The sequence below is a fragment of the Curtobacterium sp. BNK-1 genome (assembly GCF_048685235.1).
Classification (GTDB): domain Bacteria; phylum Pseudomonadota; class Gammaproteobacteria; order Enterobacterales; family Enterobacteriaceae; genus Pantoea; species Pantoea agglomerans.
The window spans coordinates 345,403-460,745 of sequence record NZ_JBLQTJ010000001.1 but is presented as its reverse complement, the minus strand read 5'-3'; the positions used below and the strand labels follow the sequence as shown (position 1 = coordinate 460,745).

Sequence of the window (115,343 nt, the reverse complement as noted above, 5' to 3'; positions counted from 1 at the left end):
CCCAGCCCGATGATGACGACTTTTCTACCCCGATAGTCAGCCATGATTAACGCACCTTCAGCGTGGCCAGGCCAATCAGCACCAGCATTAGCGAAATAATCCAGAAGCGCACAATGACGCGCGGTTCCGGCCAGCCCTTAAGTTCATAGTGGTGATGGATCGGCGCCATGCGGAAAATACGCTGGCCGCGCAACTTAAACGATCCCACCTGCAGGATCACCGACAGCGTTTCAACCACAAACACGCCACCCATGATCACCAGTAAAAATTCCTGACGCAGCAACACCGCAATGGTGCCCAGCGCGCCGCCCAGTGCCAGCGAACCCACGTCGCCCATAAAGACCTGAGCCGGATAGGTGTTGAACCACAGGAAGCCCAGCCCTGCCCCGACAATGGCGGTACAGACAATCACCAGCTCACCGGCGTGACGCAGATAGGGAATATGCAGATATTCAGCAAACTTCACGTTACCGGTGGCCCAGGCAACCAGCGCAAAGCCCGCGGCGACAAAGACGGTTGGCATAATCGCCAGCCCATCCAGGCCATCGGTCAGATTGACCGCATTACCCGTTCCGACAATCACAAAGTAAGCCAGCAGCACATAAAACAGACCTAGCTGCGGCATGATGTCTTTGAAAAAGGGCACGACCAGTTGGGTCGCGGGGGTATCTTTACCCGCCGCATAGAGCCCGAACGCGACGCCCAGCGAAATCACCGACATCCAGAAATATTTCCAGCGGGCGATCAGGCCTTTGGTGTCTTTGCGTACCACTTTGCGGTAGTCATCGACAAAGCCGATGATGCCAAAGCCGATTAACACGAACAGCACGCACCAGACATAAGGATTCGACGGATATGCCCACATCAGCACCGAAATGGTGATGGAGGTCAGAATCATGATGCCGCCCATGGTCGGCGTGCCGCGCTTACTGAAATGCGATTCCGGGCCATCGTTACGGACGACCTGGCCAATCTGTAATTTCTGCAGCCAGGCGATCAGGCGCGGCCCCATCCAGAGAGAGATGAATAACGCGGTCAGCAGGCTGACAATGGCGCGAAACGTCAGATAGGAAAAGACGTTAAATCCCGAATAAAAAGCGACCAGATGCTCGGCCAGCCAAACTAACATGTTCCTTTCTCCTTTAAGCTCTGTACTACCTGCTCCATGGCGGCACTACGTGAACCTTTTATCAGGACGGTAATTTCTGAGTGTTCGGACAACAATTGACGCAAACGTTCAGTCAGCGCAGTCTTATCGCTGAAATGTTCGCCAACTTCATTGCTTTCACTGATGAAATGGCTGAATTTTCCGGTGCTCAGCACGCGATCAATGCCTGCATCACGTGCCGCTTGCCCCACTTCGCGGTGACAACTTTCGGTCTCTTCACCCAGTTCCGCCATATCACCCGTGACCAGCACCCGGTAACCTGGCATCTCTGACAGGACCTGAACAGCTGCTGTCATCGAACCGACGTTAGCGTTGTAGCTGTCATCCAGCAGCAGCTGATGCGCAGAGAGGCGAACCGGGAACAAGCGACCTGGCACCGACTGCAGGTTTTTCAGCCCCTGCTGAACGGCGCTAAGCGGTGCATCCACTGACAGAGCCAGTGCCGCCGCCGCCAGGGCGTTGGCGATGTTATGCCGACCCGGCAATGGCAGCACGATCTCAGCTTCGCCACGCGGCGTTATCATCACAAAATGAGTACCATCCTGAGCAATGCGGATATCACGGGCGGAGAATTCACACTCTGCCGTCTGCGGTGAGAAACGCCACACGGTTTTATCCTGCAGCGTGCTCTGCCAGTTGGGCCAGTCATTGCTCTCTGCGTTCAGAATCGCAATGCCGTGAGCCGGTAAGCCCTGGAAGATCTCGCCCTTGGCTTTAGCGACACCGGCCAGCGAACCAAAACCTTCCAGATGCGCCGCGGCCAGGTTATTCACCAGCGCGCTTTCCGGTTGAACCAAATCGGTGGTGTAAGCGATTTCGCCCTGATGATTCGCACCGAGTTCGATGACCGCATACTGATGTTCTGCGGTCAGCCGCAGCAGCGTCATCGGTACGCCATAATCGTTGTTAAGATTGCCTGCGGTGTAGAGCGTTTCGCCACACTCACGCAGAATCGCCGCCGTCATCTCTTTAACCGAGGTTTTGCCGGAGGAGCCGGTCAGCGCCACTACACGGGCGTTCGACTGCTGACGAACCCATGCGCCCAGCCTGCCAAAGGCGAGACGGGTATCTTCAACCACCACCTGTGGCACAGCGACAGGTAAATGCTTACTTACCAGCAGCGCCTGTGCGCCATTCGCAATGGCATCGCCGGCAAAGTCGTGCGCATCAAAGCGTTCGCCCACCAGCGCAACAAACAGGCTGCCCGCCGTGACTTTGCGGGTATCGGTGGTCACGTCACTCAGCGTTAAATCGCTGCCATGCAGCGTGCCGCCGGTGATCTCCGCCAGGGTTTTTAATGAAACCGGAATCATGCAACGCCTCCCAGCAGTGCCGCAACGGTGGCACGATCGGAGTAGTCGAGACGGCGATTGCCGATGATCTGATAATCTTCATGGCCTTTGCCAGCCACCAGCACGATATCGTCGGGCTGCGCCTGCATAATAGTGTTAGTGACCGCCTGCGCACGACCAGAGACCACGCGGGCGCGGCCTGGGTCCAGCAAACCGGTCAGAATATCTTTTACAATCGCCTGCGGATCTTCGCTGCGCGGATTGTCATCCGTAATCACCACCACATCCGCATATTGCTCAGCAATCGCGCCCATTAACGGGCGTTTGCCTTTGTCACGGTCACCGCCGCAGCCAAACAGGCACCAGAGTTTTCCTTTGCAGTGCAGACGTGCCGCTTCCAGCGCTTTTTCCAGCGCATCCGGGGTGTGGGCATAATCCACGACAACCGTCGGTTTTCCTGCGGCGCTGAACACTTCCATACGCCCGTTGACCGGCTGCAACTGCGGTGCAACGCTGATTAGCGTCGCCAGCGGATAATCCAGTGACAGCAGCGTCGCCAGCGCCAGCATCAGATTGCTGACGTTGAAGGCACCCATCAGCGGACTGTCGATTTCGCCGTTGCCCCAGCGGGAGCTGAAACGAATATGTGCGCCGTTATCGTGGTAATCCACCGCATCGGCTTTAAGCCAGCGCCCGTGGCAGCCCGGCTGGAGGTTATCCTCCATGGTGACCGCAACGGCATCAGGTAAGCGCGCCAGCCAGCGACGGCCGACTTCGTCATCCGCGTTAAGAATCGCCTGCCCGACCTGATGCTCAGAAAAGAGCAGCCATTTAGCTGACTCATAGCTCTGCATATCACCGTGGTAATCGAGGTGATCGCGACTGAGATTGGTGAAGACCGCCGCGGCAAACGGCAGCGCAGCGACGCGATGCTGAACCAGTCCGTGTGACGAGATTTCCATTGCGGTCAGGGTCGCCCCTTTTTCAGCCAGATCGTGCAGCAGATGCTGAACATCAACCGCTGAACCCGTGGTATTTTCTGCCGCCGCTAAATGACCTACCAGCCCATTACCGACGGTGCCCATCACCGCGCTGGTCTCACCCAGTAGCGTCGCCCACTGCGCCAGCAGCTGGGTGGTGGTGGTTTTACCGTTGGTGCCGGTGACGCCAATCAGCTTCTGTTTTTCGCCCGGCTGCTGATAAAAACGGCCTGCCAGGGCCGAAAGGCGCTGATGCAGCTGCGCCAGATAGATAACCGGTACGCCGTGCATTTCACGGATTTCGCCGTCGACCGCTTCACCCTCAGCTTCCGCCACCACAGCGGCAACGCCCTGCGCAATTGCCTGCGGAATGAAACGGCGTCCATCAACCTGATGGCCTGCAACAGCGACAAACAGATCGCCAGAAGCCGCAATGCGGCTATCCAGGGTCATGTCACGCAGTGGGCGCGCCGGCGCGCCTGGCACCCAGGGGCCGAGTAAATCGCGCAGGTTACGATCTGTCACTTGATTCCTCACTTCTGTTAGTCACCAGCTCATTCTTGTCATTGGTCGGTAACGCGTCCGGCTCGATGTTCATGGTACGCAGTACGCCACCCATGATGGCTCCAAATACCGGAGCGGAGACCGCACCGCCGTAATACTTGCCGGCCTGGGGATCGTTGATCACCACCACCAGCGCGAATCGGGGATGACTGGCAGGCGCGACGCCTGCGGTGTAGGCAATGTATTTATTGACGTAGCGTCCGTCCGGCCCGACCTTTTTCGCCGTACCGGTTTTTATCGCAATGCGATAACCCTTGATTGCCGCTTTGACGCCCCCGCCACCGGGCAGCGCCACGCTTTCCATCATGTGCATCACGGTTTTCACCAGTGACTCATCGAAAACGCGTTGTCCCGCGACGGGCGGATCCACTTTGGTGATCGACAGCGGGCGATTAATGCCATAGCTGCCAATCGTTGCGTAGACTCGCGCTAACTGTAACGGCGTTACCATTAGCCCGTAGCCGAAAGAGAAGGTGGCCCTCTCTATGTCAGACCACCGTTGTTTTTTAGGGTATAAGCCACTGCTTTCCCCGACCAGCCCCAAATTGGTCGGTTTGCCCAGTCCAAAGCGCGCGTAAGTTTCTACCAGCGCTGAGGAAGGCATCGCTAACGCCAGACGTGAAACACCGACGTTACTCGACTTCTGTAAAACCCCTGTCAGGGTCAATTCGTTGTAGCGCGCCACATCTTTGATCTCATGACCATTGACGCGGTACGGCACGGTATTCAGGACGCTGTTCTCTCTCACCACACCACGCTGCAGCGCCGTCATCACCACCATCGGCTTCACGGTAGAGCCAGGTTCGAAAATGTCGGTGATGGCGCGGTTACGCATCAGATCTTTTGGCGTATTGCCGAGATTGTTCGGGTTGTAAGCCGGGCTGTTGGCCATCGCCAGCACTTCACCGGTATTGACATCCACCAGCACCGCCGTACCCGATTCCGCTTTGTTAAAGGCAACGGCGTTATTCAGTTCACGGTAAACCAGCGCCTGTAACCGCTCATCAATGCTCAGCGTCAGGTTATGAGCGGCCCGGCTGTCCACCGAAGAGATATCCTCGATGACCCGACCATACCGATCTTTGCGCACCGTCCGCTCGCCGGGTGCACCGGTCAGCCACTTATCAAAGCTCTTCTCGATGCCTTCAATGCCCTGCCCGTCGATGTTGGTAAAGCCAATGAGATGGGAGGTGACCTGCCCGGCAGGATAGTAACGGCGCGACTCTTCGCGCAGATGAATACCGGGAAGTTTGAGTTTTTTAACGTAGTCGCCGATAGCCGGATTGACCTGGCGCGCCAGATAGACAAAGCGGCCTTTGGGATTGGCATTCACGCGGGCGGCCAGCTGATCAAGGGGAATAGAGAGCGCATCGGAAAGCGCCTTCCAGCGGCTGTCCAGCGTCACGCCGCCACCGGCGTGCAGCTCTTTGGGATCGGCCCAGATAGCGTTGACCGGCACGCTGACTGCCAGCGGGCGTCCGGCGCGATCGCTGATCATGCCGCGTGAGGTGGGCACCGCCTGAACACGCAGCGAGCGCAGATCGCCCTCTTTTACCAGCTTGCCAGGATTGATCACCTGCAGCCAGGCCACACGTGACAGCAATCCACCCAGCGCCAGTAAAATACAGCCGCACAGCAACGCAAAACGCCAGCTTACAAAGCTGGCTTTATCTTCCGGTTTCTTCAATTTCAGCGTTCTGCCTGTGCCGCTCATTCGCTATCTGAGGTCCTTATTTCTGCACCACGATATTTTCTTGTGAAGGATCAACGTGCTGCAGTTGCAGCTTCTCGGTGGCGATGCGTTCAACACGGCTGTGATCGCCCAGTGCATTCTCTTCCAGGATCAGGTTGCGCCACTCGATATCGAGTGCGTCACGCTCCAGCACCAGCTGTTCGCGCTGCGCGGTTAACAGTCGTGTTTTATGGGTGGTAGTCACCACCAGCACGGCAGAAACCACCACAGCGATCAGCAACAGCACCGGAATCTTGCCTTTTCGCAGCAGATCCCCGCCGATGACGGCAGGCAGACTGTGACGCTCATTACCGATCATGCGTCGGTTTTCTCCGCGATACGTAATACCGAGCTGCGCGCACGTGGGTTTTCAGAGACTTCAGCGTCACCCGGCGACATTTTGCCGAGCAACTTCAGTTCACGCCCACCCAGGGCACGCAGCTGATGTTCAGTCATGGGAATCCCAGGCGGCACCTGCGGCCCGCGACTCTGATCGCGCATAAAGCGCTTCACCAGCCGATCTTCCAGTGAATGGAAGCTGATAACAGAGAGACGACCCTGCGGAGCCAGCACTTCAACAGCGCCTTTCAGGGCAATGTCGATCTCTTCCAGTTCGCTGTTAATCCAGATACGAATCGCCTGGAAGCTGCGCGTGGCCGGATGCTTAAACTTATCTTTTACCGGCATGGCAATTGAGATCACCTCAGCCAGTTCCCGGGTCCGGGTCATCGGCTGTTCACGATTACGCTCGACAATGGCCCGGGCGATGCGTTTGGCGAATCGCTCTTCACCGTAGGTCTTCAGGACAAACGCGATATCCGCCTCTTCTGCGTGCAGCAACCATTCTGCGGCGGAGTGCCCGCGCGACGGGTCCATTCGCATATCCAGCGGTCCGTCACGCATAAAGGAGAAGCCACGTTCGGCGTCATCCAGCTGCGGTGATGAAACCCCCAGGTCCAGCAAAATGCCGTCAATCTTTCCGACCAGATCCCGTTCAGAGACATACTCTGCCAGCGCGGAAAAAGGGCCATGAATAATTGAAAAACGCGGGTCGGTGATCTCTGCGGCAGCGGCGATAGCTTGCGGATCACGATCGATGGCGATCAGCTTTCCCTTCTCTCCCAGCTGCGAAAGAATCAGGCGTGAATGGCCACCACGACCAAAAGTGCCGTCGATGTAAATACCGTCTTCCCTGATATTGAGGCCGTTAACCGCCTCATCCAACAGCACGGTGGTATGTTTGAAATTTTCCTGCATAGCTATAGCGACAAGTCCTGCAACCGCTCAGATAAAGGCTCCTGAGCCGACTGTTCTGCGTCAATATCGTCCCTGACTTGTTGATACCAGGTCTGTTCATCCCACAGCTCAAATTTATTGAACTGTCCAACCAGCATCACTTCTTTGGTTAATTTTGCGTGCTGCCGAAGCGTATTCGCCAGCAGCAGGCGGCCTGCATTATCCATCTGACATTCACTGGCATGCCCCAGCAGCAAACGCTGCACGCGGCGCTCAAGTGGATTCATACTTGAAAGGCGTGCCAGCTTTTTTTCAATGATTTCCCATTCGGGCAGGGTATAAAGCAACAGGCATGGCTGGTGGAGGTCGATGGTACAGACCATCTGCCCCTGAGACTCCCCAATCAGCAAATCGCGATATCGCGTGGGTACGGCGAGCCGCCCTTTGCTGTCGAGATTGACTAACGTTGCTCCGCGGAACATGCCAGTCTCTTCTCCTCATCACCCATTTACGCCACTTTATCCCACTTTTTACCACGAAACGAGTTTAAGGATCCCATGAAATCCTTGTCAAGCCGGAGCGGCAGGTGAATATCACTATTTACAGAGTGAAGAATTAATCTCTGGCGACGATATAAACGAATAAAAGGGGAAAGTAAAAATTAAGCCGATGAATACCTGAATAAAAAAAACGACCCGGGAAAAAACGACTAAAAATGAAACAATGTAAAGGGCTAAATATTAATCGTGGTTTCTGAGACAGCGGCGGCATTTTAGGGGATTTCCGAAAGGAAGCCCAGCGGCTTCAGGCCAGACGGGAAAGTAAGTTTGTTGAAGTTGTAAGCAGATAATAAAAATAACCCTTTCTGCTTTGTTAGATTTGATGAGCAGAATTTACGCTTTTTTACGTCGACCTGTTTATTTAATCAGTTAAATCGTTAAATAAAATGGGCGGGCAGCGTAATACTGCCCGTGACTCATTTAACTTTTCGGCTTAATTGTCCGCGACGGTATAAATTACGGCGAATGCGGGTTAACCCGGGTTTTGGTTTTCTGGGTTCATCCAGCGAGGCTAAAACTAATTCCAGCACGCGCTCTGCCACGTCGCGATGACGCTGACCCACCGCCAGCACCGGACACTCAAGAAAGTCCAGTAATTCGTGGTCGCCAAAGGTGGCGATGGCCAGCTCGGTCGGAAGCCGTCCGTCTCGTTTCAGCGTCACATCCATCACACCCTGCAGCAGACCAAATGAGGTGGTAAAAAGCGCCTCCGGCATCGGGTGATCTTCAAGGTATTGTTCAAACAGTGCCGCGGCGGCTGTGCGTTCGAAGCTATTGCAGTAGATATAGTCAATCGGCCGGGGATCGTCTTTCCATGCATCGCGGAACCCCAGCTCGCGCAGGAAACTTACCGACAGCTCGGGTAACGCACCGAGGAACAGCACATTTTTGACCTCAAGCTGACGCAGTTCAGCCGCCAGCATATGGGCATCGTCCTGATCGGCACCGACTACGCTGGTGAAATGTTCACGATCCAGGGCGCGATCTAACGCAATAATCGGCAGGGGATCGTTGATCCAGCGCTGATAAAAGGGATGCTCTGGCGGTAACGAGGTAGAGACGATGATCGCATCGACCTGGCGCTGTAACAGATGCTCAATGCAGCGCATCTCGTTATCGGGCTGATCTTCAGAACAGGCGATCAGCAGCTGATAGCCGCGCTGACGGGCCTGCCGCTCAAGATAGTTCGCAATACGGGTATAACTGGTATTTTCCAGATCGGGGATCACTAACCCAATAGAGCGCGTACGCCCGGCGCGCAGCCCGGCAGCCACCGCATTAGGGTGATAATTATGCTCACGTACCACCGCCATGACTTTCTCAACGGTTTTGTCGCTGACACGATACTGCCGCGCTTTGCCATTGATCACATAACTGGCCGTGGTGCGCGACACGCCTGCCAAACGCGCAATTTCATCCAGTTTCACGATAACCCCACCATCAAATCCGCTTTTACGGCAGAAATAGCCGCAGTTAAGCTATGGATAACTCATGGCTATCATCTAACAGCAGAAAAGTGCGCGGAGCAACCGCTTTTCTGAATGTAACTCGCCTGGCGCATAAAAAATAAAAAAACCCGGCATTTCGCCGGGTTAGGTGTGGATTGATGATGACGCTGCGTGATTAACGCATGATACGATCGCCGCGTGAAACGCCGACGATACCGGAGCGTGCCACTTCAACAATTTCGGCCACATCGCGAACGGTATTCAGGAAGGCGTCCAGTTTGTCACTGGTGCCTGCCAGCTGAACCGTGTACAGCGTCGGCGTCACGTCGATGATCTGACCGCGGAAGATCTCGGCGTTACGCTTCACCTCTTCGCGGCCATAACCGCTCGCCTGAATCTTCACCAGCATGATTTCGCGCTCAACATAGGCGCCCTGCCCCAGCTCGGTAACGCGCAGCACATCTACCAGCTTGTGCAGCTGCTTTTCAATCTGCTCCAGCACCTTCTGATCGCCCACCGTCTGAATGGTCATCCGCGACAGCGTAGGATCATCCGTTGGTGCCACTGTCAGGCTCTCAATGTTATAGCCGCGCTGTGAGAACAGGCCGACGACACGGGATAATGCGCCGGATTCGTTCTCCAGCAGAACTGATAAAATACGACGCATAATTATGTCCTCTCCGTTTTGCTCAACCACATCTCATCCATGCTGCCACCGCGAATCTGCATCGGGTAAACATGCTCGCTACCGTCAACGGTGACATCCACAAATACCAGACGTCCCTTCGCCAGGGTTTCCAGCGCCAGCGCCAGCTTCTCTTCCAGCTCAGCCGGGTGCTCAATCGCGATCCCGACGTGGCCGTAGGCTTCCGCCAGACGCACGAAGTCAGGCAGTGACTCCATATAAGACTGGGAGTGACGACCGGAGTAGATCATATCCTGCCACTGCTTCACCATGCCCAGCACCCGGTTGTTCAGGTTCAGCACCAGCACCGGCAGATCGTACTGCAGCGCGGTGGAAAGCTCCTGAATGTTCATCTGGATACTGCCATCGCCCGTTACGCAGATGACTGTTTCGTCCGGCAGCGCCATCTTCACACCCAGCGCAGCGGGCAGGCCAAAGCCCATGGTGCCCAGACCGCCGGAGTTGATCCAGCGGCGCGGTTTGTCGAAAGGATAATAGAGCGCAGCAAACATCTGGTGCTGGCCCACATCCGACGTCACATACGCATCGCCTTTGGTCAGACGGCTGATAGTTTCAATCACTGCCTGCGGCTTGATTTTGTCGCTGGTGCGATCAAATTCCAGGCAGTGACGACTGCGCCAGCCCTCAATCTCCTGCCACCAGTCGTGCAGGCTCTCAGCGCGCTGGCTTTCACTTTGCGCCAGTAACTCCAGCATCTGCTGCAGCACCTGCTTCGCATCACCCACAATCGGGATATCCGCCGCCACCGTCTTAGAGATAGAGGTCGGGTCGATATCGATATGCATCACCGTGGCGTTGGGACAATACTTCGCCAGGTTGTTGGTGGTGCGGTCATCGAAGCGCACACCAATACCAAAAATCAGGTCGGTATTGTGCATCGTCATGTTGGCTTCGTACGTGCCGTGCATACCGAGCATGCCAACGCACTGACGATGAGTGCCAGGGAACGCGCCCAGGCCCATCAGCGAGGTCGTCACCGGAATATTCAGGCTTTCGGCCAGCTTTAACAGTTCCGCTTCGCAGCCTGCGGTAATGGCACCACCACCGGCGTAGATCACCGGCTTCTTCGCGGCCAGCAACGTGGTCAGCGCACGCTTAATCTGACCTTTATGGCCCTGAATAGTCGGATTGTAGGAGCGCATGCTCACCGTATCCGGCCAGTGATAAGGCAACTTGTTTGCCGGATTCAGAATATCTTTCGGCAGATCGATCACCACTGGCCCCGGACGTCCGGTGGAAGCCAGCCAGAACGCCTTTTTCAACACGGTTGGGATCTCTTCGGTACTTTTCACCAGGAAGCTGTGCTTCACTACCGGACGAGAGATGCCGACCATGTCGCACTCCTGAAAGGCGTCATAGCCAATCAGCGACGAGGGAACCTGACCCGAGAGGATCACCAGCGGAATCGAGTCCATATAGGCGGTGGCGATACCGGTAATCGCATTGGTTGCGCCGGGTCCGGAGGTGACGAGCACCACGCCGACTTCACCGGTGGCGCGCGCCAGGCCGTCAGCCATGTGCACCGCACCCTGCTCATGACGCACCAGAATGTGATCGATACCCCCGACGGTTTGCAGCGCATCATAGATATCCAACACTGCGCCACCCGGATAACCGAATACCTGCTTAACGCCCTGATCGATTAACGAACGGACGACCATTTCGGCTCCTGACAACATCTCCATCTTCTGCCTCCAGGCTTGCGGACCCGGCTCTGTTAATACGCCCGTTAACGCGTACCACATAGCCCCGGTGCCTGCTTTGCCAATCAAAATCTTATGTTTATGCATGACAGCGGAAACAACTGCCGCTGTCCGGTTACAGAGAAATCTGTTGAGTTTATTTTTCTGAGAGTAGGTCGATTACCATAACCGCAGTTAACCGGGCAGGCAAACCGCAAACCCACGTAAATTAAAAGGCAGGGGCGTAAAGGCTCTGCCCGATAAGAATTGGCTGCGCGGATTAAACTAATTACGCGGCAGAACCGCAGAGGAAAATGCTGATTAAGAAATTATTTTCAGCGTGATCTAAGAAATAACGAAAACTTATTACCCGGCTGCCCTGGCCCACAATCGCCTGACACTTTTCTTTTCTGGCGTAATTAACCAGTAAATCGCTGAGACGCATTCGATTATGCTAAAGAGCAGGTGATATATCCTGTATCCTCGTGAGACACCTTCCCGATAAAGTCTTTAATTTTCAACACAATAAAATCAAAGACCCGCAGAATCAGTGCTCATTCCCGGGTCGATTGCCTCCGCAGCCACTACGGCGCTGTTCATTACGCTGCCTGACCGTTAAATAACAGAATATCTTCCTCTGGCACCACTAAGAATACCCCTGCATTGAAGGTTGACATCCCTGAGTGATTCCAGTACCAATATGTACAGCACAACATTTTATAAGGTTTGAATCCATGTTTCGTTCTGTTCGCCTTCTCGGTCTACTACTAAACGCACTCAGCTTGCGCGGTAGACTTGTGGGCGGAATCAAACACTGATTCAAACCTGCTGAAAGTTAAAAACCCGCGCCTGTCGCGGGTTTTTTTATGCTCGTTGCCAGGCCAGAAAAAGCATAAGGATGATTACGATGAGCCAGCAAGTCATTATTTTCGATACCACTCTGCGCGACGGTGAGCAGGCATTACAGGCCAGCCTGAGTGTGAAAGAAAAATTGCAGATTGCTTTAGCGCTGGAGCGCATGGGCGTGGATGTGATGGAAGTCGGTTTCCCGGTCTCCTCACCGGGCGACTTTGAGTCTGTGCAGACCATTGCGCGCACCATTAAAAACAGTCGGGTTTGCGGTCTGGCACGCTGTGTGGAAAAAGATATTGATGCGGCGTACGAATCACTGCGCGTTGCCGAAGCCTTCCGTATTCATACCTTTATCGCTACCTCACCGATGCACATCGCCACCAAACTGCGCAGCACGCTGCCGGAAGTGATTGAGCGTGCGGTGCATATGGTGAAGCGTGCGCGCAATTACACCAGCGACGTTGAGTTCTCCTGCGAAGATGGCGGCCGTACCCCGATTGATGACCTGTGCCGGATGGTAGAAGCCACGATTAACGCCGGTGCCACCACCATCAACATCCCGGACACCGTTGGCTACACCCTGCCAGGCGAGTATGCCCACATCATCGGCGAGCTGATGAATCGCGTTCCTAACATCGACAAAGCAATTATCTCTGTTCACACCCACGATGACCTGGGTATGGCAACGGGCAACGCCCTGGCTGCCGTACAGGCGGGCGCGCGTCAGGTGGAAGGAACGATGAATGGCCTGGGTGAACGTGCCGGTAACTGTGCGCTGGAAGAGGTGATCATGGCGATTAAAACCCGCCAGCAGATCATGAACGTGCATACCAATATCAATCATCAGGAAATCTACCGTACCAGCCAGATGGTCAGCCAGATCTGCAACATGCCGATCCCGGCGAACAAGGCAGTGGTCGGCTCTAACGCCTTCGCTCACTCCTCGGGTATTCATCAGGATGGCGTGCTGAAGAACCGCGAGAACTATGAAATCCTGACGCCGGAATCGATCGGCTTACACAAAATCCAGCTGAACCTGACCTCACGTTCTGGCCGCGCGGCGGTAAAACATCGTATGGAAGAGATGGGCTATGCCGAGCAGGATTACAATCTGGATACGCTGTATGACGCCTTCCTGAAACTGGCCGATAAAAAAGGTCAGGTTTTCGATTACGACCTGGAAGCGCTGGCCTTCATCAACAAGCAGAATGAAGAGCCGGAACATTTCCAGCTGCACGAATTTAACGTCCAGACCGGTTCCAGCATCACCGCCACCGCCTCTGTCAATCTGGGCTGCGGCGATGTCGCTAAATCGGATGCAGCCACCGGTAACGGCCCGGTTGACGCGGTCTACCAGGCGATTAACCGTATCACCCAGTTCGACGCTGAGCTGGTTAACTACAAGCTGACCGCGAAAGGCCACGGCGAGAATGCGCTGGGTCAGGTCGATATCGTCGTGAGCTACAACGGCCGCAAGTTCCACGGCATTGGTCTGGCGACCGATATTGTGGAGTCCTCCGCCAAAGCGATGGTCAACGCTCTGAACAATATCTGGCGTGCCCGTCAGGTTGAACAAGAATTGCAGCGCAAATTTAAAGATCAGAAGGAAACCGTATAACCATGTCCAGCTCATCTCATATCGCAGTTTTACCCGGTGATGGTATCGGCCCGGAAGTGATGGCGCAGGCTATGAAAGTGCTGGATGCCATTCGTCAGCGCTTTGATATGCAGATCACCACCCAGGAGTATGCGGTCGGCGGCATTGCTATCGATCAGCATGGTGAACCCCTGCCACCCGCAACGGTTGCAGGCTGCGAGCAGGCCGACGCAATTCTGTTTGGTTCCGTTGGCGGCCCGAAATGGGAACACTTACCGCCGGCATCGCAACCGGAGCGCGGTGCGCTGCTGCCGCTGCGCAAACACTTTAAGCTGTTCAGTAACCTCCGTCCGGCTGCACTCTACAGCGGACTGGAGGCGTTTTGCCCGCTGCGCGCCGACATTGCTGCCAAAGGTTTCGACATTCTGTGCGTGCGTGAACTGACCGGCGGCATCTACTTTGGTCAGCCGAAAGGACGTGAAGGCAGCGGCCCGGAAGAGCGTGCATTTGATACCGAGGTTTATCACCGTTTCGAAATTGAGCGCATCGCCCGCATCGCGTTTGAATCGGCGCGCAAACGCCGTAACAAAGTCACCTCGGTTGATAAAGCCAACGTGCTGCAGACCTCCGTGATGTGGCGTGAAATCGTCAACGAAGTGGCCAAAGAGTACCCGGACGTGCAGCTGAGCCACATCTATATCGACAACGCCACCATGCAGTTGATCAAAGACCCGTCGCAGTTTGACGTGCTGCTCTGCTCCAACCTGTTCGGTGACATTCTCTCTGATGAGTGCGCCATGATCACCGGCTCAATGGGGATGCTGCCTTCCGCCAGCCTGAATGAAGCGGGCTTTGGCCTGTTCGAACCCGCGGGTGGCTCGGCGCCGGATATCGCCGGTCAGAATATTGCCAACCCGGTCGCCCAGATCCTGTCGCTGTCGCTGCTGCTGCGTTACAGCCTGAATGCCGATGAGGCTGCCGACAGTATCGAACGCGCCATCAGCCGTGCGCTGGAACAGGGCTATCGCACCAAAGATTTAGCCGGTGATGGCCCAGCGGTCAGCACAGATGAGATGGGCAGCATCATTGCCCGCTTAATCGCCGAGGAAAAATAAAAAAATGAAAACCTTATACCAGAAGTTATTTGATGCACATGTCGTCCACGAAACGCCAGAAGAAACGCCGTTACTCTACATTGATCGCCATCTGATCCATGAGGTGACCTCGCCCCAGGCCTTTGATGGTCTGCGCGCCCACGGACGTAAAGTCCGTCAGCCGGGCAAAACCTTTGCCACTATGGATCACAACGTTTCTACGCAGACCAAAGATATCAATGCATCGGGTGAGATGGCGCGTATCCAGATGCAGGAGCTGATGAAGAACTGCGCTGAGTTTGGCGTACAGCTGTATGACCTGAATCATCCGTTCCAGGGCATCGTCCACGTTATCGGTCCTGAGCAGGGCATGACGCTGCCGGGCATGACGATTGTGTGCGGCGACTCGCACACCGCCACGCACGGTGCGTTTGGCTCGCTGGCCTTTGGTATCGGCACCTCTGAAGTTGAACATGTGTTTGCTACCCAGACCCTGAAACAGGGTCGGGCAAAAACCATGAAGATTGAAGTGCTGGGCCAGGCGTCAACCGGCATTACGGCTAAAGATATCGTGCTGGCGATCATCGGCAAAACCGGCAGCGCAGGCGGAACCGGCTATGTGGTCGAATTCTGCGGTCCGGCGATTCAGGCGCTGAGCATGGAAGGTCGTATGACCCTGTGCAACATGGCGATTGAGATGGGTGCGAAAGCGGGCCTGGTGGCACCGGATGAGACCACCTTCAACTATCTGAAAGGTCGTCAGTTCTCGCCGCAGGGTGAGAAATGGGAGCAGGCCGTTGATTACTGGCGCACCCTGAAGTCTGACGAAGGCGCGAAATATGATGCGGTGGTAACGCTGCATGCTGAAGAGATTGCACCGCAGGTCACCTGGGGCACCAATCCGGGTCAGGTTATTGCCGTTGATCAGGTGATACCAAATCCGGCCTCGTTCGCCGATCCGGTTGAGCGCGCCTCAGCCGAAAAAGCCCTGGCCTACATGAACCTGCAGCCAGGCATCAAACTGACTGATGTGGCGATTGATAAAGTGTTTATCGGCTCCTGCACCAACTCACGCATCGAAGATCTGCGTGCCGCAGCCGCCATCGCCAAAGGCCGCAAAGTCGCGCCTGGCGTGGTCGCCATGGTGGTGCCGGGTTCCGGCCCGGTGAAAGCGCAGGCCGAAGCGGAAGGTCTGGACAAAATCTTCCTTGAAGCGGGCTTTGAATGGCGTCTGCCAGGCTGCTCAATGTGTCTGGCGATGAACAATGACCGCCTGAATCCGGGTGAGCGTTGCGCGTCAACCAGCAACCGTAACTTTGAAGGCCGTCAGGGCCGTGGTGGACGTACCCATCTGGTCAGCCCGGCAATGGCCGCGGCGGCTGCCGTAACCGGCCACTTTGCCGACATCCGTGAACTGACGACAGGAGCTTAAGTCATGGCGAATAAATTTACTCAGCACACTGGCATTGTTGCGCCGCTGGATGCCGCGAACGTCGATACGGACGCGATCATTCCCAAGCAGTTTTTGCAGAAGGTCACCCGCACCGGTTTTGGACAGCATCTGTTCCACGACTGGCGCTTTGAAGATGACGCGGGCACCGTGCCAACGCCCGGCTTTGTGCTGAACAAGCCTGAGTTCAAAGGCACCAGCATCCTGCTGGCGCGTGAAAACTTTGGCTGCGGCTCTTCACGTGAGCATGCGCCCTGGGCGCTGACCGATTTTGGTTTTCACGTGGTGATTGCGCCGAGCTTCGCGGATATCTTTTATGGCAACAGCTTCAACAATCAGCTGCTGCCGGTGAAGTTAAGCGAAGAGGAAGTGGATGAGCTGTTCAGACTGGTTGCGGACCAGCCCGGCATCAGCTTTACGGTAGACCTGGAAGCGCAGACGGTCACCGCTGGCGATAAAGTCTATTCGTTCGAGCTCGACAGCTTCCGCCGCCACTGCATGATTAACGGCCTGGACAGCATCGGCCTGACGCTGCAGCACGAAGCCTCCATTTCGCAGTATGAGCAGAATCAGCCCGCCTTCCTGCGCTGATTGAGTTAAAGCAGGGCGACATCGGGTCGCCCTGATGTTACTGACAACGTCTGCTCTGGCCCAGCTGTAAGACCGAGCCTGCGAAGGGAACACGGTCAGATCGGAAAGTCGCTTAAACCATCCCTGGCCGCTCGGCCCGCGCCGTCCCTGGCGCGGGACGCTTTCCTCCTCTGCCCGTGTTCCCTGCGTGTAAAGCTTGTCAGCTGCGGTCCGATTCACTCGGGTTTGGGTTTGTCAGCACTCTGAGGGCGACATCCGGTCGCCCTTCTTCTTTATACGTCGCGCACTCGTGCCGACATCACCAGCGCCACAATAGCCAGCCCGAATGCCAGCCAGTAAACCGCCTCATGTCCCAGTCGCTCACTCAGCGTGCCCTGAATAACACCAGCCAGAATCATGCCGGTCGAGATCGAGTTGGTGAACATGGTGGTCGCTGCACCAGGCCGTCCTGGCATCAGATCCTGAAACCACAGCATCCCTATGCCAGCAATAATCCCGACAAACACCGCGTTAAACAGCTGCAACACCATCAGCGACGTGCGGGAATTGAACAGCACCAGCCCCAGATAAAACAGTACGCCAACCGCCACCGCGATCAGCATTAACCGGCGCTTGCCGATACGCCGCGCGTAATGTCCGGCCAGCAGCATCACCGGGATCTCCAGCCCCGCCGCCGTCCCCATCAGCAGACCGGCCAGCTTCTCGGGCAGGCCCAGCGTGGTGCTGATATAGAGCGGCATATCGATGATATACATAGTGTTGCAGGTCCACATCGCGACTGAGGCCAGGAACAGTAAACGCACATCCCGATCGCGCCAGCCACTTAGCGGCAGCCCGCCGCTTTGCATAAGGGGCTGCGAACGTGGCACCGACGGCACGGTGAACCAGACCAGCAGGATACAGATCAGAAACAGCGCGGCGGCCACCATAAATAGCGTCACAAAGCCGTAATTCAGCGCCAGCGCGAAGGAGAGCGGCGGCCCAATCACCCACGCCAGCGACAGCTGTGCACGCATCACCGAACTGAACATCACCGCTTCACGCGCCGACTGATCGGCATATTCCCGCGCCAGCGCAAACAGCTGAGGCATCGAGACGCTGGCCAGCGCCGACAGCAGCACGCCCAGCGTCAGCAAGGTCAGATAGTGGCGGGTAAAAGCAAACAGCAGCGCATTGACCAGCGCCATCAGGCAGCAAAAGAGAATGATATGACGACGATCGCCGACGCTGTCAGAGCGCTTTGCCACCAGCATGCTCACCACGATACCGGCCACCGCATTGATGGTGAAAAACAGTCCGACCCAGAAGGGCCGCGCCTGCACCTCGCGCGTCAGAAACAGGCTGAGCGTCGGCGCCTGCAGTGCGCCCGCGATGCCCAGCATGAACGAGGCGACCATAAAAGCGAGGTAAACCGGATTGATGCGGCGCTGCCGCGTTAACAGCGATTTCATACCGAAATCCCTTACAGAACAAACAGAGGGGAAAAAAGAAGGGTAGACGATACCGCGCAACATGAAAAAAGCCAGCAGAGATCATCTGCTGGCGGTGTAAATGCACCCTACTCAGAAAAGCACTCCGCTGAACAGCGAAGTCAGGGTCGAACGCCATTCAGAACTGAATGCCTCCCGCTCTTCCCATAACGCAAAGTTTGCTCTTAAAATAGGGCAAGAAAAACAGAGCGCTTTTCATCGGGAGTTCCTCTTTTATGTCCTCATCACGTCTGAAGCAGCAGTTCATTCGCCTGTGGCAGAGCTGTCAGGGGCAAACGCAGGAGATTACCCTTAGCGAACTGGCTGACCTGCTGCACTGCTCGCGCCGCCATATGCGCAATCTGCTCAACCGGATGCAGGCCGCGGGCTGGCTGATCTGGCAGGCGGAAGCCGGGCGCGGCAAGCGTTCACAGCTTACCTTCTGCTATACCGGACTGGCTTTGCAGCAGCAACGTGCCGAGGATTTGCTGGAGCAGGATCGCATCGATCAGCTGGTCCAGCTGGTGGGCGATAAAAATCAGGTACGGCAGATGATCGCCGCGCATCTGGGGCGCAGTTTCCGTCAGGGCAAGCATATCCTGCGGGTGCTCTACTATCGTCCGCTGCTCAATCTGCTGCCCGGTTCGCCGCTGCGGCGCTCCGAAACCCACATTGCGCGACAGATTTTCAACGGCCTGACGCGGATAAATGAGGAAAACGGGGAAATCGAGCCCGATATTGCGCACCACTGGCAGCAGACTTCCCCGCTTCACTGGCGCTTCTTTCTGCGTCCAGCGATTCGCTTTCATCACGGCAGAGAACTGGAAATGGAGGATGTGCTGGCCACGCTCGAGCGTCAGCGCCCCCATCCGCTCTTTTCCCATATCGAGCAGATCGACTCGCCCGCGCCCTGGACGCTGGATATCCGCTTAAGCCAGCCCGATGAAGGGTTGCCCTGGCTGCTGGGCAGCGTCAGTGCGATGATCCTGCCGAGCGAATGGCCGACGCTGCACGATTTTGCCCGCCAGCCGGTTGGCACCGGTCCTTACCGGGTGATCCGCAATCAGGAGAGTCAGCTGAAGATCGAAGCGTTTGATGACTATTTTGGTTTTCGCGCCCTGATTGATGATGTCTCTATCTGGGTACTGCCCGACATCAGCGATGAGCTGGTCTATGCCGGTGTCCGCCTGCAGGGCGACGGAGCCGATGAGATTCAGGAGGAAAGCCGCCTTGAAGAGGGCTGCTACTATCTGCTGTTCGACCAGCGTTCAGAACAGGGACGCAACGAAGCGGTCCGGCGCTGGGTCAGCTACCTGTTTAATCCTATCGCCCTGCTCAATCACGCCGGTGTCGGCTACCAGCGCTACTGGTTTCCGGCGTATGGCCTGCTGCCGCGCTGGCATCACCGGCGCGACCTGACGCCAGTGGAAAAACCGCCCGGCTTAACCCACCTGACGCTGACCTGGTACAGCCAGCACGTGGAGCATGAAGGCATCGCTAACGCGCTGCGTCCGCTGCTGGCAGAGCATGGCGTCACGCTGGAGACCCGCGAGATCAGCTACGAAAGCTGGTATCAGGGCGAAGCGGAAAGTGATATCTGGCTTGGCAGCGTGAACTTTACCCTGCCGCTGAATTACTCTCTGTTTGCGCAGCTTTATGAGATCCCGTTGCTGCATCACTGTCTGCCGATCGACTGGCACAGCGATGCGGCCCGCTGGCGCGAGAAAACGCTGCCGCTGGCCGAATGGAGTAAACAGTTAGTCGAAGAAGCGGGTCTTCATCCGCTGTTTCACCACTGGCTGCTGCTTGAAGGTCAGCGCAGCATGCGCGGCGTTCGGATGAATACGCTGGGCTGGTTTGATTTTAAATCCGCCTGGTTCGCGCCACCCGCGCTGTGAGGCTTTCGCCCCGGCGCTGAAATGACTAGAATGTGACGTTCTCAACGGGGTGCCGCCTGCCACCAGCAAGCAGCTGAGAGATACCCGTCGAACCTGATTCGGTTAATACCGACGTAGGGATTTGGGAGGCCTCTGTGCTCAGATCCTTTGCGACTCATCCCCTATTCTCCTGAAGGAGCGCAAAGTGTTAAACAAAGTTCTGCCGGTGCTGCTGTTACTCTCCGCCCCCGTTCTGGCGGCTAAGCCGGTTCTCACGGTCTACACCTACGACTCCTTCTCCGCTGACTGGGGCCCTGGCCCGGCGGTTAAAAAAGCCTTCGAGGCGCAGTGCAACTGCGAGCTGAAATTCGTCACGCTGGAAGATGGCGTGTCGCTGCTGAACCGCGTGCGCATGGAAGGGAAAAACAGCAAAGCCGATCTGGTACTGGGGCTGGATAACAATCTGGTACAGGCGGCGCAGAAAACCGGTCTGTTTGCCGAAAGTCAGGTCGATTCCTCGACATTAAAACTGCCCGGCGGCTGGCACAACACCACTTTCGTGCCGTTTGATTATGGCTACTTCGCGTTTGTCTATGACAAAACCCGGCTGAAGAATCCGCCAAAAAGCCTGAAAGAGCTGGTCGACAGCCCGGAGAAGTGGCGGGTGATCTACGAAGATCCCCGAACCAGCACCCCCGGCTTAGGTCTGCTGTTGTGGATGCAGAAAGTCTATGGCGATCAGGCACCGCAGGCGTGGCAGAAGCTGGCGCAGAAAACCGTGACGGTGACCAAAGGCTGGAGTGAAGCCTATGGCCTGTTCCTCAAGGGCGAAGGCGATCTGGTGCTGAGCTACACCACCTCACCGGCTTACCACATCATCGAAGAGAAAAAAGAGAACTATGCCGCCGCGCCGTTTGCAGAGGGCCACTATCTGCAGGTTGAAGTTGCCGCGCAGTTAGCCAGCAGCAAGCAGCCGGCGCTGGCACAGCAGTTTATGAAGTTTATGGTGTCACCCGACTTCCAGCGCACGATTCCCACCGGTAACTGGATGTACCCGGTAATCGACACGCCGCTGCCTGCCGGTTTTAGCGCACTCACTGTGCCCGCCACTGCTCTGCAGTTCTCGCCGGAAGAGGTTGCCAGCCAGCGTTCAGGCTGGATCAGCCAGTGGCAACGCGCCGTCAGTCGCTGATGCCGCGCTGGCTTATCCCCGGTTCGCTCGCCACGCTGCTGTTAATCAGCGTGGCGCTGCTGGCCTTCGGTGCACTCTGGAGCGCCGCGCCAGAGAATGACTGGCGCAGCGTGCTGCAGGATGATTACCTGCATCACGTTATCGCCTTCTCTTTTGGTCAGGCGCTGCTCTCCGCGCTGTTGTCGCTGCTGCCAGCGGTGCCGCTGGCGCGCGCGCTCTATCGACGCCGTTTCCCTGGCCGTCAGCTGCTGCTGCGTCTGTGCGCCATGACCCTGGTGCTGCCGGTGCTGGTGGCGGTATTTGGTCTGTTCACCGTCTATGGTCGTGTCGGCTGGCTGGCGCAGCTGTGCCAGCTGGCAGGGATTGATTACCACTTCTCTCCCTACGGTCTGTCGGGCATTTTGCTGGCGCACGTCTTCTTTAACCTGCCGCTGGCGACCCGCCTGATGCTGCAGGCGCTGGAGAGCATTCCGGCGGAACAGCGTCAGCTGGCGGCACAGCTCGACCTGCGCGGCTGGCACCATTTTCGTCTGCTGGAGTGGCCATGGCTGCGGCGTCAGCTGCTGCCGACCGGCGCGCTGATCTTCATGCTCTGTTTTGCCAGCTTTGCTACCGTGCTCTCACTGGGCGGCGGCCCGCAGGCGACGACCATCGAGCTGGCGATTTTCCAGGCGCTGAGTTATGACTACGATCCGGGGCGCGCTGCACTGCTGGCGCTGATCCAGCTTGGCTGCTGCGTGACGCTGGTGCTGCTCAGCCAGCGCTTCAGCAAGGCCATTCCCGCCGGAACCAGCCAGCTGAACGGCTGGCGCGATCCGCAGGATTCGCGCGCGGCGCAGCTGGTTGATGCGCTGCTGATCCTGCTGGCGCTGATCCTGCTGCTGCCCCCGCTGGCGGCGGTCATCATCGATGGTCTGCACGGCGGACTGCGCGGCGCGCTGGCGCAGCCTGCACTCTGGCAGGCGACGTTTACCTCACTGCGCATCGCCACCGGCGCCGGTCTGCTCTGTGTGGTGCTGACCATGATGCTGCTGTGGAGCAGTCGCGAGCTGCGCCTGCGTCAGCGCCCGGCGGCGGCAACCCTTATCGACACCAGCGGCATGCTGATTCTGGCGATGCCAGGCATCGTGCTCGCCACCGGCTTTTTCCTGCTGTTTAACGCCACCATTGGTCTGCCGGCGTCGGCGGACGGGCTGGTGATCTTCACCAATGCGCTGATCGCCATTCCCTATGCGCTGAAAGTGCTGGAGAACCCGATGCGTGACGTCGCGGAGCGTTACGGCAGACTCTGTGATTCGCTGGATATCCACGGCTGGAACCGGCTGCGGCTGATTGAACTGCGGGCGCTGAAACGTCCTCTGGCCCAGGCGCTGGCCTTTGCCTGCGTGCTGTCGATCGGTGATTTTGGCGTGGTGGCGCTGTTTGGTACTGCCGATTTCCGCACCCTGCCGTTCTACCTTTATCAACAGATCGGTGCCTATCGCGGTGCTGACGGTGCAGTGACCGCGCTGCTGCTGCTGCTGCTCTGTTTGTTGCTGTTCACCCTGATGGAAAAATTACCAGGCCGCCATGCTGACACTGAATAACCTCACGTACCTTTATCAGCATCTGCCGATGCGCTTTAGTCTCAACGCCACCCGCGGCGAGCGCATCGCGATCCTCGGCCCCAGCGGGGCCGGTAAAAGCACCCTGCTGAGCCTGATTGCCGGTTTCCTGCCGGTGAAACAGGGCACCCTGATGATTGACGGCCAGGAGCACACCCACAGCGTGCCGGCCAGACGGCCGGTTTCGATGCTGTTTCAGGAGAACAACCTGTTTCCGCACCTCAGCGTGCAGCAGAACATGGCGCTGGGATTGCACCCCGGACTGAAGCTGAGCGCCGGGCAGCGCCAGCAGCTTGCAGCGCTGGCCGATCAGGTGGGATTAGGCGATCTGCTGACGCGGCTGCCGGGCGAGCTGTCAGGCGGACAGCGACAGCGCGTGGCGCTGGCACGCTGTCTGCTGCGTGACCGTCCGGTGCTGCTGCTGGATGAGCCTTTTTCTGCGCTGGATCCCGCGCTGCGTGGAGAGATGCTGCAACTGGTGCGTTCAGTGTGTGAAGCGCGCAGCATCACGCTGCTGATGGTGTCGCACAGTCTGGAAGATGCCCAGCAGATTGCGCCGCGCAGCGTGGTGATTGTGGATGGCCGGGTTTACTGGGATGGCGAGACCCGGCAGTTACTGTCGGGCGACACGCGGGAGGCCGACGTGCTTGGCATCCCGCGTCGTTAAGCGATTCAGGCGAAGAAAACCTGCCACAGCAGATGACGAAAAATGGGCATCATCGGATGGAACTGAATGCCGACGAAAGCCGCGACGGCAATCACCAGCCCCAGCGGCCCTGCCCAGCGCAGGCGCTCAGGCGGCAGCCAGGCCGAGGCCCAGTCGCGACTCTTGCCGCTGCGCCACCAGCGCCAGCATAACCAGACACCCAGCCAGATCAGCAGTGCTGCGCCGAGTAACAGCCATTTAAAGCTGCCGCCCTGCGCGGCTTTGGGCACATCGATCGCCACACCCGCCAGAATACCGGGCAGCAGATAGAGCGGCGGCCAGAGAATGCAGCCGATAATATTTGGCGGCAGGAATTTACGCACCGGCAGCTCCAGCATACCGGCCGCCAGCGGGATCAGCGGACGCGTGGGGCCAACAAAGCGTCCGACCAGAATCGTAAACATGCTGTGCTGATGCAGGGCGTGCTCGGTTTTATCCAGCAGGCCTTTATACTTTTGCAGATACTTCCAGCGGTGCAGCGGCCCCTGAAATTTCCAGCCGATGCCGTAGGAAACCCAGTCACCAATCAGGCAGCCCGCAAAGCCCGCCGCCCAGGCCGGATAAAGGCCAAGTTCGCCACTGCCGACCAGCGCGCCCAGACTGGCCATCATCACCGTACCTGGCAGCAACAGCCCGACCAGCGCCAGCGACTCCAGAAACGTCACCAGCGCAACGGCAAACAGCGCCCACTCCAGGGACTGCGTAATCAGTTGTTGAATCCAGGCTTCCATAATCATCCTAAGTAAAAGCAGAAGGCTGGATTGTCCTGAGCCAGCCACACAGCGTCAAGGCAAGAATTGTAGGACAATGTTGACAAAAGCGGGTGGCGGGAACTGTATAAATATCCATGTTATACTGAAGCGGTTTTCTCATCCTGAAATGCTGAGTCCGGAGAACATCTGAATATGCCCCGCGCAGGTTTTCTGCTCACCCGCCACTGGCGCGACAGCCCGCATGGCACCGAAATTATCCTCTGGCTCGCGACCGATGCGGGCGCGCAGCGCGTGGTGCTGCCGGTGCAGGAGTCCGTCGCGTTTATTCCTGAGGAATTTCAGGCGCAGGTCAGCGAATTACTGAAAGATGAACGTCAGTTTCGGATTCAGTCGCTGGCGCTGAAAGATTTTCGGCGTCGCCCGGTTTTCGGCCTCTACTGCCAGCAGAACCGCCAGCTACAGCGCATTGAAAAACGGCTGCGCGAAGAGGGGATTCCGGTCTATGAAGCCGATATCCGTCCGCCGGAGCGCTACCTGATGGAGCGTTTTATTACCGCGCCGGTCTGGTTTGACGGCGAGCAGCGCGGTGACAGCGTGGTCAATGCACGGCTCAAACCCCATCCCGACTATCGCCCGCCGCTGAAATGGGTCTCGCTGGACATTGAAACCACACAGCATGGCGAGCTTTACTGCATCGGGCTGGAGGGATGCGGTCAGCGCCAGGTCTTTATGCTCGGCCCGGCCAACGGTGATGCCAGCACGCTGGATTTCGAGCTGATCTATCTCGACAGCCGGCCGCAGTTACTTGAAGCGCTGAACCAGTGGTTTGCAGAGCATGATCCGGATGTCTTAATTGGCTGGAACGTCGTGCAGTTTGACCTGCGGGTATTACAAAAGCATGCCGATCGTTACGGCATTCCGCTGCGCCTGGGACGCCAGCAGGCCGCGCTGGAGTGGCGTGAACATGGCTTCAAACCCGGCGTATTTTTCGCTCAGGCCAGTGGCCGGTTGATTATCGATGGTATTGACGCGCTGAAATCGGCGTTCTGGGATTTTCCCTCATTCAGCCTGGAGTCGGTGTCGCAGCAACTGCTGGGAGAAGGAAAAGCGATTGATAATCCCTGGCAGCGCATGGAGGAGATCAACTGGCGCTTTGCCAACGATAAACCGGCGCTGGCGCGCTACAACCTGAAAGACTGCGAGCTGGTGACGCGCATTTTTCACAAAACGGCGATTATGCCGTTTCTGCTGGAACGCGCGGCGGTCAATGGACTGGCGGTGGATCGCCACGGCGGTTCGGTAGCGGCCTTTGGTCATCTCTATATTCCGCGGATGCATCGCGCCGGGTTTGTCGCCCCGAACATGGGTGATGTGGCCCCGGAAGCCAGTCCTGGCGGTTATGTGATGGATTCGCGCCCCGGCCTGTATGACTCAGTGCTGGTACTGGATTACAAAAGCCTCTACCCGTCGATTATCCGCACCTTCCTGATTGACCCGGTGGGTCTGGTGGAAGGGCTGGCCCATCCTGATGATGCCGATTCGATTGAGGGTTTCCGTGAAGCGCGTTTTTCACGGCATACCCACTGCCTGCCTGCGATAGTTGAACAGATCTGGCTGGGTCGCGAAGCGGCGAAAAAGCAGAATAATCAGCCGCTGTCCCAGGCGCTGAAAATCATCATGAACGCCTTTTATGGCGTGCTCGGCACCAGCGCCTGCCGCTTCTTTGATCCGCGGCTCGCCTCCTCTATTACGCTGCGCGGTCACGCCATCATGCAGCAGACCCGCACGCTGATTGAGGCGGAAGGCTACGACGTCATCTATGGCGACACCGACTCCACCTTTGTCTGGCTGAAGTCGGCGCACAGTGAAGAAGATGCCGCCGCGATTGGTCAGCAGCTGGTGCAGAAAGTGAACGCCTGGTGGCGCGACCATCTGCAGCAGACGCAGGGGCTGACCAGCACACTGGAACTGGAGTATGAAAATCACTTCTGCCGTTTTCTGATGCCCACCATTCGCGGCGCGGAACAGGGCAGCAAGAAACGCTACGCCGGACTGATTCGTGACGCCGCCGGTGAGCGCATGGTCTTTAAGGGGCTGGAGTCGGTGCGAACAGACTGGACGCCGCTGGCAAAAGCGTTCCAGCAGCAGCTCTACCACCGTATCTTCCACCGTCAGCCGTGGCAGGATTATATCCGTACAACCGTGGCGCAGCTGCTGGCGGGTGAACTCGACGATCAGCTGATCTACAAAAAGCGGCTGCGGCGTCCGCTGAAAGAATATGAACGAAACGTGCCCCCGCACGTGCGCGCCGCCAGGCTGGCCGATGAGCACAATCGTAAATTAAACCGGCCCTTGCAGTACCAGAATGGTGGCCGGATCCGTTATGTCATCGCCACCGCAGGCCCCGAGCCACTGGAGGCGCGCAGCACGCCGCTGGACTATGACCACTACGTGACGAAGCAACTTCAGCCGGTCGCAGAGGGGATTCTGCCTTTTGTCGAAGGGGACTTTGCTACACTTATTACCGGACAGCTGGGGCTTTTTTGACAGGTGACGAACGTCCTGCCATCCAGTACCATAGCGCCCTTCCTGAAACTCACCGCTCTTAAGTACGCTCCAGGCCTTGTTGTCTGGCGGTAACGCTATTGCCTGAGCTTTGGGAACACCTCTAAAAACGTTAAAATTCGAGCAAAAAATATATGGTTTTTACATTAGGTCAGCGCTGGATTAGTGATACGGAAAGTGAACTGGGACTGGGCACCGTGGTGGCGATCGATACCCGCATGATCACCCTGCTGTTTCCGGCCACGGGGGAAAACCGCCTCTACGCCCGCAACGATTCGCCGGTTACCCGCGTCATCTTTAATCCGGGTGATACCATCACCAGCCACGAAGGCTGGCAGATGCGCGTCGATGAAGTACGCAACGAAAATGACCTGATGACCTATATCGGTACCCGTCTGGATACCGAAGAGAGCGAAGTGATGCTGCGCGAAGTCATGCTCGACAGCAAGCTGGTGTTCAGTAAGCCGCAGGATCGCCTGTTTGCCGGCCAGCTCGACCGGATGGATCGTTTTGCCCTGCGCTTCCGCGCCCGTAAATACCAGAGTGAGCAATATCGCCTGCCAATCAGCGGATTACGCGGCATGCGCACCAATCTGATCCCTCACCAGCTGCATATCGCCCACGATGTCGGCCGCCGCCATGCGCCGCGCGTCCTGCTGGCCGATGAAGTTGGCCTGGGTAAAACTATTGAAGCCGGGATGATCATCCAGCAGCAGCTGCTGGCTGGCCGCGCCGACCGCGTCCTGATCGTGGTGCCTGAAACTTTACAGCACCAGTGGCTGGTCGAGATGCTGCGCCGCTTCAACCTGCGCTTTGCGCTGTTTGATGACGACCGCTATACCGAAGCGCAGCACGACAGCGATAACCCGTTTGAAACAGAGCAGCTGATTATCTGCTCACTGGACTTCGTGCGCCGTAACAAGCAGCGTCTTGAGATGCTGGCCGATGCCGAATGGGATCTGCTGGTGGTCGATGAAGCGCACCATCTGGCCTGGTCAGAAGGCGAGCCCAGCCGTGAATATCAGGTTATCGAACAGCTGGCTGAGAAAACCGCCGGGGTTCTGTTGCTGACTGCAACACCTGAGCAGCTGGGCATGGAGAGTCACTTCGCCCGTCTGCGCCTGCTCGACCCTAATCGTTTCCATGACTTTGCCGCCTTTGTTGAAGAGCAGCAGCATTTCCGTCCGATTGCCGATGCCGTCACGGCGCTGCTGGCCGATAAAGCGATCTCCCAGGAGGAGATGAACCGGATCAACGATCTGGTCGGCGAGCAGGATATTGAGCCACTGCTGCAGGTCGCCAACAGCGACCGTGACGGCAAGCTGGAGGCGCGTCAGGAGCTGATCTCCATGCTGATGGACCGCCACGGCACCAGCCGCGTGCTGTTCCGTAACACCCGTAACGGGGTTAAAGGCTTCCCGAAACGCGAACTGCACCAGATCCGCCTGCCGCTGCCTGCGCAGTATCAGACGGCGATTAAAGTCTCCGGCATTATGGGCGCGCGCAAAAGTGCAGAAGAGCGGGCGCGTGACCTGCTCTATCCGGAGCAGATTTATCAGGAATTTGAAGGCGACAGCGGCACCTGGTGGAACTTCGATCCGCGCGTGGAATGGCTGATGGGCTATCTCACCACCAACCGCAAAGAGAAAGTGCTGGTGATCTGCGCCAAAGCGGCCACCGCGCTGCAACTGGAGCAGGTACTGCGTGAACGCGAAGGTATCCGTGCAGCGGTGTTCCACGAAGGTCTGTCGATCATTGAACGTGACCGTGCTGCCGCCTGGTTCGCCTCAGAAGAGAATGGCGCGCAGGTGCTGTTGTGCTCCGAGATCGGTTCTGAAGGCCGTAACTTCCAGTTTGCCAGCCGTCTGGTGATGTTCGACCTGCCGTTTAACCCGGACCTGCTGGAGCAGCGTATCGGTCGTCTGGATCGTATCGGTCAGGCACACGACATTCAGATTCTGGTACCGTGGCTGGAGCAGACCGCACAGGCGGTGCTGCTGCGCTGGTATCACGAAGGGCTGGACGCGTTTGAACACACCTGCCCGACCGGCCGGACAATCTATGACAGCGTCCATTCGCAACTGATCGGCTATCTGGCCGCGCCGGAAAACAGCGAAGGTTTTGATGCGTTTATCACCGACTGCCGTAAACAGCATGACGCGCTGAAACTGCAGCTGGAACAGGGTCGCGATCGCCTGCTGGAGCTGAACTCCAACGGCGGCGAATCGGCTCAGCTACTGGCCAATGCCATCAGCGAGCAGGATAACGACACCGGCCTGGTGAACTTCGCGCTCAACCTGTTTGATATCGTTGGTATCAATCAGGAAGATCGCAGCGATAACCTGATTGTGCTGACCCCTTCCGACCACATGCTGGTGCCCGATTTCCCTGGCCTGCCAGAAGATGGCTGCACCATCACCTTCAACCGCGATCAGGCGCTGTCGCGCGAAGATACCCAGTTCATTACCTGGGAACATCCGCTGATCCGCAACGGTCTGGATCTGATACTGTCGGGCGATACCGGCAGCAGCGCACTGTCACTGCTGAAGAACAAGGCGCTGCCGGTGGGGACGCTGCTGGTCGAGCTGATCTATGTGGTTGAAGCGCAGGCACCGAAGCATCTGCAACTGACCCGGTTCCTGCCGCCAACGCCAATCCGTCTGCTGATGGATACCAAAGGCACTAACCTGGCGGACAAAGTGGAGTTCGAAAGTTTTAACCGTCAGCTGAATGCGGTTAACCGTCATACCGCCAGTAAACTGGTGAATGCGGTGCAGCAGGATGTGCATGCGATTCTGACTCAGGGCGAAGAGAGCGTGGTCAGCGAAGCGCGTGCGGTGATTGATGCAGCGCGTGCCGAAGCGAACGAGAAGCTGGGCGCAGAACTCTCCCGTCTCAACGCGCTGAAAGCGGTGAACCCGAACATCCGTGACGATGAAGTCGAGGCGCTGGAAAGCAACCGTGAACAGGTGCTGGAAAGTCTCGATCAGGCCAACTGGCGTCTCGACGCGCTGCGCCTGATTGTGGTGACACACCAGTAAGCTCAGGGGCCGCATGGCCCCTTATTTTTGGAAAGCCCCATGGAACCTTACAATCCACCGCGTGAACCCTGGCTGCACATCCTTTATCAGGATGCGCACATCATGGTGGTGAACAAACCCAGCGGTCTGCTCTCGGTACCCGGTCGGCTGGACGAACATAAAGATAGCGTGATGACGCGGGTTCAGCGTGATTTCCCGCAGGCTGAATCTGTACACCGACTGGATATGGCGACCAGCGGCGTAATGGTCGTGGCGCTGACTAAGGCTGCTGAGCGCGAGCTGAAACGACAATTCCGTGAGCGGGAGCCTTCCAAGACTTACGTGGCCTGCATCTGGGGTCATCCGGCGAAGGAAGAGGGATTGGTTGACCTGCCGCTGATTTGCGACTGGCCAAATCGTCCGAAGCAGATGGTCTGCTTCGAGACCGGCAAAGCCGCGCAGACGGAATATCAGGTGCTGGAATATCGTGCGGATAACAGTGCGCGTGTTTCGCTGAAACCGATTACCGGCCGCTCACACCAGCTGCGGGTGCATATGCTGGCACTGGGCCATCCGATTCTGGGGGATAACTTCTATGCGCATCCGGAGGCCAAAGCGATGGCGCCCCGTTTACTGCTGCATGCGGAGTCACTGACCATTACCCATCCGGCATTTGGTAATGCCATGACATTTCGTCAGCCCGCCGATTTTTAAGGTTTACTGCTCGCCAGTCAGTCACCGTGGCCTCCTCTGTTGCAGAAGCGGCCACGGAACATGGTGTTTACTTAAAGCCTTTCTCTTTGCGAATCAGATCGTACGCCGCCTGGATTTCCTGGGCTTTCTGCTTCGCCATCTCCATCATCTCTGGCGGCAACCCTTTCGCTACCAGCTTGTCAGGATGATGTTCGCTCATGAGTTTGCGGTAGGCGCGTTTGATGGTGGTGGCGTCGTCGCTGCTCTTCACACCCAGCACGCTACAGGCATCTTCCAGCGTTGGCCCGCGTTGCGCCTGCTGAAAACCGCCTGAACTGCGCTGACCACCGCCAAACTGCTGGCCACCTTCCATCATGCGCAGGAACTGATCGAACTGACCGCGTGAAATGCCCAGCTCTTCGGCAATCACATAGAGCACCTGGCGCTCATTGGGATGCAGTGAACCGTCGGCAAAGGCGGCCTGAATCTGGATCTCCAGGAACATCCGAATCAGATCAAACCGGCCAAAACAGGCGCTGCGCAGTTCACGTAGTTTGCTGCGTAACGGATAATCCGCCTGCTTGCCTTCGCGGAACGCGCGCTGGGCAGCCGTGCGAGAGTCACCGTGCAGCTGCATCCGCTCCATTAACAGGGAAGCAATCTGAATATCCGCTTCCGTGACGCGCCCTTTTGACTTGGTCAGATGGCCCATCACCTGAAAGGTGGTGCTGAAAAACAGCGTCTGTCGGGTCTGATTATTTGAGAAGTAAGCCTTGCCTTGCGCGCCGCGTACTTTGTCAATCATATGGCCAATGATCAAACCGATCACAATACCCCAAAAGCCTGCGCCGGAAAGTAATCCCACCGCCAGACCCACAACTTTTCCCCAGTAGCGCATAAACTCCTCAATTCGCCATGCTTGCGGCTGAAAATTGCATTATCATACCTGTCATTTATCTCAGCGCCTAACGGCAACGCTGACTGACCAGGATTAACACTGGCGCAACGCCGGGCAGTAAGTTAGTCTCTGACCCGATTGTCGGCATGATGCCAGTTTTCATGGAATTCTCGATACCGCGTATGAAAAAACATATACCTACCCTGCTGGCCACACTGATCGGCGCAGCCATTAGCCAGCAAGCCTTTGCCGACGATTTGATGTCGCAGTGTATGTTAGGCGTGCCGAGTTATAACCGCCCGCTGGTGAATGGCGATACGAATCAGATGCCCGTCACCATTCACTCCGACGCCGCCAAAGGGAACTATCCCAACGATGCGGTATTCACCGGTAATGTGAATATTGAGCAGGGCAACAGCCGTATGCAGGCGGATGAAGTCCAGCTTCATCAGCGTCAGCAGGAAGGCCAGACCGCGCCCGTACGTACCGTCGATGCGCTGGGTAATGTGCACTACGATGACAATCAGGTCATCCTGAAAGGTCCGAAAGCCTGGTCAAACCTCAACAGCAAAGATACCAACGTCTGGAATGGTCAGTACCAGATGGTAGATCGTCAGGGACGCGGCGTCGCAGATCAGATGAAGCTGCGCGGCGATAACCGCTACACCATTCTGGAAAACGGTACCTTTACCTCCTGTCTGCCCGGCTCCAACAGCTGGAGCGTGGTGGGTTCAGAGGTGATCCAGGATCGCGAAGAGGAAGTGGCGGAGATCTGGAACGCCCGCTTTAAGATCGGATCCGTTCCGGTGTTCTACAGCCCCTATCTGCAGTTACCGATTGGCGATCGTCGCCGCTCCGGTTTCCTGATCCCGAATGCAAAATATGGCAGCAACAATGGCTTTGAGTTCACGCTGCCCTATTACTGGAACATCGCGCCGCAGGCCGATGCGACCATCACGCCGCACTACATGAGTAAGCGCGGCATGCAGTTTGAAAACGAATTCCGTTATCTGACCACGCTGGGTGCGGGTCTGGTTGAATTCGACTACCTCGGCTCGGACAAACAGTACGATAACGACAAAGCGGTGCGTGGCATCGCCGAAAATGACAGCTCCGATCGCTGGCTGTTCTACTGGCGTCATGCCGGTGTCTATGACCAGAACTGGCGTTTCAACGCGGACTACACCAAGGTCAGCGATAAGTACTACTTCAACGATCTCGACTCGAAGTACTACAGCTCGACCGACAACTACGCCACGCAGAAATTCAGCATCGGCTATGCGGACACCAACTGGGATGCCACGCTCTCCACCAAAGATTTCCAGGTGTTCGGCGATACCACCAGCAATAACGTCTACCGCGCCATGCCGCAGCTGGACGTCAATCTCTATCAGAACGATATCGGCCCGTTTGATGGCCGGGTTTATGCCCAGGCGGTGAAGTTCACCAATGTCAGCAGCCGCTATCCCGAAGCGACCCGTTTACATGTTGAGCCAACGCTGAACCTGCCGCTGTCAAACGGCTGGGCCAGCCTGGATACCGAAGCGAAGTTCCTGGCGACCCACTATCAGCAGACTGACGTTGATTTCTATAACAACGCAGCCAATGGTCTCAGGGGTGATAAGAGCGGCGAACTGGATGAGTCAGTCAACCGCACCCTGCCGCAATTTAAAGTTGATGGTCGTCTGGTGTTTGACCGCGATATGAACTCGGCGGTGGGTTATACCCAGACGCTGGAACCGCGCGTGCAGTATCTTTATATCCCGTATCGTAATCAGAGCAATATCTATCCGTACGACTCAACGCTGCTGCAAACCGACTACACCGGTCTGTTCCGCGATCGTACTTATAGCGGCCTGGATCGCATCGCTTCCGCCAATGAAGTGGCTACCGGCGTCACCTCGCGTATTTATGATAACGATCTGGTTGAACGTTTTAACGTTTCTGTAGGTCAAATCTACTCGTTTACCCCTTCTCGTACTGGTGTGAATCAAACCAGTAAAGAAGATGATACCGGCAGCCTGATCTGGGCTGGCGATACATACTGGAAAATCAGCGATCGCTGGGGCGTCCGTGGTGGGCTGCAATATGACACCAAACTCGACAACGTCTCCCAGGGCAATACCGTACTGGAATACCGTCGTGATGCCGACCGCATGGTGCAGCTGAGCTACCGTTACAGCAGCCCGGAGTATGTTGCGACCGCGCTGAACGATAGCAGCCTGGTCACGAATCCTATCTACAAAAATGGGATTTCACAGGTAGGTACTACGGCCAGTTGGCCGATTGCCGACGCATGGTCTGTGGTAGGCGCTTACTACTACGATACCCGCAACACGCGTCCGGCTTCACAACTGGTTGGCCTGCAATACAGCTCATGCTGTTACGCTATCCGGGTCGGTTACGAACGCAAAATTAACGGTTGGGAAAACAACGACAGTAAGTACGACAACCAAATCTCATTCAACATTGAGCTGCGTGGTCTGAGTCCGAACTATGGCTTAGGCACCAACGATATGCTGCGTCAGGGCATTATCCCTTACCAGCCTGCTTTCTGATGTTGTGATGTTTGACAGGCAATCCCGCAGTGCGGAACCAACAATGGATAAAGTATGAAGAACTGGAGAATGCTGATTCTTGGTGTGGCAATCAGTGCCAACACCGCGTTCGCAGCACCACAAGTCGTTGATAAAGTTGCAGCCGTGGTCAATAACGGCGTGGTTCTTGAGAGTGACGTGGATGGCATGATGAGCACCGTTAAATCTCAGGCCCAGCAGGCTGGTCAGCAGTTGCCGGATGATAAAACGTTGCGCCATCAGATTCTGGAACGTCAGATCATGGACAACATCATCCTGCAGATGGGTGATAAAGCGGGAATTCAGATCAGCGACGAGCAGCTGGACCAGGCTATTCAGAACATCGCTGCGCAGAACAAGATGAGCCTTGATCAGCTGCGTAGCCGTCTGGCTTATGACGGCATGAACTACAGCGTGTATCGTTCTCAGATCCGCAAAGAGATGACTATCGCCGAAGTGCGCAACAACGAAGTGCGTCGTCGTGTCACGATTCTGCCGCAGGAAGTGGATACGCTTGCTACCCAGATCGGCTCTCAGAACAGCCAGGGTACTGAACTGAACGTCAGTCATATTCTGCTGCCGCTGCCGGAAAACCCGACGCAACAGCAGGTTGATGAGCAGGAAACGCTGGCGAAACAGCTGGTTGGCGAACTGAAAAATGGCGCTGACTTTGGCAAGATGGCCGTGACCTACTCTGCCGACTCCCAGGCGCTGAAAGGCGGCAACATGGGCTGGGGTAAAATCGAAGAGTTACCGACCCTGTTTGCTCAGGCACTCTCAAGCGCCAAAAAAGGCGATATCGTCGGGCCGGTGCGCTCTGGTGTGGGCTTCCACATCCTGAAAGTGAACGACCTGCGTGGCGAGAGCAAAAATGTCTCGGTCACCGAAGTCCATTCGCGTCACATTCTGCTGAAGCCATCGCCGATCCTGACAGACGATCAGGCACGCGCACAGCTGGAGCAGATTGCTAACGATATCCGCAGTGGCAAAACCACCTTTGCGGCGGCGGCTAAACAGTACTCTGACGATCCGGGTTCGGCGAACCAGGGCGGCGACCTCGGCTGGACCTCTCCGGAAGTCTTTGACCCGGCGTTCCGTGACGCGCTGCTGCGCCTGCAGAAAGGCCAGACCAGCCAGCCGGTTCACTCCTCTTTCGGCTGGCATCTGATTCAGTTGCTGGATACCCGTCAGGTGGATAAAACCGATGCGGCCCAGAAAGAGCGTGCTTACCGTATGCTGTTTAACCGTAAGTTCGCGGAAGAAGCGCAGACCTGGATGCAGGAACAACGTGCCAGTGCCTACGTGAAGATTCTGGATGGCAATGCGCAGTAATGCCCGTGTGGTGATCACGACCGGCGAACCTGCCGGGATTGGTCCCGATCTTACCGTTCAGCTGGCCCAGCAGTCGTGGCCGGTTGAACTGGTGGTCTGCGCCTCGCCTGCCCTGTTGCAGCAGCGTGCGGCGCAACTCGGTCTGCCGCTGACCCTGCGGCCCTACCAGCCTGATGTGGCAGCCGAGCAACAGCAGGCGGGTACACTGACTATCCTGCCAATTGAAACGGCAGCGCCGGTCACACCCGGCGAGCTTTGTGTTGCCAACAGCGACTATGTGCTGGCCACGCTGACGCGCGCCTGCGACGGTTGTCTCGACGGTGAATTCGCTGCTCTGATTACCGGCCCGGTGCATAAAGGCGTGATTAACGATGCCGGCATCGCCTTTACCGGCCATACCGAATTCTTCGCCGATCGTGCAGGCGGCCATCGGGTGGTCATGATGCTGGCGACAGAAGAGCTACGAGTCGCACTGGCCACCACCCATCTGCCGCTGAAAGATGTGCCCGCTGCGGTAACCCGTGAATGTCTGCATGAAGTGATTACGATTCTGCATCGTGATCTGCAGCAGAAGTTTGCGATTGCCGAGCCGCATATTTACGTCTGTGGTCTTAACCCTCATGCCGGCGAAAGCGGTCACATGGGTCGGGAAGAGATCGAGACCATCACGCCGGCACTCAATGAACTGCGTAAGCAGGGCATTAATCTGACCGGCCCGCTGCCTGCGGATACCCTTTTCCAGCCCAAATATCTGCAATACGCCGATGCGGTGCTGGCGATGTATCACGACCAGGGCCTGCCGGTACTCAAATTTCAGGGGTTTGGCCGGGCGGTAAATATCACCCTGGGCCTGCCCTTTATCCGGACTTCAGTTGACCACGGCACCGCGCTTGAACTCGCTGGCCTGGGTCAGGCTGAACCGGGCAGCTTCATCACGGCGCTTAACCTCGCCATCACTATGATCAAGAGCAGTAATGAATAATCGCGTCCATCAGGGGCACTACGCCCGTAAACGTTTCGGGCAGAACTTCCTGAACGATCAGTACATTATCGACAGCATTGTCTCCGCCATCCATCCTCAGCGTGACGAAGCGCTGGTGGAGATCGGCCCAGGCCTGGGTGCCTTAACCGAGCCGGTAGGCGAACGCCTCGATAAATTAACGGTGATAGAGCTGGACCGAGATCTCGCTGCGCGTCTGGAAACGCATCCGTTCCTTGGCCCGAAACTGACTATCTTCCAGCAGGATGCCATGACCTTCGACTTCGCCGCACTGGCGCAGGAGAGAGGCCAGCCGCTGCGGGTATTTGGTAACCTGCCGTACAATATTTCGACCCCGCTGATGTTCCACCTTTTCAGCTATACTGGTTCGATCAAAGATATGCACTTCATGCTGCAGAAAGAGGTGGTTAATCGTCTGGTTGCCGGTCCGGGTAACAAAACCTACGGTCGTCTGACGGTGATGGCGCAGTACTACTGCCAGATCATTCCGGTGCTGGAAGTGCCTCCGCACTCTTTCACGCCACCACCGAAAGTGGACTCTGCCGTGGTGCGTCTGGTGCCGTATGCCGAGCCGCCGTATCCGGTCAGCGATGTGCGTATCCTGAGCCGTATTACCACTGAAGCGTTCGGCCAGCGTCGTAAAACGCTGCGCAACAGCCTGAGCCACATGGTGGCCGCGGGTGCGCTGGAAGAGTTATCCATAGATCCAACCCTGCGTGCCGAGAACGTCTCGGTGGCGCAATATTGTCAGCTGGCGAACTGGCTGGCGAATCATCAGGGAAAATCGCAGGAGTAAGTCATGAGTGAAACGGCCCGCGTCTCCGTCCATGTGCAAAGCCAGTACGTCGCCTCACAATCCTCACCGGATGATGATCGCTACGTCTTCGCCTATACCATTACGATACGCAATCTGGGCCGTTCCTCAGTGCAACTGCTGGGACGCTACTGGTTGATTACCAACGGTAACGGCCGCGAAACGGAAGTTCAGGGTGAAGGCGTGGTCGGTGAACAGCCGCTTATCGCGCCAGGCAATGAATTTCAGTACACCAGCGGTGCCGTGATCGAAACACCGATGGGCACCATGCAGGGGCACTATGTGATGGTCGACGAACAGGGCGACACCTTTCACGTAGAGATCCCGGTGTTCCGCCTCGCCATTCAGACCCACATTCATTGATTCACACGCTTTTTGCCCGTTAAGTCGGGCACCTTCCTGATGGATAAAACGTTATGAGCACATACCTGATTGGCGACGTTCACGGTTGCTACGATGAATTACGTGCATTGCTGCAACAGGTCGACTTCAATCCTGAGCAGGATACCCTTTGGCTGACCGGCGACTTAGTGGCGCGCGGTCCTGGCTCACTGGAAGTATTACGCTACGTAAAATCGCTGGGCGACGCGGTGCGTCTGGTGCTGGGCAATCACGATTTGCATCTGCTGGCGGTCTACGCCGGCATCAGCCGTAACAAGCCTAAAGATCGCCTGACCCCGTTGCTGGAAGCGGATGATGCGGATGAGCTGATCAACTGGCTGCGTCGTCAGCCGCTGTTACAGGTTGATGAAGAGAAAAAGCTAGTGATGGGACACGCCGGTATCACGCCGCAATGGGATATTGAGACCGCGAAAAAGTGCGCGCGTGAAGTCGAAGCGGTTCTCGCCAGCGACAGTTATCCGCTGTTCCTGGATGCCATGTATGGCGACATGCCGAACAACTGGAGTGAAGATCTGACCGGCCTGGCGCGTCTGCGCTTCAGCACCAACGCCCTCACCCGCATGCGCTACTGCTTCCCTAACGGCCAGCTGGACATGATCTGCAAAGATGCCCCGGAATCGGCGCTTCCGCCGCTGAAACCCTGGTTTAACATTGAGGGGCCGGTCGCACGTGACTACACCATCGTCTTTGGTCACTGGGCCTCGCTGGAAGGCAAAGGCACGCCAGAGGGCATTATCGGGCTGGATACCGGCTGCTGCTGGGGCGGAACGCTGACCCTGTTGCACTGGGAGACACAACGCTATGTGGTGCAGCCCTCTAATCGCGAAAAAGCACTGGCCTCCAGCGACAGTCTGGCACCGCCCACGCTATAACGGCGATGCTGGCCATCAGGCCAGCATCCTGTTTTATGCGCCGATAATGCCGCCATCTTCACGGGTGATCATAATCACCGACGACCGCGGACGCGGACTGTTGTCTGGGAAGTGCGAGTCACCCTCTTCGCCGGGATGCTGCACATTCACGAACAGCGTTTTGTAATCGGGCGTGAAGGTAATACCGGTCAGCTCGCACGATTTTGGACCGACCATAAACCGGCGGATTTCGCCACTATCAGGATCACCCACCAGCATCTGATTATTCCCCTGCCCCTGATAATCCTCTTTGTTGCTGTACTTGCCATCGGTCAGGATCCATAACCGCCCCTGCGCATCAAACCCCAGCCCATCCGGACTGTTAAAGGTATTCTCCGCGGTGATGTTCGGTGTGCCACGATAGATCCCCTCAGGATGTGCTATCGGGTTGCCACACAGCGCATAGATATCCCACTCAAACGTCTGCGCGGTAGCATCGCCCTTCTCATCCCAGCGAATAATCTGACCGTAGATATTTTTTGGCCGCGGATTCGCTGCATTGACCGGCATGCCTTCATTTCCGCGCTTGTTGTTGTTGGTCAGGGTGCAGTAGGCACGGCCGTCATGCGGGTTAACCGCAATCCACTCCGGCCGGTCCATTCGCGTTGCGTTGACCACATCTGCTGCCGCACGCGCATTGATCAAAACATCGGCCTGGCTATTGAATCCCTTTTCAGCGGTGAGTCCATTTTCGCCCCACTTCAGCGCCAGCCAGCGCCCGGTGCCTTTAAGCGGCGTGCCCTGCGCATCGCCGTTGAACTGCGCCACATAGAGCGTGCCCTTATCAAGCAATCCGTGATTGGCTTTAGCATCATCCGGAGTGACCTTGTCATCTGAGACAAATTTATAGATATATTCGCCGCGCTCATCGTCGCCCATATAAACCACCAGCTGGCCGGTTTTCGCGACCGTCACGGCGGCATTCTCGTGCTTGAAGCGGCCCAGCGCGGTCCGCTTTACCGGCACGGAGTGAGGATCGAAAGGATCGATTTCGACAATCCAGCCGTGGCGGTTAAATTCGTTGGGATTCTTAGCGATATCGAAGCGGGGATCAAAATCGGCCCAGTTGCGCTCCGGCTCAGCGGCATTCAGGGTATAGCGCTTCTGCTGTGGGGTCGGCGTAAAGTCCGCCTGATGGGTGCCAAAGTAGGTGTCGTAGTTCTCTTCACAGGTGAGATAGGTGCCCCACGGCGTTTTGCCGTTGGCGCAGTTACCAAAGGTGCCCAGGACATTCATTCCCTGCGGATCGGCGGCAGTCTGCAGCGCTTTATCCCCCGCTGCCGGACCGGAGAAGCGCATCGGGGTATTGGCGGTAATGCGGCGGTTATAGTCAGAAGGACGTACCACCTGCCAGCGATTGTCCTCACCCCGTTTGATTTCAACGATGGAGATACCATGCGCCGCCTGCGACTTTTTGACATCTTCCAGGCTGGTCGCTTTACTGCCGCCGTGGGCGAACAGCGTCGGCTCATTCACATATTCATTGTTAATCGCCATCACGCCGCGTTGGTCATTAATCGCGAAGAAGCTCATACCGTCGTTGTTGTCACCGAACTGCTTTTCCTGATCTTCGGCGCTGTTGTTGCCCTGCGGATCAAACGCGGCTGCGCCATTCACCAGTGGATCACCCCAGGAGATCAACACGTCGGCGCGATAGCCAGGGGCTACCACAATCTCATCGGCCGTGGACGCGGCAATCGCCTGAAAGCCCAGCAGTGGGCTGCCCGCAGGCTTCTCCTGCGCCAGTGCACTGCCCGAGAGCGTCAGGCCGCCGCTGAGAAAGCCGGTCAGGCCGATAGCACCGGAACCGGCAAGGAATTTACGACGCAGTGGATCGGGCAGGCGGTCAGTGCTTAATGCGGAGAGTTCGATTTTCATTAGTGATTGCTTCCTTTGTGTCGATCCCAGAAAAGAAGCAATGCTAATGAATAAAGATGACAGCCAGGTTACAGCCCGGCAGGGGGGGATTAGCGACGACGGTCAAGGATCTCAAAGCAGTAGCTGTGGGAATTTTGCTCGTCAGCGTCGTGGAATTCGCTGAACGTTGACTGCCACTCATCCGGCTCGTAATCCGGAAACTGCGTATCACCTTCGACTTCCGCATCAATGTGCGTCAGATAGAGACGATCGGCACGCTTCAGCATCTGCTCATAGACGCGGCCACCGCCAATCACCATGATCTCTTCAGCGTCACCGGCTGCCTGTAACGCCTCATCCAGCGAAGTGACCCAGGTAACGCCTTCGGTGGTGCCCGGCTGGCTGCTGACCACGATATTCAGTCGGCCAGGTAACGGACGGCCAATAGATTCAAAGGTCAGTCGGCCCATAATCACCGGTTTCTTCAGCGTATGGCGCTTGAACCAAGCCAGATCTGCAGGCAGGTCCCACGGCATGGCGTTCTCCATTCCAATAATGCGATCTGCTGCTAATGCCGCGATAAGACTAATCATGTTAACCACTCACTGAAAAAAATTGGCGCCATGATACGTAAAGGTGAAACTTTCGTCGATAGGGGGAAAGGTCTAATTGCGTAAAGCTTTTCATGACGTCGTTTTTCACGGCCTGTGCAGCGTTTTTCACCGCCTAATCGCGTCAGTTTGCCGCAGCTCGCCAGCGATCGGCCTCAGGCTGGCACAAAAGTCGTGCGCAAAAGAAAACGGCTCCCGGAGGAGCCGTCAGGGTTATCAGAAGTCGTAGCGCAGACGCACCAGATTCATATCACCCAGGTTATCGGTGCTGGAGGTAAACACATGTTCGTAATCGACACGGAAACCGTAGTCGAGGAACAGCACCACACCCAGACCGTTGTCGATGCGCTGATAATTACGGCCTGTCGCATACTCAATGCGATCGCCCATGACATACGGCTGTACCGCTTTCAGACCATACTGCCCCACCGGAATCTTGTAACCGGCGAAATATTCAATGCCCCACGCGTCGCCGGCAAAGTAGTCATGCACATCTTTGCGTTTGGTGGTCATGAAGTTCTCATACCAGCCACCGCCGGCTGACAACGTCCAGTTACCTGGAGTCCAGCTCAGCGCGGTGCCGTAAATGTTCTGATCGTAATCGCGGCTGTCGCCGTTGTTCGGGTTACGCATCGCCGCGCGGGTGTAGTTCCACGCAGTGCCCCAGCTCAGATCGTCCGTGATGTGGTAGTCCACACCCAGCGAGCCGCCGCCTTTGCGCTTATAGCGCAGGCCGTTGCCTGGCAGATACTCGTTATCTTCGAACAGATAAGAGGCGTAAAGATCCGCATCGCCGAAGCTGTTTTTATACTTCAGCTGTTTGCGTGAGCGGTAAGATCCGTCGTAGTCGCCATTGATCCCGTTACCCGGAGCCTGGCCGACCATGTCGTAATCCCAGATATCGGTCTTGGCGCCCACGGTATCGTAATAGACGCTGTTCTGCTGACCAAAGGTAAGCTGACCCCAGGTTTTGCTTTTCAGACCGGTGTAGAGCTGACGACGCGTGGTGTTATTGGCACCGTCCGCATAGTGACGATCCCAGCTGAAGACCGCCGGGACGTTAACACCCAGCTCGTAGTAGCTGATCCAGCTGACGTCATCAAACAGGTAGTAGTCAGCGCCGAAACGGAAACGGGTGCCGCCATCAAAACCGTCGCGCTTGTAGGATTTATCATCCACGCCGGTCTGATGATTGAACTGAGCACGAATGCTGCCGCCAAAAGTAAAGTTAAGACGGCTAAGCGGATCGCCTGCCTGCGGATCCTGTTTTAACAGGGTAATTTCCGCCTGGCTGGCGAAAGGAAGAATTGCCATCAGTGCAGCCACTGCACTCAGAGAAAAAGTACGCATTTTCATTTTTTATTTATGTCCTGATACGCTCCAGTGATGAGCGGCAGGCATAGTACTGACGAAAAATCCGCACAGGAAGTGTTTATATTATAAATTTGTGCGAACCGGCCTTATTCGCACCTATAGCTAAAAAATTAAGCCAAATCAGTCACTTTAACGCAAACTCTTTGCTTTTTCTGGACCCTTTTTTCGGATTATCGCCAATAAGATGGTCAAAAAAACGGCTCCCGCAGGAGCCGTTCAGACAGCTGACAAATTCAATTCAGGGTTTTTTTCCACAATGCATAGGCTCAACGCGCAGGGAACACGGGCAGAAGAGGAAAGCGTCCCGCGCCATGGACAAAAACGTCAGGAGCGTTTTTGAACAACGCAAAGCGTTGGCCCGGCTACGGGCGCACCTCAGGGATGAGGTGCGTAATCGCGCGGGCCGAGCGGCCAGGGATTGGCTTAAGCGACTTTCCGATCTGACCGTGTTCCCTTCGCAGGCTCGATCTCACAGCTGACCGGGCCAGATTTTGGTCAAAAAAAACGGCTCCCGCAGGAGCCGTTTTTCACATTACATCGCCTTACATCGCCTTGATCTGGGCATGCATCTCCTGAACGGAGATAACCTGTTCCGTCGGGTCAGCATTCAGCGCCATCGCGGTGGCGAAGCCGCCGTTCAGCGTGGTGTCGTAGTGCACTTTATACTGCAGAGCACTGCGGCGAATCAGTTTCGAATCTTCAATCGCCTGACGACCCGCCGTGGTATTAACGATGTAGCTATACTCGCCGTTCTTCAGACGGTCCTGAATGTGCGGACGCCCTTCGTGCACCTTGTTCACCAGGCGCGGATTGATGCCCGCTTCGCCCAGCACAACCGCCGTGCCGTGAGTCGCATCCAGTTCGAAACCAAACTTCTGCAGCTTAGCGGCCAGGTCGACAATACGTTTCTTGTCGCCTTCACGCACCGACAGCAGCGCACGGCCCGACTTCTTCATGTTGCTCTGTGCGCCCAGCATCGCTTTAGAAAACGCCTCAGCGAAGGTGCGGCCCACGCCCATGACTTCACCGGTAGAGCGCATTTCTGGCCCCAGAATCGGGTCAACGCCCTGGAACTTGTTAAACGGCAGCACCACTTCTTTGACAGAGTAGTAAGGCGGAATCACCTCTTCAGTGACGCCCTGCTCTGCCAGCGTTTTGCCTGCCATCACGCGCGCGGCAACTTTCGCCAGCGGGACACCGGTCGCTTTAGAGACGAACGGCACGGTACGCGCCGCGCGAGGATTAACTTCGATCAGGTAGACTTCGTTGTCTTTCACCGCGAACTGGACGTTCATCAGGCCACGAACGTTCAGCTCAAACGCCAGCTTCTCAACCTGCTGGCGCATCACATTCTGAATCTCCTGACTCAGGGTGTAGGCCGGCAGTGAACAGGCGGAGTCACCGGAGTGAACGCCAGCCTGCTCGATGTGTTCCATGATGCCGCCAATCAACACCCGCTCACCGTCGCAAATCGCATCAACATCCACTTCGACCGCATCATCCAGGAAGCGATCCAGCAGCACCGGTGCATCGTTGGAAACCGAGACCGCCGTCTGGAAGTAGCGCTTGAGGTCGATCTCGTCGTAGACGATCTCCATGGCACGGCCACCCAGCACATAAGAAGGACGCACCACCAGCGGATAACCCAGGCCCGCGGCTTTCTCAACCGCCTGCTCCAGTGTGGCCACCGTGGCGTTGGCGGGTTGCTTCAGGTTCAGTCGATCAACCGCCTGCTGGAAACGTTCACGGTCTTCAGCACGGTCGATGGAATCCGGGCTGGTGCCGATAACCGGTACGCCTGCGGCTTCCAGGGCACGCGCCAGTTTCAGCGGAGTCTGACCGCCATACTGCACAATCACACCTTTTGGCTGCTCAATGCGCACAATCTCCAGCACATCTTCCAGCGTGACCGGCTCGAAGTAGAGGCGATCAGAGGTGTCGTAATCGGTCGAGACTGTTTCCGGGTTACAGTTGACCATAATGGTCTGATAACCATCTTCACGCAGCGCGAGGGCGGCGTGAACGCAGCAATAGTCGAATTCGATACCCTGACCGATACGGTTTGGCCCACCGCCCAGAATCATGATTTTTTCGCGATCCGGACTTGGATTGGCTTCGCACTCCTCCTCATAGGTGGAGTACATGTAGGCGGTGTCTGTCGCGAACTCTGCGGCGCAGGTATCCACGCGCTTGTAAACCGGGTGCAGGTTAAACTGCTGACGCAGCTTGCGGATTTCGCTCTCTGCCACGCCCGCCAGTGTTGCCAGCCGTGCATCAGCAAAGCCTTTACGCTTCAGGGCGCGCAGGAACGTCTCATCCAGGCTATTAACCCCTTCACGGGCAACCTGCTCTTCCAGCCGCACCAGTTCTTCGATCTGCACCAGGAACCAGCGGTCAATATTGGTCAGGTTAAACACGCCATCCACTGACATGCCGGCACGGAAAGCGTCTGCGATGTACCAGATGCGGTCTGAACCGGCATCTTTCAGCTCACGGCGGATGCGGGTTAATGCTTCCGGGTCGTCGAGGTGGACTTTCGGGTCGAAGCCGTTAGCGCCTACTTCCAGGCCGCGCAGCGCTTTCTGCATGGATTCCTGGAAAGTACGACCAATTGCCATCACTTCCCCGACCGACTTCATCTGCGTGGTCAGGCGATCGTTGGCACCGGCAAATTTTTCGAAGTTGAAACGCGGGATCTTGGTGACAACGTAGTCGATGGAAGGCTCGAACGAGGCTGGCGTTAAACCGCCGGTGATATCATTCATCAGCTCGTCGAGGGTATAGCCGACCGCCAGTTTGGCCGCCACTTTAGCAATCGGGAAACCGGTCGCTTTGGAGGCCAGCGCCGAGGAGCGTGACACGCGCGGGTTCATCTCAATGACAATCAGTCGGCCATCTTTCGGGTTAACCGAGAACTGCACGTTGGAGCCACCGGTTTCAACACCGATCTCACGCAGTACCGCCAGCGAGGCGTTACGCATGATCTGATACTCTTTGTCGGTCAGCGTCTGGGCAGGTGCCACCGTGATGGAGTCACCGGTGTGGATCCCCATCGCATCGAAGTTTTCAATTGAGCAGACGATGATGCAGTTGTCGTTTTTATCGCGCACCACTTCCATCTCATACTCTTTCCAGCCAATCAGCGACTCATCAATCAGCAGCTCATTGGTCGGTGAAAGGTCGAGACCGCGTTCGCAAATCTCTTCAAACTCTTCGCGGTTGTAGGCGATGCCGCCACCGGTTCCGCCCATAGTAAATGAGGGACGGATAATGCAGGGGAAACCGACATCTTCAGCCACGGCCAGCGCTTCTTCCATGGTGTGCGCAATGCCGGAGCGCGCGGTATCCAGACCGATGCTTTTCATCGCCACGTCGAAACGACGACGATCTTCTGCTTTGTCGATCGCATCAGCCGTTGCGCCGATCATGGTGACGCCAAACTCTTCCAGCACGCCATGACGTTCCAGCTCCAGCGCACAGTTCAGCGCTGTCTGACCGCCCATGGTCGGCAGTACCGCGTCCGGGCGCTCTTTTTCGATGATTTTGCGCACCACTTCCCAGTGAATCGGCTCAATGTAAGTCGCATCAGCCATTTCCGGGTCGGTCATGATCGTCGCCGGGTTGGAGTTCACCAGAATGACGCGGTAACCCTCTTCACGCAGCGCTTTACACGCCTGCGCACCGGAATAGTCAAATTCGCAGGCCTGGCCGATCACAATCGGACCGGCACCAAGAATCAGGATGGATTTTAGGTCTGTACGTTTTGGCATGAATTAGCTCCTGATTACTTCGCTTGCAGACGGAATGCGTCAATCAATTCAATAAAGTGGTCAAACAGCGGCGCAGCATCGCCTGGGCCCGGGCTCGCTTCCGGGTGTCCCTGGAAGCTGAATGCGGGCTTGTCAGTGCGGTGAATGCCCTGCACGGTTTTATCGAACAACGAAATGTGAGTTACACGCAGGTTAGCGGGAAGATTGTTCTCATCAACCGCAAAACCGTGGTTCTGCGCGGTGATCATCACGCGATTGTTATCGAGATCTTTCACCGGATGGTTGCCACCGTGGTGACCCAGTTTCATCTTCACGGTCTTAGCCCCGCTGGCCAGCGCCAGCAGCTGATGACCCAGACAGATTCCGAACACCGGGATCTCTGTTTTCAGGAAGGCCTGAATCGCACTGATGGCGTAGTCGCACGGCTCCGGGTCGCCAGGACCGTTAGAGAGGAAGATGCCATCCGGATTAAGCTTCAATACTTCTTCGGCAGGCGTCTGTGCCGGAACGACGGTCAGACGACAGCCGCGATCGACCAGCATCCGCAGAATGTTGCGCTTGGCACCGTAATCGTAAGCCACCACATGGTAAGGCAGTGATTCAGCGTCGGCCTGCTCTGGCAGCCCTCCCTCCAGCGTCCAGCTGCCCTGCTGCCAGCTGTAGGTCTCAGTGGTGCAGACCTCTTTCGCCAAATCCATCCCTTTCAGTCCCGGAAACGCCTGAGCTTTTTGCAGCGCCAGCGCGGCATCCGGATTATCGCCCGCAATGATGCAGCCGTTTTGTGCACCTTTCTCACGCAGCAAGCGCGTCAGCTTGCGGGTATCGATATCGGCAATCGCCACGATGTTGTTGCGCTGCAGGTAGGCGGATAAGCCCTCTTCACTACGGAAGTTGCTGGCAATCAGCGGCAGGTCACGGATAACCAGGCCCTGCGCATGAATCTGGCTGGATTCTTCGTCGGCGGCATTGGTTCCGACATTACCGATATGGGGATAAGTGAGAGTAACGATTTGGCGGGAATAGGAAGGATCAGTGAGGATTTCTTGATAACCGGTCATTGAGGTATTGAAAACGACTTCTCCCACTGCCGACCCTGTTGCCCCGATGGCCCGACCGTGGAATTGGGTTCCGTCTTCCAGAACCAAGAGCGCTGACTTAATCAAAACATCCTCCAGGGAATAAACAGTCACAATATCTGCATATTAATTCAAAATAGCCGCCTGAATCAATGCAAAAACCGCCTGAATTGTCGATTTTTGGCAAATTGCGCGCATTCTAATGATCGCCCTGGCCATTGTCTACCCTGCGGCGGGATTTTTTCACCCTTATCTGCCTTCTGAGGAAAATAACGGGCATAAGCAGCAAAAAGAGAGGAAAACTCGGCGGAATAATCGTTTGCCAGGCAGCGTAAAAGCAAAACAGAAGCAGCGCGGCCTTTATTTTTGACCAAATGGTCAAAAATAGCATCCGGCAGAGCAAATAAATGAAGAAAACAGGAAAAAACAGAAGTCAGAGATAAATTTATATCGGTAAGGCAGATTTCAGATAAAATTAAGGGCAATGAAAACATTGCCCCTTTTCAATCAAGCGATTATCGATTGAAACAACCACATCACGATGGTTCACAACACTTACAACATCGACAAATCCAGCACATCCCGCATATCAAACAGGCCAGATTTCTTATCTTTCAACCATAAAGCGGACTTAACCGCGCCATTTGCAAAGGTCATACGGCTTGAAGCCTTGTGGGTTATCTCTACGCGCTCGCCAATATCTGCAAACATCGCAGTATGCTCACCGACAATGTCACCCGCGCGTACTGTCGCAAAACCGATGCTCTGCGGCTGGCGTTCGCCGGTGTGGCCCTCACGCGTATAGACCGCATGCTCATCCAGTTTCCACTGCATCGCATCGGCAATCGCCTCACCCATCGCCAGCGCGGTTCCGGAGGGCGCATCCACTTTATGGCGGTGGTGCGCTTCAACGATCTCAATATCCGCGTACTCTCCCATCACTTTGGCAGCCTTCTCCAGCAGCTTCAGCACCAGGTTAACCCCCACGCTGAAGTTAGCGGCGAACACAATGGGGATATCTTCTGCCGCGGCCCGAATGGCCGCTTTGCCTGCTTCATCAAAACCGGTGGTGCCGATCACCATCGCTTTGCCCTGCTCACGGCAGATCGCCATATACTCCAGCGTGCCTTCCGGGCGGGTGAAGTCGACCAGCACATCAAAATCGTTAATCACCGCGCGTAAATCGTCAGCGATGATGATGCCATTTTTTCCGATGCCCGCTAATTCACCAGCGTCGCTGCCGGTCAGCGATGAGCCCGGGCGAGCCAGTGCCGCACCCAGTTCAGCGCCTTCTGCCTGCTGCGTTGCCTGAATCAGATTACGGCCCATACGGCCCGGCGCGCCCACAATAGCAATGCGGATTGTGTTCATATTTATTCATTCCTAAAACAAAACTATGCATCCAAAGCGTCATCAGGTTAACGATGAGTTAACAGTCACGCCACTATTAATCCGTGATAATAAGAATTTTATGCCAGCCGCCCGTGATTATCAGTAAAAGCAATCACCGCAGCAAATAACGACTTTTTTTGTCAGATTCAAAAAACAAAAAAGGCCGAACAGAGTCGGCCTTTTTATCAGTAATATCGCAGAGTTACTGCACGTTACGCACTTCGACACGCAGCTCTTTGGGCACTTCGAAGACAATATTCTCTTCACGGCCAATCAGCTCAATTGCCGCTTCGCCGCCCAGTTCACGCAGCCGCTGGATCACCTGCTGCACCAGAATATCGGGCGCTGACGCGCCTGCGGTGACGCCGATGCAGGCCACGCCTTTTACCCACTCTTCCTGAATATCATCCGCAGAGTCGATCAGCTTCGCCAGCTTACCGGCACGCTGAGCCAGCTCAGCCAGACGGTTAGAGTTAGAGGAGTTCTTCGACCCCACCACCAGCACCACTTCCGCATCTTTAGCCAGAGTACGAACCGCTTCCTGACGGTTGGTAGTGGCATAGCAGATATCATCTTTACGCGGCCCGATAATCGCCGGGAAGCGCTGGCGCAAAGCATCAATGATGTCAGAGGTGTCATCCACCGACAGCGTGGTCTGCGTCATGAAGCTCAGATTGTTTTCGTCTTTCACTGTCAGTCTGAAGACATCTTCCGGTGACTCCACCAGATACATGCCGCCATTAGGGTTGTTGTACTGCCCCATGGTGCCTTCGACTTCCGGATGACCTGCATGACCAATCAGTATTGCCTCAACGCCTTTACGGCTGGCGCGTGCCACTTCCATATGCACCTTGGTCACCAGCGGACAGGTAGCGTCAAACAGCATAGTCAGATTGCGCGCTTTGGCTTCGGCACGCACCGCCTGAGAAACACCGTGCGCAGAGAAGATCAGAATCGCGTTATCCGGCACTTCACTGATCTCTTCAATGAAGATGGCACCGCGCTCACGCAGGCTGTTTACCACGTAACGGTTATGCACCACTTCGTGACGGACATAGATTGGCGCGCCATACATCTCCAGCGCGCGCTCAACAATACTGATGGCACGATCAACGCCAGCGCAGAAGCCGCGCGGATTAGCTAACAGGATTTGCATCGTTGGCCTCCAGTGCGGGATCGATTTCCAGCACCTCTACATCAAACTGAATACGACGACCTGCCAGCGGATGGTTGAAATCCACAGTGATAGAGTCACCGGAGATTTCACGGATCACGCCAGGCATTTCACTGCCGCCCATGCCGCTGAACAGCATGATGGCTCCCACTTCCGGCTCACCCGCATCGATAAAGTCCCGACGCGAGAAATACTGGATCAGGTCAGGGCTGACGCCGCCAAAGGCGTCGTCCGGTTCCAGGGTAAACTGTTTAGTTTCACCCGCTTTCAGCCCCAGCAGTGCCTGCTCAAGTGCCGCAGAGAGGCTGCCATCACCGAGACGGAACAGCGCGGGCTTGCCGTTTGCACGGGTCGATTCCGCCGTCGAGCCATCTTCCAGCTTCAGCGTAAAATGCACCAACACCGCGCTTTCGCGCTGTACGGACTCAGTCATCACTTACCCTTTCTGTTTAGCCTGTTTGCCGTTCGGGCTGAAAAAGCCCTCCAGCACCACCAATGCAGCACCGATACAGATGCCGCAGTCAGCGATATTAAATGTAGCGAAGTGCCAGTTACCGACATAGAAATCGATAAAATCGACCACAAAGCCATGGTATGAGCGATCAAACAGATTGCCTATCGCGCCGCCGATGATCAGGGCATACGCGATGTTAGCGATCTTCTGACTGGCATGATTACGATACATCATCACGACCAGTGAGATCACGATAGCCAGCGCAATACCGGCAAAGAACCAGCGCTGCCAGCCGCCTTTGTCCGCCAGGAAACTGAACGCCGCGCCGTAGTTGTGCGCGTAGAACAGGTTCAGGTAGGGCATCAGCGGTTGGGTTTCATGCAGCATCATGTTGTTCATCACCCACTGCTTACTGGCGAAGTCGACAACAATCACCACCAGCACCAGCCACAGCCAGCGCAATCCGGTTGATAAAATAGGTTTACGCATCAGGCAAATTCACGCTGTTCGCCGTCACCGGCTACGTTAGTGTAACAACGACCACAGACCTCAGCATGCTCAGGATTCTGTCCGACGTCGGTAGTGTAATGCCAGCAGCGCTGACATTTCTCGCCTTCCGCCTTGTGCAGCGCGATTTTCAGACCTTTCAGCAGCTCACTCTGCTGCGCTTCGTCGTTCGCCAGGGCGTAATCAGCCACCTGTGCGCCAGAGGTCAGCAGCACAAAGCGCAGCTCATTACCCAGCGCCTGCAGTTTAGCCGCCAGCTCCGGATCGGCATAGAGCGTGACCGTTGCTTCCAGTGCGCCACCGATACGTTTATCCGCACGCGCCTGCTCGATCACCTTGTTCACTTCGCCACGCACTTTCAGCAGCTCAGCCCAGTAGGCGTCATTCAGCGCTTCATCTTCAGCCAGGCCAAACAGCCCCTGATACCACTCTTCGGTAAAGACATACTGCGCACGTTCGCCTGGCAGGTAGCCCCAGATCTCATCCGCCGTAAAGGACATGATCGGTGCCATCCAGCGCACCAGCGCTTCGACGATATGCCACAGCGCGGTCTGGCAGCTGCGACGCGCCAGGCCATCGCCTTTCGCGGTGTACTGACGATCCTTGATGATGTCGAGATAGAAGCTGCCCATCTCAATTGAACAGAACTGCATCAGACGCTGGATCACTTCGTGGAAATCGTAGTTCTCGTAAGAGGCAACGATATCGGCCTGTGCCGCCTGAGCGCGACCGACGGCCCAGCGATCCACCACCACCATCTCTTCCGGTTTCACCAGATCGGTAGCCGGGTTAAAGCCGCTGAGGTTAGCCAGCAGGAAACGCGCGGTGTTACGGATGCGGCGATAGGCATCGGCAGAACGTTTAAGGATCTCATCGGAGACCGCCATTTCGCCCGAGTAGTCGGTTGATGCCACCCACAGGCGCAGAATATCGGCGCCCAGTTTGTTCATCACATCCTGCGGCGCAACCGTGTTACCGATCGATTTCGACATCTTGCGGCCCTGACCATCCACGGTGAAACCGTGCGTCAGTACCTGACGATAAGGCGCTTTGCCCTTCATCGCCGTGGAGATCATCAGCGAGGACATAAACCAGCCGCGATGCTGATCGGACCCTTCCAGATAAAGGTCAGGCGCATGTCCGCCAAATTCCGGACGCGCATCAACCACGGAATAGCTGGTTGAACCGGAGTCAAACCAGACATCCAGCGTATCCGGCACTTTTACGTAATGATCGGCATCGTCGCCCATCAGCTCGCGCGGATCGAGATCCCACCAGGCCTGAATCCCCTCCTGCTCAACGAGCTGCGCCACTTTTTCCATCAGCGCCAGCGTGTCCGGGTGCAGCTCTTCGCTCTCTTTATGAACGAACAGGGCCATCGGTACGCCCCAGGTACGCTGACGAGAGATACACCAGTCAGGGCGGTTCGCCACCATCGATTCGATACGCGCCTGGCCCCAGTCCGGGATCCACTGCACGCCTTTGATCTCCTTCAGCGACTGCGCACGCAATCCTTTCTGATCCATGCTGATGAACCATTGCGGCGTGGCGCGGAAGATGATCGGCGTTTTATGGCGCCAGCAGTGCGGGTAGCTGTGCAGCAGTTTCTCAACGTGCAGCAGCGCGCCCTTCTCTTTCAGCAGCTCAACGATCATGTCGTTGGCTTTAAAGACATTGACCCCATCCAGCGTTGGATAGGTGCCTGGCAGATAGCGGCCATCCGGTCCGACCGGATTGGCGGTTTCGATGCCATATTTCTGACCGATAACATAGTCATCCGGGCCGTGGCCAGGTGCCGTGTGGACTGCACCGGTACCCGCTTCCAGGGTGACGTGATCGCCCAGTACCACCAGCGACTCAAGCGCCAGGAACGGATGCTGGAATTTCTGCAGCTCCAGCGCCGCGCCTTTACATTCGCCCAGTACCTGCCATTCGCTGACGCCCGCGCGCTTCATCACGCTCTCGACCAGATCTTTTGCCAGGATCAGCGCGCGACCGTCGATCTGCAGCAGCTGATACTCAAATTCCGCGTTTAACGAGATGGCGCGGTTAGCCGGCAGCGTCCACGGTGTCGTCGTCCAGATCACCAGTGAAATCGGACCATTAACCTGTGCCACACCAAACGCCTGACGCACCGCGTCGGCATCAATGGCGTTGAACATCACATCAATCGACGGTGACGTTTTGTCGTAATACTCCACTTCCGCTTCTGCTAAGGCAGAACGGCAATCCAGACACCAGTGCACGGGCTTCGCGCCTTTGTGCAGGTGGCCGTTGCCGATGATTTTACTCAGCGCACGAATGATGTTGGCTTCGGTACCGAAATCCATGGTCAGGTAAGGGCGATCCCAGTCGCCCAGCACACCCAGACGGATAAAGTCCGCCTTCTGGCCTTCAACCTGTTCCGCGGCGTATTTGCGGCACGCTTCGCGGAATTCAGCAGCGGTGACTTTCTCGCCTGGCTTGCCGATCATCTGCTCAACTTTGTGTTCGATTGGCAGACCGTGACAGTCCCAGCCCGGCACATACGGCGAGTCATAACCCGCCATGCCTTTCGACTTAACGATAATGTCTTTCAGAATCTTGTTAACGGAGTGACCAATATGAATGCTGCCGTTCGCATACGGAGGGCCATCATGCAGGATAAAGGTTTTTTTCCCTTTTTTGGCTTCGCGGATGATGCCGTACAGATTGTCGGCATACCAGCGTTGCAACATTCCCGGTTCGCGTTTGGCCAGATCGCCACGCATCGGGAATCCCGTTTCCGGCAAATTCAGGGTAGATTTATAGTCACTCATCAGATTCTCGATTCCGTTTTTCGCTCAGGTTAAAGCAGCCCAAAGAACTGCCGGGCCGTTACCACATCGTTCGCAATTTGTTCTTTCAACGCCTCCAGTGAGGCAAAGCGCTGCTCGTTTCGTATTTTCTGTTTCAGCACCACATCAATGTGACGACCATAGAGATCCATATTGATGTCGAGCAGGTGAACTTCAAGCTGCTGGCGTAAACCTTTTACGGTCGGACGGGTGCCGATATTAGCGACACCTGGCAGTGGCTCGGGCGTCAGACCCCGTACCTCCACCGCATAAACCCCTTTCACCGGCGAGACGCTGCGGCGTAAAGGGAGGTTCGCCGTGGGGAAACCCAGCGTGCGTCCCAGTGCATCACCGTGCACAACGCGGCCGGAAATAGTGAAAGGGTGACCAAGCAGTGACTGCGCCAGCGCTAAATCATCCACGGCCAGCGCCTGACGCACGGCAGTACTGCTGATTCGCTTACCGCCATCACAGAAGGTTTCGGTGCTGACGACCTCAAAGCCGTACTCCGCACCGGCTTTCTGTAATAACAGGAAATCACCCTGGCGACCAGCGCCGAAGCGGAAATCATCGCCTACCGCAAGGTACTTTACGTCCAGCTTTTCGACTAACAGGTCACTGATAAAACGCTGGGCGGACAAGGCCGCAAAGCGACGGTCGAACCGCACGCACAACACTTTATCGACGCCGGCTTCCGCCATGTATCGCAGTTTTTCACGCAGACGCGTCAGACGAGCCGGCGCTTTGTCACCGGCAAACAGCTCCAGCGGCTGTGGCTCAAAAACCATGACCACCACCGGCAGATTACGCTTACGTCCCTCTTCACACAGCCGCGACATCAGCGCCTGATGCCCACGGTGCACGCCATCGAAATTACCAATGGTCAGAACGCAGCCGCGATGCTGCTCGTTAAGATTATGAATACCGCGGATAAACTTCATGGCTGGCCCAAACCGGTGGAAATCGGCGGATTATACCCTTGAAAGCGACTCAGGTTAACCCGTCAGCACGCCTTTCATGCTTTAGGCGCTGCATTTCCTGTTGCAGAAGCGCATGTTAAGAATTTTGTCGCGAAATACTGTATTCAGCGAGGGGAAGCTGGTAGAATCCTGCGCCATCAAATACGTAACCGAGTGCCGCTCTCAGGGCGACGCTTATTTGCACAAATCCATTGACAAAATCAGGTTAGAAGGGCATAGTCCTCGGCCTTTGATTTGTCTCTATAGAACACATTTGGGAGTTGTACCTTGGCTAATATCAAATCAGCTAAGAAACGCGCCGTAACATCTGAGAAACGCCGTAAGCATAACGCTAGCCGCCGCTCTATGATGCGTACCTTCGTTAAGAAAGTATACGCGGCGATCGCTTCAGGCGACAAAGCTGCTGCGCAGAACGCATTCAATGAAATGCAACCACTCGTGGACCGTCAGGCTGCTAAAGGTCTGATCCACAAGAACAAAGCTGCACGTTATAAGTCTAACCTGACTGCACAGATCAACAAACTGGCTTAATCGCCTGTTGTTAATCGCTTTGTTAAAAAAGCCGGCGCTTACGCCGGTTTTTTTTCGTCTGTCCCCTGGCGGGGAAAGAGTTCGCTGAAGTCTGCGTGACAGAGTCGCTGCACCGCCGGATGCTGAATCATCCGCTCCGCGAAGAGTATGTGATACTCCTCTGATACCGCGTCGAGCCGCCCGACTTCATATATCCCCTCACGTTGACCCATCTCCAGCAAAGGCGCGACAAAAATCGCATTCTGTCGCGCACCAAACGCCGTCATCAGTGCCGCATCATCAAACTCACCGAGAATCTCCACCTGCACTCCCTGGGTGCTGATCCAGTTGAGGATTTTGCGCCCCAGCATGGAGCGGCGCCCCGGAATCAGCAGGGGACGCGTCTCCAGGCAGGCCGGAAAAGAGAGATCGCTGAGCGGCTGGGTTGACCAGAAGCTGATCGGGCATTCCCCCAGCTTCACCGAAAATAGCCCTTCCTGTTGGGTGGGGTCGATGGAGCAGTCAGAGATAATCATATCCAGCTTATGCTGACTGAGCTGCTCCAGCAGCATTTCGTGGGTCGATTCAAAACAGCGCAGATGAATTTTCTCCTCTGCGACCACCGCCGTCTCCAGCACCTTGCTGACCAGCTGCTTTGAGAGCGCATCTGCCACGCCAACATCCAGCAGCAGATGGGACTCTTTGCGGTAATTCACAATATCCAGCATCTCCTGACTCAGCATAAACATGCGGTCAGCATAGCGAAAAACCAGCTGCCCCAGCTCCGTCGGTACCAGGCCCCGTCCCTGACGCCGGAACAGCTTGCCCTGCAGGCGCTCCTCCAGTGCCTTAATCTGCCCGGTAATGGTCTGTGGCGTCAGGGAGAGTGCCTCTGCTGCGCCAGCTATCGATCCCGCACGGCAGGCGTGCCAGAAGTAGTAGAGATGATTGAAATTGAGCTGATTCATAGAAAAAAGGAGGCTTACGCCTCCTCTCCATTAGCGCAGTTTAATTCGCAGCAGCGTATAGCCGATGACGGCTGAAAGCAGAGAGCCGGTCAGAATGCCCAGTTTAGAAAAGGTCACCAGCTGTTCATGCGCGGCATCAAAGGCCAGCGAACTGATAAAAATTGACATAGTGAAGCCAATTCCGCACAGCACACCAATCGCCATAATATCGCGTATGGTTGTGCCGTTGGGTAATACTGCCAGCCGCAGTTTTACCGCCAGCCAGCAGAAGAGCGTAATGCCTAATGGCTTACCGATTAACAGGCCGAAGATGATACCTGACGGTTCAGGCGAGAGGACATCACTCAGCGTAATGCCAGCAAGTGAGATACCGGCATTAGCAAAGGCAAACAGCGGCAGAATCATCCAGTTCACCCACGGCATCAGACCATGCGCCAGATGTTCCGCTGGAGAGTGCCCCTCTTTCTTCTCCAGAGGCACGAAGAAGCCCACAATGACGCCAGCCAGGGTTGCGTGGACGCCCGACTTCAGCACGGCGGTCCAGAGTATGATACCCACCAGTATGTAGACTGAGATTCTACGGACGTTAAAGCGGTTCAGGAGTGCCAGCACAACAATGGCGCCAGCAGCCACGCACAGGGAGAGCACTGAGAGGTCACTGGTATAGAACAGAGCGATAATCACAATGGCACCCAGGTCATCAATAATCGCCAGTGCCATCAGAAAGACTTTCAGCGCAACGGGAACACGGCTGCCCAGAAGGGCCAGCACACCCAGCGCAAAAGCGATATCGGTTGCGGTGGGAATGGCCCAGCCGTTACGTGCAATCTCATCACCATGGTTGAAAAGCAGGAAGATCAGGGCGGGTAACGCCATGCCGCCTATTGCCGCGATGACCGGGAAGATCGCCTTGTCACGGCTGGCAAGTTCGCCGACCATCAACTCACGCTTTACTTCCAGGCCAATAACCAGAAAGAAAAGCGCCATCAGCGCATCGTTGATCCACAACAGCAAGTTTTTGCTGATATCCAGCGCTCCGAAGCGGATTTGTACCGGTTCATTCAGCAACGCCTGGTAACCCTGGGCGGTAGCGGCCGTATTGGCGAGGATCATCGCCGCGACCGCCGCCACGATCAACATCACGCCATTGCTGGCATCACTTTCAATAAAACTTTTTAGCAGATTTTTTAATTTGCGCGGCTTGTTCAACGTTCATCTTCCTGAGCAGAGACAGAATGTTAACCAGTGTAACGATTCATATAGTTCGTTAAAAGCAGCTTATACCGCGCTATATGCTCGGTTTCGCCGAGCAGTAATAGCAGTAAACGTCGACATTTTTATGAGTGCTGCGGTGAGGGAGAGATAATGCAGCCATCACAGGCAGGGGATTTAAAGTAAAAAAAAGCGGAGCCGGGGCTCTAATGCTGGTCAGTTAAGATTAGATTTGTAAAGGCTGTCACGGTCAAACGTGGCAGCTTTTTTTCCGGGCGAGCGAGCCGCAGTGCGGGCCTGAGCACCTCTGCTGCTGCCGGGCCGTCCTCGCGCCGCTCACGCGGTACCTTCGGCTTTGACGGCGTGCCGACGAACCGTTCGGGGATCGGCCCTCCCTGGCCGGCCCCGAACTGTCCACGCTTCCCGGCGTGGACTTCTGGCCCGCCGTCACGCCTCAGCGCTGCGGATAGCCCTTTCAGCAGCAGAGGCGCTCAGGCCTCCACTCTCGTGCCCTTTTTAACACTACACACTGAAGTTTCAGAGCAGGCTGGGGTCGGGCAGGGGCAGGTAATCCGCAGCGCTGAACAGAATGAGTCTGCCAGGAGAGCCCGCAGGACGCGGGCGAAAGGCGGGGCGGCACAGGATGTGCCATCCCCGCCGGTCCGTCAGGCAGAGGAATGAAGTGAAGGAACCGCGCAGCGGCGCGAGGACCGCCAGCCCCTGCACGGCACCAGACTGCGTTATCACCTGTCGCTTAACTGACTGGCATCAGAGCCGGGGCTCCGCTTTTTATCAGGCAGACTTAACGAGTCAGATCATCAAAGAATTTTTTCACGCCGTCGAAAAAACTCTTGGAGCGTGGGCTGTTATGCTCACCGCTCGGACCGCCAAAACTCTCTTCCAGTTCACGCAACAGCGCTTTCTGTTTCTCATTCAGGCTGACCGGTGTTTCCACCACGACACGACACAGCAGATCGCCGACCGCGCCGCCACGCACAGATTTTACGCCACGTCCGCGCATGCGGAACAGCTTGCCGGTCTGAGTTTCTGACGGCACTTTCAGCTTCACGCGACCATCCAGGGTCGGTACTTCAATCTCACCGCCCAGCGCTGCCATCGCAAAGTTGATCGGCACTTCACAGTAGAGATTGTTCTCTTCACGCTCGAAGATCGGGTGTTTCTTCACCGAGACCTGAACGTAGAGATCGCCTGCTGGTGCGCCCTGCTCGCCCGCTTCGCCTTCGCCGCTCAGACGAATGCGATCGCCGGTGTCGACCCCTGCCGGGATTTTCACTGACAGCGTTTTCGACTTCTCAACGCGGCCATGACCATGACAGGCGTTGCACGGATCTTTAATCACCGAGCCGCGACCATGACAGGTCGGACAGGCCTGCTGAACGGTGAAGAAGCCCTGGCGCATCTGCACCTGGCCTGCACCGTGACAGGTTGAACAGGTTTGTGGCTGCGTTCCCGCTTTCGCGCCGCTGCCGTGGCAGACGTCACACTCTTCCAGCGTTGGAATGCGGATCTCTTTGGTCACGCCGCGTACCGCTTCTTCCAGCGACAGCTCCATGTTGTAGCGTAAATCGGCGCCACGGGATGCGCGCTGACGGCGTCCACCACCAAAGATGTCACCGAACACGTCGCCAAAGATATCGCTGAAGTCTGCGCCGCCGCCACCAAAGCCGCCGCCGCCGTATCCACCGCCACCCATACCGCCCTGTTCAAAGGCTGCATGACCATATTGATCGTAGGCCGCACGCTTCTGCGCATCGGTCAGGATTTCGTACGCTTCCTTGACCTCTTTGAATTTGGCTTCGGCTTCTTTGTCACCGGGATTACGGTCCGGGTGAAATTTCATTGCCAGGCGTTTGTAAGCCTTTTTGATTTCACGCTCGTCCGCGGATTTGGCGACGCCTAAAATCTCGTAGTAATCACTCTTCGCCATGTTTATTTAGCCCTTAACATGATCGCACGGGCGTGGAGAGATCTCCTACGCCCGTGCTGGTTTCAACGGCTGTCAGGCCAACCGTCGCGCCCGGTCAGGGGCAATTATTTCTTGTTATCTTTCACTTCTTCGAATTCAGCATCGACAACGTCGTCATCTTTCTTCGCTGACGCGTCACCGGCATCCGCTGCACCCGCCTGAGACTGCTGTGCTGCTTCCATCAGTTTGCCGGACACTTCCATCAGCGCCTGCATTTTGGCGTCGATTTCCGCTTTGTCTTCGCCTCTCAGCGCAGTTTCCAGCGCGGCCAGAGCGGCTTCGATTGGCGCTTTGTCATCAGCTGACAGTTTGTCGCCCGCTTCTTCCAGCTGCTTACGCGTGCTGTGGGCAATCTGATCGCCCTGGTTACGCGTCTGTACCAGCTCTTCGAACTTGCGGTCAGATTCAGCGTTCGCTTCCGCATCACGCACCATTTTCTGGATCTCTTCATCGCTCAGACCTGAAGAGGCTTTGATGGTGATTTTCTGCTCTTTACCGCTGTTCTTATCTTTCGCCGACACGTGCAGGATACCATCCGCATCGATGTCGAAGGTCACTTCGATCTGCGGCAGACCGCGTGGCGCGTTCTGGATACCGTCGAGGTTGAACTGGCCCAGTGACTTGTTGTCATTGGCGCGCTTACGCTCACCCTGCAGCACGTGAATGGTCACGGCTGACTGGTTATCTTCAGCAGTCGAGAAGACCTGGCTGTGCTTGGTTGGGATGGTGGTGTTCTTGCTGATCAGCGAAGTCATCACGCCACCCATAGTTTCGATACCCAGTGACAGCGGGGTAACGTCCAGCAGCAGCACGTCTTTCACGTCGCCACCCAGTACACCACCCTGAACCGCAGCACCAACCGCGACCGCTTCGTCCGGGTTCACGTCTTTACGTGGCTCTTTACCGAAGAACTCAGTCACTTTGGCCTGAACCAGTGGCATACGAGTCTGACCACCCACCAGGATAACGTCGTTGATGTCTGAAACAGACAGTCCGGCATCCTGCAGCGCAACTTTCAGTGGCGCGATTGAGCGAGCAACCAGATCTTCAACCAGTGACTCCAGTTTAGAGCGGGTCACTTTGATGTTCAGGTGTTTAGGACCGGTCGCATCTGCCGTGATGTATGGCAGGTTAACGTCGGTCTGCTGTGCAGAAGAAAGTTCGATTTTCGCTTTCTCTGCCGCTTCTTTCAGACGCTGCATCGCCAGTGGATCGTTGTGCAGATCGATGCCCTGGTCTTTCTTGAATTCAGCAACCAGATAGTTAATCAGGCGGCTATCGAAGTCTTCACCACCCAGGTGGGTATCACCGTTGGTCGCCAGAACTTCAAAGGTTTTTTCGCCGTCAACTTCGTCAATCTCAATGATTGAGATATCGAAGGTACCGCCACCCAGGTCATAAACCGCGATGGTGCGGTTACCCTGGCCTTTATCCAGACCGTATGCCAGTGCAGCAGCAGTCGGTTCGTTAATGATACGTTTGACTTCCAGACCTGCGATACGGCCGGCGTCTTTGGTTGCCTGACGCTGCGCATCGTTGAAGTAAGCCGGTACGGTAATAACCGCTTCAGTCACTGGCTCACCGAGGTAATCTTCGGCGGTCTTTTTCATTTTCTTCAGCACTTCAGCAGAGATCTGCGGCGGTGCCATTCTCTGACCTTTCACTTCCAGCCATGCGTCGCCGTTGTCAGCGCCGGTGATTTTGTACGGCATGATTTTAATATCACGCTGTACTTCTTCGTCCTGGAAGCGACGACCGATCAGACGCTTAATTGCGAACAGGGTATTCTGCGGGTTGGTCACTGCCTGACGTTTAGCCGGTTGACCGACCAGAATTTCGCCATCCTGTGTATACGCAATAATTGAAGGCGTGGTGCGATCGCCCTCGGCATTTTCCAGCACGCGTGCTTTAGTGCCATCCATGATCGCAACACAAGAGTTGGTTGTACCCAGGTCAATACCAATAATCTTACCCATCTAAACATCTCCCACTTAAATTCGTTGCCAATTTGGGTTGTGAACCTTTTATGTGGGCGGGTTGTTTGCATTCAACTGCCAGCACATGCTTTTTTTCCAACGTTCACAACGCTCGATGACAAGTAAATGGGGCCGCTTCGATGCGCATCAAGGGCTAAACCAAAAAAAAATTTTTACCTTTGGCCCTGTCGGGATCAAAGAACGCTGCCACAACGCTGAATATGATGCGTCGCCTTGTTCCCCTCAGGGAGCAGGACGGAATCCGTTTATTACATCAACGATCATTTTACTGCCGAGGAACTATGGCAAATTCAACGCTGGCTAACCCTGCCCCGCTGGGATTAATGGGATTTGGCATGACGACCATTTTGCTGAACCTGCACAACACGGGCCTGTTTGCCATGGACGTGGCGATTTTAGCCATGGGCATTTTTTATGGCGGGATTGCGCAGGTGCTGGCCGGTCTGCTGGAGTTTAAAAAGAACAACACTTTCGGGCTGACCGCCTTTACCTCTTACGGCATGTTCTGGTTAAGCTTTGTGGCGATCCTGCTGTTACCTGAAATGGGACTGGCAAAAGTGCCAGACGAACGTTTCCTGGGGGCCTGGCTGGCACTGTGGGGCATTTTCACGCTGTTTATGTTCGTCGGTACCCTGAAAGGTGCGCGGATGCTGCAGTTTGTTTTCGGCTCGCTCACGCTGCTGTTTCTGCTGCTGGCCGTGGCCCATATTATGCACCTGCCGGCGCTGGTGGTCTCCGCGGGCTGGGTCGGGATACTCTGTGGTGCCAGCGCCTGCTATCTGGCGATGGGTGAAGTGCTGAACGAAACCTTTGGCCGCACCATTCTGCCGATTGGCGCGAAATCACTCTAAGCCTGCCTTTACGCATAAAAAAGACGCGGAGCCTGGCTCCGCGTCCCCGCATTACAAAGAGTTAATCCCCTGCTGCAGGCCAGGCTCGTGGCTGACATCACGCCGCAGCCAGATCCCCGTCAGCAATCCTACCAGCGCCAGCGCCATCACATACCAGCAGGGTGCCATCTCTGAGACGTTCATCAGCAGCGACACAAAGATCGGTGTCAGCCCGCCAAAGATCGCATAGGAGAGGTTGTAGGAAAATGAGAGCCCGGTAAAACGCACTTCTGCCGGAAAGGCGCGCACCATCACAAAGGGCACCACGCCGACGATACCGACGCTGAAACCCGCCATGCCATAAAGCAGGAAGAGCTGCTGTGGATAGAGGGCGGTCAGGTGATAAAACTGCCAGCTACAGATCGCCAGCAGCAGGCTGCCGACACACAGCGTACGACTGGCACCAAAGCGATCGGCCGCGAGTCCGGCAATAATGCAGCCAATGCAGAGCATCACGGTGGCGATGCTGTTGGCCTGCAGGGTCAGCGCAGGCGCGATGCCCTGCTGTTTTTGCAGCCAGACCGGCGACATCAGGATCACCACCACGATGCAGGCGGAAAGCAGCCAGGTCAGCAGCATAGAGATGACAATCGACTTTTTATGCTCTGCCAGCACGGTCTTCAGCGGCAGGGTTTCCGCCAGCGCTTTACGCTGCTGCATCTCAATAAACACCGGCGTCTCATGCAGCCAGCGACGCAGGTACATCGCGACCAGCCCGAACACGCCGCCGAGGAAGAACGGGATGCGCCAGCCGCCATCATGGATCGCCTGCTGCGACATTGAGGTATTGATCAGCGTGGCTACCAGCGACCCCAGTAAAATGCCGATAGTCAGCCCGGCCGTCAGCGTGCCGCAGGCGATGCCGATACGTTTATAGGGCACGTGTTCCGCGACAAACACCCAGGCGCCCGGCACTTCACCGCCAATCGCCGCGCCCTGTAACATCCGCATCAGCAGCATCAGCAGTGGCGCAGCAATGCCAATCGTCTGCCAGGTGGGTAAAGCGCCCATCATCAGGGTCGGCAGCGCCATCAGCAGAATGCTCAGGCTGAACATCTTTTTGCGCCCGAGCTTATCGCCAAAATGCGCCATCACGATGCCGCCCAGCGGACGAGCCAGATAGCCTGCAGCAAAAATGGCAAACGTCTGCAGCTGACGCAGCCATTCCGGAATATCCGAAGGGAAAAAGAGTTCGCCAATCACGGTGGCGAAGAAAACGAAGATAATGAAGTCGTAGAATTCCAGCGCGCCGCCCAGCGCGGCCAGCGCCAGGGTCTTGTAATCCTTACCGGTCAGACGCTGAGTGTGAGTCGGATTCATAATATTCCAGAGGCAAAAGAGATAAGGTTGTAAAGATCTTATTACTATACCGTCAATCTTTTGCCACACCAGCAAGGCTATAGCTTATGCCTGAAATGGGGAATATTTAGTTATTTATCTCACGTATCGCGCTTTTAGGCCGAAATGCTGCTACTACGCTGGAATGCGTTTCGACGTAAGGCCCTTCCAGCAACTGTAAACAATAAGGTACAGATGCAAAGATGCCGTGAACTTTTACGTTGCCCTGCTCATCCTTCAGCCCTTCCAGCGTCTCTTTGATCGACTTCGGCTGACCAGGCAAATTGAGGATCAGCGACTGCTTGCGGATCACCCCGACCTGACGCGACAGAATCGCGGTCGGCACGAACTGCAGGCTGATCTGGCGCATCTGCTCACCAAAACCAGGCATTTCACGATCGGCAACGGCTAAGGTGGCATCGGGCGTGACATCGCGTCGGGCCGGTCCGGTGCCGCCGGTGGTTAACACCAGATGGCAAAAACGTTCATCGACCAGTTCGCAAATCGCCTGCTCAATCATCGGCTGCTCGTCGGGCACCAGTCGGGACTCAATCTCAAACGGGCTGCTGATTGCGCTGCCGAGCCAGCTCTCCAGCGCGGGAATACCCTGATCCTGATAAATGCCGTTCGCGGCGCGATCGGAGACCGAGATCAGGCCAATGCGTAATGTATTCATGATTAGCTTCGCTGTGATTTACCGCGGTGCGGTTGGAGTAAAAGGGGAATAGCCGAGAGGATAATATAAAGTGAAAGGGTCGGAAAAGGGAAAACCGTGGCAGCCTGCGCCGCCACGGTCAACAGATTACAGCAGTTCTGCCAGCATCTTCTCAAGTTTGCCCTGATCAACGGCAAAATTGCGGATACCTTCTGCCAGCTTCGCAACCGCCATAGGATCCTGGTTGTGCTGCCACAGGAACTCAGACTCGGTCATGCGGGCCGGACGCGCTTTCACTTCGCCGCTGTAGCTCAGTTTACGCTCCAGGGTGCCTTCGCTCTCCGCCAGCTCTTTCAGTAGCGCAGGAGAAATGGTCAGGCGGTCACAGCCAGCCAGCTCGATGATTTCGCCGACGTTACGGAAGCTGGCGCCCATCACCACGGTTTCATAGCCGTGCTGCTTGTAGTAGTTGTAGATTTCAGAAACTGAAACCACGCCTGGATCTTCGTGCGCGGCATACTCTTTCTTGTCGGTGTTGGCTTTGTACCAGTCGAGGATACGGCCAACAAACGGAGAGATCAGGAACACGCCCGCTTCAGCACAGGCACGCGCCTGAGCAAAGGAGAACAGCAGCGTCAGGTTACAGTTGATACCCTCTTTTTCCAGCTGCTCTGCAGCACGGATGCCCTGCCAGGTAGAGGCCAGTTTGATCAGGATGCGGTCGTTGCTGATACCGGCATCATTGTAGAGTTTGATCAGGCTGCGGGCTTTGGCGATGCTGCCTTCAGTGTCGTAAGAGAGACGCGCATCCACTTCCGTCGAGATGCGGCCTGGGATCAGTTTGAGAATTTCCAGACCAATGTTCACGGCCAGCTTGTCAGAAACCAGCTGCAGCTGCTCTTCTTTGTTGCTGCTCTGCTCACGCGCCCAGCCGATCGCTTCATCGATCAGTTTACGGTATTCAGGAATTTGCGCGGCGTTGAGAATCAGAGAAGGGTTGGTGGTGGCGTCTTGTGGCTGATACAGCTTCATGGCTGCAATATCACCGGTGTCGGCGACGACGGTGGTGAGCTGACGCAGGGAGGTAAGTTTGTCCGTCATGTTCTTTTCTCTTAGTTAACTGTCAGTGTGAAAAAAGGCTGTTGCGATAATATCACGCGGCAACGGTGGCGCAAGGTGAGGGAATGCCGTTTACGATAGCGCGAACAAATAGGTGTGATTCGTCATTCTTTGCGGCTTTTTTGGTACACTGCGAAGCCTGATAAGCAGCCAATGCCCTGTTAAACCAGGCATTAACCGAGGAAGCAACTATGTTGATGGTGATCTCTCCCGCCAAGACGCTGGATTATGAAAGCCCGCTGGCGACAACGCGTTTCACCCAGCCTGCGCTGTTAGAAAAGTCACAACAGCTGATTGAAATTGCGCGCGAGCTGTCACCCGCCAGCATCGCCTCGTTAATGGGCATCAGCGATAAACTGGCGCACCTCAATGCCGAGCGCTTTAACAGCTGGCAGCCCGATTTTTCCCCTAAGAATGCCCGTCAGGCTATCCTGGCGTTCAAAGGTGATGTCTACACCGGTTTACAGGCAGAGACCTTCAGCGATCAGGATTTCGATTTTGCTCAGCAGCACCTGCGTATGTTATCAGGCCTGTATGGCGTACTGCGTCCACTCGATTTAATGCAGCCTTACCGTCTGGAGATGGGCATTCGCCTGGCGAATCCGGCGGGCAAAGATCTCTACACCTTCTGGGGCGATCTCATCACTGAAACGCTGAATGCCGCGCTGGCGGAACAGGGCGATGAGGTGCTGATCAACCTCGCCTCGGACGAATATTTCCGGGCGGTTAAGCCGAAGACGCTGCGGGCACAGATGATTAAGCCGGTGTTCCTCGACGAGAAGAATGGCAGTTACAAAGTGATTAGCTTCTATGCCAAAAAGGCGCGTGGATTAATGAGTCGCTATGTGATTCAGCAGCGCCTGACGAAGCCGGAACAGCTTAAGGCGTTTGATCTGGATGGCTATCGTTTTGATGCAGCCAGCAGCAGCGAGAGCGAGCTGGTCTTTAAGCGCGCAGAGCAGTAACACCCCGCGCCCTCTGCTTTCCACAAACAGGCTTCCCGCAACCGGGAAGCCTTTCACAGGTTTACTTCAGCAGAAACGCCCGCAGCGAGGCGAAATCACCCTTCATCTGATGCGACAGCAGCGGCAGGTCGGCGCGCTCCGCTAACTCCGGCGGCAGCGTCAGGGTCTGTTCAAGGATCGCTTCCACACTTTCGCGGAATTTCGCCGGATGCGCGGTTCCCAGGAACACACCATATTCCCCTTCCTGCAGCTGATCGCGCAGCAGACGCCAGGCGATGGCGGCATGCGGCTCGGAAATGTAGCCCATCTCAGCCAGTTCACGCATGGCGGCGCGCGTGGTCTCATCCGAGACCGCACCACAGGCCAGATCGGTTAAGCGCCAGGTTTTACGGCGGAACAGCTCTTCCACACGCGGCCAGTTATTAGGCTGGCTGACATCCATGGCATTCGACAGCGTAGAGACCGTCTGGTTTGGCTGCCACTCGCCGTTGCCCAGGAAGCGCGGCACCGTGTCGTTGGCGTTGGTGGCGGCGATAAAGCGTTTGATCGGCAGGCCCAGCGATTTCGCCAGCAGACCGGCGGTCAAATCACCAAAGTTGCCGCTCGGCACTGACACCACCAGCTGATTACGTTTTTCCTGTGGCAGCTGCGCGACCGCTTCAAAGTAGTAGCAGATCTGCGCCAGCAGGCGGCTGATGTTGATGGAGTTAGCCGAGTTCAGGCCAATCGCGCGCTTCAGCTCTTCATCATCAAACGCCTGTTTCACCAGCGACTGGCAGGCATCAAAATCGCCGTCGATAGAGATGGTTTCGATGTTGCCGCCCAGGGTACAGAAGAGTTTCTCCTGCAGCGGACTGATTTTGCCCTGCGGATAGAGGATCACCACGCGCACGTTCTTCATGCCGTAAAAGGCGTGCGCCACGGCCGCGCCGGTATCACCGGAGGTGGCGGTGAGAATGGTGATCTGCTCATCTGAGCCTGAGACATACGACAGCATCTGCGCCATAAAACGGCCGCCGAAATCTTTAAACGCCAGCGTCGGGCCGTGGAACAGCTCCAGACAGGCGATATCTTCGCTGACGGCTTTCACCGGGGCCGGAAAAGCAAAAGCGGCTTTAACACGCTCATGCAGCTGCTGGGCCGGAATCTCGTCACCAATGAAAGCCGAGAGAATTTTGCTGCTGCGGCTGACAAAATCCATCTCCAGCATCGCGTCGATGTCGGTCAGTTCAAACTCCGGCAGTTCCAGCGGAAAGAACAGACCCTGCTGCGAACCCAGACCCTGTTTCACCGCTTGGGCGAAGCTGACCTGCTCGTTGTGATCCTTAAGATTGTAGAGTTTCATGCGTTATCCCAATTGTCGTGCGCCAGCCGTGTCGAGACGGCAGATATGGACGAAGCCTTCATCATTCTGCAGATAGTGCTGGCTCAGCCAGTCAGCCATCCGCTGTGCCGTTTCCATCTGATTGCAAACGGCGAAAAGTGTCGGACCAGAGCCTGAGATACCGCACGCCAGTGCGCCAATATCTTTCGCGGCCTGCCGCGCCTCGGTGAAGCCTGGCAGCAGCCGGGTCCGGTAAGGTTCGGCAATCACATCCTGCATAAGTTTAGCTGCCAGCTGCGGCTGACGCGTATGGCAGGCGTGAATGAAGCCGGCCAGCAAACGGCCATGCCTGATGCAGTCCTCTTTGCGGTACTGCGCCGGTAAAATGGCGCGCGCTTCTGCGGTCGAAACTTTAATGCCCGGATAGGCCATCACCCACAGCCAGTCATCAAAGCCCGGCACCGCCTGGCTGATAATGTCATTCTCCTGCAGCATCAGCTGAATGCCGCCGAGGAAGCAAGGGGCGACATTATCATAGTGCACGCTGCCGGAGATTCGCCCTTCCAGCTCACCCATCAGGGTCAGTAACGTGCTGTCGCTGAGAGGCTTGCCGCAAAACTCGTTCATCGCCATTAAACCGGCCACCACCGAGCAGGCGCTGGAACCCAGCCCGGAGCCGATGGGCATGTTCTTCTCCAGCGTCATCGCCACCGGGATCGCTTTGCCGATTTCCTGGCAGAAACGCTGCCAGCACTGGTAAACAATATTCTCTTTCGGATCGGCGGGCAGCTTACTGACAAAACGTCCGGCGTTGGTCAGTGAAAACTGCTCTGCCGCTTCCACGGAGACGCAGTCACCCAACAGGGAGCCATCTACCGGCGAAACCGCCGCGCCCAGCACATCGAAGCCGACGCTGACGTTACCAATCGAGGCCGGTGCGTAAATTTTTACCATGATTAAACTCCCAACTTCCATGACAGTGTCCGCAGCAGGTCGGCAAAGACACCGGCCGCTGTGACATCATTTCCTGCACCGTATCCGCGCAGCACCAGCGGAATCGGTTGATAGTAGCGGCTGTAAAACGCCAGCGCATTCTCGCCGTTTTTCACCTTATAGAGTGGATCGTTGCCGTCAACGGCGTCGATCTTCACTTTGCAGATGCCGCCCTCTTCAATCACGCCAACATAGCGCAATACTTTGCCCTCATCCTGCGCCTGCGCAACCCGGGCGGCAAAGGCGTTATCCAGCTCAGGCAGACGCTGCATAAACTGCTCAATGTCCTGGATTTCGGTCAGGCTGGCGGGCAGCAGCGGCTCAATCTCAATGTCGCTCAGCTCCAGCTGATGACCCGCTTCACGGGCCAGGATCAGCAGCTTACGCGCCACATCGGTGCCGGAGAGGTCGTCACGCGGATCGGGCTCGGTAAAGCCCATCTCACGCGCCATCGTTGTCGCCTGCGACAGTGACATTCCGTCATCCAGCTGGCCGAAGATGTAGGACAGCGAGCCAGAGAGGATACCGGAGAAGCGCAGCAGCTCATCACCGGCGTTCATCAGGTTCTGCAGGTTTTCGATCACCGGCAGTCCGGCGCCGACGTTGGTATCATAAAGGAATTTACGCCGCGATTTGGCAGCGGCGGCGCGCATCTGCTGATAGTAATTCCAGGATGAGGTGTTGGCCTTTTTGTTTGTCGTCACCACATGGAAACCTTCGCTGAGAAAATCAGCATACTGATCGGCGACCGCCTGGCTGGAAGTACAATCCACAATCACCGGATTGAGCAGGTGATACTCTTTAACCAGACGGGTCAGACGACCGAGATTGAACGGCTCTTTCGCTTCGCCTAATGCCGCCTGCCAGTTGCTTAAATCAATGCCGTGGACGTGGGTTAACAGCGCACGGGAGTTAGCGATGCCGCAGACGCGCAGGTCGATATGCTTTTTCTTCAGCCACGCCTGCTGGCGATGTAACTGATCCAGCAGCGCGCCGCCGACGCCGCCGACGCCGACCACAAACACTTCGATCACCTGATCGGTGGCGAACAGCATCTGATGCACCACGCGAACCCCGGTGATCACTTCATCATTGTTCACCACCACTGAGATTGAACGCTCGGAGGAGCCCTGAGCAATCGCCACGATATTGATATTGGCGCGCGCCAGCGCCGAGAAGAATTTGGCTGAAATGCCGCGCAGCGTGCGCATGCCATCGCCCACCACTGAAATCACCGCCAGGTTTTCAATGATATCCAGCGGATCCAGCAGGCCATCTTTCAGCTCCAGGTAGAACTCCTCCTCCAGCACCTGACGCGCCCGCGCCAGCTCGCTCTGCGGCACGCAGAAACTGATGCTGTATTCGGAAGAGGATTGGGTGATCAGCACCACCGAGATGCCGGTGCGCGACATCGCCGCAAAGACTCTGGCCGCCATCCCGACCATCCCTTTCATGCCAGGACCGGAGACGTTGACCATCGCCATATTATTCAGGTTGGTGATGCCTTTTACCGGGTTCTCATCCTGTTCGCCTTCTGCTCCAATCAGGGTGCCGGGTGCCTGCGGATTGGCCGTGTTTTTGATCAGGCAGGGGATCTGGAACTGAGCAATGGGCGCGATGGTGCGGGGATGCAGTACTTTGGCGCCGAAATAGGAGAGCTCCATCGCCTCCTGATAGGACATCGACTTCAGCAGGCGCGCATCCGGCACCTGACGCGGATCGCAGGTATAGACGCCATCCACATCAGTCCAGATTTCACAGCAGTCGGCGCGCAGACAGGCGGCCAGCACAGCGGCTGAATAGTCAGAACCGTTACGGCCCAGTACGACCAGCTCGCCTCGCTCGTTACCGGCCGTGAAGCCCGCCATCAGGATCATGTTCTGCGGCGGAATCTGACTTGCTTCAATGCGGCGGGTTGATTCGGCGATATCGACAGTAGATTCAAGGTAGTGGCCGACCGCCAGCAATTTCTCCACCGGATCGATCACGCTGACCTCATGGCCGCGCGCCTGCAGCAGCGCTTCCATGATCGCAATCGAGAGTTTTTCACCGCGGCAGATAATCGCCGCGTTGACGCTGTCCGGGCACTGCCCCAGCAGGCTGATACCGTGCAGAACCTGCTTCAGCTGCGCAAACTCCAGGTCAACGCGGGTTTTCAGTCGATCGTACTCAAAGCCCGGCTGCGCGTCAGCCAGTCCCTGCAACAGCTGGCTGAAGATGCGTTCGGCGTCGCTGATATTCGGCAAAGCATCCTGACCACTGATGGTTTTTTCAATCATCGCCACCAGATGGTTAGTGATCTTTGCTGGCGCAGAGAGCACGGTTGCAACCTGTCCTTGTTGCGCATTACTTTCCAGAATGTCAGCGACGCGAAGAAACCGCTCCGCATTCGCTACCGAGGTCCCGCCGAATTTCAGCACTCGCATAATATAAACTCTCCTGAATTTAAGCCGAAAAAAAAGCCCGCACTGTTTAGGTGCGGGCTTATTTTCTGTTTTTCCTGTATGCGTCAGCCCGCACCGTTACCTGTGGTAATGGTGGTGGTAATAATTGTGGTGTTCAGGCTGATTTTACGCATTTAGATTTATTTTCTGTCTGTTTTTGTCTGTCCGTCTTGCTTCCAGAAGTAAAGCAAAGCGCACATTAAGTCAACCCGATTTGTCCGGCGGACAGATTTCCACCACTGCGCACAGCCACCGGTGAAAGCGTAAAACGCTGTTCGATCGGTTGCGATGCAGAAATTCCCTGCGATCTGTTGCTGTAAAATCAGCTTTTTGCCGAGGATTTATCTGTGAGTTTTTTTTTCAATATCGTGCAGCAGACGATGCAGCATCGCACTGTCGCGCTGTTCCAGCAGCCCTACCCGCTGATCGATCCAGTCTGACAGCTTCTCATCATCACTGACCTCCAGTTGCACCAGCAGCTGATGGAAACGCTGACGCAGCGCCTGCAACTGCTGCCCATCCGCCGCAGAGGCTTTTGATGCCTCAACCTGATTCAGCTTCGACAGCTGATAGCAGTAGACCATCACCGCCTGTCCGAGATTGAGTGAAGGATAGTCATTCGCCATCGGGATGCCGGTCAGCAGGTCTACAAGCTCCAGCTCCTCGTTGGTCAGCCCGCTATCTTCGCGGCCAAACACCAGCGCCATACTGTTTACCCACTGGCGTTTCTCCAGCAATTGCGTTTCAACCTGCTCCGGTGTGGCGTAATAACGAAACTTTGCCCGGCTGCGCGCGGTGGTCGCGACCGAAAAATCGATGTCCGCTAACGCGTCGGCCAGGGTTGCAAAGGTCTGAACGTTGTCGAGAATTTCGCCGGCACCATGTGCCACCCGGCGCGCTGCGGGATCCTGCCAGGCGTCACTGGCAACGATGCGCAGCTGACTGAATCCCATGGTTTTCATGGCACGCGCCGCAGCGCCGATATTTTCTGGCCGCGCGGGCGAGACGAGAATCAGGGGAAAAAGCATATTTATTCCATTGGTCCATTAACATAACGCCATATTAACATGGCTGTTAATGATTCAGTCGCCAGAAGGTAATAAGAAAATCGTGTGTTAACCATGTTAAAACTGGTTAAAATTGATGGCCTGAATCTTTTTATCCCTGAAACGAGCTTTATTAAAGAAATCATTATTAAACCATTTAACTTCAACGAGATAGAATGTGATTTCCGGCGGGTTTTATTTTGGCCCGACTGCATAAAAAATGTAACGAAAATGATGCTTTTTGTGAGCTAAACAGGCAATCTGCGAGAAGTTTTTCACAAAAGTGTTAACGTGCTACAATTGCATTTGATATAAGTCAACGAAGCGTTGTTTTTATGCTTATCGGTTGTAGTTGGTGCTGTTAGGTTGCTGTTAATACAGTTAGGATATGCGCCATTATCATTAACGCCCGGGGCATGCAATTTTCATCCTGACTGGCTGAGCTAATACTGTTGTTGACGTTGATAGATGGCTTATCAAAATATGATTTCGTACAACGGTTCAGCGCGGCCCGCCGCTCTCGATGATGGAGAACGCCATACCGCTGTACGCCCTGTTTTCAATTTGTTGGCAAATTTTAGGTAGCTAAACATGCAGACCCCGCACATTCTTATCGTTGAAGACGAACTGGTCACGCGTAATACCCTCAAAAGTATTTTTGAGGCGGAAGGTTATGTGGTGTATGAGGCGACTGATGGTGCTGAAATGCATCAGGTGCTGACCGACAATGACGTTAACCTGGTCATCATGGACATCAACCTGCCCGGTAAAAACGGCCTGTTGCTGGCCCGTGAACTGCGTGAGCAGGCCAATGTCGCCCTGATGTTCCTGACCGGCCGTGACAACGAAGTCGATAAAATTCTTGGTCTGGAAATTGGCGCTGACGACTACATCACCAAACCGTTTAATCCGCGTGAGCTGACTATTCGTGCCCGCAACCTGCTGTCGCGCACCATGAATCTGGCCATGCCAGGCGAAGAGCGTCGTCAGGTAGAGAGCTACAAGTTCAACGGTTGGGAGCTGGATATCAACAGCCGCTCACTGATCAACCCGAACGGCGAGCACTACAAACTGCCACGCAGTGAGTTCCGCGCCATGCTGCACTTCTGCGAAAACCCGGGTAAAATTCAGACCCGTGCCGATCTGCTGAAAAAAATGACCGGCCGCGACCTCAAGCCACACGATCGCACCGTTGATGTCACCATTCGTCGTATTCGTAAGCATTTCGAATCAACGCCGGACACGCCAGAGATCATCGCCACCATTCATGGTGAAGGTTATCGCTTCTGCGGTGACCTGCAGGATTAAACCCCTGTCAGACGCGGCAAATAAAAAACGCCCCTGCGGGCGTTTTTTTTGTCCTTAGTGCCACGGCATAATCGGCACGGCGCTGATCGCATTTTTCGGTGAGCCATCAACCACTTTATCGGAATAGGTCAGATAGACCAGGGCGTTGCGCTTTTTGTCGAAGAAGCGTACAACCTGCAGCTTCTTGAAGATCAATGAGGTGCGCTGGCGGAATACCACTTCACCCTCTGCTTTGCCCTGCGCGATTTTATCACTCAGCTCGACCGGACCCACCTGCTGACAGGAGATCGCGGCATCAGAGGTATCTTCTGCCAGACCCAGTCCGCCTTTAATACCCCCGGTTTTCGCCCGGCTGATATAACAGGTTACATTTTTAACGTCCGGATCATCGAAAGCCTCAACGACAATCTTGTGGTCAGGCCCGAATATCTTGAATACCGTATCAACAGAGCCAATCTGTTCGGCAAACAGCGGGCTGGAAAAGGTCAGCGTGGTCAGCGCAGCGATCATAAGTCGGAATATTGTCATGGAGTTACCATTGCAAATGGAATAGATGAGAATGTAATGTACTGTTAATCGAGTTAATGACCAAACCAAAACGGGTTGAAGCCCGTACTGATTTAGCACAACCTTCCCCGGAAAACGGCCCACGTCTTTTGAGCAATGAGTGCTAATATTCTTCGAATGCGTTTAGCTGCACCACCAGAGTATGAGGATGTTTTATGGACCAAGCCGGTATCATTCGCGATTTGCTTGTCTGGCTGGAGAGCCATCTGGATCAACCCCTTTCACTGGACAATGTTGCCCAGAAAGCCGGTTACTCTAAATGGCATTTACAGAGGATGTTTAAAGACGTAACCGGACACGCAATAGGTGCCTATATTCGTGCGCGTCGTCTGTCTAAAGCCGCCGTGGCGCTGCGCCTGACCAGCCGCCCGATTCTGGACATCGCACTGCAGTATCGTTTTGATTCACAACAGACTTTTACTCGCGCATTCAAGAAGCAGTTTGCTCAGACACCAGCGTGGTATCGACGCTCTTCAGACTGGAACTCATTCGGTATTCGTCCCCCTATTCGCCTGGATGATGAGACGCAGCCGGAACCGGCTTTCGTCACCTTACCGGAGACGGTGCTGGTAGGACAAACCCAGAACTACACCTGTATTCTGGAGCAGATTTCCAGCTACCGCGACGAAATGCGTATTCATTTCTGGAAGCAGTTCCTGCTGGAAACCGACACGGTGCCGCCGGTACTGTATGGCCTGCATCAGGTGCGCGCCAGCCAGGACAAAGATGATGAGCAGGAGATTCTCTACACCACGGCGGTGCCTGCTGACAGCGCGGTCAACCTGCACTCCGGGCAGAATGTGATTCTGGAAGCGGGCGACTACGTGCAGTTCACCTATACCGGCCCGCGCGTCAATCTGCAGGAGTTTATTCTGCTGCTCTATGGCACCTGCATGCCGACGCTGGGGCTGACCCGCCGTCAGGGACAGGACATCGAACGCTTTTACACCGATGGCGGTAAAAAACGCGCTGAGCCACCGACCGAGATCCGTTGCGAATATCTGATTCCCATTCGCCGCCAGACCGTAGCCAACTGACGTTAAGGCTGCCGTCATCGCGACGGCAGCCTCAGGTAAATCAGCGTTGAAGCTCGTCGAGTGCAGGCGCATCCAGATGGGAAATATCCCCCGCCGTCTCGACAATCCAGCCTTCTGCCAGCCAGGCGCTCTGCTGATAATCAACACGTGAGAGTGAGCAGTTACGCAGACGCAGACGACGTTCCGCATAGGCGGGCAGACCGAGGATCGTGCTGACCAGCGCCCCCAGCGCCATACCGTGACTGACGAGCAGTGGACGGCTTCCGGCAGGAAGATCAAGACAGGCATTCAGCGCGGCGTGCATGCGCGTCGCCATCTCAGTCATCGACTCCCCTTCAGGAATACGGCCCCCTTCGGTGCCGTTGACCAGCGTGGCGCGCCACTGCTCTTCTTCCGCGGTTAAGCCATCCAGCGGACGCTTCTCCAGCACCCCCATATTCAGCTCACGCAACCGCGGATCAAGCGTGACTGAGCAACCGCAGGCATCCGCAATAATCTCCGCGGTGCGGCGCGTACGCCCCAGATCGCTGGCAATAATGTGCGTAATGCCCAGATGTTTCACGCGCTCACCCACCTGCCAGGCTTGCTGCTCACCTTTTTCCGTCAGCGGACTGTCGGACTGACCCTGAATGCGACGCTCTGCATTCCATACCGTTTCACCGTGACGAACAAGATAGACCTGTAGCATGTTAGTTTCCGTTATACTGCGACAAAAATCGCTTTAGAGCTTACCCCATCAGGCGTCATTGTTGCAGTCAGTCTGCACACGGAGAGCGCGAAACAACCGGCGCGTACGGAAAGTACGTGAGGATTGTGAGCACTGCCCGGGTTCAGAATGACAAATCAAACAGCCCGATGGGCCAGGCGCTTAATCACCTGAGGGTTCAACCAATTATGTACCATGTTGTCGCAGCCACCACCAATCCAGCGAAAATTCATGCGATTGCTCAGGCATTCAACGACGTTTTCGGCGAGGGATCCTGCCATATTGAAGGGGTCGAGGTCGATAGCGGCGTAGCAGCACAACCGTTAACCCATCTCGAAACGCGAACTGGCGCACGTCAGCGCGTGATGAATGCCCGGCAGGTCCGGCCAGAAGCGGCGTTCTGGGTAGCGATTGAGGCGGGCATTGAAGATGACAGCGCGTTTGCCTGGATGGTGGTAGAAAATCAGAAGCAGCGCGGCGAATCGCGCTCGGCCAGTTTCACCCTGCCGCCGGTGGTGCTGGCGGGTCTGCGTGAAGGCCGGGAGCTGGGTGAAGAGATGGCGCGGTTAACCGGCATCGAAAATATTAAACACCAGGGTGGCGCTATCGGGGCGTTCACAAACGGCCTGCTCAGCCGCTCCAGTGTCTATCATCAGGCACTGATTCTGGCGCTCTGCCCGTTCATCCATCCGCTTTACCAGCAGTGATCAGGCGCGTCCCAGACGCGCCTCCAGCCAGCGTTTCAGCTCCGGCGGCGCCTCTTTCAGGCTGTTCGAGCCACGGGTAATGGTCGCAATGCCAACGCCGAGCTCATTTTTCAGTTCGCGCTGGCTCATCTCGCCGTTCATTAACTCTTCGATAATCCGCAGACGGGTGCCGAACGCTTCCCGCTCGTCGGGCGTCATCATCAGTTGCATTAGTGGCAGCGCATGACCATCAGCAAAGGCCTGCTGCATCAGCACGACAAAGCGCTGCCAGCTATCTTCTGCCGGATGCGCATCGGTGGGGGAATCAGAATGGGTCATGAAGAGGCTTCCGTACTCGCTAAAGAGTACGGAAGCTTAGCACAGCTAGTAACGGCGATTCCACTCAGCATCTGACAGGATCTTGTCAGGCTTGCACATGAAGTGACGATAGTAGGCGTCGTACGCCAGCACATTCTTCACATAGCCACGCGTTTCAGAGAACGGGATGGTCTCGATAAACGCGACGGCATCAAGATTGCCTGCACTGGTTTTCTGCCAGCTTCGCACCCGGCCCGGCCCGGCATTGTAGGCCGCCGAGGCGAAAATCCGGTTCTGATTGAACTGCTGATAGACATATTCCAGATACTGGGTGCCGATCTGAATATTGGTTTCCGGATCGAGCAGCTGGCTGGTGTTGCTGTAGCCAGGGATGTTGTACATCTTCACGGTATGCGCCGCCGTGGCAGGCATAATCTGCATCAGACCGCTGGCGCCGACCGGTGAACGCGCTTTCGGATTCCAGGCGCTCTCCTGACGCGAAATCGCCATCGCATAGCTCGGCGGGATCTGCTTCACCGCGGTGTTGCGCTCATAGACGCTCTGCCACGCCAGCGGGAAACGCTCTTTCAGGCTGTCCCACATTTTGGCCGTGATGGTCGCCTGCACGCTGAGATCCCACCAGTCCTGCTCATTGGCGTAGCGCGCCAGCATCTGCTGCTGCGTGTGCGTGCGGCTGCCGATGAGATTGCTCCACTCGCTGCGCGCCAGGTTATCCAGACCCCAGTACATCAGCTCGCGAACGCGGGCCAGCTCCGGTCCCTGCACCGTGGCACTGTCAGGCTTCGGCGCTTCATCCACCTGCAACGGGTAGTCAACGCCCAGCCGCTGTGCGGCCACCATTGGATAGAAGCCACGCGCCTGCATCAGTTTGCGCAGGATCTCTTCCGCTTCCTCTTTGCGATCTTTCTCAAACAGCAGATCGGCCTGCCAGTACTGCCATTCATCTTTCTCTTTGGCTTCCAGCGGCAGACGGGCGATCCAGGTGTTAAGGCCGCGTCGGTCATGCTGAGAGAGTGCCAGTCGTACCCGGCGTTCTACCAGCGCGGTAGACTCGCTGTTCATCACCACCGCATCGCGCCAGCGTGCCTGCTCAGAGGTGAGGTCGCTGCCCATCATGCGCCAGACCACAATCTCCTTCAGCGCCTGCTCATCCTCCGGTCCCATCTTCTGCGCCCGGACCAGGATCGGAATCAGGCTGCGGGCATTTTCCATGTCCTGCCGCGCCACACGCGTAAAGGCGTAAATCGTCGCCTGGCGGGTAAAGTCGGTTGGCCCGACGGCGCTGGCGAAGGTACTAACCGTTAACGGGTCCTGCTGCAGGGCCTGTATCGCGTCAGACATGGTCTGATAGTCAGTTGGCAACGTTTTCGCCAGATAGCTCACCAGGCTGTCGTTGCCTGCTTTCATCGCCAGCCGGATACGCTCCAGGATCGTAATTGGCGAAATCTGACCGGACGCCTGCCAGACCGAAAAGAGCTTATCGCAGTCCGCGGGCAGCGCCGTGCCACGCAGCCAGATCTGCTTCGCGCCGTCAAACGCGGCCTGCTGCTGACCGGTGGCCCATTTGGCGTAATACCAGTTACAGCGTGCCTGCACCGGCTTAGGTTCGGTCGGACTGAAGTTCAGCACACCCTGCCAGTCCTGTCGGTAAGCCAGCACATTAATAAAGCGGGTGCTGAGCGAACGCGCGGGTGGCAACGTAGGATACTGGCGAATAAAGTTCTGTACCGCCAGGGTGGTCTCCTGATCGAGATCCTGTGCCAGCAGGCGATATTGCAGATAAGGATAGAGCGGATAATCCTGTAGCGTGGGCAACAGCTGATCCACGGTGGCCATCTGATTGCTGTCCCAGGCCTGTTTAATTTGTTGATAACGTTGCCGTTGTTGATCAAGCGAATCGGCCCATGCGCTGCTGGCCGTGCCGGCCATGCAGATCCCTATTATCCAGTTACGCCACTTCACCACGTAAATCTCCTCTGTTGCTGGGGCCGGCGAGTTGCCAGACAGTCTTCATGCTAACCAGGCCACCGGACTCTTGCCATGTTCTTCACAAAATTTACGCACACGAAAGGTAAACGCACCGTCATCGCTCAGCGTGCGCGCCGTAATTGTGCAAATTATCATCAGAAAATCTTATCACTGCACGCATTAAACTGTTGAATCATTGCGTTAAAAAAGTGGCACAGCCTTTGCTCTGTTGAATTCCATCTTGTATACCAGCTGGAATTCTTCGTATGACTTCAACCTTTGGCCTGACGCTTCACGCCTGGCAGCAGCGCTATCAGCAGGCGCCGCAACAGATTACTTCGCTGCTGAGCGCCCACCTGGCGGCTCTCGACACGCACGATAATGCCTGGATCTATCTGGCGACACCGGAGCAGTTAGCGGCTCAGATTGAGCCACTGCTGGCGCACTATCAGCGCGATCCCGGATCGCTGCCGCTGTTTGGTGTTCCCTTCGCCGTCAAAGACAACATTGATGTGGCGGGCTGGCCGACCAGCGCCGCCTGCCCCGCCTTTACCTATACCGCCAGCGAAGACGCGGTAGCGGTCGCCCGCCTGAAAGCCGCCGGCGCGATAGTCATCGGCAAAACCAACCTCGATCAGTTCGCTACCGGCCTGGTGGGCACCCGCTCCCCGTTTGGCGCGGTCAGTAACACCTTTGATGCCGATTACGTCAGTGGCGGCTCCAGCTCCGGCTCCGCGTCGGTGCTGGCGCGCGGGCTGGTCGCCTTTTCACTGGGCACCGATACTGCGGGATCGGGCCGCGTTCCGGCGGGCTTTAACAATATTGTCGGACTGAAGCCGACCAAGGGCTGGTTCTCTGCACGCGGCGTGGTGCCCGCCTGCCGCCTCAACGACACGATTTCCGTGTTTGCGTTGACGGCAGAAGATGCCTTTAGCGTCGCCAGCGTCATGGGTGGCTATGATGCCGGTGACGCCTATTCGCGCATTAATCCGCGCACCGCCCCGGCCAGCCTGCCCGTCCATCCCCATTTTGCGGTACCTTTGAACCCGGAGTTTTTTGATGATGCCGCCGCCGAAGCCGCCTGGGACCAGGCGCTGGAGGCATTGCAGGCGGGTGGCGTGACGCTGCACCCTATCGACTTCACCCCGTTCCGGAAGCTGGCTGAACAGCTCTACTACGGTGCCTGGGTCGCCGAACGCACGGCGGCGGTGGGCGGGATGCTTGATCGCCCGGCGGAGATGGATCCGGTGGTACACGAGATTATCGCCAGTGGCCTGAAATACAGCGCAGTCGATGCCTATAAGGCGGAGTATCTGCGGGCCGAACTGACGCGCCAGATTCAGCAGACGCTGGCACAGTTTGACGCGCTGGTGGTGCCGACCTCGCCCACGATTCATACCCTGGAGGAGATGAAGCAGGAGCCGATTCACTTCAACTCGCAGTTTGGCACCTATACCAACTTTACCAACCTTGCCGACCTCACCGCGCTGGCGCTGCCCGCACCGTTTCGCAATGACGATCTCCCGGCAGGCATCACGCTGATTGCGCCCGCCTGGCACGATCGGGCGCTGGCTGAGTTTGGCATTCGCTGGCAGCAGCAGCTTGCTCTGCCGCTGGGCGCGACCGGCCAGCCCTGCCCTGCCTGGCGCACCAGCCTGCCCGCCTCCGCCGACCATGTCCGGCTGGCGGTAGTGGGCGCGCATCTCACCGGAATGCCGCTTAATTTCCAGCTCACCGATCGCCATGCCGTCTGGGTGGAAGAGACGAAGACCGCGCCACACTATCGCCTGTTTGCCCTGCTGGAGGGCGCGATCAAAAAACCCGGCCTGATGCGTGACGAACAGGGCGCCGCTATCACCGTGGAGCTGTGGGATATCCCGCTGGCGCGCTTTGGTGAGTTTGTGGCCGAGATTCCCGCACCGCTGGGCATCGGCAGCCTGACGCTGGCGGATGGGCGGGTGGTGAAAGGCTTTATCTGCGAAGGCGCGGCGCTGAACAACGCGCTGGAGATTACTGAGACGGGCGGCTGGCGCAACTGGCTGGCATCACAGGGGAGTCACTGATCATGTTCACCACCGTACTGATTGCCAACCGCGGCGAAATCGCCTGCCGCGCCATTCGGACGCTGAAGCGCCTTGGCGTCAAAAGTGTCGCGGTCTATTCAGATGCTGACCGCAACGCGCAGCACGTTAAGCAGGCGGATATCGCTATCGCGCTGGGCGGCGATAAAGCCAGCGACAGCTATCTGCGCATCGACAAAATTCTGGCGGCGGCTCAGCAGAGCGGCGCCCAGGCTATCTGGCCGGGCTACGGTTTTCTTTCAGAAAGCCAGCCGTTTGCCGAAGCCTGTGAAGCGGCAGGGATCGCCTTTGTTGGCCCCACCGCGCAGCAGATTGGTGAGTTCGGCCTTAAGCACCGTGCCCGTGAGCTGGCAGCCAGTGCGGGTGTACCAATGACGCCCGGCACACCGCTGCTTGCGTCGCTGGAGGAGGCGATGCAGGCGGCCGATAAGATCGGCTATCCGGTGATGCTGAAAAGCACGGCGGGCGGCGGCGGCATTGGCCTGACGCGCTGCGCCGACGCCGGAGCGCTCGCCAGCGCCTGGGAGAGCGTACGCCGTCTTGGCGAGCAGTTCTTCAGTGATGCGGGCGTGTTTCTGGAGCGCTGCATCGATCGCGCCCGCCACGTAGAAGTGCAGATTTTTGGTGACGGTAACGGCACTGTGGTCGCGCTGGGTGAACGCGACTGCTCACTGCAGCGCCGCAATCAAAAGGTGGTGGAAGAGACGCCCGCGCCCGGTCTGTCTCCGGCGACGCGTGACGCCCTGCTCGCCTCGGCGGTGCGGCTCGGCGAGCGGGTGAACTACCGCAGCGCAGGCACCGTGGAGTATATCTACGACGTCGACCAGCAGGCCTTTTACTTTCTGGAAGTGAACACCCGCCTGCAGGTGGAGCATCCGGTCACTGAGTGCGTCACCGGACTCGATCTGGTGGAGTGCATGTTGCAGGTGGCGGCGGGCGATGCGGTTGACTGGTCACGTCTGCAGCAGGCGCCGCAGGGCGCCGCCATTGAAGTGCGGCTCTATGCGGAAGATCCACTCAAGAACTTTCAGCCCAGCCCCGGCCTGCTAACCGGCGTAACTTTCCCTGACGGCGTGCGGGTCGACAGCGGCATCGAAACCGGCAGCGAGGTCTCCAGCTTCTACGATCCGATGATCGCCAAACTGATCGTGCATGCCGACACCCGCGATGCGGCGCTGGAAAAACTTCGCCATGCGCTGGATGCCACTCAACTGCACGGCATCGCCACCAACCTCGACTATCTGCGCCAGATTACCGCCAGCGACGCGTTTCGCAGCGGCAACGTCTGGACGCGCTACCTCGACAGCGTGGTGCCTGCCTCCTCCGTGGTGGAAGTGCTGCAACCTGGTACCTTCAGTTCGGTTCAGGACTATCCAGGCCGCCTCGGCTACTGGGATATCGGCGTGCCGCCTTCCGGCCCGATGGATGACTTCGCTTTCCGGCTGGCTAACCGCATCGTCGGTAATCATGACGCGGCGGCGGGGCTGGAATTTACCCTGCAGGGGCCGACGCTGCGTTTCCACTGTGATGCCATCGTGGCGCTGACCGGTGCTGACTGCGACGCCACGCTGGAGGGCGAACCGGTCAGCACCTGGCAGCCGCTGGCGGTGAAAGCGGGAGAGACTCTGGCGCTGGGACGCGCCCGGACGGGCTGCCGCAGCTATCTGGCCGTACGTAACGGCTTCGACGTGCCGGAGTATCTGGGCAGCCGCAGCACCTTTTCGCTGGGCCAGTTTGGCGGTCACGCCGGACGCACCCTGCGGGTTGCCGATATGCTGGCGATCTCCCAGCCTGATCGGGCAGCCTGCACCACGCCTGCCCCGGTCAGCGATCCGCAGCCGCTCGATGCGGCGCTGATTCCGCACTACGGCAGCGAGTGGCGCATCGGCGTGCTCTACGGCCCGCACGGCGCACCGGACTTCTTCACCCAGGCCGCCATCGATGCGTTCTTCGCCAGTGACTGGCAGGTGCACTACAACTCCAACCGCCTCGGCGTGCGGCTGGTCGGCCCGAAACCGACCTGGACCCGCGCCAACGGCGGTGAAGCGGGCCTGCATCCCTCCAACGTTCACGACTGTGAATATGCCATTGGCGCGGTCAATTTCACCGGCGACTTCCCGGTGATCCTGACGCACGACGGCCCAAGCCTCGGCGGCTTTGTCTGTCCGGTGACTATCGCCAAAGCCGAGCTGTGGAAAGTGGGCCAGGTTAAACCTGGCGACACCATCCGCTTCCACCCCATCACCGCAGACGATGCGCTGGCGCGGGAAAAAGCGCAGATGCATCTGATTGAGACATTGCGCCCTGAGCATCCGCCCACGTTTGCCGTGCCGTCACTGGCCGAAACCGCCCACGGCTCCGCCACGATTCTGGCCGCTCTGGAGGCCACGACCAGCACGCCGAAAGTGGTCTATCGCCAGGCGGGCGACAAATATGTGCTGATTGAGTATGGCGACAATGTACTGGATCTGGCGCTGCGTCTGCGTGTCCATCTGCTGATGAATGCGCTGACGGCGCAGGCGGAGCCTGGCGTAGAGGAGCTGTCGCCTGGCGTGCGTTCGCTGCAGGTGCGCTACGACAGCCGCATCATTCACCAGTCCGGGCTGATGTCGCTGCTGCTGGCGCTGGAAGCGACGCTGGGCGACGTCAGCACGCTGAAAGTGCCCTCCCGCGTGGTGTGGATGCCGATGGCATTTGAAGACAGCGCCACGCTGGGCGCCGTCAGCCGCTATCAGGAGACGGTGCGCGCCAGCGCCCCCTGGCTGCCCAACAACGTGGACTTTATCCAGCGGATTAACGGCTTAAGCAGCCGCGATGAGGTGCGCGATACCCTGTTCAACGCCAGCTATCTGGTGCTGGGGCTGGGCGACGTCTACCTTGGCGCGCCCTGTGCCGTTCCGATCGATCCACGCCATCGCCTGCTGAGTTCCAAATACAGTCCGGCGCGCACCTTCACCGCCGAAGGTACCGTAGGGATCGGCGGCATGTACATGTGCATCTACGGCATGGATTCGCCCGGCGGCTATCAGCTGGTGGGCCGCACGCTGCCCATCTGGAATACCTTCCTGAAAAATCCGCAGTTCGCTACCGATGCGCCGTGGCTGCTGCGCTTCTTCGATCAGGTGTGCTTCTATCCGGTGAGTGAAACCGAACTGACCCAGCTGCGCGAAGATTTCCGCGAAGGCCGCGCCAGCCTGCGTATTGAAGAGACGCAGTTTGATTTTGCCGCCCACCAGCAGTTCCTCGCCGACCACGCCGCTGAAATTGCAGCGTTCCGCCAGCGCCAGGCCGCCGCTTTTGAACAGGAAGTGCAGCTATGGGCGCAGGAGGTGCAGAACGCGTCGCCGGAGGATGAAACGCTCACCAGCGTCAGCGAAGAGGAGGAGAGCGGGCTGGCGGTGCAGGCAGATCTCAATGGCAACATCTGGAAAGTGCTGGTGCAGTCGGGCGACGAGGTCAGCGCCGGGCAGACGCTGATTATCGTGGAGGCGATGAAGATGGAGCTGGCGATTGTCGCCCCGCAGGCCGGTCGTGTGACGCGGATTGCCTGCCAGGCGGGCCGTCCGGTCAGTCCTGGCGATAACCTGCTGTGGCTGGAATAAGGAGCGGTAATGACAACGCAACCCCACTCCCCTAAAGCCCGCCCGGAAGCGCTGGCGGAACGGGTTTATCAGGCGCTGAAGGCCGATATCTTCGCCTTTCGCCTGATGCCCGGCGATCGCTTCAGCGAAAGCGAAATCGCCGGACGGATGGCGGTCAGCCGCACCCCGGTCCGTCAGGCGCTGTTCCGGCTGGAACGCGAAGGCTTTGTCGACGTCTGGTTTCGCAGCGGCTGGCAGATTAAGAACTTCGATTTCGCCTGGTTCGAATCGCTGTATGACCTGCGCACCGTGCTGGAGTGCGAGGCGGTCAAACGCCTCTGCGCCCTGCCCGCGCCGCAGTGTGCCGCGCTGTTAAACGAACTGAACCAGTTCTGGTGCGAGGCGGGGGCGCTTACAGAGGGCCTGGTGGTGTCGCAGCATGACGAAGCGTTTCACATGACGCTGGTGGCGGCAGCGGGTAACCCGGAGATGGCACGCATTCACGCCGAACTCACCGAGAAGATCCGCATTATCCGTCGGCTCGACTTCACTCGCGACGATCGCATCTGTGCCACTTATCAGGAACATGCACAGATTTTACAGGCAATTTTTCAGCAGCAGACCGCCGGGGCGCAACGCATCCTGACCGATCACATCGCCGTGAGTAAGGCGGAGGTCAGAAAGATCACGCTGCACCGCCTTCAGCAGGCCCGGCTCCAGCTCACCGAATAACACAACAACTACTCAGGGGTTTCAGATGATGAAAAGACGTTCGTTGATCAAGGCTTTCGCCCTCTCCGCCACCGTTGTCAGCATGGGGTTCGCCTGGAGTGTGCAGGCGGCTGACACCATCAAAGTGGGGATCATGCATTCGCTCTCCGGCACCATGGCGATTTCAGAAACGCCGCTGAAGGATGTGGCGCTGATGACCATCGATGAGATCAACGCCAAAGGGGGCGTGCTGGGGAAAAAGCTGGAGCCGGTGGTGGTCGATCCCGCCTCTAACTGGCCGCTATTTGCCGAGAAGGCGCGGCAGCTGCTGACTCAGGATAAGGCGGCGGTGGTGTTTGGCTGCTGGACCTCGGTGTCGCGCAAATCGGTGCTGCCGGTGTTTGAAGAGCTGAACGGCCTGCTGTTCTATCCGGTGCAGTATGAAGGGGAAGAGATGTCACCCAACGTCTTCTACACCGGCGCTGCGCCTAACCAGCAGGCGATTCCGGCCGTGGAGTATCTGATGAGCGAAGATGGCGGCAGCGCGAAACGCTTCTTCCTGCTTGGCACCGACTATGTCTATCCGCGTACTACCAACAAGATCCTGCGCGCCTTCCTGCACAGCAAAGGCGTGGCGGATAAAGATATCGAAGAGGTCTACACGCCGTTTGGTTACAGCGACTACCAGACCATTGTCTCCAACATCAAAAAGTTTGCGGCTGGCGGCAAAACGGCGGTGGTGTCGACCATCAACGGCGACTCCAACGTGCCGTTCTACAAAGAGCTGGCGAACCAGGGGATTAAAGCCACTGACATTCCGGTGGTCGCCTTCTCGGTGGGCGAAGAGGAGCTGCGCGGCATCGACACCAAACCGCTGGTGGGTCAGTTAGCCGCCTGGAACTATTTCGAGTCTATCGATAATCCGACCAACGCGAAGTTTGTCGCCGACTACCGCGCATATGCCAAAGCACATAACCTGCCGAACGCCGCCACCGTCGTCACCAACGACCCGATGGAAGCGACCTATGTTGGCATTCATATGTGGGCGCAGGCGGTGGAAAAAGCGGGCACCACGGATGTGGACAAAGTGCGGGCGGCGATGGCCGGTCAGACCTTTAAAGCGCCGGATGGCTTTACCCTGACCATGGATCAGACCAACCATCATCTGCATAAACCGGTCATGATTGGTGAAGTGGAAGAGAACGGCCAGTTCAGCGTGGTGTGGCAGACCGATCAGCCGGTACGTGCGCAGCCGTGGAGCCCGTACATTGCCGGTAACGACAAAAAACCCGATCACCCGGTGAAAACCGCGCAGTAATCGCGGGTTGCTGATAGATACGCAGCGTCACCCGCTGTGAAGCGGCAGCACGGCACCCCGCCGTGCTGCTCTCCCCTGACGAGGCTCCTTTTATGAATCTATGTCGCTGCTTTTTCAGTCTGCTGCTGCTGCTGCCGCTGTTGGCCAGTGCCGGACCGGCGGCTGACTTTGCCGCCGCCAGCCGCAGTCAGCAGGCCACGCTGCTGCAACAGTGGGCCGCCGCACCGGACAGCCATCGTCTGCCGCTGCTGGAAGCACTGCATGCCGAAACGGTGGTCATCGACCAGAATAAACAGCCGTTCAGCCAGCAGGGATCCACGCTGCAGCCGCTGGATGCGGTGGCGCAGCCCACGGGCAACCTGAAAAAGCTGTTTATGAACAATCGTCTGCGCGTGCTGGTTAACAACGCGCTGGCCGCCCACCAGCTGGTGAGCACTGATACGGCCCTGCGTCTGCGTGCAGCGCAGCAGCTGCAAAGTGAGGGCGTTGCCGACCAGCTGCCGCTGCTGGAGCAGCGTTTTGCCGCCGAGCAGGACAGCCGGGTTCATGCCGCACTGGCACTGGCGCTGGCGAATCTGCAACTGGCGGATGGCGAGCCGATGGTGCGCCTGCGGGCGGTGAAACTGCTGGGTGAGTCCAGCGATCCCAATACGCAAGCCAGCCTGCAACGCCTGACCCAGCCCGCGAATGAGCCGGACGCCACGGTACGGGCCGCCGCGGCGGAAAGTCTGCAACAGATTCAGAAACGGCTGATGTGGGGCGATCTGCTGGGGCAGGCCTTCAGCGGCCTGTCGCTGGGTTCCATCCTGCTGCTGGCCGCGCTGGGTCTGGCGATCACCTATGGCCTGCTCGGGGTGATCAACATGGCGCACGGTGAAATGCTGATGCTCGGTGCTTACGCCACCTGGTGGGTACAGAGCCTGTTTCAGCAGTTTGCGCCGCACTATTTAGCCTGGTATCCGCTGCTGGCGCTGCCGGTCGCCTTTCTGGTCACCGCCGCCATCGGCATGGCGCTGGAACGCACAGTGATCCGCCATCTCTATGGCCGTCCGCTGGAGACGCTGCTCGCCACCTGGGGGATCAGCCTGATGCTGATCCAGCTGGTGCGGGTGCTGTTCGGGGCGCAAAACCTGGAGGTGGCGAATCCGGCGTGGCTTTCGGGTGGCTTGCAGTTGCTGCCCAATCTGGTGCTGCCGTGGAACCGCATCGCGGTGATCCTGTTTGTGGTGTTTGTGCTGGCGCTCACCTGGCTGCTGCTGAACCGGACCCGCCTTGGCATGAACGTGCGCGCCGTAACCCAGAACCGCGCCATGGCGGATTGCTGCGGCGTGCCGACCGGTCGCGTCGATATGCTGGCGTTTGGACTCGGCTCGGGCATTGCCGGGCTGGGTGGCGTGGCGCTGTCGCAGCTCGGTAACGTCGGACCGGAGCTGGGCCAGGGCTACATTATCGACTCGTTCCTGGTGGTGGTGCTGGGTGGCGTCGGTCAGCTGGCGGGCACCGTGGTTGCCGCGTTCAGCCTGGGCATTCTCAACAAAGTGCTGGAGCCGCAGATTGGCGCCGTGCTGGGCAAGATCCTGATTCTGGTGATTATCGTGCTGTTTATTCAGAAACGTCCGCAGGGGCTGTTTGCGGTAAAAGGAAGGGTGACTGACTGATGACGCAACCCATAACGCTTCGCGTGGCGCGCACCGCGCCGCGCCTGACCATCAGCATTGGCCTGGCGATTACCGTAGCGCTCCTGGTGATGCCGTTTCTGGCGCTGCTGCCCGCCACGCATCCGCTGGCGATCTCCACCTATACCCTGACGCTGGTCGGCAAAATCCTCTGCTACGCGGTGGTCGCGGTGGCGCTGGATCTGGTGTGGGGCTACGCCGGACTGCTGTCGCTGGGCCACGGCCTCTTTTTCGCCCTGGGTGGATATGCCATGGGCATGTACCTGATGCGCCAGGCCGCAGGCGAGGGTTTACCCGCCTTTATGTCCTTTCTCTCCTGGCGGGAACTGCCCTGGTTCTGGACCGGCACCGACTATTTCGTCTGGGCGCTCTGCCTGAGCATGCTGGTGCCGGGCCTGCTGGCGCTGATTTTTGGCTTTTTTGCCTTTCGCTCGAAGATCAAAGGCGTCTACTTCTCCATCATGACCCAGGCGCTGACCTACGCCGGGATGCTGCTGTTCTTCCGTAACGAAACCGGTTTTGGCGGCAACAATGGCTTTACCGGCTTTACCACCCTGCTCGGCTTTTCGGTGACGGCAACCCCCACCCGTATCGGGCTGTTTATCGCCACGGTGCTGCTGCTGCTGCTGAGCCTGGCGATCGGCTTCGCCCTGGCGCGCAGCAAATTTGGCCGGGTGCTGACTGCGGTTCGGGATGCGGAGAACCGCCTGATGTTCTGTGGTTACGACCCGCGCGGTTTCAAGCTTTTTGTCTGGACGCTCTCCGCCGTGCTATGCGGCCTGGCCGGGGCGCTCTATGTGCCGCAGGTCGGCATTATCAATCCGGGTGAGATGTCACCGGCCAATTCGATTGAAGCGGCGATCTGGGTGGCGCTGGGCGGACGCGGCACGCTGATAGGCCCGCTGCTGGGTGCCGCGATTGTTAACGGCGCGCGCAGCTTCTTCACCGTCGCCTTCCCCGAATACTGGCTCTTTTTCCTGGGGCTGATGTTTATCCTGGTCACGCTGTTTCTGCCGCACGGCGTGATTGGCCTGCTGCGCCGGAGGAAAAAATGAGTGATGCCCTGTTTACCCAAACTCAACTGGCGGATCGCCATCGGGTGCAGCGCGATCCGGTGCTGCAACTGGAGAAGATCAGCGTGTCGTTTGAAGGCTTCCGGGCGCTGACCGATCTTTCGCTGCAGATCGGCGTCGGGGAACTGCGCTGCGTGATCGGCCCCAACGGTGCGGGCAAAACCACGCTGATGGATGTGATCACCGGCAAAACCCGGCCCGACGCTGGCCGGGTGATCTACGACCAGGACAGCGATCTGACCCGTCTCTCGCCGGTGGAGATCGCCCGCGCCGGGATCGGCCGCAAGTTCCAGAAGCCCACGGTGTTTGAGGCGTTAACCGTGTTCGAAAATCTGGAGATCGCGCTTAAAGCCGATAAATCGGTCTGGGCCAGCCTGCGCGCCCGCCTCAGCGGCGAACAGCGTGACCGCATTGATGAGGTGCTGAAACTGCTGCGGCTGGGCGGCGAACGCCAGCGTCGCGCGGGCCTGCTGTCGCATGGCCAGAAGCAGTTTCTGGAGATCGGCATGCTGCTGGTGCAGGAGCCGCATCTGCTGCTGCTGGATGAACCGGCCGCGGGTATGACCGATGCCGAAACGGACTACACCGCCGAGCTGTTCCGCAGCCTGGCGGGCAAGCATTCGCTGATGGTGGTGGAGCATGACATGGGCTTTGTCGAAACCATTGCCGACCACGTGACAGTGCTGCATCAGGGTCAGGTGCTGGCCGAGGGTTCGCTGCGCGACGTGCAGGCCAACGAGCAGGTTATCGACGTTTATCTGGGGCGCTGAAATGTTACAGGTTACTGAACTGAATCAATATTATGGCGGCAGTCATATTCTGCGCGGCCTGTCTTTTGAGGTAAAGATTGGCGAAATTACCTGTCTGCTGGGGCGCAATGGCGTGGGGAAGACCACGCTGCTGAAATGCCTGATGGGGCTGATCCCGGCGAAGTCGGGCGAGATTCACTGGCAGCAGCAGCGCATGAATGGCCGCAAGCCGCACCAGCGGGTACAGGCTGGCATCGCCTGGGTGCCCCAGGGGCGGGAAATCTTTCCGCGTCTGACGGTGGAAGAGAATCTGCTGATGGGGCTGTCACGCTTTCCGGCTGCGCAGGCGCGTGAAGTGCCGGAGGAGATCTACCAGCTCTTTCCGGTGCTGCTGGCGATGAAGTCACGCCGGGGCGGCGACCTCTCTGGCGGTCAGCAGCAGCAGCTGGCGATTGGCCGGGCGCTGGCCTGTCGGCCCCAGCTGCTGATCCTTGATGAGCCGACCGAAGGGATCCAGCCTTCGGTGATCAAAGAGATCGGCGCGGTGATCCGCCAGCTGGCGCAACGGGGAGATATGGCGATCCTGCTGGTGGAGCAGTTTTATGACTTCGCGGCGGAGCTGGCGGACAGCTATCTGGTGATGTCGCGCGGAGAAATTGTGCAGCGTGGCCGCGGCGACACCATGGAAGCAGAGGGTGTGCGCGGCCTGGTGGCAATTTAAACCCGGCTCAGAGTAAGCCGGTCTCGACAGAAAAGTGGCGCTGTTCACCGTGCGCCAGGGTGATCAGCGTGCCAGCCTGCTGCGCGGCAAGAAAGCCCTCTGGCCGGCAGGTGGCGGGCAGGATATAGGCCGCCACCTGCTGATCGTGGTTGTGCAGCAGCCAGCGAGTGGCGTGCGGGAACTGCGCGGTGGAGAAGCGCGTCATCAGCGCATAGCCCTGCGGCGCATGCAACTCAAACTGCACCTCATCGCCATACTGCGGCAGATCGTCCGCGAAGAAGACGATCTCCGGATCGCAAAGCTGCGGCTGATCGAGCTGCTGTAACGCCTGCGGATCGCGTGCCAGCCGATCGGTGTAATCCCGCCAGGCGGGCGTCGGTCGCAGATGCGCCGGGATCGAGCGACGCAACTGGAATGCCTGTTCGGGGATCGACTGCCGGAAGCGGCCCTGATCGATCCACGCACTGTTGAGGTGACACATATACTGCAGCGGCATCGGCGCGCCAGCCAGATTAGTGACTGTCATTTCAATCGTCAGCCGGGGCTGATCGGCCGGAATGCGGACGGCGGGTGCGGCCAGGTAGTGATGGCCGAAGCCTTTGACATATTCACACTCCCCTTCCAGCGACAGCGTCTGATCCTCCAGCACCAGCCAGGCGCTGTCCATGCGGGCGCAGGCCATCTCACCGTGCAGCGGATGATCGTCCTCTGGTGAGGGACAGCCGTTGGCCAGCAGTCCCGAATGAAACGCGAAACAGCCATAGGTGTCGATGATCGAATTTGCGGGCAGTGGCTGCTTAAAGCTGTGGCCCATGGTCAGGTTATGATCGTCGAACTCTGCGTCCCAGATCATCTGCCCGAGAAACGGCAGCACGGTCACGCTGCCGCGTCGGTTATGAATGCGCACCGCCTCAATGCCCGCCGGATAACGAAACAGCTCAACCCGGAAATCATCGCTCTCCAGCAGCACCCAGGGTGTGGTGTGAAACTGTTCACGCGCTAAGGGTAAACGGGTTTTCATGGTAACTCCTCCGCCAGACGACCGGTCGCAACCGGCTGTTTTTTATGGCGCAGTTCGCCATAGAAGTAGAATCCGACCCAGGCGAAACAGAGCAGCGAGACGCCAAATGCCAGCTGCATTGAACCCAGTGAGTCCGAAACCAGGCCCTGCAGCGCGGGGACAAAGGCCGCACCGACAATCGCCATCACGATAAACGCGCCCGCGACTTCGGTGTATTTGTTATCGACCGTCGCCAGCGTTCCCGCGTAGATCGTCGCCCAGCAGGGACCAAACAGCACGCTGACAAAGACGGCAGCGTAGACGGCGGTAAAGTTCGGCACCAGCATCACATAAGCCAGCGTCAGCACGCCCAGCACCGAATAGGCAATCAGCACCTTCTCGGCGCGGAAACGGGTCATCAGGAAGTTCGCCACGAACTTGCCGATAAAGAAGCAGATGAAGCTGTAGATCATAAAGTTCGAGGCGTGACGTTCATTAGTCGCCCCCAGCGTTAGCGCCAGACGAATGGTAAACGACCAGACGGCCACCTGCATGCCGACATAGAGGAACTGAGTCACAATTCCGCGTTTAAAGTGTCGGTTGCCAGCCAGATAGCGGAAGGTCTCGCCCAGCGAAGGGCGCGACCTCTCGCTGCTTTCGGGTTTACAGCGCGGATAGCGGGTGAACATAAACAGCAGCATCACCACCACCAGCACCATCACCAGATATTTGTAGGGCTCCAGCGTGTGTTCCAGCATCGTCAGGCGGAACGCATGTGCCTGCTCTGCCGTCATGGTCGCCATCTGACTCTCCAGGCTGTCGCCCTCCTGGAACACCAGATATTTGCCCAGCACGATCCCCATCAGCGCCCCGATCGGATAGAAGGTCTGGCTGACGTTGAGGCGCAGCGTGGCGTGATCACGATGGCCAATCATCGAGCTGAAGGTGTTGGCGGCGGTTTCCAGGAAACTCAGGCCGATGGCGATGGCAAATATCGCTGCCAGGAACATGGTGTAGGTCGCCATGTGCGAGGCGGGATAGAAGGCGATACAGCCGGCGATGTAGAGCGCCAGGCCGATCATGATCGCCATCTTGTAACTGGTCTTGCGGATCACCAGCGACGCGGGGATCGCAATCAGAAAATAGCCGCCATAAAAGGCACTCTGCACCAGCGCACTGGCAAAGTCGCTCAGGGCAAATACGCTTTTAAACTGGGTGATCAGGATATCGTTAAGACTCGCCGCACAGCCCCAGAGCGGAAAGAGGCACGACAGCAGGATGAACTGGAACAGCGGCGTTTTATTCAGATAACCATCAGATTGCTGAACAATTTTCTGTTGCATGGCAGAACCTCAGTTACGGTTGAGAAAACGCTGGAAACTCTCTGCGTCGGGATAGGCGCGCTGGGTGCCGCGCCCGGTGACGCTGCAGGCGGCATAGGCAGACGCCTGGGTCATGGCGGCGGCCACATCGCCGGTTTCCACCAGCAGATACGCAAAGCAGCCGATAAAGGCATCGCCCGCGCCGCTGGTGTCGACCGCCTGAACCGGTGTGGCATCCACGCGATGGATCTCGTCGCCGCTCATCCAGACCGATCCCCGGCTGCCCAGGGTGATGATCAGATTTTTAAGGCCGCGTTTCAGCAGCGACTGTCCGGCGAGGATCACCTCTTCATCGCTGCTGACCGGCAGACCGGTGAGGATCTCCAGCTCGGTTTCGTTGGGCATAAAGAAGTCGCATTTGCAGGCGTAATCAATATCAAGCGTGGCTACGGCCGGCGCCGGATTAAGGATCACTGTGATCTGATGCTGGCGGGCAAAATCGATGGCGTAATAGACCGTCTCCAGCGGGATCTCCAGCTGCAGGATGATCAGCTGGCAGGCTTTCAGCGCCTCTCCCGCGTCGTCGATATCGGCCGGTTTCAGCTGCTGGTTAGCACCTTTGATAATCAGAATGCGGTTCTGCGACTGGTCATCGACAAAAATCGGTGCCACGCCGCTGGAGGTGCCTGGTGCGGTGGTGACGAAGCGCGTGTCCACGCCCTGCTGTTGAAGATTTGCAACGGTGTTCGGAGCAAAGAGATCGTCACCGACCTTGCTGACCATCATCACGTTGCCGCCCATTTTTGCCGCCGCGACCGCCTGGTTGGCCCCTTTACCGCCGCAGCCAATGGCAAAGTCGGGCGCTTCAAGGGTTTCGCCCGCTTTTGGCAGGCTGTTGGTATAGGTAATCAGATCGACCATGTTTGAGCCGATGACCGCAATTGTCATGACCTTTTCTCCCGGATGTTTTTTAAACTTAGAATGTTATTAAAGTAACAATAACAATTCTTAAAGGTTAAATATGTGACAAAAACCACATCCTGACACGGTGGTGATGGGCGAACAACGGCATGCAATGGGATTTTCAGTGTTATTATTATAACAATCTAACATCATTGAACGCGGATGGTGAAAGCCACAACCGCCCGCGGTGATGTGCCGATATCACCACGCGCTGACAGCACGGCGGAGGTTTGCGGCCCTCACGGAATGCGGGTAAGATTGACTGCCAGCCTGGCGGATGAGACGCAACTCATTCAAATCTGTGAGGTTTGTAGCGTATTGACGTCGATCCCGGCGTCTTTCCTCCGCACTGCAGGATAGGGAACAGAGAGATGACCATGGAAACCCGGCGCGATGAACGCATTCACAAGCTGACGCAGGCGCTGAAACGCACCGACAAACTGCATCTGAAAGATGCGGCCCAGCTGCTTGGCGTCTCAGAGATGACGGTTCGCCGCGATTTAACCGAGCCGGGCTCCAGCGTGGTCCTGCTGGGCGGCTATATCGTCAGCGATCCGAAAAGTCATGCCAGCCACTATTTTGTCAGCGATCAGCATGGCCAGAATGCCGCCAGAAAGCAGCGACTGGCACAGGCGGCCGCCAGCCTGATCAACGAGAACGATACGGTCTTTTTTGACTGCGGCACCACCCTGCCCTACATCGTGGATGCGATTCCTGACACTCTGTCGTTTACCGCCATCTGCTGCGCCATGAATACCTTTCTGACCCTGAAAGAGAAACCGGCCTGTAACGTGATTCTCAGCGGCGGTGAATTTCATGCCGACAACGCGCTGTTTACGCCGATTGGCGTGCATACCATCCTTGACGATCTCTGCCCGACGCTGGCCTTTATCTCTGCGGCGGGCATCGACAAAGATCAGGGCGCGACCTGCTACAACACCAATGAGCTGATGATGAAGCATCACGCCATGCTGCGCGCCCGAAAGTCGGTGCTGGTGGCTGACAGCAGTAAATATGGCAAGGTGCTGCCTGCCCGCATCGCCGAGCTGCAGCGCTTTGATCTGCTGGTGAGTGACAGCGCGCCCGATCAGGCGTTGCAAAACTGGCTGGCCCAGCAGGCGATCCCGCTGCGCCTGCCCTGACGCCTCTTTCTGACATCCTCTCCTGACCCTGTCAGCGATTGAGCGTGGAAATCAGTCAGTTATGCCTGGCATCGCCTGGCATCGGCTCCGCCACGCTAATATTCGCCGCCCCCCGGCTGGGATTAAACGGTGAAAAAGGCTAAACTTCGACATCATTCAAACGACCAACAGACCCAGAGGCTCAAACCAACGTGGCTCAATTCGTCTATAGCATGCATCGCGTCGGCAAAGTGGTTCCGCCGAAGCGACATATCCTGAAAAACATCTCGCTCAGCTTCTTCCCTGGCGCAAAAATTGGCGTACTCGGCCTGAACGGCGCGGGTAAATCTACCCTGCTGCGCATCATGGCCGGCATCGATAAAGATATCGAAGGAGAAGCGCGTCCGCAGCCAGGCCTCAAGATTGGCTACCTGCCGCAGGAACCGCAGCTTAACCTTGAACACACCGTGCGTGAGTCGGTAGAAGAAGCGCTGTCAGAAGTCGTTGGCGCACTGAAGCGTCTCGACGAAGTCTATGCGCTCTATGCTGAAGAAGGTGCAGACTTCGACAAACTGGCCGCGGAACAGGGCCGTCTGGAAGAGATCATCCAGGCTCACGATGGTCACAACCTGAATACCCAGCTGGAACGTGCTGCCGATGCGCTGCGCCTGCCTGACTGGGATGCGAAAATCGCCACCCTTTCCGGTGGTGAACGTCGTCGCGTCGCCCTCTGCCGCCTGCTGCTGGAAAAACCAGACATGCTGCTGCTGGACGAACCGACGAACCACCTGGACGCCGAATCTGTCGCCTGGCTGGAGCGCTTCCTGCACGACTTCGAAGGCACCGTCGTCGCGATTACGCATGACCGTTACTTCCTGGATAACGTTGCAGGCTGGATTCTGGAACTTGACCGCGGCGAAGGGATTCCGTGGGAAGGTAACTACTCCTCCTGGCTGGAGCAGAAAGATGCGCGTCTGGCGCAGGAAGCCTCCTCTGAAGCCGCTCGTCGCAAGTCGATTGAGAAAGAGCTGGAGTGGGTGCGCAAAGGGCCAAAAGGCCAGCAGTCTAAAGGCAAAGCCCGTCTGGCACGCTTTGAAGAGCTGAACAACACCGACTATCAGAAACGTAACGAAACCAACGAACTGTTCATTCCGCCAGGTGCCCGTCTGGGTGACAAAGTGCTGGAAGTCAGCAATCTGCGTAAGTCTTATGGCGACCGTGTGCTGATTGACGATCTCTCGTTCTCGGTACCGAAAGGTGCGATTGTCGGGATTATCGGTCCGAACGGCGCGGGTAAATCAACGCTGTTCCGCATGATGTCTGGTCAGGAACAACCTGATTCCGGTGAGATTGTACTGGGTGAAACCGTCAAGCTGGCCTCTGTGGATCAGTTCCGCGACAGCATGGATAACGCCAAAACCGTGTGGGAAGAGGTTTCCGGCGGTCAGGACATCATGCGCATCGGTAACACCGAGATGCCAAGCCGCGCCTATGTCGGCCGCTTTAACTTTAAAGGCGTCGATCAGGGCAAACGCGTAGGCGAACTGTCTGGTGGTGAGCGTGGTCGTCTGCACCTCGCTAAGCTGCTGCAGGTTGGCGGCAACATGCTGCTGCTCGATGAACCAACCAACGACCTGGACATTGAAACCCTGCGCGCGCTGGAAAACGCCCTGCTGGAGTTCCCGGGTTGTGCCATGGTGATCTCGCATGACCGCTGGTTCCTGGACCGTATCGCCACGCACATCCTGGATTATCAGGATGAGGGCAACATCGAATTCTTCGAAGGTAACTTTACCGAATATGAAGAGTACAAGAAGCGTACTCTCGGCGCCGAAGCGCTGGAGCCGAAGCGCATCAAGTACAAGCGTATGACGAAGTAACGATGTCAGGGGGAGGCTCAGGCCTCCTCCTGCTTCACCAGTGACGTTTTAAGGGCTGAACGCAATGAAGAAAAAAGCTGAGCGGCCAGTGGCTAAAAAAGCTGAAGCGATTTATGAAGCCACTAAAGTCGCAAACTTTGCCGCAAGTTCCCTGCTGGAGGGGATACGTATTTCAGCAGATACTGAATTATCGACCCTGGAACAGGTTCGACGCCGCTATAAGCAGTAACAGGAAGCCAACGTGAATCGTTATCTTGTCTGGCGAGATCACTACTGTTATCCCGATTCCGATGTGCTGATCAATCGCTATGATATCCGCGAACAAACCCTGCTGGATCAGGCTGAGCGTGATGTTACCGCGCTGACCATTCACACCATTAAGCTCTCTCATCCTCCTTTTACCCTTCAGTCACTGTGTCACATTCATTACTGCCTGTTTAACGAGCTTTATAGCTGGGCGGGGCAGATACGTGATATCTCTATCAGCAAAGGAGAGACCCGCTTTTGCCAGCCCGCTTTTATTCTGCGTGAAGCGGAGAAATTATTTGCAAAACTGGCGTGTGAAAGATGGCTTGAGCAGGCTGACCATGAAGCTTTTTGTCATCAGGTTGCCTGGTATTACTGCGAGTTCAATATCCTGCATCCCTTTCGGGAAGGAAACGGTCGGGCATTACGCATTCTGTTCGAACATATCATTCTTCACGCAGGCTATCAGGTGAACTGGGAAGGCGTGAGCCCCAGCGACTGGTTAGCGGCAAATATCGCGGGTTACCAGAGTGGCCCGGAAAAAATGGCGGCACTGTTCCTGCGCCACATTGTACCGGTCAGCGATAAAACTCCCTGAACACCGGTGACTGCAGCGCGAACTCAATAAACCGCGCCAGCGCAGGTGAATTCAGTTTACGGCCCGGATAGACCAGCCAGAGCTCATTCCCCTCGATTTCCCATTCCGGCAGTACCGGCACCAGCCGGGGATCCGCCATCGCCCCGTCGGTCAGAAAGTGCGGCAGCAGCGTAATGCCCGCATCGCCCAGCGCAGATTCGCGCGCATAGAGTAAATTATCCGTGAGATGGCCTGGCGGCAGCAGCCAGCGGTAGAACTCGTCATCGCGCTGCAACACCCATTCATTCCAGGCGCGATGCGCAATACAGCGGTGGGCCGACAACTGCTGTGGATGAACCAGCGGCGGATGCTGATCAAGATAGCGCTGTGAAGCGACCAACAGTCGCGGGCAGTTGCCTATCCGGCGGCCAATCAGCGAGGACTCCTGCGGCTGACCGGTGCGCAGCGCCACATCAAAGCCCTCCTGCACCAGATCGCGCATCTCATCGGAGATCGAGACATCCAGCGTCACATCGGGATAGAGACGTAAAAACCCCGCGTTACAGCGCGCCAGCAGCGTGGCACCAATTCCCGCCGGGCTGGTGATGCGCAGACGCCCGCTGGGATTTTCACGCAGGCTGGCGATCGCCTGATCGGCGCGTTCACTGGCCTGCATCATCTCCTGGCAATGCAGCAGATAGCGCTCACCGGCAAAGGTCAGATTGAGCTGGCGAGTGGTGCGGTTCAGCAGACGAATCCCCAGCCGCTGCTCCAGCTGGCTGATGCGCTGACTGACGCTCGATTTTGGCAGCCCTGCGCGTTTTGCCGCGCCGGTAAAGCTGCCGCACTCCGCCACCAGCGCAAACAGTGCCATATCCTGCCACTGACGAAATGCCATTGTTCACCTCAGACGAACACTCTATGAAAGATTGTCCATCTTATCACTGCTAAAATCAGGTTCTACACTTAAAGCCTGTTCCGAATCATCAGCCAGTCTGCCACGGACAGCGTGGCACAGACTCCTGCGGAGTGTGAGCACTCTTCAGGGCCAGAATGGCAACCACCAGATCCAGGCTTCCAGCCTGACTAAACAGGAAAAATTTATGTCTATTCGCGCTATCGCAATTAATCCGGAAAGTCCTGAAAACTTCACTGAAATTTTCCCTGAAACCCCAGCGCCAGGGGAGTATGACCTGCGGGTCGAAGTCAAAGCCGCGTCGGTCAACCCGGTCGATACCAAGGTTCACAAAGGGGCGAAGAAGAACGGATTAGAGCAGCCACGCATCCTCGGCTGGGATGCCAGCGGTGTGGTGCTGGAAGTGGGCAGCAAAGTCAGCAACTTTAAGCCAGGCGATAAAGTTTTTTATGCGGGTGACCTGACCCGTCCTGGCAGTAACAGCACCGAGCAGCTGGTTGACTCACGCATCACCGGTCACAAGCCAGAGAGCCTGGACTGGGCGCAGTCCGCCGCGATCCCGCTGACGGCCCTGACCGCCTGGGAAGGACTGTTTGAGCGACTGAACCTGGAGTCAGCAACGGAAGATCAGACGCTGCTGATCGTGGGCGGCGCAGGCGGCGTCGGATCGCTGGCGATCCCGCTGGCGAAACTGCGCAGCAAGGTGAAGATCATTGCCACCGCTTCGCGTGAAGATTCCGCGCAGTGGTGCCGCGATCGTGGCGCCGATCGGGTGATCAACTACAAAGATATGATTGGTGAGCTGGAAAAACAGGGCATTAAGCAGGTCGATTATATCTTCTGCCTGAATGATACCGACGGTCACTGGGAAACCATGGCAAAGCTTATTGCCCCGCAGGGTCATATCTGCACCATCGTGGAAAACGAACATCCGCTGTCGATGGATCAGCTGAAGCTGAAGAGTGCTGCCCTGCATTTCGAGCTGATGTACACCCGCAGCATGTTTAACACGCCGGATATGGCGCGTCAGGGCGAGATTCTGGATGCCGTCTCGGCGTTGCTGGATGAAGGTAAGCTGCAAACCACACTGAGCGAGACGCTGCACGGCTTAAGCGTTGAGACCTTAACTGCTGCCCATCAGCGCGTGCTGGAAGGCCACATGCGCGGCAAAGTAGTGATGGTGTATTAATGCGCTGACCCGGCTGCCCTGCGGCAGACCGGGTTACAGCATGCGTTACGGCTGGGCGTTTTTCTCGCCCAGCATCGCTTTCACCAGTTCAATGCAGCGCAGGAAACGGGTGTCATAATCATCTTCCTGCACGTGCAGGAATTCGATGTTGTTTTCCCGCAGCATCGTCACCAGCATCGACTGAAACTCCCGTCGATCCACGGAACTGCCCAGGCTGCGCAAGCCATCGGCAACCCACGGCACGTTGTTCTCCAGCAGGATCACCAGATCAAAGCGATATTCATCGATCAGTGCCTGCACAAACGGATGTTCACGCCCCTCATACTTCAGACAAAACGCCTGCGTGGTCACAAAGTCGGTGTCGATAAAGGCCACTTTATTGGCATATTTAACCGCGAAATCGATGTACTGCGCCTGGCCCAGCGCGATCTTGTCGTAATCTGAATATTGCAGCGCCATTTCATCACCGCCCAGGTGGGAGAAGACATAGTCGCGGCCATATTCCCAGGCACTGGTGGTATTGAAGATGTTGGCGAGTTTATTCACCAGCGTCGATTTACCGCTCGACTCCCCGCCGAGGATCGCCACGGTGCGCACAAAGAAAGGTTTCACTTCGGTCGGGATATAATCCCAGAAGCGGAACGGATCCTGACGGATCTGCGCGCCGCTGATGCTCATAAAGGATCGGCTGGGATCGACCAGTACGGTCTGAATGCCAAGATGCTGTTGATACATCTCCGCATCGGGCGCTTCGCTGGTGTAGATGCAATCCGGCGCAATACCATGCTCGCTGAGAAACGCGCTGACGCCCTTACTCCAGACATCCCAGCCGTGCGGATAGGGCTCAATCCCCTCCTCATCAAAGGCGTGAATGCGGATATTTTTCTGATACTTAAAGGTCTGCAGCAGCCAGCGCAGGCGATCGCTGACCGTGGGCTGTTGTGACATCGCGCTGTTCTCAAACAGTTCGCGGTCACGTGGCTCGTCGTAGCCCATAATGATATGCAGCTCATCGACCTGGCTACAGGCGCGCTGAATCAGATAGATATGGCCGGTGTGCAGCGGATAGAATTTACCAAACACCACGCCGACCGTTTTATCGCGGCGCGGAAACTCCAGACCCAGAAAACGGTGCAGCGCCTCCAGCTTTTGCGCGCTGGGGCTTTTGATTTTGGCATTGAGCAACTGGCTCAGATAGCCTTTGGTCATGCCGCTGGCATCAGCGACCTGTTGCAGCGTGTGACCCTGCTGGCGAATGGCCGTTTTCAGATAATCAAACGACGACATGTCGTGCCTCCTGCATCAATGCGGTTAAGGTGGGAGCGGCCTGCCAGCGGCTTTTCGCTGGCGGCCGCAGGCGCGTTACAGATCGTCCAGAATCGCCAGCGCATCGGCCAGCTTCTTCGCACTGAAAACCTGCATCCCGGCAATCGGTTTTTTCGGTGCATTCCCTGCCGGCACAATGGCGCGTTTGAAGCCATGCTTCGCCGCTTCAGCGATGCGCTCCTGACCGCTGGGCACCGGACGGATTTCGCCCGCCAGTCCCACTTCGCCGAAGATCACCAGATCCTGCGGCAACGGACGATCGCGCAGGCTCGACACCATCGACAGCATCAGCGCCAGGTCTGCACTGGTTTCGGTGACTTTGACGCCGCCGACCACGTTAACGAACACATCCTGATCCGCCATCTGCAATCCGCCGTGCCGGTGCAGCACCGCCAGCAGAATCGCCAGACGGTTCTGCTCCAGACCCACTGCCACGCGGCGTGGATTGCCCATCATGGAGTGATCGACCAGCGCCTGAATCTCCACCAGCAGCGGTCGCGTTCCCTCCCACAGCACCATCACCGAACTGCCCGAGGTGATCTCTTCGCCGCGCGACAGGAAAATAGCTGACGGGTTGCTGACTTCACGCATGCCCTGCTCGGTCATGGCAAACACACCCAGTTCATTGACCGCGCCGAAGCGGTTTTTATGACTGCGCAGGGTGCGGAAGCGGGAATCGGCATCGCCATCCAGCAGCACTGAACAGTCGATACAGTGTTCCAGCACTTTCGGTCCGGCCAGGGAGCCATCTTTGGTAACGTGACCAACCATGATGATCGCCACGCCGCGCGTCTTGGCGAAGCGCGTCAGGTAAGCGGCGGTTTCACGCACCTGGGCGACGCTGCCCGGCGATGACTGGATCTCCGCCATGTGCATCACCTGGATCGAGTCGATCACCATCAGTTGCGGCTGCTCCTGTTCGGCGATCAGGCAGATCTGCTCAATGCTGGTTTCCGACAGCATATTCACATTTTCGGTAGGTAATCCCAGACGATGGGCGCGCATCGCCACCTGCTGCAGTGACTCTTCACCGGTGACATACAGGGTTTTCATCCCCTCTGACAACCGGCACATCACCTGCAGCAGCAGCGTGGATTTGCCTGCGCCGGGGCTGCCGCCAATCAGAATGGCGCTGCCCGGCACCACCCCGCCGCCCAGCACCCGGTCAAACTCTTTGAAGCTGGTTGAGAAGCGCGGTAACGCCTCCAGGCTGATTTCAGAGAGCTTCTGCACCCGGCTGGTGCCGGCGCTGCCGGCATAGCCACTCAGGCGCTCGTTACGCGCAGCCGCGGGCGAGGCGGCAATGCGCACCTCGGTGATGGTGTTCCAGGCGTGACAGGCGCTGCACTGCCCCTGCCAGCGTGGGTAATCTGCGCCACATTCGTTACATACAAATGCGCGTTTTGCCGCTTTGGCCAAATCAATACCTCAGTTAACGCTCTTCGTGGATCAGGCTGCCGGTGAGGATGCAGAACACCCCCATTAAATCGGCATGGCGAATGGTGACCGCAGTCTGCTCATTCACCTTAGGTTTAGCATGGAACGCAATGCCCAGTGCTGAGGCTTTGATCATCAGCAGGTCATTGGCACCATCGCCGATCGCCACCGTCTGTTCCGGCGCGATGTCAAAACGCTGCGCCAGCTTCTTCAGGGTATCGGCTTTGTATTGTGCATCGACAATTGGTCCCAGCACGTTGCCGGTCAGTTTGCCGTCGCGAATTTCGAGTTCATTAGCCACCACCGCCGACAGATGCAGCTTGTCGCGCAGGTATTCGGCGTAGTAGGTAAAGCCGCCAGACGCGATGGCAACCTGCCAGCCCAGCGCCTGCAGCTTCTGCGTCAGGGTGGTTAAGCCTGGCATCAGCGGCAGGGCATCACGCACCTGTTTCAGAATATTGGCGTCCGCGCCCTGCAGCGTGGCCACGCGCTGACGCAGGCTGGCGGTGAAGTCGAGTTCGCCGCGCATCGCACGTTCCGTGACTTCCGCCACCTGCTCGCCACAGCCCGCCAGTTTTGCAATCTCATCGATGCACTCGATCTGAATCGCGGTGGAGTCCATATCCATCACCAGCAGGCCTGGCGTTTTGAGATGCGGGATTCTGCCCAGCGGCGCAACATCCAGGCCAGCGTCGTGCGCCAGCTTGCTGGCAAACGGCGTCAGCGATCCCGCCAGGCGAATCACCCGATACTCATCGACGTTCCAGGCGCTGACGATCACCATGGCGGCACCCAGCTGGTGCTGGTAATCGGTCAGCCGCTGCTTATCCAGCCCGCGACCATACAGCAGCCAGCCGGTACGGCCAGCGCGATAATCCAGCGGCATCACTTCATCACCGCTAAGAGAAAGGGGCAAACCCGGCCAGAGGGAGACATCGGCGGGAAGATCGCACCAGGTTAAACGATTTGGCATCAGAGCTCCTGTAGGGACAACAAAACCACGCAAGAGGCTACCTTGTCTGCGCCGCTTCTGGCAACATAATCTCCAGGCTTTCTGTTGTGATATGACCCGGATGATTAATGGCTAAAACCGCACTGAAATTTCGCTTACATCGTACCGTGATCGTTCTCATCTCGATGGCGCTGCTGGTCGTGCTGATGCAGGGCGCATCCTGGTTCAGCATCGGCCATCAGGCGGCGCGCTCTGAACAGGTCGAGGAGCTGGCGCATACGCTGACCAGCCAGGTGGCGTTCAGCCTTAAGCCATTGATGGACAACAGTGAAAATAACCGGACTCAGATAGAAGCCATTCTTAATCAGATGACGGCTAACAGCCGTATTCTGGATGCATCGGTCTATGACGGCGACGGCAGCCTGGTGGCGCACAGCGGTGAAAACATCAATGTCCGCGATCGGCTGGCGCTCGACGGCCAGCGCGCGGGCAGCTATTTCAACCATCAGATTGTGCAGCCGCTGGCCGGAAACGAGGGTCCGCTGGGCTTTTTGCGCGTGACGCTGGATACCCACGTGCTGGTCACCGACTCGCATCAGGTCGATAACACCACCAATATTCTGCGTCTGATGATGCTGCTGGCGCTGGCAATTGGCATTATTCTCTCACGCACCCTGCTGCGCCACCGCCGCACCCGCTGGCAGCAGTCGCCTTTCCTGCTCACCGCCAGTACACCGGTGAAAGAGGATCGGGATGAGGACGACGAGAAGAAAGAGTAACGCTCCGGCTGCGGTAAAGATAAAACAAGAAAGGCCCGCACAGCGGTAATGCTGGTCAGCTAAGATTAGATTTGTAAAGGCTGTCACGGTCAAACGTGGCAGCTTTTTTTTGGGCGAGCGAGCCGCAGTGCGGGCCAGCGCACCTCTGCTGCTGCCGGGCCGTCCTCGCGCCGCTCACGCGGTACCTTCGGCTTTGACGTCGTGCCGACGAACCGTTCGGGGATCGGCCCTCCCTGGCCGGCCCCGACCTGTCCACGCTTCCCGGCGTGGACTTCTGGCCCACCGTCACGCCTCAGCGCTGCGGATAGCCCTTTCAGCAGCAGAGGCGCTCAGGCCTCCACTCTCGTGCCCTTTTTAACAATACACACTGAAGTTTCAGAGCAGGCCGGGGCCGGGCAGGGGCAGGCAATCCGCAGCGCTGAACAGAATGAGTCTGCCAGGAGAGCCCGCAGGACGCGGGCGAAAGGCGGGGCGGCACAGGATGTGCCATCCCCGGCGGTCCGTCAGGCAGAGGAATGAAGTGAAGGAACCGCGCAGCGGCGCGAGGACCGCCAGCCCCTGCCCGGCACCAGACTGCGTTATCACCTGTCGCTTAACTGACTGACATTACCGCTGTGCGGGCCTTTTTTATGGGAAAGATGCTGATTTGCGAGGCGACTTGCGTTAGCCGATGAGCAGCGCTTCCAGCTCGCCCAGCGATTTGACCTGCCAGGTGGGCTTAATATGTTCCGGCAGCGGCCGGGTGCCATGATCGAGCCAGCAGGTTTTAATACCGGCATTCATACCGCCCAGAATGTCTGACTCTGGCGTATCACCCACCATCAGCACCCGCTCACGATCCGGGTTGCTCATCAGATTCAGTGCGTAATCAAAAATCTCTGGCGCCGGTTTTGGCTGACCGACCTGCTCGGAGATTACCAGCGCCGAGAAGTAATCACGGAAACCGGTGCGCTCCAGACGCGTCTGCTGCAGCGCAGTAAAACCGTTGGTGATGATGCCCATTTTCACCCGGCCATGCAGCTGGTTCATCAGGCTGACCGCGCCCGGCAGCGGCGTGCAGATCTCTCCCATTGCGCTGAGGAAGCCGCTGTTGAGGATCTCCGGCGCAACGCTGAGCTTTTCGCTCCAGTGATTGAAACGCTGAGTCTGCAGCTGTAACGCGGAGATAGCACCGTTCTGATAATCGACCCACAGCGGCTTGTTTATCGCCTGATAATCGCTGTAATCCTGGTCGGTGAACTGCACGTCATAACCGGCGAACAGGCGCTGCAAACCGGCATAGGCGTCGAAATGAAAAAGGGTATCGTCGGCATCAAACAGGATGCAATCCCAGTTATCAATCATTAAAGCTCCTTAACACCGCTACGGCGTCAGTGCCATGAGAATGGCATCTTCACGGCCGCTGGCGGTGGGATAATAGTTGGGGCGACGACTGACCTGATTGAATCCAAGCTGCTCATAGAGCGCGATGGCGGGCAGGTTCGAGGCCCGCACTTCCAGCCACAGCGTCAGCACGTCGCGTTTGATCAACTCATCGATCAGATGCTGCAACAGCTGGCGGCCCAATCCCCGGCGCTGAAAAGCGGGATCGACCGCGATGTTAAACAGCGAGGCTTCGTCCAGTACCACCTGCGTAATCGCAAAGGCGGCCATTTGGCCGTCAACGTCGAGACGTAAATTGATAAAGCGCTCGCCCTGATTGCTGGCAAACGTCTTTTCACTCCAGGGAAACGCGTGACTACGACACTCAATGGCGAAGGCCTGCGCCAGATCGTCAGGGGTGAGTAAAGAGATGGCTGTCATGGTTACACATCTGTTGCCAGAGCGCGCGTTTGGCGACGCCGCTGCTGATCAGTTCATTGAAAGAGGCGCTGGTTAATGCCACGCCATTGAAAGTCTGTTCGCTCTCTACGCCGAGCAGCCAGCCCGCGCAGTTCAGCGTCTCCGGCAGCATTTGCAGCTGATCCGGTGTCACGGTCATTACCTGAGCGGGTTGCAGATTGAGGGCATGCAGCACATCGCGCATCAGCGGTTCATGTAAACCGGGGGGCGCGTCAGCGACAATAATTAACTGCGTGTCCGGTGCCAGCGTGACGGCAATTTCGCCCTGAAGCACGCGCGGGCGGCGCAGTTGGTACTGCGTAATTCCCATTTGCTGTAAAAGCCAGTCGCGCCTGGACGTCATGGTGTTACCTGTTCTGCTGCCTGAATGCGACGCTATGCTAGCAAACCCATCGAACATGCGCCAACAAACCACTATAATCCCCGCTCAGATCTTACAGGAGCCCTACATGTCTGCTTTTACCCCGGCCAGCGAAGTCATTCTGCGCCACAGTGATGAATTTACCGCCCGCCATGTTTTATTTGCTGGCGATCTGCAGGATGACCTGCCCGCTCAGCTGGAAACCGCCTCATCGCGCGTTCACACCCAGCAATATCATCACTGGCAAAACCTGAGCCGCCGTATGGGCGAGCAGGCGCGTTACGGAATGGTTGCTCAGGCCGAAGATGTGCAGGGCTGCGATACCCTGGTCTACTTCTGGACCAAGAATAAGCCGGAAGTGCAGTTCCAGCTGCAGAACCTGCTGTCGCTGCTGCCGGTGGGCTGCGACGTGTTCGTGGTCGGTGAAAACCGCAGCGGCGTGCGAAGCGCCGAAGGCATGATGGAGTCATGGGTGAAGCTGGAGAAGATCGACAGCGCGCGTCGCTGTGGTCTCTACCACGGTCGCCTCGACAAACAGCCTGAATTCGATGCCAGCACCTTTGGTCACCAGTATCAGCTTGATGGTCTGACGATTCATACCCTGCCTGGCGTCTTCAGCCGTGACGGTCTGGATAGTGGCAGTGCCCTGCTGCTGTCGACCTTTACCCCACACACCAAAGGTAAAGTGCTGGATATGGGCTGTGGCGCGGGCGTGATTGCCGCCTCGCTGCCTGCCCGTTCGCCTAAAGTGCGTCTGTGGCTGTGTGACGTGCATGCAGCGGCGATTGAAGCGAGTAAAGCGACGCTGGCCGCCAATGGCATCGAGGGCGAAGTCTTCGCCAGCAATGTCTTCTCTGACGTGACCGGTCGTTTCGACATGATTATCTCTAATCCGCCCTTCCATGAAGGCACTCAGACCAGCCTCGACGCCGCACAGGCGCTGATTCGTGGTGCGGTGAAGCACCTGAATACCGGCGGCGAGCTGCGTATCGTTGCTAACACCTTCCTGCCCTATCCGCAGGCGCTGGATGAAGCCTTCGGCAGTCACGAAGTCATCGCACAAACCGGGCGCTTTAAAGTTTACCGTGCCGTCTATGGTCGCGGTGCCAAAACGCGCTAAGGGTTTTTCCTGCCGTTAACTGCTTTGCCGGGCTGAAAACGTTGTTTTTTACAGCGATCGTTTCAGCCCGACGAAATAGTTGTTGACGCAAAGAGTAAAATCTCTAGAATGCGCCTCCGTGGTTGTAACATTCTCAAGGTGTTACGGGTATGCGAAGGTGGCGGAATTGGTAGACGCGCTAGCTTCAGGTGTTAGTGTCCTAACGGACGTGAGGGTTCAAGTCCCTCTCTTCGCACCAAAATCACAAGTTTCATATCGCGAGCACTGCGCGAAGGTGGCGGAATTGGTAGACGCGCTAGCTTCAGGTGTTAGTGTCTTAACGGACGTGAGGGTTCAAGTCCCTCTCTTCGCACCATTGCGGTGATATGAACAGACAACTCGATGCGAAGGTGGCGGAATTGGTAGACGCGCTAGCTTCAGGTGTTAGTGTCTTAACGGACGTGAGGGTTCAAGTCCCTCTCTTCGCACCAACGTTGTCATCTTCAGGCCTTTCCCGCTCATCTCTTCTGTTCCCCTGTAGTTTCGTTTTACCCCCTGCTCGTTTTACCTTTTCCAGTTGTTCTGTTTTTCGGTCGCTTTACCTTTTCCAGCCGCTTCACGCCGTTCGCCGGTTTTAACCATTCCGCTTATGTTAATTCAGATGAAAATTCACAGAGACAGCCGCCAGTCCGCCCGCTAACGCCAGACAGGATGGCAACAGCAGATAGTGACGCAGCCGCTGGTTAAACAGCATCACGACAGTCAGCAGCAGCGCAACCGTCATCACCATCCGCCACTGGCTGAAGCTCGGTTCCCATAAGGCGAACAGCGGCAGCGCAATGCACGGCAGCAACACGCCCCACGCACTATCCAGCTTTTTACCCAGTGCCCAACTGACTCCCCACAGGCCGCAGGCCGCGATAATCGCTATCCCCATGACACCAACCTCAAATGATAAGCATTCCCATTATCATATGACAGTTTTGCCTGCTCTGCAGCCTGTTTTTGTCACGCCCGGCAACGAAGATGACAGACCAGTTGGAAAATGCTAGATTGCGGCCGATAACACCTTTAATAACAGCAACAGCAATAATTTGCTCATTGTCTGGCAGAACCTGGTTTTGCCGGCGTGCGCTTTGGTATTTCAGGGTCGTCACGAGTACTTATAATGAAATTACAATCTTATGAAGAACTGAAACAGAGTAAATACCGGCTTTCAGTGATGCTTTTTTTGTTTCTGAATATCGCCGTTTCGCTATTTCATCTGCTGCCAATAATGAACAGTGAGCAAAGTGAGACGACCCTGCCGGTAATGAGTGTCGCGGCCTTTAGCGGCATCATGTTAATTTCTCTTTTAATATGGCCTAAAGTAAAACTTCCCCTGTTAAATCCTGTGGCGCTGCTGCTGGGAATGCTCTGGGCCTGGCATATTAATTATCGCTTTCATCAGGTGTTCTATTTTGATGGTGGCTTTCTTATTATCAGTTTGATTAGTGTGTTATTTATCAGTGCCATCGCCCTGAGCGACTATCTGGGGGCTTTTTGTCTGCATGTCACGCCACCGGTGCTCACCGTTTTACTGCTCGACAATGCGCAGCACCTGCCGCTGATCCTGCTGACCATTACGCTGCCGCTGATTGGTTTTTCACTACAGCATCTGATGCGCCGCCGTGCCGACAACTTTACTCTGCGCCTGATGCATCAGCTCTACGAAGAGAAAGAGACATTCAGCGACCTCAGCATGCTCGACCCGCTGACCGGGCTTTATAACCGTCGTGGTCTTAAGAACCGGCTCGATAATATTCTTGAAAACCATGCTGGCAGCCACTATGTGCTGCTGCTGGATATCGATCACTTTAAGTCCTATAACGATAATTACGGGCATGCGATGGGCGATCTGGCGCTGGCGCGGGTCTCTGTCGCAATTCGTGATGCGGTGCGTTCACGCGATGTTGTCACCCGCTATGGCGGCGAAGAGTTTCTGGTATTGATGACCAATGTGAACAGTTCCATCGCCATGAAACTGGCAGAGCGAATCCGTCAGTACGTGCTGGATTTAGAAATTCCTCATCTTTTTAATGAAACCGTTTCAACCCACGTCACCATCAGTGCCGGCATCGCGCCTATTTACGATAATGAATTTGACCTGGCGGTCGCCAATGCTGACAGCGCATTATATGTGGCTAAAAATCAGGGCCGGAATACCATTCTCGCCTGGGAAGATTTACCCCGAAAACAGCATCAGACCGCCAGTGAACATGCATAATTAAACGTAACGCCATCGGTAATCACTGAAGCTTCGGCGCGATATGCCCGGCTCTTTGCTGCTCTGCCCGATCGGATAACTGACCTCAACCCTGCCGTTTTCCCACCCGCAACGACGATTTTTTACACGACTTGTAGAGTTAATCAATAACGATTATCATTTGCTTTCTTATCTACACTTTTCGCGAGTCGTCATGGCAACCGTTTCAGCTCAGGAACAGCGTTTTAACGCTCAGTCGATGATCTTCCGGCAGAATGACCGTCCACTGGCGGAAAGTCTGCATGAGCGGCTGCAACAACAGCGCAGCTATCTGCTTGAATCGACGAAGCTCAGCCAGCCTGCTCCGCGCGACACGCTGACCCTCGCCGCCTGGTCACAATCAGAAGCCTTTACCCCAATTATTCAGCGCTACAGCGATTATCTCTATCGCGATCATCCTGATGCGGTTCGTGAAGCGAAACCGGTGCTGTCACTCTGGGCGCAATGGTATTTTGGTCTGCTGCTGCCCACACTGATCATGGCGCTGTTGCAGGAGTCGCGTGCGCTGGACTGCTCGCCAGAGCATATCCGCGTCGGTTTTCATGAGAATGGTCATCCGGCCACTTTCTGGATCGATGTCCAGGAAGATGAAGAAGCGCGCTACCTCAACCCTCAGCAGCGTATCGATCGGCTGATTCAGCAGCATCTGATCCCGGTGGTCAATGGTATTACGCAGCATGGTGATATCAACGCCCGACTCATCTGGAACAATATGGGCTACTCATTCCAGTGGTTCCTGGGTGAACTGAAAAGCCAGATCGATGAGTCGCTGGTGCTGCAACTGGAGCAGGCGCTGTTCTTCAACCAGCGGCTGCTGGATGGCAGCGAAAACCCTCTCTACCGCACCATGATCCCACGTAATGGTGAACTGGTCCGTCGCAGCTGCTGCCAGCGTTATCGCATTCCCGATGTCGAACAATGCGGCAACTGCACCCTGAGCGGCAGCTAAACAGACTTAATTACGCTGAATTCTCCGTTTATCTCGTTTACAGGCACTGAGGCTTGTGGCAATTTTTACGCCTTCGATCAGCCTGGAGAGAAAGATGAGCCTGGAGTCCGTGCGCCAGTTCTTCGCCGAACACGCCCCTGAAATTGAAATTATTGAACTGGCCGAAAGCACTGCGACGGTCGGGATGGCTGCCCGCGCCCATGGCGTGACGCCAGGAGAGATTGCCAAAACCCTGTCACTGAAAGTGAAAAACGACGTGGTGCTGATTGTGACACGAGGCGATGCCCGGCTGGATAATCGCAAGCTGAAAGCGGCGCTGGGGGCGAAAGCGCGAATGCTGAGCGTGGACGAGGTGATTAACTGGACCGGCCATCCGGTGGGCGGCGTCTGTCCTTTCGGTCTTGAGAATCCGCTGACCGTTTACTGTGATGTTTCACTACGCAGTTTCGAGGAAGTCCTGCCCGCCGCCGGCGCTATCCACAGCGCCGTCCGCATTACCCCACAGCTGATGGCTGAACTGACTAACGCCCGCTGGATCGACGTGTGCGAAGCAATGTAATGCCGGGTATCAGCTCACACAAGCCCTGCACCTTCTGCCCGCGTCCTGATGACGCTGACAAACTGACAGATACCGTCAGCGTTTGATGGCCACAGCGCCCTTCTGGAAACCGATCCGCCGCCGCCAGCACGCGGGCGAGTTAATCGCCCACGACATCAGGATTTCAGGCGCTTAAATGCCTGTTCAATAATCGATAACAGCAGCGTGTTATCGACACGATGCAGCACATGCACCGATGCGCCGCACTGCTCAGGCACGCCGACAGTGAGCCGAAGGGGCTGACGATAACGCCAGCTTTTGCCGCGCGTCGCACCGGGACGCAGTTCAATATCCACCCGGTAATCGATGCCTGACGCAACCCGCTGATTCAGCAACCAGGCGACCACCAGCGCATCGTGGATCCAGCATCCCGCCAGCTGCCGGGTCGCCATCGAATAGTCGATCCAGGGACGCAGCGTATCGCGCACAAATTCGGTCAGCGGATGATCGACGGCGGTCAGGCGGGTCAAATCCTGCTGGGTCAGCAGCGTCTGCGTGGTGACATCCATCGGAACCAGCGTTACTGCTGCACCACTGTGCAACACCTGATGGGCCGCTTCCGGATCCAGTCCAAAATTGGTGTCTTTGATATAATCATCCAGCGTAAATACGCCGCCCATAATGACAATTTCCGCCACAGCGTCGGCCATGGCGGGATAGCGCTGCATTGCCAGCGCCACATTCGTCAGCGGGCCAATCGCCACCAGGGTAATCTCGCCCGGATTGTCGCAAATCAGTTTGCCGATAGCGTCAGCGGCATCAATCGCATCCGCCGCAACATCCGCTGGCTGGCGCACGCCCTGCCACATCTTACCCAGCGCAAGCTGATTGACCCGGTTATCCAGCGTCTCGCGCCACGGCGCAGGATCTTCCTGTAGCGCCTGCGTAGCACCCTGGATTACCGGGATAGATAATCCCAGCCGGACGATCAGATCTTTGGCGACGCGCGCGCCAACTTCACATGGCGTGTTACCGGCCACGGTGGTGATCAATTCCAGCGACAGTGCAGGTGAAGCTAAGGCCAGCGCAATCGCCAGCCCATCATCGGTGTTGGCACCCGCGATACCGTTGCCGGGATCGCAGTCAATAATAATTCTTTTCATATTTTTATAGGCTAACTCTGGCTTTGCGGCTCACAGCCGCAGGATTCACCGATTTCAAGGTAGTGTGGAAACTCCTTTAATTGCGCTTCGCTCTGTCCCTCTTTCAGCATATGAATCGCAGAGCGAGCCATCTCACGCAGTGGCTGGCGCACGGTCGTTAATGTCGGGACGTGAAACGAGGAGTGATTGGTACCGTTAAAACAGACCAGCGCCACATCCTGTGGCACACGGATCTGATGTTCGGAAAAGGCGCGAAGCGCGCCAATCGCCTGACCTTCGTTGCTGGTAAACAGTGCACGAGGCACACGACCCCGGGCGATCATGGTTTGTGCCGCAGCGTATCCGCCCTGTGGGGTGTAGCTGGCGGGAAACATCAGCGATTCATCAATCGGCAGCCCGCGATCCTGCATGGCATCACGCCAGCCCTGAATACGATCCTGCGCGTTAAGCATATCGACCGGGCCGCTGATTATGCCGACCTGCTGATAACCATGACTCAACAGATGTGCCGTCACCTGCCAGGCGGCCTGACGCTCATTGACCCGCAGCATGTTAACGCCCGGCTGAGGCTCAACCCGCTCCAGCATGACCAGTGGCGTACCGCTGACTTTAATCAGGTCAATGTAAGGATGGCGATCGACGCTGTTGTAAAAGAGTCCATCGACCTGCCGATTCAGCAGTCCCTGAATTAACTCCAGTTCGCGCTTCCGGTCATCACCTGCATCACCCAGCAGCATAACGTGGCCGTGATTCATCGACTCCTGTAACAACACGTGCGCCATTGAGGCCACAAAAGGATTGCCGATGTTGGGCACCACCAATCCGAAGGTTTTGGTGTTACCGGATGCCAGTGCGCGTGCTGCCGCATTTGGCCGGTAACCGGTGGCTTTAATCGCCTCCAGTACCCGCTGGCGGGTCGCCTCGGCAACCGGGCGAGGCCCGTTATTGATGACATAACTGACAACTGCCACTGAGGTGCCTGCCGCTTTCGCAACTTCACTTCGGGTCACTTTTCCCGTTAACGACTTAGGCACATCACGTTCCTCCATAAAAAAACAGGCCGCTTTACACGGCCTGCTGCTTTTCGCGCTATCCTGGCAGATGGCATCCTCAGGCAAAGCTAGATGGCATCTTCAGGTAGATTGAGATCCCGCCCTCGCGTTTCAGGCGCGACAAAGGTGGTAAAGAACCCAATTGCGGCCATCGCCGAGAAATAAACCGCAATGGGCCACCAGTGACCGGTATAAGAAAGCATAGCAGCGGCAATAAGTGGTGCGGTTCCGCCGGACAAAATGGAACCCAGTTCTTTAGCCACTGCCATTTTGGTGTAGCGATGATGAACGCCGAACATCTCCACGCCCCATGCCGCCTGCACACCAAAAATACCCAGCGACGCCAGCGCCATACCGACCACGATAACCGGGATCACCAGCATCGGTTCACGCGTGTCGAGCAGCGTAAAGGCGGGCCAGGCGTAGAACATCAGTAACAGACAGAACACGCGATAAACCACCCGGCGACCAAAGCGGTCAGAGAGCCAGCCCGCTAAAGGAATGATCAGGAAACCCAGCAACGACGCGAGGAACACCGCAGTGGTTGGTACGGACTTGTCGACCATCAGCACCTTCGCGACGTAACCGACGATGAAGCCCTGCGCCAGATAGGAGGGGCCATTTTCGCCGATACGCAGGCCAACCATGGTCCAGAAGGCACGGGTACGCTGGAAGAAAGGCCGCTGATCCACCACCGGAGCGGCCAGTACGCCTGCGCGTTCCGCTTCCATCTCCGCTTTTCTGCGCTCAAACACCGGCGTTTCGCGCAGATGACGTCGAATCCACAAGGCAACCAGCGCAATCAGTGCACTGCTGAGGAACGGAATACGCCAGCCCCACTCCAGCAGGCTCTGCTGATCCATTTGTACCACCAGCAACCAGACCAGCGAAGCCAGCAGTGTGCCGCTGTTAGAACCCAGCGCGATCACGGAGGAGATCAGTCCGCGACGCTCTGTGGGCGCATATTCGCCCAGCATCACCGTGCCGCCCGATAACTCCGCGCCAGCGCCGAAACCCTGCGTAAAGCGCAGCAGAACCAGACAGGCAGGCGCCCAGACGCCAATAGAGGCATAGCTCGGGATTAAGCCGATCAACGTCGTGGAAGCGCCCATCAGAATGATGGTGGAGATCATCACCACCTTTCGGCCTTTGCGGTCACCGAGCCAGCCGAAAAAGAGTGCGCCGATAGGCCGGGCAACAAAGCCGACTGACCAGGTAGCAAAGCTGGAGAGCAGTGCCATGGCAGGGGTTGATTCCGGAAAGAAGACGTCGCCGAAGATAATACCGGCCGCCAGACCATAGAGCGCAAAATCCGCGTACTCCATTGCCGTTCCGAGCCAGCATGAGAAAGTGGCGCGCCAGAAATCTTTGCGGCCTGAAGGGGTGTTAAACCGCTCATCGGCGGCTGAAGTGGATGACAGTGATGCCTGCTGATTAACGGAGTTGTGTGCCGTCATAACCCTATCCCTGAATGAGTATGCAGATCGATAAACGCCCGTCCATGGGTCGATTCCCTGATAAAAGCGGAAATTCCCCGGTGACGACGTTCAGTTGACTAACCATGATGAAAGGTTAAAGGATTCCCTGGTGTTGGAATCTTGTTCTTCGCCCCATTTCGCCGG

The 115,343-nt window shown here is 56.9% G+C and carries 98 protein-coding genes, 3 tRNA genes, 1 riboswitch and 1 other annotated feature (1 of these 103 running past the window's edge); of the genes, 45 read left to right on the top strand and 56 right to left on the bottom strand.

What is annotated here, in order from left to right:
• From murD to ilvI, 11 genes are all read right to left on the bottom strand, one after another.
• Positions 1–44 carry the beginning of a UDP-N-acetylmuramoyl-L-alanine--D-glutamate ligase gene (gene murD / locus ACMGGP_RS02025; RefSeq protein ID WP_010253876.1) on the bottom strand. 1,273 nt of this gene lie to the left of the window's left edge, so only the first 44 of its 1,317 coding nucleotides appear in the window; it begins with the start codon at positions 42–44; its stop codon lies beyond the left edge, outside the window.
• Positions 45–46: 2 nt separating this feature from the next.
• Positions 47–1,129, bottom strand: coding sequence for a phospho-N-acetylmuramoyl-pentapeptide-transferase (gene mraY / locus ACMGGP_RS02020; RefSeq protein WP_003854755.1), 1,083 nt, complete (start codon positions 1,127–1,129; stop codon positions 47–49).
• The gene (murF, locus tag ACMGGP_RS02015; RefSeq protein ID WP_498798096.1) at positions 1,123–2,481 is read right to left on the bottom strand and encodes a UDP-N-acetylmuramoyl-tripeptide--D-alanyl-D-alanine ligase; all 1,359 of its coding nucleotides are present in this window, start codon (positions 2,479–2,481) and stop codon (positions 1,123–1,125) included. The genes mraY and murF overlap by 7 nt, the downstream gene beginning before the upstream one ends.
• Positions 2,478–3,965, bottom strand: a complete 1,488-nt coding sequence (gene murE, locus ACMGGP_RS02010) for a UDP-N-acetylmuramoyl-L-alanyl-D-glutamate--2,6-diaminopimelate ligase (protein ID WP_346554809.1) — start codon at positions 3,963–3,965, stop codon at positions 2,478–2,480. The genes murF and murE overlap by 4 nt, the downstream gene beginning before the upstream one ends.
• Positions 3,952–5,718 carry a peptidoglycan glycosyltransferase FtsI gene (locus tag ACMGGP_RS02005; protein ID WP_010671821.1) on the bottom strand — a complete coding sequence of 589 codons (1,767 nt, stop codon included), beginning with the start codon at positions 5,716–5,718 and terminating at the stop codon, positions 3,952–3,954. The genes murE and ACMGGP_RS02005 overlap by 14 nt, the downstream gene beginning before the upstream one ends.
• A gap of 16 nt (positions 5,719–5,734) precedes the next feature.
• Positions 5,735–6,055 (bottom strand): cell division protein FtsL, encoded by a 321-nt coding sequence (gene ftsL, locus ACMGGP_RS02000; protein ID WP_003854764.1) that lies wholly within the window; start codon positions 6,053–6,055, stop codon positions 5,735–5,737.
• Positions 6,052–6,993, bottom strand: a complete 942-nt coding sequence (gene rsmH, locus ACMGGP_RS01995; protein ID WP_010253859.1) for a 16S rRNA (cytosine(1402)-N(4))-methyltransferase RsmH — start codon at positions 6,991–6,993, stop codon at positions 6,052–6,054. The genes ftsL and rsmH overlap by 4 nt, the downstream gene beginning before the upstream one ends.
• Positions 6,994–6,995: 2 nt before the next feature.
• Positions 6,996–7,454, bottom strand: coding sequence for a division/cell wall cluster transcriptional repressor MraZ (gene mraZ / locus ACMGGP_RS01990; protein WP_009092149.1), 459 nt, complete (start codon positions 7,452–7,454; stop codon positions 6,996–6,998).
• Between the two features lie 494 nt (positions 7,455–7,948).
• Entirely contained in the window at positions 7,949–8,959 is a 1,011-nt protein-coding gene (cra, locus tag ACMGGP_RS01985) for a catabolite repressor/activator (protein WP_010253851.1), read from the bottom strand.
• A gap of 196 nt (positions 8,960–9,155) precedes the next feature.
• Positions 9,156–9,647 (bottom strand): acetolactate synthase small subunit, encoded by a 492-nt coding sequence (ilvN, locus tag ACMGGP_RS01980; protein WP_010253849.1) that lies wholly within the window; start codon positions 9,645–9,647, stop codon positions 9,156–9,158.
• A 2-nt stretch (positions 9,648–9,649) separates the two neighbouring features.
• Complete coding sequence (ilvI, locus tag ACMGGP_RS01975; RefSeq protein WP_498798095.1) at positions 9,650–11,365, bottom strand: acetolactate synthase 3 large subunit; 1,716 nt, start codon at positions 11,363–11,365, stop codon at positions 9,650–9,652.
• A 737-nt stretch (positions 11,366–12,102) separates the two neighbouring features.
• On the opposite strand from ilvI, the gene leuL reads away from it, so the two are divergent.
• From leuL to leuD, 5 genes are all read left to right on the top strand, one after another.
• On the top strand, positions 12,103–12,186 hold the full coding sequence (leuL, locus tag ACMGGP_RS01970; RefSeq protein WP_099257765.1) for a leu operon leader peptide: 84 nt from the start codon (positions 12,103–12,105) through the stop codon (positions 12,184–12,186).
• An 89-nt stretch (positions 12,187–12,275) separates the two neighbouring features.
• On the top strand, positions 12,276–13,838 hold the full coding sequence (gene leuA, locus ACMGGP_RS01965; RefSeq protein WP_010253843.1) for a 2-isopropylmalate synthase: 1,563 nt from the start codon (positions 12,276–12,278) through the stop codon (positions 13,836–13,838).
• A 2-nt stretch (positions 13,839–13,840) separates the two neighbouring features.
• Positions 13,841–14,932 carry a 3-isopropylmalate dehydrogenase gene (gene leuB / locus ACMGGP_RS01960; protein WP_498798094.1) on the top strand — a complete coding sequence of 364 codons (1,092 nt, stop codon included), beginning with the start codon at positions 13,841–13,843 and terminating at the stop codon, positions 14,930–14,932.
• A 4-nt stretch (positions 14,933–14,936) separates the two neighbouring features.
• The gene (leuC, locus tag ACMGGP_RS01955; RefSeq protein WP_010671818.1) at positions 14,937–16,343 is read left to right on the top strand and encodes a 3-isopropylmalate dehydratase large subunit; all 1,407 of its coding nucleotides are present in this window, start codon (positions 14,937–14,939) and stop codon (positions 16,341–16,343) included.
• Between the two features lie 3 nt (positions 16,344–16,346).
• On the top strand, positions 16,347–16,952 hold the full coding sequence (leuD, locus tag ACMGGP_RS01950; protein WP_010253835.1) for a 3-isopropylmalate dehydratase small subunit: 606 nt from the start codon (positions 16,347–16,349) through the stop codon (positions 16,950–16,952).
• Positions 16,953–17,224: 272 nt separating this feature from the next.
• Here leuD and ACMGGP_RS01945 read toward each other — a convergent pair whose 3' ends face one another.
• Complete coding sequence (locus ACMGGP_RS01945) at positions 17,225–18,403, bottom strand: MFS transporter (protein WP_498798093.1); 1,179 nt, start codon at positions 18,401–18,403, stop codon at positions 17,225–17,227.
• A 254-nt stretch (positions 18,404–18,657) separates the two neighbouring features.
• Here ACMGGP_RS01945 and sgrR point away from each other — a divergent pair, with 254 nt between their 5' ends.
• The 4 genes from sgrR to thiQ all read left to right on the top strand — a co-directional run bounded on the left by sgrR (position 18,658) and on the right by thiQ (position 23,761).
• Positions 18,658–20,319 carry an HTH-type transcriptional regulator SgrR gene (gene sgrR / locus ACMGGP_RS01940; protein WP_187494544.1) on the top strand — a complete coding sequence of 554 codons (1,662 nt, stop codon included), beginning with the start codon at positions 18,658–18,660 and terminating at the stop codon, positions 20,317–20,319.
• A gap of 35 nt (positions 20,320–20,354) precedes the next feature.
• A riboswitch (TPP riboswitch) is annotated at positions 20,355–20,457 on the top strand.
• Between the two features lie 46 nt (positions 20,458–20,503).
• A complete protein-coding gene (gene thiB, locus ACMGGP_RS01935) occupies positions 20,504–21,490 on the top strand; it encodes a thiamine ABC transporter substrate binding subunit (RefSeq protein ID WP_010253828.1) in 987 nt (328 codons plus the stop codon).
• A complete protein-coding gene (thiP, locus tag ACMGGP_RS01930) occupies positions 21,466–23,076 on the top strand; it encodes a thiamine/thiamine pyrophosphate ABC transporter permease ThiP (RefSeq protein WP_498798092.1) in 1,611 nt (536 codons plus the stop codon). Before thiB ends, thiP begins: the two co-directional genes overlap by 25 nt.
• Complete coding sequence (gene thiQ / locus ACMGGP_RS01925) at positions 23,060–23,761, top strand: thiamine ABC transporter ATP-binding protein ThiQ (protein WP_031594583.1); 702 nt, start codon at positions 23,060–23,062, stop codon at positions 23,759–23,761. The genes thiP and thiQ overlap by 17 nt, the downstream gene beginning before the upstream one ends.
• A 5-nt stretch (positions 23,762–23,766) precedes the next feature.
• Here the strand turns inward: thiQ and ACMGGP_RS01920 are convergent, their stop codons facing one another.
• Positions 23,767–24,531, bottom strand: a complete 765-nt coding sequence (locus ACMGGP_RS01920; RefSeq protein WP_010253821.1) for a DedA family protein — start codon at positions 24,529–24,531, stop codon at positions 23,767–23,769.
• 174 nt (positions 24,532–24,705) lie between these two features.
• Between ACMGGP_RS01920 and polB the strand changes: the two genes are divergently transcribed.
• The 3 genes from polB to rluA all read left to right on the top strand — a co-directional run bounded on the left by polB (position 24,706) and on the right by rluA (position 30,812).
• Positions 24,706–27,060: a DNA polymerase II gene (gene polB / locus ACMGGP_RS01915; protein ID WP_033756537.1), complete on the top strand. Its 2,355-nt coding sequence runs from the start codon at positions 24,706–24,708 to the stop codon at positions 27,058–27,060.
• 152 nt (positions 27,061–27,212) lie between these two features.
• Positions 27,213–30,119 carry an RNA polymerase-associated protein RapA gene (gene rapA / locus ACMGGP_RS01910; protein WP_010253817.1) on the top strand — a complete coding sequence of 969 codons (2,907 nt, stop codon included), beginning with the start codon at positions 27,213–27,215 and terminating at the stop codon, positions 30,117–30,119.
• A 39-nt stretch (positions 30,120–30,158) separates the two neighbouring features.
• Positions 30,159–30,812 carry a bifunctional tRNA pseudouridine(32) synthase/23S rRNA pseudouridine(746) synthase RluA gene (gene rluA / locus ACMGGP_RS01905; RefSeq protein ID WP_010253813.1) on the top strand — a complete coding sequence of 218 codons (654 nt, stop codon included), beginning with the start codon at positions 30,159–30,161 and terminating at the stop codon, positions 30,810–30,812.
• Between the two features lie 67 nt (positions 30,813–30,879).
• On the opposite strand, the gene djlA is transcribed toward rluA, so the two are convergent.
• Entirely contained in the window at positions 30,880–31,689 is an 810-nt protein-coding gene (gene djlA, locus ACMGGP_RS01900) for a co-chaperone DjlA (protein ID WP_010253811.1), read from the bottom strand.
• A gap of 182 nt (positions 31,690–31,871) precedes the next feature.
• On the opposite strand from djlA, the gene lptD reads away from it, so the two are divergent.
• The 6 genes from lptD to apaH are packed head-to-tail and all read left to right on the top strand — an operon-like array spanning position 31,872 to position 38,685.
• Positions 31,872–34,247 (top strand): LPS assembly protein LptD, encoded by a 2,376-nt coding sequence (gene lptD, locus ACMGGP_RS01895; RefSeq protein ID WP_010671814.1) that lies wholly within the window; start codon positions 31,872–31,874, stop codon positions 34,245–34,247.
• Between the two features lie 54 nt (positions 34,248–34,301).
• Positions 34,302–35,597, top strand: coding sequence for a peptidylprolyl isomerase SurA (gene surA / locus ACMGGP_RS01890; RefSeq protein ID WP_010253800.1), 1,296 nt, complete (start codon positions 34,302–34,304; stop codon positions 35,595–35,597).
• On the top strand, positions 35,587–36,579 hold the full coding sequence (pdxA, locus tag ACMGGP_RS01885; protein ID WP_498798091.1) for a 4-hydroxythreonine-4-phosphate dehydrogenase PdxA: 993 nt from the start codon (positions 35,587–35,589) through the stop codon (positions 36,577–36,579). Before surA ends, pdxA begins: the two co-directional genes overlap by 11 nt.
• A complete protein-coding gene (rsmA, locus tag ACMGGP_RS01880) occupies positions 36,572–37,393 on the top strand; it encodes a 16S rRNA (adenine(1518)-N(6)/adenine(1519)-N(6))-dimethyltransferase RsmA (RefSeq protein WP_003854805.1) in 822 nt (273 codons plus the stop codon). The genes pdxA and rsmA overlap by 8 nt, the downstream gene beginning before the upstream one ends.
• Before the next feature lie 3 nt (positions 37,394–37,396).
• The gene (gene apaG / locus ACMGGP_RS01875) at positions 37,397–37,774 is read left to right on the top strand and encodes a Co2+/Mg2+ efflux facilitator ApaG/CorD (protein WP_003854807.1); all 378 of its coding nucleotides are present in this window, start codon (positions 37,397–37,399) and stop codon (positions 37,772–37,774) included.
• 53 nt (positions 37,775–37,827) lie between these two features.
• Positions 37,828–38,685, top strand: coding sequence for a bis(5'-nucleosyl)-tetraphosphatase (symmetrical) ApaH (apaH, locus tag ACMGGP_RS01870; protein ID WP_010253765.1), 858 nt, complete (start codon positions 37,828–37,830; stop codon positions 38,683–38,685).
• 33 nt (positions 38,686–38,718) lie between these two features.
• Here apaH and ACMGGP_RS01865 read toward each other — a convergent pair whose 3' ends face one another.
• The 12 genes from ACMGGP_RS01865 to ribF all read right to left on the bottom strand — a co-directional run bounded on the left by ACMGGP_RS01865 (position 38,719) and on the right by ribF (position 54,696).
• On the bottom strand, positions 38,719–40,602 hold the full coding sequence (locus ACMGGP_RS01865) for a PhoX family protein (protein WP_498798090.1): 1,884 nt from the start codon (positions 40,600–40,602) through the stop codon (positions 38,719–38,721).
• 89 nt (positions 40,603–40,691) lie between these two features.
• Positions 40,692–41,174: a type 3 dihydrofolate reductase gene (gene folA, locus ACMGGP_RS01860; RefSeq protein ID WP_010253752.1), complete on the bottom strand. Its 483-nt coding sequence runs from the start codon at positions 41,172–41,174 to the stop codon at positions 40,692–40,694.
• Positions 41,175–41,408: 234 nt separating this feature from the next.
• Positions 41,409–42,548, bottom strand: a complete 1,140-nt coding sequence (locus tag ACMGGP_RS01855; protein ID WP_033767894.1) for a porin — start codon at positions 42,546–42,548, stop codon at positions 41,409–41,411.
• A 560-nt stretch (positions 42,549–43,108) separates the two neighbouring features.
• Positions 43,109–46,336, bottom strand: coding sequence for a carbamoyl-phosphate synthase large subunit (gene carB, locus ACMGGP_RS01850; protein ID WP_010253739.1), 3,228 nt, complete (start codon positions 46,334–46,336; stop codon positions 43,109–43,111).
• Between the two features lie 14 nt (positions 46,337–46,350).
• Positions 46,351–47,526 carry a glutamine-hydrolyzing carbamoyl-phosphate synthase small subunit gene (gene carA / locus ACMGGP_RS01845; protein WP_498798089.1) on the bottom strand — a complete coding sequence of 392 codons (1,176 nt, stop codon included), beginning with the start codon at positions 47,524–47,526 and terminating at the stop codon, positions 46,351–46,353.
• A gap of 35 nt (positions 47,527–47,561) precedes the next feature.
• The gene (locus tag ACMGGP_RS01840) at positions 47,562–47,906 is read right to left on the bottom strand and encodes a hypothetical protein (RefSeq protein WP_131541978.1); all 345 of its coding nucleotides are present in this window, start codon (positions 47,904–47,906) and stop codon (positions 47,562–47,564) included.
• A gap of 61 nt (positions 47,907–47,967) precedes the next feature.
• A complete protein-coding gene (gene dapB, locus ACMGGP_RS01835) occupies positions 47,968–48,783 on the bottom strand; it encodes a 4-hydroxy-tetrahydrodipicolinate reductase (protein WP_010253726.1) in 816 nt (271 codons plus the stop codon).
• 223 nt (positions 48,784–49,006) lie between these two features.
• Positions 49,007–49,960, bottom strand: a complete 954-nt coding sequence (ispH, locus tag ACMGGP_RS01830) for a 4-hydroxy-3-methylbut-2-enyl diphosphate reductase (RefSeq protein ID WP_010253724.1) — start codon at positions 49,958–49,960, stop codon at positions 49,007–49,009.
• Positions 49,941–50,411, bottom strand: a complete 471-nt coding sequence (fkpB, locus tag ACMGGP_RS01825) for an FKBP-type peptidyl-prolyl cis-trans isomerase (protein ID WP_010253720.1) — start codon at positions 50,409–50,411, stop codon at positions 49,941–49,943. Before fkpB ends, ispH begins: the two co-directional genes overlap by 20 nt.
• Before the next feature lie 3 nt (positions 50,412–50,414).
• Positions 50,415–50,921 carry a signal peptidase II gene (gene lspA / locus ACMGGP_RS01820; RefSeq protein WP_010253719.1) on the bottom strand — a complete coding sequence of 169 codons (507 nt, stop codon included), beginning with the start codon at positions 50,919–50,921 and terminating at the stop codon, positions 50,415–50,417.
• Positions 50,921–53,737: an isoleucine--tRNA ligase gene (gene ileS, locus ACMGGP_RS01815; RefSeq protein ID WP_498798088.1), complete on the bottom strand. Its 2,817-nt coding sequence runs from the start codon at positions 53,735–53,737 to the stop codon at positions 50,921–50,923. Before ileS ends, lspA begins: the two co-directional genes overlap by 1 nt.
• Before the next feature lie 29 nt (positions 53,738–53,766).
• On the bottom strand, positions 53,767–54,696 hold the full coding sequence (gene ribF, locus ACMGGP_RS01810) for a bifunctional riboflavin kinase/FAD synthetase (protein ID WP_010253714.1): 930 nt from the start codon (positions 54,694–54,696) through the stop codon (positions 53,767–53,769).
• Positions 54,697–55,002: 306 nt separating this feature from the next.
• On the opposite strand from ribF, the gene rpsT reads away from it, so the two are divergent.
• Positions 55,003–55,266: a 30S ribosomal protein S20 gene (rpsT, locus tag ACMGGP_RS01805; protein ID WP_008925553.1), complete on the top strand. Its 264-nt coding sequence runs from the start codon at positions 55,003–55,005 to the stop codon at positions 55,264–55,266.
• A 38-nt stretch (positions 55,267–55,304) separates the two neighbouring features.
• Here rpsT and nhaR read toward each other — a convergent pair whose 3' ends face one another.
• The 4 genes from nhaR to dnaK form a co-directional block, all read right to left on the bottom strand.
• Positions 55,305–56,213 (bottom strand): transcriptional activator NhaR, encoded by a 909-nt coding sequence (gene nhaR / locus ACMGGP_RS01800; protein ID WP_060679443.1) that lies wholly within the window; start codon positions 56,211–56,213, stop codon positions 55,305–55,307.
• A 30-nt stretch (positions 56,214–56,243) separates the two neighbouring features.
• Complete coding sequence (nhaA, locus tag ACMGGP_RS01795; RefSeq protein ID WP_010671807.1) at positions 56,244–57,422, bottom strand: Na+/H+ antiporter NhaA; 1,179 nt, start codon at positions 57,420–57,422, stop codon at positions 56,244–56,246.
• 805 nt (positions 57,423–58,227) lie between these two features.
• On the bottom strand, positions 58,228–59,373 hold the full coding sequence (dnaJ, locus tag ACMGGP_RS01790) for a molecular chaperone DnaJ (RefSeq protein ID WP_010253699.1): 1,146 nt from the start codon (positions 59,371–59,373) through the stop codon (positions 58,228–58,230).
• Between the two features lie 104 nt (positions 59,374–59,477).
• Positions 59,478–61,388 carry a molecular chaperone DnaK gene (gene dnaK / locus ACMGGP_RS01785; RefSeq protein WP_010253698.1) on the bottom strand — a complete coding sequence of 637 codons (1,911 nt, stop codon included), beginning with the start codon at positions 61,386–61,388 and terminating at the stop codon, positions 59,478–59,480.
• A 302-nt stretch (positions 61,389–61,690) separates the two neighbouring features.
• Between dnaK and satP the strand changes: the two genes are divergently transcribed.
• Complete coding sequence (gene satP, locus ACMGGP_RS01780; protein ID WP_022625387.1) at positions 61,691–62,260, top strand: acetate uptake transporter; 570 nt, start codon at positions 61,691–61,693, stop codon at positions 62,258–62,260.
• 51 nt (positions 62,261–62,311) lie between these two features.
• On the opposite strand, the gene ACMGGP_RS01775 is transcribed toward satP, so the two are convergent.
• From ACMGGP_RS01775 to tal, 3 genes are all read right to left on the bottom strand, one after another.
• Positions 62,312–63,619, bottom strand: a complete 1,308-nt coding sequence (locus ACMGGP_RS01775) for an MFS transporter (protein ID WP_187511952.1) — start codon at positions 63,617–63,619, stop codon at positions 62,312–62,314.
• A gap of 106 nt (positions 63,620–63,725) precedes the next feature.
• Positions 63,726–64,313 carry a molybdopterin adenylyltransferase gene (gene mog / locus ACMGGP_RS01770; protein ID WP_010253692.1) on the bottom strand — a complete coding sequence of 196 codons (588 nt, stop codon included), beginning with the start codon at positions 64,311–64,313 and terminating at the stop codon, positions 63,726–63,728.
• 126 nt (positions 64,314–64,439) lie between these two features.
• Entirely contained in the window at positions 64,440–65,393 is a 954-nt protein-coding gene (gene tal / locus ACMGGP_RS01765; protein WP_013356716.1) for a transaldolase, read from the bottom strand.
• A 209-nt stretch (positions 65,394–65,602) separates the two neighbouring features.
• On the opposite strand from tal, the gene yaaA reads away from it, so the two are divergent.
• Positions 65,603–66,376 (top strand): peroxide stress protein YaaA, encoded by a 774-nt coding sequence (gene yaaA / locus ACMGGP_RS01760; RefSeq protein WP_010253688.1) that lies wholly within the window; start codon positions 65,603–65,605, stop codon positions 66,374–66,376.
• Between the two features lie 61 nt (positions 66,377–66,437).
• On the opposite strand, the gene thrC is transcribed toward yaaA, so the two are convergent.
• The 5 genes from thrC to ACMGGP_RS01735 all read right to left on the bottom strand — a co-directional run bounded on the left by thrC (position 66,438) and on the right by ACMGGP_RS01735 (position 72,165).
• Positions 66,438–67,721, bottom strand: coding sequence for a threonine synthase (gene thrC, locus ACMGGP_RS01755; protein ID WP_010671693.1), 1,284 nt, complete (start codon positions 67,719–67,721; stop codon positions 66,438–66,440).
• A 3-nt stretch (positions 67,722–67,724) separates the two neighbouring features.
• Entirely contained in the window at positions 67,725–68,654 is a 930-nt protein-coding gene (gene thrB, locus ACMGGP_RS01750; protein ID WP_010671694.1) for a homoserine kinase, read from the bottom strand.
• Between the two features lie 2 nt (positions 68,655–68,656).
• Positions 68,657–71,119, bottom strand: a complete 2,463-nt coding sequence (gene thrA / locus ACMGGP_RS01745) for a bifunctional aspartate kinase/homoserine dehydrogenase I (RefSeq protein WP_498798087.1) — start codon at positions 71,117–71,119, stop codon at positions 68,657–68,659.
• Between the two features lie 26 nt (positions 71,120–71,145).
• Positions 71,146–71,264 (bottom strand) — a sequence feature (Thr leader region).
• Positions 71,203–71,271 carry a thr operon leader peptide gene (gene thrL / locus ACMGGP_RS01740; RefSeq protein WP_071591720.1) on the bottom strand — a complete coding sequence of 23 codons (69 nt, stop codon included), beginning with the start codon at positions 71,269–71,271 and terminating at the stop codon, positions 71,203–71,205. It overlaps the preceding feature by 62 nt.
• A gap of 207 nt (positions 71,272–71,478) precedes the next feature.
• Positions 71,479–72,165, bottom strand: a complete 687-nt coding sequence (locus tag ACMGGP_RS01735; protein WP_045140787.1) for a tRNA/rRNA methyltransferase — start codon at positions 72,163–72,165, stop codon at positions 71,479–71,481.
• Between the two features lie 609 nt (positions 72,166–72,774).
• Between ACMGGP_RS01735 and arcA the strand changes: the two genes are divergently transcribed.
• Entirely contained in the window at positions 72,775–73,491 is a 717-nt protein-coding gene (gene arcA / locus ACMGGP_RS01730) for a two-component system response regulator ArcA (RefSeq protein WP_010253677.1), read from the top strand.
• A 54-nt stretch (positions 73,492–73,545) separates the two neighbouring features.
• Here the strand turns inward: arcA and creA are convergent, their stop codons facing one another.
• Complete coding sequence (creA, locus tag ACMGGP_RS01725; protein WP_010253671.1) at positions 73,546–74,019, bottom strand: protein CreA; 474 nt, start codon at positions 74,017–74,019, stop codon at positions 73,546–73,548.
• A 194-nt stretch (positions 74,020–74,213) separates the two neighbouring features.
• Between creA and robA the strand changes: the two genes are divergently transcribed.
• Positions 74,214–75,095 carry an MDR efflux pump AcrAB transcriptional activator RobA gene (robA, locus tag ACMGGP_RS01720; RefSeq protein ID WP_498798086.1) on the top strand — a complete coding sequence of 294 codons (882 nt, stop codon included), beginning with the start codon at positions 74,214–74,216 and terminating at the stop codon, positions 75,093–75,095.
• A gap of 40 nt (positions 75,096–75,135) precedes the next feature.
• Here the strand turns inward: robA and gpmB are convergent, their stop codons facing one another.
• Entirely contained in the window at positions 75,136–75,783 is a 648-nt protein-coding gene (gpmB, locus tag ACMGGP_RS01715) for a 2,3-diphosphoglycerate-dependent phosphoglycerate mutase GpmB (RefSeq protein WP_010253664.1), read from the bottom strand.
• 206 nt (positions 75,784–75,989) lie between these two features.
• Between gpmB and yjjX the strand changes: the two genes are divergently transcribed.
• Positions 75,990–76,508, top strand: coding sequence for an inosine/xanthosine triphosphatase (gene yjjX, locus ACMGGP_RS01710; protein WP_010253660.1), 519 nt, complete (start codon positions 75,990–75,992; stop codon positions 76,506–76,508).
• On the opposite strand, the gene trpR is transcribed toward yjjX, so the two are convergent.
• Positions 76,509–76,826 (bottom strand): trp operon repressor, encoded by a 318-nt coding sequence (trpR, locus tag ACMGGP_RS01705; protein WP_010253656.1) that lies wholly within the window; start codon positions 76,824–76,826, stop codon positions 76,509–76,511.
• Between the two features lie 45 nt (positions 76,827–76,871).
• On the bottom strand, positions 76,872–78,791 hold the full coding sequence (sltY, locus tag ACMGGP_RS01700) for a murein transglycosylase (protein ID WP_498798085.1): 1,920 nt from the start codon (positions 78,789–78,791) through the stop codon (positions 76,872–76,874).
• Positions 78,792–79,060: 269 nt separating this feature from the next.
• Here sltY and atzF point away from each other — a divergent pair, with 269 nt between their 5' ends.
• The 8 genes from atzF to urtE all read left to right on the top strand — a co-directional run bounded on the left by atzF (position 79,061) and on the right by urtE (position 90,704).
• On the top strand, positions 79,061–80,857 hold the full coding sequence (gene atzF, locus ACMGGP_RS01695; protein ID WP_498798084.1) for an allophanate hydrolase: 1,797 nt from the start codon (positions 79,061–79,063) through the stop codon (positions 80,855–80,857).
• A 2-nt stretch (positions 80,858–80,859) separates the two neighbouring features.
• On the top strand, positions 80,860–84,477 hold the full coding sequence (gene uca, locus ACMGGP_RS01690) for an urea carboxylase (protein WP_498798083.1): 3,618 nt from the start codon (positions 80,860–80,862) through the stop codon (positions 84,475–84,477).
• Positions 84,478–84,486: 9 nt separating this feature from the next.
• Positions 84,487–85,188, top strand: a complete 702-nt coding sequence (locus tag ACMGGP_RS01685) for a GntR family transcriptional regulator (RefSeq protein ID WP_498798082.1) — start codon at positions 84,487–84,489, stop codon at positions 85,186–85,188.
• A 25-nt stretch (positions 85,189–85,213) separates the two neighbouring features.
• Entirely contained in the window at positions 85,214–86,485 is a 1,272-nt protein-coding gene (urtA, locus tag ACMGGP_RS01680) for an urea ABC transporter substrate-binding protein (protein WP_498798081.1), read from the top strand.
• 92 nt (positions 86,486–86,577) lie between these two features.
• Positions 86,578–88,143, top strand: coding sequence for an urea ABC transporter permease subunit UrtB (urtB, locus tag ACMGGP_RS01675; RefSeq protein WP_187492006.1), 1,566 nt, complete (start codon positions 86,578–86,580; stop codon positions 88,141–88,143).
• Positions 88,143–89,216, top strand: coding sequence for an urea ABC transporter permease subunit UrtC (urtC, locus tag ACMGGP_RS01670; protein WP_033769609.1), 1,074 nt, complete (start codon positions 88,143–88,145; stop codon positions 89,214–89,216). The genes urtB and urtC overlap by 1 nt, the downstream gene beginning before the upstream one ends.
• Positions 89,213–90,004: an urea ABC transporter ATP-binding protein UrtD gene (gene urtD, locus ACMGGP_RS01665; protein ID WP_010671705.1), complete on the top strand. Its 792-nt coding sequence runs from the start codon at positions 89,213–89,215 to the stop codon at positions 90,002–90,004. The genes urtC and urtD overlap by 4 nt, the downstream gene beginning before the upstream one ends.
• A gap of 1 nt (position 90,005) precedes the next feature.
• Complete coding sequence (gene urtE, locus ACMGGP_RS01660) at positions 90,006–90,704, top strand: urea ABC transporter ATP-binding subunit UrtE (RefSeq protein WP_010253632.1); 699 nt, start codon at positions 90,006–90,008, stop codon at positions 90,702–90,704.
• A gap of 7 nt (positions 90,705–90,711) precedes the next feature.
• On the opposite strand, the gene ACMGGP_RS01655 is transcribed toward urtE, so the two are convergent.
• From ACMGGP_RS01655 to rbsK, 3 genes are read right to left on the bottom strand one after another with little or no spacing between them, the layout of a single operon-like run.
• Complete coding sequence (locus tag ACMGGP_RS01655) at positions 90,712–91,725, bottom strand: aldose 1-epimerase family protein (RefSeq protein WP_022625376.1); 1,014 nt, start codon at positions 91,723–91,725, stop codon at positions 90,712–90,714.
• Positions 91,722–93,047, bottom strand: coding sequence for an L-fucose:H+ symporter permease (fucP, locus tag ACMGGP_RS01650; RefSeq protein WP_061901777.1), 1,326 nt, complete (start codon positions 93,045–93,047; stop codon positions 91,722–91,724). The genes ACMGGP_RS01655 and fucP overlap by 4 nt, the downstream gene beginning before the upstream one ends.
• A 9-nt stretch (positions 93,048–93,056) precedes the next feature.
• Complete coding sequence (gene rbsK / locus ACMGGP_RS01645; protein ID WP_498798080.1) at positions 93,057–93,974, bottom strand: ribokinase; 918 nt, start codon at positions 93,972–93,974, stop codon at positions 93,057–93,059.
• A gap of 386 nt (positions 93,975–94,360) precedes the next feature.
• Between rbsK and deoR the strand changes: the two genes are divergently transcribed.
• The 4 genes from deoR (at position 94,361) to ACMGGP_RS01625 (ending at position 97,834) form a co-directional block, all read left to right on the top strand.
• Positions 94,361–95,131 carry a DNA-binding transcriptional repressor DeoR gene (gene deoR / locus ACMGGP_RS01640; protein WP_022625373.1) on the top strand — a complete coding sequence of 257 codons (771 nt, stop codon included), beginning with the start codon at positions 94,361–94,363 and terminating at the stop codon, positions 95,129–95,131.
• 191 nt (positions 95,132–95,322) lie between these two features.
• On the top strand, positions 95,323–96,990 hold the full coding sequence (ettA, locus tag ACMGGP_RS01635) for an energy-dependent translational throttle protein EttA (RefSeq protein WP_010253620.1): 1,668 nt from the start codon (positions 95,323–95,325) through the stop codon (positions 96,988–96,990).
• A gap of 64 nt (positions 96,991–97,054) precedes the next feature.
• Entirely contained in the window at positions 97,055–97,219 is a 165-nt protein-coding gene (locus tag ACMGGP_RS01630) for a YhfG family protein (RefSeq protein WP_022625372.1), read from the top strand.
• A gap of 12 nt (positions 97,220–97,231) precedes the next feature.
• A complete protein-coding gene (locus tag ACMGGP_RS01625) occupies positions 97,232–97,834 on the top strand; it encodes a putative adenosine monophosphate-protein transferase Fic (RefSeq protein ID WP_045140795.1) in 603 nt (200 codons plus the stop codon).
• Here the strand turns inward: ACMGGP_RS01625 and ACMGGP_RS01620 are convergent.
• Positions 97,815–98,711, bottom strand: a complete 897-nt coding sequence (locus ACMGGP_RS01620) for a LysR family transcriptional regulator (RefSeq protein WP_498798079.1) — start codon at positions 98,709–98,711, stop codon at positions 97,815–97,817. The two genes, ACMGGP_RS01625 and ACMGGP_RS01620, sit on opposite strands and share 20 nt — an antisense overlap.
• Before the next feature lie 205 nt (positions 98,712–98,916).
• Between ACMGGP_RS01620 and ACMGGP_RS01615 the strand changes: the two genes are divergently transcribed.
• Positions 98,917–99,918 (top strand): zinc-binding alcohol dehydrogenase family protein, encoded by a 1,002-nt coding sequence (locus tag ACMGGP_RS01615; RefSeq protein WP_498798078.1) that lies wholly within the window; start codon positions 98,917–98,919, stop codon positions 99,916–99,918.
• A 45-nt stretch (positions 99,919–99,963) separates the two neighbouring features.
• Here ACMGGP_RS01615 and nadR read toward each other — a convergent pair whose 3' ends face one another.
• From nadR to serB, 3 genes are all read right to left on the bottom strand, one after another.
• Entirely contained in the window at positions 99,964–101,205 is a 1,242-nt protein-coding gene (gene nadR / locus ACMGGP_RS01610) for a multifunctional transcriptional regulator/nicotinamide-nucleotide adenylyltransferase/ribosylnicotinamide kinase NadR (RefSeq protein ID WP_010253612.1), read from the bottom strand.
• 75 nt (positions 101,206–101,280) lie between these two features.
• A complete protein-coding gene (gene radA / locus ACMGGP_RS01605) occupies positions 101,281–102,663 on the bottom strand; it encodes a DNA repair protein RadA (protein WP_010253610.1) in 1,383 nt (460 codons plus the stop codon).
• A 13-nt stretch (positions 102,664–102,676) separates the two neighbouring features.
• On the bottom strand, positions 102,677–103,654 hold the full coding sequence (gene serB / locus ACMGGP_RS01600; RefSeq protein WP_022625369.1) for a phosphoserine phosphatase: 978 nt from the start codon (positions 103,652–103,654) through the stop codon (positions 102,677–102,679).
• A gap of 107 nt (positions 103,655–103,761) precedes the next feature.
• Here serB and ACMGGP_RS01595 point away from each other — a divergent pair, with 107 nt between their 5' ends.
• A complete protein-coding gene (locus ACMGGP_RS01595) occupies positions 103,762–104,412 on the top strand; it encodes a YtjB family periplasmic protein (protein WP_498798077.1) in 651 nt (216 codons plus the stop codon).
• Positions 104,413–105,075: 663 nt separating this feature from the next.
• Here the strand turns inward: ACMGGP_RS01595 and yjjG are convergent.
• From yjjG to ACMGGP_RS01580, 3 genes are read right to left on the bottom strand one after another with little or no spacing between them, the layout of a single operon-like run.
• On the bottom strand, positions 105,076–105,756 hold the full coding sequence (gene yjjG, locus ACMGGP_RS01590; protein WP_010253605.1) for a pyrimidine 5'-nucleotidase: 681 nt from the start codon (positions 105,754–105,756) through the stop codon (positions 105,076–105,078).
• Between the two features lie 18 nt (positions 105,757–105,774).
• A complete protein-coding gene (gene rimI / locus ACMGGP_RS01585) occupies positions 105,775–106,215 on the bottom strand; it encodes a ribosomal protein S18-alanine N-acetyltransferase (RefSeq protein ID WP_010671713.1) in 441 nt (146 codons plus the stop codon).
• The gene (locus ACMGGP_RS01580; RefSeq protein WP_022625367.1) at positions 106,187–106,597 is read right to left on the bottom strand and encodes a DNA polymerase III subunit psi; all 411 of its coding nucleotides are present in this window, start codon (positions 106,595–106,597) and stop codon (positions 106,187–106,189) included. Before ACMGGP_RS01580 ends, rimI begins: the two co-directional genes overlap by 29 nt.
• Positions 106,598–106,703: 106 nt before the next feature.
• Here ACMGGP_RS01580 and rsmC point away from each other — a divergent pair, with 106 nt between their 5' ends.
• From rsmC to ACMGGP_RS01560, 4 genes are all read left to right on the top strand, one after another.
• Positions 106,704–107,735, top strand: coding sequence for a 16S rRNA (guanine(1207)-N(2))-methyltransferase RsmC (gene rsmC, locus ACMGGP_RS01575; RefSeq protein ID WP_010253598.1), 1,032 nt, complete (start codon positions 106,704–106,706; stop codon positions 107,733–107,735).
• Positions 107,736–107,886: 151 nt separating this feature from the next.
• Positions 107,887–107,973 (top strand) — tRNA-Leu (locus ACMGGP_RS01570).
• Positions 107,974–108,003: 30 nt separating this feature from the next.
• A tRNA-Leu gene (locus ACMGGP_RS01565) sits at positions 108,004–108,090 on the top strand.
• Between the two features lie 28 nt (positions 108,091–108,118).
• Positions 108,119–108,205, top strand: a tRNA-Leu gene (locus tag ACMGGP_RS01560).
• A 161-nt stretch (positions 108,206–108,366) separates the two neighbouring features.
• Here the strand turns inward: ACMGGP_RS01560 and ACMGGP_RS01555 are convergent.
• Complete coding sequence (locus ACMGGP_RS01555) at positions 108,367–108,651, bottom strand: DUF1435 domain-containing protein (protein ID WP_010251467.1); 285 nt, start codon at positions 108,649–108,651, stop codon at positions 108,367–108,369.
• Positions 108,652–108,882: 231 nt separating this feature from the next.
• Between ACMGGP_RS01555 and ACMGGP_RS01550 the strand changes: the two genes are divergently transcribed.
• The 3 genes from ACMGGP_RS01550 (at position 108,883) to ACMGGP_RS01540 (ending at position 111,527) form a co-directional block, all read left to right on the top strand.
• Positions 108,883–109,980 (top strand): GGDEF domain-containing protein, encoded by a 1,098-nt coding sequence (locus ACMGGP_RS01550; protein ID WP_498798076.1) that lies wholly within the window; start codon positions 108,883–108,885, stop codon positions 109,978–109,980.
• Between the two features lie 193 nt (positions 109,981–110,173).
• Positions 110,174–110,968 carry a siderophore-iron reductase FhuF gene (gene fhuF / locus ACMGGP_RS01545; RefSeq protein ID WP_010251473.1) on the top strand — a complete coding sequence of 265 codons (795 nt, stop codon included), beginning with the start codon at positions 110,174–110,176 and terminating at the stop codon, positions 110,966–110,968.
• A 94-nt stretch (positions 110,969–111,062) separates the two neighbouring features.
• Positions 111,063–111,527, top strand: coding sequence for a YbaK/EbsC family protein (locus ACMGGP_RS01540; protein ID WP_010251476.1), 465 nt, complete (start codon positions 111,063–111,065; stop codon positions 111,525–111,527).
• Positions 111,528–111,682: 155 nt separating this feature from the next.
• On the opposite strand, the gene ACMGGP_RS01535 is transcribed toward ACMGGP_RS01540, so the two are convergent.
• The 3 genes from ACMGGP_RS01535 to ACMGGP_RS01525 form a co-directional block, all read right to left on the bottom strand.
• Positions 111,683–112,669 carry a nucleoside hydrolase gene (locus ACMGGP_RS01535; protein ID WP_425019696.1) on the bottom strand — a complete coding sequence of 329 codons (987 nt, stop codon included), beginning with the start codon at positions 112,667–112,669 and terminating at the stop codon, positions 111,683–111,685.
• Positions 112,670–112,680: 11 nt separating this feature from the next.
• Entirely contained in the window at positions 112,681–113,703 is a 1,023-nt protein-coding gene (locus tag ACMGGP_RS01530; RefSeq protein WP_346463072.1) for a LacI family DNA-binding transcriptional regulator, read from the bottom strand.
• 86 nt (positions 113,704–113,789) lie between these two features.
• Entirely contained in the window at positions 113,790–115,178 is a 1,389-nt protein-coding gene (locus ACMGGP_RS01525; protein ID WP_010251485.1) for an MFS transporter, read from the bottom strand.
• Positions 115,179–115,343: the final 165 nt, after the last annotated feature.

Excerpts from the sequence above, each read along its gene's own strand:
- mraY (WP_003854755.1), bottom strand. The coding sequence starts at position 1,129 with ATGTTAGTTTGGCTGGCCGAGCATCTGGTCGCTTTTTATTCGGGATTT.
- murF (WP_498798096.1), bottom strand. The coding sequence starts at position 2,481 with ATGATTCCGGTTTCATTAAAAACCCTGGCGGAGATCACCGGCGGCACG.
- ACMGGP_RS02005 (WP_010671821.1), bottom strand. The coding sequence starts at position 5,718 with ATGAGCGGCACAGGCAGAACGCTGAAATTGAAGAAACCGGAAGATAAA.
- ftsL (WP_003854764.1), bottom strand. The coding sequence starts at position 6,055 with ATGATCGGTAATGAGCGTCACAGTCTGCCTGCCGTCATCGGCGGGGAT.
- rsmH (WP_010253859.1), bottom strand. The coding sequence starts at position 6,993 with ATGCAGGAAAATTTCAAACATACCACCGTGCTGTTGGATGAGGCGGTT.
- mraZ (WP_009092149.1), bottom strand. The coding sequence starts at position 7,454 with ATGTTCCGCGGAGCAACGTTAGTCAATCTCGACAGCAAAGGGCGGCTC.
- ilvN (WP_010253849.1), bottom strand. The coding sequence starts at position 9,647 with ATGCGTCGTATTTTATCAGTTCTGCTGGAGAACGAATCCGGCGCATTA.
- ilvI (WP_498798095.1), bottom strand. The coding sequence starts at position 11,365 with ATGTTGTCAGGAGCCGAAATGGTCGTCCGTTCGTTAATCGATCAGGGC.
- leuL (WP_099257765.1), top strand. The coding sequence starts at position 12,103 with ATGTTTCGTTCTGTTCGCCTTCTCGGTCTACTACTAAACGCACTCAGC.
- leuA (WP_010253843.1), top strand. The coding sequence starts at position 12,276 with ATGAGCCAGCAAGTCATTATTTTCGATACCACTCTGCGCGACGGTGAG.
- leuB (WP_498798094.1), top strand. The coding sequence starts at position 13,841 with ATGTCCAGCTCATCTCATATCGCAGTTTTACCCGGTGATGGTATCGGC.
- leuC (WP_010671818.1), top strand. The coding sequence starts at position 14,937 with ATGAAAACCTTATACCAGAAGTTATTTGATGCACATGTCGTCCACGAA.
- leuD (WP_010253835.1), top strand. The coding sequence starts at position 16,347 with ATGGCGAATAAATTTACTCAGCACACTGGCATTGTTGCGCCGCTGGAT.
- ACMGGP_RS01945 (WP_498798093.1), bottom strand. The coding sequence starts at position 18,403 with ATGAAATCGCTGTTAACGCGGCAGCGCCGCATCAATCCGGTTTACCTC.
- sgrR (WP_187494544.1), top strand. The coding sequence starts at position 18,658 with ATGTCCTCATCACGTCTGAAGCAGCAGTTCATTCGCCTGTGGCAGAGC.
- thiQ (WP_031594583.1), top strand. The coding sequence starts at position 23,060 with ATGCTGACACTGAATAACCTCACGTACCTTTATCAGCATCTGCCGATG.
- ACMGGP_RS01920 (WP_010253821.1), bottom strand. The coding sequence starts at position 24,531 with ATGGAAGCCTGGATTCAACAACTGATTACGCAGTCCCTGGAGTGGGCG.
- polB (WP_033756537.1), top strand. The coding sequence starts at position 24,706 with ATGCCCCGCGCAGGTTTTCTGCTCACCCGCCACTGGCGCGACAGCCCG.
- rapA (WP_010253817.1), top strand. The coding sequence starts at position 27,213 with ATGGTTTTTACATTAGGTCAGCGCTGGATTAGTGATACGGAAAGTGAA.
- rluA (WP_010253813.1), top strand. The coding sequence starts at position 30,159 with ATGGAACCTTACAATCCACCGCGTGAACCCTGGCTGCACATCCTTTAT.
- djlA (WP_010253811.1), bottom strand. The coding sequence starts at position 31,689 with ATGCGCTACTGGGGAAAAGTTGTGGGTCTGGCGGTGGGATTACTTTCC.
- lptD (WP_010671814.1), top strand. The coding sequence starts at position 31,872 with ATGAAAAAACATATACCTACCCTGCTGGCCACACTGATCGGCGCAGCC.
- surA (WP_010253800.1), top strand. The coding sequence starts at position 34,302 with ATGAAGAACTGGAGAATGCTGATTCTTGGTGTGGCAATCAGTGCCAAC.
- pdxA (WP_498798091.1), top strand. The coding sequence starts at position 35,587 with ATGCGCAGTAATGCCCGTGTGGTGATCACGACCGGCGAACCTGCCGGG.
- rsmA (WP_003854805.1), top strand. The coding sequence starts at position 36,572 with ATGAATAATCGCGTCCATCAGGGGCACTACGCCCGTAAACGTTTCGGG.
- apaG (WP_003854807.1), top strand. The coding sequence starts at position 37,397 with ATGAGTGAAACGGCCCGCGTCTCCGTCCATGTGCAAAGCCAGTACGTC.
- apaH (WP_010253765.1), top strand. The coding sequence starts at position 37,828 with ATGAGCACATACCTGATTGGCGACGTTCACGGTTGCTACGATGAATTA.
- ACMGGP_RS01865 (WP_498798090.1), bottom strand. The coding sequence starts at position 40,602 with ATGAAAATCGAACTCTCCGCATTAAGCACTGACCGCCTGCCCGATCCA.
- folA (WP_010253752.1), bottom strand. The coding sequence starts at position 41,174 with ATGATTAGTCTTATCGCGGCATTAGCAGCAGATCGCATTATTGGAATG.
- ACMGGP_RS01855 (WP_033767894.1), bottom strand. The coding sequence starts at position 42,548 with ATGAAAATGCGTACTTTTTCTCTGAGTGCAGTGGCTGCACTGATGGCA.
- carB (WP_010253739.1), bottom strand. The coding sequence starts at position 46,336 with ATGCCAAAACGTACAGACCTAAAATCCATCCTGATTCTTGGTGCCGGT.
- ACMGGP_RS01840 (WP_131541978.1), bottom strand. The coding sequence starts at position 47,906 with ATGTTTTCATTGCCCTTAATTTTATCTGAAATCTGCCTTACCGATATA.
- dapB (WP_010253726.1), bottom strand. The coding sequence starts at position 48,783 with ATGAACACAATCCGCATTGCTATTGTGGGCGCGCCGGGCCGTATGGGC.
- ispH (WP_010253724.1), bottom strand. The coding sequence starts at position 49,960 with ATGCAAATCCTGTTAGCTAATCCGCGCGGCTTCTGCGCTGGCGTTGAT.
- fkpB (WP_010253720.1), bottom strand. The coding sequence starts at position 50,411 with ATGACTGAGTCCGTACAGCGCGAAAGCGCGGTGTTGGTGCATTTTACG.
- lspA (WP_010253719.1), bottom strand. The coding sequence starts at position 50,921 with ATGCGTAAACCTATTTTATCAACCGGATTGCGCTGGCTGTGGCTGGTG.
- ileS (WP_498798088.1), bottom strand. The coding sequence starts at position 53,737 with ATGAGTGACTATAAATCTACCCTGAATTTGCCGGAAACGGGATTCCCG.
- ribF (WP_010253714.1), bottom strand. The coding sequence starts at position 54,696 with ATGAAGTTTATCCGCGGTATTCATAATCTTAACGAGCAGCATCGCGGC.
- nhaR (WP_060679443.1), bottom strand. The coding sequence starts at position 56,213 with ATGAATCAGCTCAATTTCAATCATCTCTACTACTTCTGGCACGCCTGC.
- dnaJ (WP_010253699.1), bottom strand. The coding sequence starts at position 59,373 with ATGGCGAAGAGTGATTACTACGAGATTTTAGGCGTCGCCAAATCCGCG.
- dnaK (WP_010253698.1), bottom strand. The coding sequence starts at position 61,388 with ATGGGTAAGATTATTGGTATTGACCTGGGTACAACCAACTCTTGTGTT.
- satP (WP_022625387.1), top strand. The coding sequence starts at position 61,691 with ATGGCAAATTCAACGCTGGCTAACCCTGCCCCGCTGGGATTAATGGGA.
- ACMGGP_RS01775 (WP_187511952.1), bottom strand. The coding sequence starts at position 63,619 with ATGAATCCGACTCACACTCAGCGTCTGACCGGTAAGGATTACAAGACC.
- mog (WP_010253692.1), bottom strand. The coding sequence starts at position 64,313 with ATGAATACATTACGCATTGGCCTGATCTCGGTCTCCGATCGCGCCGCG.
- tal (WP_013356716.1), bottom strand. The coding sequence starts at position 65,393 with ATGACGGACAAACTTACCTCCCTGCGTCAGCTCACCACCGTCGTCGCC.
- yaaA (WP_010253688.1), top strand. The coding sequence starts at position 65,603 with ATGTTGATGGTGATCTCTCCCGCCAAGACGCTGGATTATGAAAGCCCG.
- thrC (WP_010671693.1), bottom strand. The coding sequence starts at position 67,721 with ATGAAACTCTACAATCTTAAGGATCACAACGAGCAGGTCAGCTTCGCC.
- thrB (WP_010671694.1), bottom strand. The coding sequence starts at position 68,654 with ATGGTAAAAATTTACGCACCGGCCTCGATTGGTAACGTCAGCGTCGGC.
- thrA (WP_498798087.1), bottom strand. The coding sequence starts at position 71,119 with ATGCGAGTGCTGAAATTCGGCGGGACCTCGGTAGCGAATGCGGAGCGG.
- ACMGGP_RS01735 (WP_045140787.1), bottom strand. The coding sequence starts at position 72,165 with ATGCTTTTTCCCCTGATTCTCGTCTCGCCCGCGCGGCCAGAAAATATC.
- arcA (WP_010253677.1), top strand. The coding sequence starts at position 72,775 with ATGCAGACCCCGCACATTCTTATCGTTGAAGACGAACTGGTCACGCGT.
- creA (WP_010253671.1), bottom strand. The coding sequence starts at position 74,019 with ATGACAATATTCCGACTTATGATCGCTGCGCTGACCACGCTGACCTTT.
- robA (WP_498798086.1), top strand. The coding sequence starts at position 74,214 with ATGGACCAAGCCGGTATCATTCGCGATTTGCTTGTCTGGCTGGAGAGC.
- gpmB (WP_010253664.1), bottom strand. The coding sequence starts at position 75,783 with ATGCTACAGGTCTATCTTGTTCGTCACGGTGAAACGGTATGGAATGCA.
- yjjX (WP_010253660.1), top strand. The coding sequence starts at position 75,990 with ATGTACCATGTTGTCGCAGCCACCACCAATCCAGCGAAAATTCATGCG.
- trpR (WP_010253656.1), bottom strand. The coding sequence starts at position 76,826 with ATGACCCATTCTGATTCCCCCACCGATGCGCATCCGGCAGAAGATAGC.
- atzF (WP_498798084.1), top strand. The coding sequence starts at position 79,061 with ATGACTTCAACCTTTGGCCTGACGCTTCACGCCTGGCAGCAGCGCTAT.
- uca (WP_498798083.1), top strand. The coding sequence starts at position 80,860 with ATGTTCACCACCGTACTGATTGCCAACCGCGGCGAAATCGCCTGCCGC.
- ACMGGP_RS01685 (WP_498798082.1), top strand. The coding sequence starts at position 84,487 with ATGACAACGCAACCCCACTCCCCTAAAGCCCGCCCGGAAGCGCTGGCG.
- urtA (WP_498798081.1), top strand. The coding sequence starts at position 85,214 with ATGATGAAAAGACGTTCGTTGATCAAGGCTTTCGCCCTCTCCGCCACC.
- urtB (WP_187492006.1), top strand. The coding sequence starts at position 86,578 with ATGAATCTATGTCGCTGCTTTTTCAGTCTGCTGCTGCTGCTGCCGCTG.
- urtC (WP_033769609.1), top strand. The coding sequence starts at position 88,143 with ATGACGCAACCCATAACGCTTCGCGTGGCGCGCACCGCGCCGCGCCTG.
- urtD (WP_010671705.1), top strand. The coding sequence starts at position 89,213 with ATGAGTGATGCCCTGTTTACCCAAACTCAACTGGCGGATCGCCATCGG.
- urtE (WP_010253632.1), top strand. The coding sequence starts at position 90,006 with ATGTTACAGGTTACTGAACTGAATCAATATTATGGCGGCAGTCATATT.
- ACMGGP_RS01655 (WP_022625376.1), bottom strand. The coding sequence starts at position 91,725 with ATGAAAACCCGTTTACCCTTAGCGCGTGAACAGTTTCACACCACACCC.
- fucP (WP_061901777.1), bottom strand. The coding sequence starts at position 93,047 with ATGCAACAGAAAATTGTTCAGCAATCTGATGGTTATCTGAATAAAACG.
- rbsK (WP_498798080.1), bottom strand. The coding sequence starts at position 93,974 with ATGACAATTGCGGTCATCGGCTCAAACATGGTCGATCTGATTACCTAT.
- deoR (WP_022625373.1), top strand. The coding sequence starts at position 94,361 with ATGACCATGGAAACCCGGCGCGATGAACGCATTCACAAGCTGACGCAG.
- ACMGGP_RS01630 (WP_022625372.1), top strand. The coding sequence starts at position 97,055 with ATGAAGAAAAAAGCTGAGCGGCCAGTGGCTAAAAAAGCTGAAGCGATT.
- ACMGGP_RS01620 (WP_498798079.1), bottom strand. The coding sequence starts at position 98,711 with ATGGCATTTCGTCAGTGGCAGGATATGGCACTGTTTGCGCTGGTGGCG.
- ACMGGP_RS01615 (WP_498798078.1), top strand. The coding sequence starts at position 98,917 with ATGTCTATTCGCGCTATCGCAATTAATCCGGAAAGTCCTGAAAACTTC.
- nadR (WP_010253612.1), bottom strand. The coding sequence starts at position 101,205 with ATGTCGTCGTTTGATTATCTGAAAACGGCCATTCGCCAGCAGGGTCAC.
- serB (WP_022625369.1), bottom strand. The coding sequence starts at position 103,654 with ATGCCAAATCGTTTAACCTGGTGCGATCTTCCCGCCGATGTCTCCCTC.
- ACMGGP_RS01595 (WP_498798077.1), top strand. The coding sequence starts at position 103,762 with ATGGCTAAAACCGCACTGAAATTTCGCTTACATCGTACCGTGATCGTT.
- yjjG (WP_010253605.1), bottom strand. The coding sequence starts at position 105,756 with ATGATTGATAACTGGGATTGCATCCTGTTTGATGCCGACGATACCCTT.
- rimI (WP_010671713.1), bottom strand. The coding sequence starts at position 106,215 with ATGACAGCCATCTCTTTACTCACCCCTGACGATCTGGCGCAGGCCTTC.
- ACMGGP_RS01580 (WP_022625367.1), bottom strand. The coding sequence starts at position 106,597 with ATGACGTCCAGGCGCGACTGGCTTTTACAGCAAATGGGAATTACGCAG.
- rsmC (WP_010253598.1), top strand. The coding sequence starts at position 106,704 with ATGTCTGCTTTTACCCCGGCCAGCGAAGTCATTCTGCGCCACAGTGAT.
- ACMGGP_RS01555 (WP_010251467.1), bottom strand. The coding sequence starts at position 108,651 with ATGGGGATAGCGATTATCGCGGCCTGCGGCCTGTGGGGAGTCAGTTGG.
- ACMGGP_RS01550 (WP_498798076.1), top strand. The coding sequence starts at position 108,883 with ATGAAATTACAATCTTATGAAGAACTGAAACAGAGTAAATACCGGCTT.
- fhuF (WP_010251473.1), top strand. The coding sequence starts at position 110,174 with ATGGCAACCGTTTCAGCTCAGGAACAGCGTTTTAACGCTCAGTCGATG.
- ACMGGP_RS01540 (WP_010251476.1), top strand. The coding sequence starts at position 111,063 with ATGAGCCTGGAGTCCGTGCGCCAGTTCTTCGCCGAACACGCCCCTGAA.
- ACMGGP_RS01535 (WP_425019696.1), bottom strand. The coding sequence starts at position 112,669 with ATGAAAAGAATTATTATTGACTGCGATCCCGGCAACGGTATCGCGGGT.
- ACMGGP_RS01525 (WP_010251485.1), bottom strand. The coding sequence starts at position 115,178 with ATGACGGCACACAACTCCGTTAATCAGCAGGCATCACTGTCATCCACT.